This window comes from Clostridium yunnanense (assembly GCF_016595795.1).
Taxonomy (GTDB): domain Bacteria; phylum Bacillota; class Clostridia; order Clostridiales; family Clostridiaceae; genus Clostridium_AR; species Clostridium_AR yunnanense.
This window is the reverse complement of sequence record NZ_JAENHN010000037.1, coordinates 57,672-173,014: the sequence shown is the minus strand read 5'-3', so window position 1 is coordinate 173,014 and position 115,343 is coordinate 57,672. Positions and strand designations below refer to the sequence as shown.

Below are 115,343 nucleotides of genomic sequence, written 5' to 3'. Positions count from 1 at the left end.
GGCTAGATATGTGATAGAAAATAAAATTGATACTGTGGATCAATTAAAAGAGTTTGATATGGATGACTACACATACTCAGAATACATGTCCTCAGAAAAAAACTTAGTGTTCTTAAGAGGATAGTCTATATAAAAGATACAAACAATTAAAATCAGAATAAAGATTCTATTAAAGCTAGAGATCTTTGTTCTGATAGATTTAATTATTAACAGTGTATTGACAAAAGCAAATTGAAGGAATATTATATAATCATAACACCCCCCATAGGGGGTGGGTGGAGGTGCGATATGAACGAGGAAAAGAAGAAGGCTCTTCAAGCTTTGAAAACCTGCAAAGGACAGATTGAAGGCATTATAAAAATGATTGAAGAAGACAGATATTGTATAGATATATCTAACCAAATGATAGCTGCTCAGGGACTTCTTAAGAGAGCAAATAAATTAGTTTTAAAGCAGCATATGACACTATGTGTTAAAGCTGCAATAAAAAGAGAATATGATGCAGAAGAAAAAATAGACGAGGTTTTGGGAATATTAGATAAATTGATGGATAAGTAAGGAGGTAATTATGACTAATAAAACTTTAAAAATAGAAGGTATGACATGTGCGGCCTGTGTTAGAAGAGTAGAGAGAGTAGTAGCTAAATTAGAGGGAGTTAATGATGCATCGGTAAACTTAGCTACGGAAACGCTTAAGGTTTCTTTTGAAGAAGATAAGTTATCTCTAAATGATATTGAAGCAGCTGTCGATAAAGCTGGATATAAAGCTATTTCTACAGTAAAATCTGCTAAGGTTAAAGTTGAAGGTATGACTTGCGCTGCATGTGTGAGCAGAGTAGAAAGATTTGTAAGAAAAGTTTCTGGAGTAGAAAAAGCCGAGGTTAACTTAGCAACAGAGACTTTGACTGTGGCTTTTGACTCAGAGGTTATAAGACTTTCTGATATAAAAAAAGCAGTTGAGAAAGCTGGATATAAGGCTGTGGAAGATGAAAAAGAAGATGAGCACAGAGATAGGAAGATGCAAGAAATTCAATCTATGAAAAGAAGGCTCGTAATTTCAGTAGTATTTACAGTTCCGTTACTATTGATAGCTATGGGACATATGCTTGGGATGCCACTTCCTGTATTCATAGATCCTCATCATCATCCACTTAGCTTCGGGATAGTTCAGTTGATACTGGCTACAATAGTTATTGTAACAGGAATAAAATCCTTTAAGGTAGGCTTTAAAAATCTTATACAGCTTAGTCCAAATATGGATACGCTTATAGCTGTTGGAACATCTGCAGCATATATTTATGGGTTGTTTGCAATATATAAGATAATCCAAGGGTATATGGAGTATACTATGGATTTATATTTTGAATCTGCCGGTACAATCTTGACTTTAATAACCTTAGGTAAATACTTAGAGGCCATAACTAAAGGAAAAACTTCAGAAGCAATAAAGAAACTAATGGGACTAACACCTAAGACTGCTACTATTTTGAAAGATGGAGTTGAAAAAGTTCTATCTATAGAGGAGGTAGAGGTTGGAGACGTAATTATAGTTAAGCCTGGAGAAAAACTTCCTGTGGATGGAAGCATAGTAGAAGGACTTACTTCTATAGATGAATCAATGCTTACTGGAGAAAGCATACCTGTAGAGAAGACTATAGGTGATAGTGTATATGGTGCAAGTATTAATAAAAACGGAATGATAAAATACAAAGCTACAAAAGTTGGAAAGGATACTGCACTAGCTCAGATTATAAAACTTGTTGAAGATGCTCAAGGATCTAAGGCCCCAATAGCTAAAATGGCTGATATAATATCAGGATATTTTGTTCCGGTAGTTATAGGCTTAGCACTGATTGCTAGTATTACATGGGCGATTCTTGGTGAAGGAACCATATTCTCGCTTACTATATTTATCTCGGTTTTAGTTATTGCATGCCCTTGTGCATTAGGACTTGCTACTCCTACAGCTATAATGGTTGGAACAGGTAAGGGAGCAGAATACGGTGTGCTTATAAAAAGCGGAGAGGCTTTAGAAACAAGCTATAAGATAAATACTGTTGTATTTGATAAAACAGGAACTATAACAGAAGGAAAGCCAAAGGTTACTGATATAGTAACAGTCAATATAGAAGAAGATCAGTTATTAACCTATGCTGCTTCTGCAGAGAAAGGTTCAGAGCATCCTTTAGGAGAGGCAATAATAACAGAGGCTGAAGGTAGAAGTCTTGAATTCAAGGCGATTGAAAGCTTTAAAGCTATACCTGGAAAAGGTATAAGAGTAACCATTGATGGAAAATCAATACTACTTGGAAATAAGAAGTTATTTAATGATGAAAATATAGATATTGATGTATTAGAAGAAAATGCAAATGTACTTTCTGAGCAAGGAAAAACCCCTATGTTTTTATCAATAGACGGACAAATATCTGGTATTGTTGCTGTAGCTGATACTGTTAAATCCAATAGTAAAGATGCCGTAAAGGCATTACACAAGATGGGAATTGAAGTAGTAATGCTAACAGGTGATAATAAAAATACCGCTGAAGCCATTGCGAGAGAAGTTGGAATAGATAGAGTTGTAGCAGAAGTAATGCCTGAAGATAAATCAAATAAGATAAAAGAAATTCAAGGTGAAGGTAGAAAGGTTGCAATGGTTGGTGATGGAATAAATGACGCTCCTGCACTAGCAGCTGCGGATGTTGGTATTGCAATTGGTTCTGGTACAGATGTAGCTATAGAATCAGCAGATGTAGTTTTAATGAGAAGTGATATTTTAGATGTTATAACTGCTATAGATTTAAGTAAGAAGACTATAAGAAATATAAAGCAAAATCTTTTCTGGGCTTTTGGGTACAATACCTTAGGGATACCGGTAGCTATGGGGATTTTATATGCCTTTGGAGGTCCACTTCTAAATCCTATGTTAGCAGCCTTTGCAATGAGTTTTAGTTCCGTTTCAGTACTTTTAAATGCATTGAGACTTAAAGGGTTTAAGCCAATGATTTAGTAAATTAATTTGCTAGAGAGAAGCTGCGAAGAATACTTTTCTCTAGCAAGATTTCAAAAACAATATATTTATATAAAAGGAGAGATGTACCATGAGTAAACAAGTAAAAATAGAAGGAATGTCATGTATGCATTGCGTAAAGCATGTTGAAAATGCTTTATCAGCATTAGAAGGAGTTGAAAGCTTCAAGGTTGAAGTTGGATCAGCTGTAGTTGAAGGAAATGTATCAGATGAAGCACTAAAGAATGCTATCGAAGAAGAAGGATACGACGTAGTATCAATAGCATAATAAGAATAAGTCTACAAGATATGTATTTTTATAAAAAGTAAAAAAGCTGCCTTTTAGAGCAGTTTTTTTACTTTTTATTTTCTTCTTATAGATTTTTTTATTAAGCGAATAATTACAAGCAATATTATTATTGTTAATAATATCTTAAATACGCTGCCTACAACGCTAGATGGTGAAGTATAGCCTAAAAATGGTCTGCTGTAACCAGAGTAGCTACTTCTTCCAAACAGTGGGATTGGAACGTAGGATTTTTTAGATTTATTACTACTATATTGGCTATTAGAAGAGGTTGAACTATGCGAAGTAACATTTGATGAATTTGAAGCACTGCTTGAGCTAGGATTTGTATTTGAAAAGTATCCTGAGTTATAATCATTAGCTGATGATTTAGATCCGCTGTTTGCCTTTGAAGATGATGAAGCTGAGGTACTATTTGAATCAGGTCCTGTACTTGAAAAGGATCCAGATTTATAATCACTAGTTGATGATTTTGCTCCACTGTTTGCTTGCGAAGATGATGAGGCTGCACTACTGTTTGAATCAGGCGTTGTATTTGAAAAGGAGCCTGATTTGTAATCGCCAGTTGATGATGACGAACCATTAGTTGTTTTTGAAGATGATGAATTTGAATTACTGCTTGAGTCAGCATTTGTGCTTGAAGAAGATTCTGAGTTATAATCACTAGTTGAGGGTTCGGATTCGTTATCTGTTTTTGAAGCTGAAGAGCCTGAGCTGTTGTGTGAGTTGTTATTTGAGGTTGAAGAGGAGCCTGAACTGTAGCTACTTGTTGAAGATTTAGATCCATTACTTACTTTCGAGGGTGATGAGCTTGAACTTGAATTACTTCCACTTGAAAAGGAACCGGATTTATAACCACTGGTTGATGGTTTAGATGAACTAGAGGATGCAGCAGACTTTCCACCAGAGGCTGCGTAAACAGTTTTATTATTACTAAATCCACTAAAAGTACTAATACCATCAATAGTATAGCTGGAAAGAACAAATATAAATGTGAGGATTAATCCAAAGAAAAAGCGCTTTTTATTTTGAGTTATGATAAACACCTCCAATTTTTAACCATAGTTTAACCACCTTTCTCAGTGATTTTTAATCTTGAGAGAAAGGTGGTTATTTAAAATTCATAACTCTGCTTATAGAATTCATTTTAAGAGTTTACACTTTTAAAATGCATCTCAGGATATATTATGATCCATAAAAAGATTTTAAATCTAAATATACAGAGTTAGAAACTATCTTAAAGATCAGCACTTTCGAAAGTTTCAACTATGAAATCAAATTCATCAGGATCGGATATTTCACCATAATTATCTTCTGATATACCAGGGTAGTAATATAGTATAAACTTATCATCCTTATCAAAGACATTTTGTATTATAATATATTGTCTATCTAATTCACAATCTTGAAGAGTTGCTAATACATTATATTTTGTACTTCTACCAGTACCATTGTTTGTAAGATCTAAGGTAAAGTTTTTATGGTAGGTAACATTCATCTTTTCATGATCACAGCTTTTTATAAAAGAATTATGTCTACAGCCTCTACAGCTATTAAAACTACATTCTTTTACACAGTTTAGACAAGCACAATTTGAACAATTTTTAAGCTGTACAAAATCTTCAAGATGGTCATTTTTAAAAGAGGTAAGCAAGCCTTCATATTTATTTCCCTTGAAAAGTCCACCTACAAAAGAAGTGGTTTTATTTTCGGTTTCAGCTGCATTTAAAAGTTCTATATATTTTTTTAATACATCTCTTTTAATATTATATTTTCTTATTTTTAAGGTTTTTTCTGAAAGGAAAGGAGCAACGTTGTCTAAGCCATAGCTAATGTCAACATATACCTTACCCCATACCTCTTTTTCTGATTTTACAAATTCTAAATCCTTGCTCATCTCATTCACCTATATGCTTAATATTAAGAATTTTTATATTTTGCAAGTTCTGCATCTAAATCTGTAGTACCTAAAGCTTCAAATTCATTTTCTAAAGAATCTACTTGTCTTAAATCGCCAAGACCTTCAGCAAGAGCTTCTTTTCTTTGAATTTTTCTTTCTATATCGTCAACAGATATTGTATTTGTTTTAGTTTGAACATTTGCAAGTATCTCATTTACTTGTTTTGAAGCTTCAGCATTACTATATCTAGCAGCGGCTTCATCTCTGTAACTTCTAGTTTTTTGTATTTCATCTTCAAGAGTTCTAAGATTTTTCTTGATTAATTCAGCTTTTGCCGAAGCATCTGAATAGCTTGCTTTTAATGACTCATATTTTTTATCAGCATCAAGTTTTCTTTGAAGAGCTCTCTTTGCTAAATCTTCATTCCCTTTAGCAAGAGCTAATTTAACTTTTTCATCATATTCTTCAGATTCCTTTTTAGCTATTACCATTTTCTTTTCTATTTCATGAACATTACCTAATATTTGAGCAGATGAAAGCTTTGCTTTATTTAAGTTTTCTTCCATGTCTCTTACCTTTTGATCTAATAGTAATATTGGATCCTCCATATTATCTAGTGTGTCATTTACCTTTGCCTTAAACATATTTGATATTCTTGAAAAAACTCCCATTATTTTTTTCCTCCTATTATTTTCTTCTCATATATTTTCTTATTAAGTGAATAATTATGATTATGATTATTATTGTAAATAATATACTGAATACACTACTTATCACACTAAAAGGTGAACTGTATCCAAAGAATGGCCTGTTATAACCAGAGTAACTGCTTCTTCCAAAGAAAGGTATCGGTATTGGTATATAGGATTTTTTAGATCCGCTATTATACTGAGACCCAGAGGAAGTTGAATTACCTGGACTGCTACTTGATGAACCTGAACTGCTACTTGAGTCTGGCTTTGAGTTTGAAAAAGACCCTGATTTGTAACCACTAGTTGATGACTTAGATCCACTGCTTGCTTTCGAAGGCGATGAACTTGAACTACTACTTGAGCTACTGCTTGAACTGGAACTGCTGCCTGAACTTGATTTACTTCCGCTTGAAAAGGATCCGGATTTATAACTACTAGAAGATTTAGATGAACTAAAAGAACTAGAAGATTTAAAGCTCGAAGATTTTCCACCCTTTGAAGCTGCGTAAACAGTTTGATTATTACTAAATCCGCCAAAAGCATTTATACCATCTATGGTATAACTTGAAAAAATAAATACAAATGTGAGGATCAACCCAAACAAAAAGCGCTTTTTATTTTGGTTTATGATAAACACCTCCAACATATCGCCTTGCGATGTTATTATTATATGGTATTATGAACTATATTTCAATATATAAAATAACGCTTATTATGTTTAAAAATACTGTCTACATTTTTTTATCATATGCCTTCTAAGTATTTCTTAATATATCTCGTATTTTCTCTTGATATCATAAGTTGCAAAGGTTAATAAATAACTCTTTATATGTTTTTACATAAATGTGGTAAAAGTAAGTAGTCATAGCTTATTATATTTATTGCATTGATTAGAAAATTTTTATTGTTTATAGAAAATAAGCCTGTACTAATATATAATATTTCTTATTAGCCTAAACATTGTAATTTAGATTTATGAATATACGTGGATAAAGGACATTAATAAGTTTTTTGAAGCTAAATGAGTTCTGTTGTGAAAATATTCATAGTCTTTAGCTAATAAGATTAACATTTAATTAATTTAGATATATAACATAGTGTAATAAGATTATACCATAGAGAACTATAATAATTATAAAATATTTGAAGTTTTTGGCAAAGTAAATTTTGGTTTAGTTTACATCTTGTTTAAAAAGTTTTACTTATGTAAAATTATAGATGGGGTGCTGCAATATGTAAATCTCATAATAAATTAATGAACAAATATCATTAATACTAAGGAGTGTGTATTATGGAAAAAGATTTAACACAAGAAATGTCAATGGGAGCAATGATGGATAATTATGATTTTAAAAGAATCCATTCTGGAGAAATTATAAAAGGTAAGATTATAAATGTTACCAAGGATGAGGTTTTTGTAAATATTAATTATTTTGCGGATGGCATAATCTCCCGTAATGAAATTACTGATGAAGCCGATGTTGATCTATCAGAATTGTTAAAGATAGATGATGAAATAGATGTTATGATACTAAGTACCGATGATGGGGAAGGGAATGTAGTATTATCAAAGAAGAGAGCAGATGAAATTAAGGTTTGGTATGATATAAAGGAAGCCTTTGAAAGTAAGAAAATTATAGAAGTTAAGGTAAAGGAACAAGTTAAAGGTGGATTTATAGCATCATATAAAGGAGTAAGAGTATTTATTCCAGGTTCTCAAGGGGCTTTTGAATGGAGAGATAACTTTCATCAGTTTATTAATAGCGTGGTAGAGGTTGCTATAATAGAGTTTGATGAAGATAAGAAAAAAGTTGTTGCTTCAAGAAGAGTAATTGAAACAGAAGAAAGAGAAAAGAAGAAAGAAAAGGTATGGAAGTCTCTAAGTGTAGGACAAAAAATAACTGGTAAAGTTGTTAGACTTGCAAAGTTTGGAGCTTTCGTAGATTTAGGTGGAATAGAAGGACTAATACACGTTTCTGATCTTTCATGGAAGAGAATTAATGATCCTTCTGAAGTAGTTTCACTAGGAGATGAAGTAGAAGTATTCATACAAGAAGTAGATCAAAAGAAGAACAGAATCTCTCTTGCACTTAAAGATGTATCTACTAACCCTTGGACTAATATAAAAACAAAATATAAAGTTAATGAGGTTGTACAAGGAAGAGTAATTAAGTTTATGAACTTTGGTGCTTTTGTGGAGTTAGAACCAGGTGTGGAAGGACTTGTTCATATAGGTGAAATATCAGATGAAAATATAGCAAAACCTTCAGATGCATTAAATCTTAATGATATGGTAAAAGTAAAAATACTAGATATAGATGAAAATAATCATAGAATAAGCCTTAGTGTGAAAGAAGCCTCAGAAAAATCAAAGGAATATTTACAATATAACGATAATGCAGAAGGTGCTAGTTTAGGAGAGCTTTTTGGAGACTTATTTAAGAATCTTTAAAATTAGTTCGGAGGAATAATGGAAAATAAAAGCTCAAAGCCATTTTATCTTCAGTCTGAGAAAAATAACTTAAAAGTTAAAATTACAATAGGGTTAATACTTATGGTAGTAGCCCTAATTACACCACCATTATTTTTAATTGTTATTATATATATGGTATATATAGCTTTTGAAGTTAAGAAAAATAAAAGTGAAGAAGTAGTTAAGTTTGAAGAAATACTTAGATTATATTATATTCAAAGCTATGATCAGTGTATTGTAGAGTGTAATGATTATAATTACAAAGATAATTTGAAAGTACATATAATAAAAGCTTTATGTTTATATGAAAACAAAAATTATCAAGAATTTATCAATATAATAAATCAGATAAATGGAATTAAGCTTAATGAAGATATAGATATACTTTTAAAACTTGCTGAAAGTTATGAACATACTGGACAGACAAATGACGCTAAAATAATATACAAAAAATTGCTTAAATATCAACCTAAAAGCCAGTTTCTTAAGGATAAAATTGAACAAAAATAAGACAGTGGAAATCCACTGTCTTTTTTCATAAGATAAAAATTATAATTTTTCTATCTTAAGCATATTTGTGCCGCCGGTATGAGCTGTAGGCATACCAGCAGCTACTATTATATTTTCACCTTTAGTTGCAATACCGACCTCAACAGCAGCATTTTTAGCTTCATTTATTATCTCATCTGTAGTGCTAAATTCTCTGCAAATTCTAGGAATAACACCAAAGTTTAAAGATAGATGTCTTCTTACTGTATCATTAGGAGTTATAGCAACTATTGGACAGCTTGGTCTGTATTTAGATAGTAATCTTGCGGTAGCTCCACTTTGAGTAGCTGCAACAATAGCCTTAGTAGGGAACTTAAGTGCTGTTTTGGCTGCAGAGTAGCTTATTGCATCACCAAAGGCAGAAAGACTTGGTTCCTTAAGTCTTCTCATAAGATGACCGTAATCTAAATTAGCTTCAGTTTCTTTGGCTATTCTAGACATTGTGCTAGCAGCTTCAATTGGGTAATTACCAGAAGCACTTTCTCCACTAAGCATTATAGCATCTGTGCCATCAAATATTGCATTGCAGATATCACATGCTTCAGCTCTTGTAGGTCTGGAGTTTCTTATCATGGAATCAAGCATTTGTGTAGCAGTAATAACTATTTTTCCTGCTTCATTACATTTTCTGATAATAGATTTTTGTATTATAGGAACTTTTTCTATAGGGATTTCTACTCCCATGTCGCCTCTAGCTACCATGATTCCATCAGAAACCTCAATTATAGAATCTATGTTATCAACACCTTCTTGACTTTCAATTTTGGAGATTATTTTAATATCCGTACCACCATGTTCATCAAGAAGAGAACGTATTTCTGTTACGTCTGAAGCTTTTCTTACAAACGAAGCAGCAACAAAATCAACACCCATAGCACAACCGAATTTTAAATCTTCTTTATCTTTCTCAGTTATACCTGGAAGTTTTATGTTTACATTAGGTACATTTACTCCTTTATGGTTTTTCATAGTTCCACCAACTATTACAGTACAAATGATGTCTTTTCCTTCAACTTTATCTACTCTAAACTCTAATAATCCATCATCTACAAGAATAGTTCCACCTGGTTTTATATCTTCATAAAGAACTTCATATGAAATAGAACATTTTGTTTCGTCTCCAAGGATTTCTCCACCACAACTAAATATAAATTTATTACCTTCTTCAAGTGTAGCCTCATTATTAACAAAGTTATGAGTTCTTATCTTAGGACCTTTTATGTCCATTAAAATAGCAGTAGGAGAATTAAGTTCATCTCTTAATTTTTTAATTAGATCTATTTTAAGTTTATGATCTTCATGGGTTCCATGAGAAAAGTTTAATCTTGCCGCACTCATTCCGATTTCAATAAATTTTTTTAATATGTCTTCATTATCACTTGCAGGTCCAATTGTAAAAATCATTTTTGTTTTTTGCATATAAACACCTCACAAATTTATTTTATATAAAGATGTACTTGCCTAATTACAATGCCTCGTTTATCACTCTCCTAGCTTAAAAGAAGAGAATTTGAAAATGTAAGCCTAATTATAACTTAGTACATCTATAATATTCCCAGTATGAACAATTTAAATTAGGTCATCTTTCAATAACTTGTTGAAATTAATATGTATATCTGCAGCGTGTTTTAGTGACATTAATAAAGTAAGAATGTAATTTAATAAAATACTTTAATTTCAACTGTAATTTTGAAAATATATTATATATAGAGAGCTTTATTAGTAAAAATTGATAATTATAAAATGAGAAAATTCTAAAAGTTAAAATTGCTTAGAGGTTAAAGAATATGTATTTAAAGGATTAATATGCTATATTATAAATATAGACAAAACACTTTTAAGTGATTATAGTATTATTTTACCATACAATTTAAATATTGAAAGGAAGATGTAATAAATATGGGAGTTTTATCACATTTAGAACCAAAAGATGTTTTTTGTTATTTTGAAGAAATTTCTCAAATTCCTAGAGGATCAGGAAATGAAAAAGAGATAAGTGATTACTTAGTTAACTTTGCTAAGAGTCATGGATTAGATGTAATCCAAGATTCTAGTTTGAATGTAATAATAAAGAAGCCTGGTACAAAAGGTTATGAAAATGCTCCAACCGTTATAATTCAAGGCCATATGGATATGGTTTGTGAAAAAAATAAGGGAACTGAGCATGATTTTGAAAAAGATCCTCTTAAGCTAAGAATAGAGGGAGATAATGTATTTGCAACAGGCACAACACTAGGAGCAGATAATGGTATAGCTGTAGCATACGCTTTAGCAATATTAAGCTCAAAAGAAATAGCTCATCCACCACTTGAAGTGCTTATAACTTCAGATGAAGAAGCTGGAATGGGAGGAGCTATGAATTTAAGTCCTGAACATATAAGCGGTAAGATACTTTTAAACTTAGATTCTGAAGAAGAAGGATTCTTACTTGTAAGCTGTGCTGGTGGAATAAGAAATAAAGCAGTTTTGAACATAGAATGGGAAGCTGTAAAGAATGGAGTTTCAAAGGCTGAAGTAAGAGTAAGAGGTCTTAAAGGCGGACATTCAGGAATGGAAATCAATAAAGAAAGAGGAAATTCTAATAAGATAATGGGAAGAGTACTTAAGAGTATCCTTGAGGATGTTGATTTCAATTTAGTGTCAACTAATGGTGGTTCAAAAAACAATGCTATCCCTAGAGAGCATGATTCTTTAATTGTATTCCCAAGCGACAAATTGGAAGTTATTAAAGAAAAGATTAACACTTGGAATCAAACATTAAGTAATGAGTTTAAGGCAGCAGATCCAGATGTTAATATAGAATTTGAATTGGTTGATGCAGAAGTAGAAAAGGTGTTCTCTAAGGATACTACAAAGAAAGCTGTAGAATTATTATATCTTTTACCAAACGGCATAGATACTATGAGTATGGATATTCCTGGACTTGTTCAAAGTTCTACAAATTTAGGAGTTGTTACTACATCTAATGCTTCAGTAGAGTATGATAGTGCGACAAGAAGCTCGGTTGGATCATTAAAAGACGAAATAATAACAAGAACTAAAAACATTGCAGAACTTATAGGAGCAGAATTCGAAACATCTGCTAATTACCCAGAATGGCAATACAATCCAGAATCTAAAATAAGAACAATATGTCAACAAGTATATAAGACTATGACTGGAAAAGAGCCAGAGATACTAGCGATTCATGCTGGATTAGAATGTGGTTTGTTTACTGAAAGACTAGGATCAGATATAGATATGATTTCTTTTGGTCCTAATTTATATGATGTTCATACTCCAAACGAGCACATGAGCATAACTTCTGTAAAAAATCTATGGGATTATCTACTTAATGTATTAAAAGAAATAAAGTAAAATACAAGAAAACTTAATATAAGAAAAATAAGTGGCTATGAAAGAATATAAAAATTCTTAGTGGCCATTTATTTTTTTGATTATTAGGTAAGACAAGTTTTTAGTTGTTGGAATTTTAAATTAAGTTATATTAACTAGCGTCCTTATTTAAGAGTTTTTAATATTGAGCGTGAAATGAATAAGATATAAGTAAAAGAACAAATTGATAAATAACTTAAAATTTGGAGCTTATTGCTTAATTAATAAAAATACATATGGAAATTTATAAATAAGTTGGAAAAGTAAAGTTTTATTAGCGAAAATAAAAATTTTTATGAATATTTCATAAAAATTCTACTAAATTCCTTGACCTACCATACAAAAGTTTACTATAATGTAAAGGTAGTTACAAAGCGGTGACAAACGAATTTGCATATATGAATGAAAAGGTTAACATTGGAAGAAAGAGACTTAGGGGATAATTAAGTATGAGAGGGGAGAACATAATGAGGAAGGGACTTAAGATTATAGCAGCAGGCTTTTTTTGCTCAACTTTAGCGTTTGGACTAGCCTCATCTAGGGAAGCGAAAGCAGACACAACGGCAAAGAGTGAACAAGGGATTGTTTTAAAGACAGCTCAATTAAAGAGCAATAATAAAACAATTATATCGCCAAAGAGCGAAGACAGTAGCGATTCAAAATCTAAAAGCAAGTCAACTGGAAGTAGCAAATCAAATGGAAGTACAAAAGCTTCAAGAGGAGGCACTTCAACCGCAGGTGGCGGTGCAGTTTCAATTGCATATCAATACTTAGGTAGACCTTATGTATTTGGTGCAGCTGGACCAAGAGCTTTTGATTGTTCTGGTCTTACTCAATATGTTTATGCTAAGCTTGGTGTAGGCTTACCACATTATACTGGTGCTCAGTATGCTATGGGTTCATCGGTATCTAAAGGAAATCTTAGTCCAGGAGACCTAGTGTTCTTCAATACTTATGGTCCAATAAGTCATGTTGGAATATATATAGGCGGTGGAGATTTTATACATGCTCCATCATCAGGAAAGAATGTAACTGTGAGTTCTTTAAGTGAATCTTACTATGCTAGCAGATATGCTGGAGCAAGAAGAATAAAGAACTAAAATTATTAGAGCTAATTAAAGCCTGTGCTGATACGCACAGGCTTTTTTACTGTATAGTAAAGAAAATATAATATCAACTAACTTTTGATGGTGAAATGCCATAATACTTTTTAAACAACTTACTAAAGTAATATGCATCCTCATAACCAACGCTTTTAGCTGCGAGCTTTACTGGTAACCTTTCCATCTCTAGCAACTCTTTAGCTTTTTCTAATCTTATTTTTATCAAGTAATTTATAGGAGAGTCACCAGTTTCTTCTTTAAAGATCTTAGAAATATATACTGGACTAAGATACATGTTTTTAGCTATTTTATCTAAAGATATCTCATTCATATAGTTTTCGTTCATAAAGTTTATTATTGACTTTACTAAGTTTTGCTTATCAGTAGATTCAAAAGAATACTTTACTGTGTCTTTTATGCTTTCCTTAAAATGAGTTTCCCTAAGAAGTATAACCAAAAGTTTCATAACTAAAGCCTTTAGCACTAAATCGTATCCTAGTGCATTATTTTTTTGCTCTTCGATTATATCAGTACAACAATTAAAGAATTCGTCTGCATGCTTCTTTAGTCTTATTACAGGAGAGTTGTCCTTGGTTAAGATGAAGTTTTTCTTAAAGCCTTCCAAACGGAAGTTAGTTATACCGATATGAAGTTCATGAAGGTCTGACTCATCAGTTATAAATTCTCTATGATACACACCTGGGTTAAAAAGAAGTATATCGCCTTTATTTATCATCATACTTTCTTTTTCTATATTATACTCAACAAATCCATCGATAATAATGCTTAGTTCAATAAAATCATGGCTATGATATTGAGTCTCCATGGCCTCTCTATTTATAGCATCAAAAACATATAGTATTTGAGGATTGAAGGATTGAGCGCTTATACCTGTGTAACACATTTTATCACCCCTAACAATAGTACATTATAAATATACATCAGTATAAGAATATACATCAATAGTTTAAGAAATTACATTTATATTTTTTATTATTTAAGCAATAATTTATCTGTAGTAAAAGTAAGGAAGGGGAGAAAAAAATGGGTAGTCTAAAATGGATATGGGGTTATTTGAAAAGGTACAAGTTAAAGTATTTTATCGCACTATTTATGGTTTTAATTGCATCAGCGCTTAATATGATAAATCCATTTCTTTCAGGTAAGATTGTAGATAAAGTAATTGGTGGTGGTGACAAAAAGATTCTGATATCAATACTGTTAATGATGATTGGAGTTTCTGTAATAAAGGCAATTGACAGATATATATTCCAGATGATTTTTGAGTTTGTTTCTCAAGATGTGATATTTAAAATAAGAGAAGATTTATACAAAAAACTTCTAAAGATGGATTTTGAGTATTACAACAATACTCGAACTGGCGATTTAATGGCGCGTATGACTGGTGATACGGATGCCATAAGGCATTTTGTAGCTTGGGTTGTATATAACGTATTTGAAAACCTGACTTTATTTATATTTGCTGTAGTAATGATGTTCACTGTAAATGTAAAACTCACAATAGCACTAATACTTATAACTCCTATTATAGGATTTTTAGCAACAAAGATGACAAAGGAAGTTGGACCGACTTTTTATGCCATAAGAGAAAGTTTTTCAAAGCTTAACTCAGTGGTTCAAGAAAATATAAGTGGAAACAGAGTGGTAAAGGCTTTTGCTAAAGAGCGATATGAGATTGAAAAGTTTAATAAAGCTAATGATGACTATAAAGTTAAAAACTTGAAATCTGCTAAGATTTGGGAGAAGTATCTTCCTGTTCTGGACTCACTTGCTGGTGTATTATCTGTGATAATGATGCTGATAGGTGGAATTATGGTTGCACATGGTACTATGACCATGGGAGATTTGGTTGTATTTAATGGCTTTATATGGGCTTTGAACAATCCTATGCGTATGGCTGGGTGGCTTATAAATGATTTTGAAAGATATGTAGCATCAACCTATAAGATAAGAGATTTATTAAATGCAGAGGTAAAGATCAAAAGTCAGAAGGAAAAACAAATTGTTGATGGTATAAGAGGAGACATAAGGTTTGAAAATGTAAGCTTCAGTTATGATAATGAAGAGATACTTAAGGATATATCCTTTGAGATAAAGTCAGGGCAAACAATTGGTATACTAGGACCTACAGGAGCAGGTAAATCGACCCTAGTTAATTTAATCTGCAGATTTTATGATGTTACCAAAGGAAAGATAGAAATTGACGGAGTAGATATTAGAAAACTTGATATTATTAAGCTTCGAGACAGGATAGCAGTTGCAATGCAAGATATATTCCTTTTTTCTGATACTATAGAGGGAAATATAGCTTATGGAAGGCCAGAAGCTACTTTTGAACAGGTTCAAAGAGTTGCAAATGTAGCTGGTGCCCATGAGTTTATAGTAAACATGCCAGAAGGCTACGATACGATAATTGGAGAGAGAGGTGTTGGACTTTCTGGGGGACAAAAGCAGAGAATAGCTTTAGCAAGAGCACTTCTTAAGAATCCTTCGATATTAATACTAGATGATACTACTTCGAGTGTAGATATGGAGACAGAATTAAAGATACACAAAGAGCTGAGATCAATATATAAAAATAGAACTAATTTTATTATTGCTCATAGAATTTCTTCTGTAAAAAGTGCAGACCTTATTCTTGTTCTAGATGATGGTAAGGTAATCGAAAGAGGAACACATGAAGAATTGTTAAAGAAGAGAGGATACTATTATAGTGTTTATGCAAACCAATTTGGAGATTTTGATGTAGTAAGGGGGGCGGTGTAATGGCTAGAAATAAATTTGATGTAGATGAAGAACTTGAGACCAGTTTTAGTTTAGAACATCTAAAAAGACTTCTATCATATATAAAACCTTACAAGAAAGACATAACTATAACTGTTTCACTGATGTTCTTAGCAAATATGGCAAGTTTACTAGGCCCATATCTAATTAAGGTAGCAATGGACGATAAAATACCTAATAAAGATATAAGAGGACTTGCAATATTAGCTGGAATATTTATCTTAACTTTGGTGATAACAGGTGTATGCATGAAGTATAGAATAAGATCAATGTCCATGATTGGTCAAAATGTACTTAGAAAAATGAGGTTGGATTTGTTCACTAATCTCCAAAGGCTCCCTTTTAGTTATTACGACAATAGGCCTCATGGAAAAATCTTAGTAAGAGTAGTTAACTATATTAATTCCTTAAGCGATTTACTTTCAAACGGATTGATAAATCTTATTACAGATACACTTAGTCTGTTTATGGCGATTGGTTTTATGCTTGCTATAGATGTAAAGCTTACTTTAATCAGTATAGTAGGAATACCAGTACTTTTACTTATTGTTATGATTCTAAAAAAGGCACAAAGGAAAGCTTATCAGATTTTAAGCAGTAAGCAGTCAAATATGAATGCTTATATTCATGAAAGTATAAACGGTATAAAGGTTACACAGTCTTTTGCTAGAGAAGAAGAAAACTTAAGGATATTTAGAGAAGTTTGTGATAATTATAGAACTTCATGGTTGAAAGCAGTAAGTATACAATTTTTGCTATGGCCATCAGTTGAAATGATTTCTACATTAACTGTATCATTAATATATATAGCAGGTATATATTACTTGTCAGCTGAGGTATCTGTAGGGGTACTAGTTGCATTTGTTGGATATGTGTGGAGATTCTGGAATCCAATTTTAAACATAGGTAATTTTTATAACTCTATAATAACAGCAATGGCATACCTTGAAAGAATATTTGAGGCGATGGATGAAAAACCTGTAGTTACGGATTTGCCAGGCGCTAAAGAAATGAGGACAATAAAAGGGGATGTAGAGTTTAGAAATATTAACTTTCAATATGAAGAGGATAAGCCTATCTTAAATAATATAAACTTTAATGTGAAAGCGGGACAGACTATTGCATTAGTTGGTCCTACAGGAGCAGGAAAGACTACAATAGTTAATTTGTTAAGTAGATTTTATAACATAGAGAATGGCACTGTACTAATAGATCAAACAGATATAAGCACTGTAACTCTAAATTCCTTAAGAAAACAAATGGGAGTTATGCTTCAAGATTCCTTTATATTTTCAGGAACAATAATGGAGAATATAAGATATGGCAAGCTTGATGCAACGGATGAAGAGGTTATAGAAGCAGCTAAAATTGTCAGAGCCCATGATTTTATATGTCAGTTAAAGGACGGATATGAAACAGAAGTTAATGAAAGAGGCACAAGACTTTCTGTTGGACAAAGACAACTTATTTCCTTTGCTAGAGCTCTTTTGGCAGATCCAAAGGTGTTGATACTAGATGAAGCAACTTCAAGTATAGATACTAAAACTGAAATCCTGCTTCAAGAAGGATTAGATAATCTGTTAAAAGGTAGAACTTCTTTTATTATTGCGCATAGATTGTCTACAATAAAAAATTCTTCTCAGATAATGTATATAGACAAAGGTGTGATATTGGAACAGGGAACTCATGATGATTTAATTAACCGTAAGGGTGCTTACTTTAAATTATATAATTCTCAATATGATATATTAAATGCTGTTTAACTAACAAAACATAGATAAAGGGTTCTGACTTCAATCATTAATTTATATGCTATGAAAAGCATAAGTTAATTGTTGAGGTTGGAACCCTATATGAATAGAAATAATAAAGAATTAATTAATATACCTTGTGAAATAAAATTAATCAAAATAAAATAAGTCTTCGAACTTTTTGTCTAAGGCAATACATAAAACAAGAGCAAGTTTAGCTGTTGGGCAAAACTGACCTGTCTCTATAGAACTAATAGTTTGGCGTGATACTCCCACTAATTCAGCAAGGTCGCCTTGGGATAGATTTTTTTCTGCTCGGGCTACTTTGAGCCGATTCTTTAAAATAAGTTTTTCTTCCATATTATTACCCTTTTACGATGAAGAAAATAAAAGAGAGTATTGCTGTAATACAAGTGAAAATTGCTGATATAAGCAAAGTATTTTTATCTCTCAATTGTTTATATTGATAAAAGTTTGTAGCTGAAAGTGTTGCAAAAGCTATAGTTATAAATTCACTATATCCTTTACCTTTTATTGCATTTATAGCTATAAATATAAAGCACAAAAGCATTGTGATAATATTTCCAAATCCAAATGAAGATAAAAATATACTTTGTTCTCGCTCATCAAAACCTTCATTCTTACTTTTCGATAAAATTTCATCTCTTTTCATATTTATACAATCCTCCTTTTTTCCTTAATATACCATGTTAAAAATTTTGTGTCAAGTTTACTTGGCATAATTATAATAATACTTGTCGCTAATAGTTGCAGTCTGTACGTATAACGAACTTTTAAATCATCAAATCAAAAATATAAATAAGTAAATTTGCTATATACAAATACTAAAAATAAAAAACATAGTCATAACTTCAGCCTTTTATAAATACAAATATTTATAAGTACAATTATTCTTAGGAATAAAAAATAGCGAGGTGAAGGAAATGAAATACACAAGATACGATCTAAATAAGAGACAGACGAATGGTGGAAAAGTGATGGTTTTTTTAGTAATAGTGGTGGTTGTAGCATTAACTTTAGGAACTGCTCTGGCAAAGATAATATTTAATAAAACCACTGATACTCCTAACAGCTCTAAGACTAACAGTACTGAACAGGTGGGAAATGCAAACAAAGAAGATACTACAGTTTTTTCATTGGTTCAATGTGGGTATTATTCAAAAAAAGAAAATGCAGATGAAAACAAGAATAAACTAAAAGATAAATATAATTCTTTTACTTTAAAAGATAATGACAAATTTAGAGTAGGGGTTTTAATTGGAAAGACTGATGAAGCTGATAAGCTTTCTAAGGATCTTACAGCAGCAGGTGTAACTAACCTAAAAGTGAATTTCCAAATAAGTAATAAGGATTTGTGCTCAAAAGAATTAGCGGAAATGGTAAGCGGATATCTTCAAGTGATTCATACCTTAGAGGGGAAGGATACTAAAAGTGTTAAGACTGATGAATTTAAAAAATGGACAAACAGTCTTCAAGAGGATAGTAAAAGTCAATACTTTGCAATATTTCAAGCTTTGAAAAAAAGTATAAACGACTTACCAGCAGAAATGAGTAAAGATAATATTGAAGGTTCATATGGAACGATATTTACAACACTAAGCGATTTTAAAGTAAAATAAAAAAATATTATATAAGCCACTTCATTATGAAATAAACACTTAAAAGGTTCGAAAGAAATTCTGAATTTTAAGATGTATTTTCTAAAATGAAGTGGTATATTTTTATGTTTTATTTAACAAATAAATGGAGGTTGATTTTGGGTTTAATTAGATATTTAAATATATTTTTTTCAATTAAGAAAGGTTGTTAATAGAATGTTTAAAAAAATATTCTAAAGAAGTCGATTACATACAAGAATTTTAATATTTTCTTAACCATATTGCTGAGAAAGTATAAGATAATAAACCATGAACGAGGACCTTTTCACTTAATTTGCCAATATTATAAAAAAACTTTAAAAAAAATCAAATACCCTTGTTATAACATTTATTAAATGATAAACTATAAAAGATGTAAAAATGAGGTGGGGGTAGCAGTGAAGGCAGGTTCTAAAAACGTTGGTATGCTTATATTTTTTATCTTTTTAGGCTTATTATTAGGAAGTCTAGCTGGAGAAATTTTAGGTGATAAATTTAGTTCGCTAAAGTTTTTAAAGACTTCATATTCTATTGGTACGCCTACGCCAGTTGCACTAGATTTAAAAGTATTTCTTTTAACAATCGGTATGAGTATAAAAATAAATATTCTATCAATTATTGGAGTTATATTGGCAATAATACTATATAAAAGGTATTAGGATGTGATAATTTGAATTTTATATTAGCTTCGGCTTCTGATAGGAGAAAAGAACTTCTCAGTAGATTGGTTAAAGAGTACGAGGTTATACCATCTTCTTTTGATGAAGATTCCATTGCATTTACAGGGGATGTAGGGAAGTATGTTGTAGAATTATCTCTTGGTAAAGCAGAGTATATAAGAAATGACATAAAAAAACCTAGTATAATAATTGCAGCTGATACAGTTGTAAGTTTAGAAGACAAGGTTTTGGGGAAACCTAAAGATAAGGGGGATGCCTTTAGGATGTTACAATCTCTAAGTGGCAAAACTCATCAGGTATATTCAGGAATCACAGTAATCAATACTGAAAGTAATAAGTTAATCTCAGATTACGTATGTACAGAGGTTACTTTTTCTGTATTGTCGAAAGAAGAAATAGATGAGTACATAAATACCGGTGAACCTATGGATAAAGCAGGTTCTTACGGAATTCAAGGCTTTGGAGGTGTTTTCGTAGAGAAAATAGAAGGCTGCTATTATAACGTAGTAGGCTTACCTCTAAACAAATTAAAAAACATTTTGAGAGATATTGTTAAATAAATTGGGCATGGGGAAGGATATTAAGATAGAGCTTTTAAATTATAAAACTATTTTTGTAGCTTCTATTATATTAGGAGAGGTAAAAATATGTTTTTATATTTATTAAAGCAGTGATAAAGGAGTTTATCAAATGAACATAAATCTTAAAATATCAGATATCCCTAAAAATGAAAGACCTCAGGAAAAGCTAATAAGACAAGGATCAAGCGCATTATCAAATCATGAGTTACTTGCATTGATACTTAGAACTGGTACTTCTAATGAAAATGTACTGGGACTTAGTATGAGAATTCTTCAAGAACTAGATGGAATTAATGGGCTTCTAAATACGTCACCGGAAGAACTAATGAAAATTAAGGGGATTAAAGAAGTTAAAGCAACGCAAATAATGGCGCTGTGCGAACTTTTTAAGAGGTTTAGAAGTTTTAAAGCAGGTGAAGAAATTCGAATAAGTGACCCTAAAAGTGCAGCTATGATTGTTATGAATGAAATAGCTCATTTAAAGCAAGAGGTACTTATGCTTATGATGCTCAATACTAAAAATACCATTATTTCTATAAAAGAAGTGTTTAAAGGCAGTTTAAATTCATCAATAGTACATCCGAGAGAAATCTTTGTAGAAGCTATAAAAAAAAGTGCAGCTTCAATAATAATATGTCATAACCATCCTTCAGGAGATCCTACTCCAAGTAAAGAGGATGTTAATATAACCTTGCGCATAAAAGAATGTGGCAAGATTGTAGGGATAGACTTATTAGACCATATAATAATAGGTGGTCAAAAGTTTATAAGTTTAAAAGAACAAGGAATAATCTAAAACTGAAAGGGGAATAAACATGGGATTGTTTGGAATGAATAAAGATATGGGGATAGATTTGGGTACTGCCAATACATTAGTATACGTTAAAGGAAAAGGCATAGTTTTAAGAGAACCTTCAGTTGTAGCAATTAATAATATGACTAAGAAGCCGTTAGCTGTTGGAACAGAAGCTAAGCAGATGATAGGTAGAACTCCAGGAAATATAGTTGCTATTAGACCTTTAAAGGACGGGGTTATAGCTGATTTTGATATAACGCAGACAATGCTTAAGAAGTTTATAGATATGATAACAAATAAAAGCGCTTTCGCAAGCCCTAGAATAATAGTATGTTTTCCATCAGGGGTTACAGAGGTTGAAAGAAGAGCTATTGAAGAATCAACTAAGCAAGCTGGAGCAAGAGAAGTTGTTCTTATGGAAGAACCAATGGCAGCAGCTATAGGAGCAGGACTTCCAGTTGATGAACCAACGGGTAGTATGATAGTTGATATTGGCGGAGGTACAACTGAAGTTGCAGTTGTTTCACTTGGAGGTATAGTAACTTCTAAGTCTTTAAGAGTTGCTGGAGATGAGTTAGATCAAGCTATAATAAGCTACATAAAGAGAGAATATAACCTAATGATAGGTGAAAGAACGGCTGAAAATATAAAGATGGAAATAGGTTCAGCATTTAGAAATGAAGAAGAAGAAGAAAAGACAATGCCTATCAAAGGAAGAGATTTAATTACAGGTCTTCCAAAGACTATTGATGTAACTGAGACACAAATAAGAGAAGCTTTAAAAGAACCTGTTTCTGCAATTATAGAAGCAATTAAAACTACTCTTGAAAAGACACCACCTGAACTTGCAGCAGATATAATGGATAAAGGCATAATGCTTGCTGGTGGAGGAGCTCTACTTCAAGGATTAGATGCTTTAATAAATCATGAAACTCATATGCCTGTACATATAGCTGAATCTCCTCTTGACTGTGTTGCCCTAGGAGCAGGTAAAGCTCTAGATAAATTTGATATAATAGCAAAGCAACAAAGAGGATAAAATGAAGCTACTCAGAAATAAACTGGCAGTAACTATTATAGTGCTGTCAGTTAGCTTTTTAGCTATAATTATTTACAGTGTTAAAAGAGATTCAAGTAATCCTATTGTCAGTGGAGCAGGCACTGCACTTAATCCAATACAAAAAGCAGCTTATAGCTTAGCAGATAAGGCTAAAGGTGGACTGGATTTTTTCGTTAACTTCTCCGAGGTTAAAAAGGAAAATGAAGAGCTTAAGAAGAAGAATATAGAACTTGAAAATAAGTTAATAGAGTACGGAAGTTTAAAGAGTGAAGTTGATGATTTAAGAGGAATTCTTAAATTTAAAGAACAAAAGTCTAGCTATAATTATGTAGGTGTATATATAACAGCAAAATCAGACTCAAGTACGCTTAATGGATATATAATAAGTAAGGGAACTAATGCTGGAATTGCTAAAGATATGATTGTTATTGCACCAGAAGGATTAGTTGGAAAAGTAGTAGAAGCTAATTCAACTTGGTCAAAGGTACAGACGCTTACCAATTTAAACTTTGCGGCTCATGCAAAAGTAGACAAATCTGATATTTCAGGGATAGTAAGGGGATACAAAAACAGTGATAACGAACCGTTAGCAATTTTAGACTTACTTCCAATTAATTCTCAGATAAATAAAGGAGATATAATAACAACTACAGGACTTGGTGGAATGTATCCAAAGGATTTAAAGATAGGAACAGTGGTGTCTGTAGAAGAAGATAAAGTTAAAGTTAATAAAAGTGCTATAATAAAGCCTTCTGTAGATTTTAACAAATTAGAAGAATTATATGTAGTAATACCACCAGATGGAAATAAAGAAGAGATAAAATATAAAGACTAAGGGGGACGAATAGGTGAAAAGAGTTGTGTTGGCAATTATATGCCTGATTTTATTAATTCTTGATAACAGTATTGTCCCTTTCTTTTCAATATTTAATGGAACTCCAAGTCTATTATTGTGTTTTGCAATTTGTTTTTCCGTAGTAAACGGAAGATGGGAAGCAACTATAATTGGAGCTTTTAGTGGACTGTTACAGGATATTTTTTTCTATAAGTATTATGGAATCAATGCTTTAGCAAATCTATTATTGTGCATTTTGGCAGCTGTTATTGGTGAGAATATATTCAAGAACAGGAGACTAATACCTGTTTTATCAACATTTTGTCTATCGATAATCAAGTTGTTATTTGTTATGATTATATTGTATTTAGCTAAGGTTAAGATACCTTTGGGATATCCTATGATTATTTCAGCAACTTACAATATGGTTATAGTTTTCTTAATATATAACAGAGTATATAAATTTTCAAATAAGAAGTATATGAAGGTTCAGTGGAAGTTCAATAAAGATTAATAGGTGATAATAATGAATAACGTTAAGAAGAAAAAGAAAACAGTGAATCGATATACAGTAGTAATAGTAATAATGTTTATTATATTTTCAGCTATAGTCGCAAGGCTTATATATTTGCAAATTTTTAAATATGATGACTATACTGATAGAGCCAATACTAGCTCAAGAAGATTAGTTACAGAAAAAGCACCTAGAGGTAAGATATATGATTCTCAAGGTAATCTTTTAGCTACTAATAAGCAGGTGTATACTTTAACCTTTACTCAGACTGATGACTCATCTAAAAGTTTTTATACCACAATGAAACAAGTGTTTAAACTTCTAGATGAGAATAAAGATTCTCAGCAAGATACTTTAAACCTTAAAATTAATGATAAAGGTGAACCATATTTTGATTTTAATGTTTCAACTGATGACAGTAAAAGAGCTTTAGAAATCAGATTCAAAAGAGATAGAGGTATGAATGATGATATAAAGAAGAAGCTGTTCAAAGGTAAACAAGAGCTTACTGATGATGATGAAAGTAAAATTGATGAAGAACTGGTAAAGATAAGTGCGAAAGACACCTTTTATTATATGGTTAAGTTTTATCAAATGTATGATATGTTAAATCCTACAGCTGCTGAGAAAAAGACTTATAAAAACTTAAGTGCACAAGAAATAACAGAAATGCTTTTAAAGAAATTTTCTATAAATGATATTAGAAGATATATGCTGGTTAAAGATGCTATTAAGATGCAGAGTTTTTCAGGTTTTAAACCTGTTACTATAGCAGCAAACATAAAAAAGGACACTGCATCGATATTTTATCAAAAGTTAACTGGTCTTCCAGGGGTAGATGTGGCTTTAGAGCCTATGAGATACTATCCTTATGGCCAATATAATCTAGCTTCTAGCGTAATTGGTTACGTTGCTTCAATAGATAGCAGCAGAAAGGACAGATACGAAGAAAGAGGCTATGATGTATCTACAGATGTTATAGGAAAAGCTGGAATAGAGTCTGCTTTTGAATCAGTGCTTAAGGGGAATACTGGAGGAACTACAATTAAGGTTGATTCTCAAGGTAGAAAAACAGAAGAGTTATTTGATCTTGAGCCAAGCCCTGGTGAAGATGTTCATTTGAGTATAGATAAAAATATACAATACTCAGCCGAGAAATCATTACAAGAGAGAATGGAGTATGTAAGAACGCAAGTTTACGACCCTCAATTTCCAATAGCTAGAGATTTTAATACTACAAGAGGAGCGGTTGTTGCTATAGAAGCAAAAACTGGAAGAGTTCTTGCTATGGCTAGTAATCCAGGCTTTGATGCTAATATATTCTCAGAACCAGGAAAGCTTACTCCTGAATTGTCAAAACAGTTTTTTAACCCTGACTATGAAGCTTATGGAAAGATGATTATATCGAAATATAATCTAAATAAAACCATTGATGAGCTATTCCCTAAGGATGCTAATGGTAATAGACAGGATAAATATGATTTGTATCCTAAACCGTTTTATAATTATGCTACTCAGGGACTTATCCCTCCTGGATCAACTTTTAAGCCTTTGACATCTCTTGCGGCTTTAGAAGAGGGAGTAGTTAATCCTAAGGAAACTCTATACGGTAAGAAATATTTTGATACTCGTCCATTAATATTAGGTTCTTGGGCTCCGGCTGATGAACATGAGTATGGAATAGTAGATTTAAAGAGAGCACTTGCGGTCTCTTGTAACTTCTATTACTATGAAATGGGAGTTAGAATGTATGTAAAGAATGGACAAAATACTCAAGCGCTTGATAGTATAGCAAAATATGCATGGCAACTTGGTATGGGAACTGATCCAAAAGGTAATCAAAAAGGAAGTACTGGCATTGAAATAGGTGAAAATTTTGGACAAACCTATAATTATGAATATTTTAAGAGTCAAACTTTATATTATTCAAGATATGAGTTAGTTGACTTTCTATCAAAAGGAGCATATGGAACAGGATACAATTTTGTTCCGTTAGACATAGAAGCTAAAGATGATGACGATGATAAATTAAAGGAAACAAAGCAGAAAATAAAAGATGCAGTAATAGATGTGTTGAAGAATAGTACTAACAGCAAGATTAGTCTTGATGGTTTTGAAACAAAACTTAGTAAGCTTTTAAGTGATTTAGAAACTAATTCAAAGGTATTCAGTGATAGAATAAAAGAAGCCAATAATTCTGGTAGAAAGTATTCACAGAAAACTGTTATTATTGCTATGGAACAATTTATCTTTGATAAAAATGGAGCTATAAATACTCCTGCAGAGCTTGTAAATGCATCTATAGGACAAGGTGTTAATAACTTTAGTTTGGTTCAGCTTGCCAGCTATATATCTACAATAGCTAATGGAGGAACTAGATATAAGACGCATCTTGTTGACAAAATCACTGATAACAGTGGTAATGTGTTGAAAGAATATAAGCCTGAAGTATTAGGGAAAATAGATATAAAACCAGAAAATCTTGCTGCCATAAAGCAAGGTATGCAGATGGTTAACAATGGTACTGATGAAGGTACTGCAAGAATACATTTTGTAGGTTTTCCTATTCTTACAGCAGGTAAAACTGGGACAGCTACTTATAAGGATAAAGAAGAAGAGTATGGTAGAAGTGACTATTCTGTGTATGTATCTTTTGCACCAGTTGATGATCCACAGATAGTGGTAGCAGTTGTTATGTATGATGGATACCAAGGTAATATGGGAGCTCCAGTTGCAAGAGCTATTTATGAAACTTATTTCAGAGATCAGATAAAGCAGCAGTTCCCAAGTTATCAACCTATGTTCAACTATACTTTAAATCCTCCTTTGGAAGATGTTAAAGATGATAACTTAAAATAAATAGTTTGGCACAATCTTAAAATAATTAGGATTATTTTGAGATTGTGCTTTTTACTGTTTGGGAAGATATAAAACTTTTTGATATGTAAACCTAGTAATATTAAGGAGTGAAAACAGTTATTTAGGATAAACAGTAAAAATAAAATTATGTCGCCTGTAAGATTCTTCACATACGCTTAAGAAAAGGCAGATGCGCAAAAAAAAGCTCACTGAACAAAGTCGCTTCAGCGGCTTTTTTAGAGGCTTTTTTTTACAAAAAAATATAATTTATATTAATATGCATTAAATTTTGCATTTAAATTGTAGAAAAAACTTTATATATATCATGTAGATGATATAATTATTTTATACATTTAAAAAGGATTTTTATCAGTTGTTGTTGAATTAGAACATAAGTAGGGTAGGCTTTGGAGGTTTTTATGTTAGACGAGGGTATTTTTATAAAAGGAAACAGAGAAGGAATTATAGCCCTAATAAATATGGATAAGTTTAAAGATTTTGACGAAATGCTCGAAAAGTTATTAGAGAGGCTAAATTCTGGTAAACAATTTTATGCGGGAGCAACTCTGACTTTTATTGCCGATTTGAAACATATAAATGATAAGCAAATGAGAAGGTTAAAAGATGTTCTCTTTGATGAAATCATGATTAAGGATTGTATATTCCAAGAGAAGGAAGAAAAAGAAAGTAAAGCTTTTACTGGGGTATATGAAGGAAGAACTAAATTTATAAGGAAAACAGTAAGAGGTGGTCAAAGTATTAATTACCCGGGGAATATAGTTATTATAGGTGATATAAACAATGGTGCTGAAGTATCAGCAGCTGGAAATATAATAGTTTTAGGCAGTATAAAAGGTCAAGTGCATGCTGGAATCAATGGAAATAAAAAATCGATTATTGCAGCGTTTATGCTTCAACCTGAAATTTTAAGCATAAGTAACTTGATTACAATATCTCCAGAAGGGGAAAAGCCTACATATCCAGAAGTAGCAAAGATTAAGGATGGGGAAATAGTTGTTGAGCCATACTTACCTAATAAATACATACGTACATGGAGGGATTAAGTAAATGGGAGTTTCAATAGTGATAACATCAGGCAAGGGTGGAGTTGGAAAGACTACAACTACTGCCAATATAGGTACAGCTCTGGCAGCTTTAGGTAAAAAGGTAGTAGTGGTAGATGGGGATACAGGTCTTAGAAATTTAGATGTTCTTTTAGGATTAGAAAATAGAATAGTTTATACTATCATTGATGTAATAGAAAATAGATGTAGAACAAAGCAAGCATTAATAAAGGATAAGAGATTTTCTAACTTATTTTTGCTACCAACAGCACAAACTAAAGATAAAAACGACATTAGTACACAGCAGATGTTAAAGCTTGTAAATGAACTTAAAGAAGAATTTGATTATGTATTAATAGATTGTCCTGCTGGTATAGAACAAGGTTTTGAAAATGCAATAATAGGGGCAGATAGAGCAGTAGTTGTTGTAAACCCTGAAATTACATCTGTTAGAGATGCTGATAGAGTAATAGGTAAACTTGATGCTAAAGGGTTAGAAGATCATCAAGTTATAGTAAATAGATTAAATTATGAAATGACTCAAAGAGGAGATATGCTAGATGTTCCAGATATAATTGAAACATTATCAGTAAAGCTTCTTGGAATTGTGCCTGATGATAAAACTATTACAGTTTCCACTAATAAGGGAGAACCAATAGTACTTGATGAAAAAGCATTTGCTGGACAAGCGTTTAGAAATATAGCAAAAAGAATAACAGGTGAAGAAGTTCCACTTTTGGATTTGAGTAACGAGGCGGGCGGTTTCTTTAATTCTTTAAAAAAGTTATTTAAAAAGAAGTAGGAGGTGTTGTAAATGGATTTATTTAAAGTGTTTTCCAATAAGCCAACACCTAAGGACGTAGCAAAAGATAGATTGAAGTTAATATTAATACATGATAGAGGAGACTTAGCGCCTGAAGTCTTAGAAAATATAAAGCAAGAAATTCTTCAAGTTATCTCAAAATACGTAGAAATCGATAGCGATGATATTGATATTACAATAACCAAAACTGGTGAAATGGATGGGGACTCACCTGCTCTAGTAGCTAATATTCCTATAAAAAATGTAAGAGGAAGATAATAAAGAAATATATGACTAAAATAATCCACATACTGTACGAATTATGGCAGTATGTGGATTGAATTTTGTAGTTTTTTTAACTATTTTGTAGTTTAGATTTTTTAATTTTTAAGATATAATATTTATATGCGCTTATGGGTGTACCACTTCATAATAAAATTTATATTTTTAAATTCTCCGCTCAGGACTCAGAGTGTTTTTGAAAATAGTTTTTAGCTTGAAGTGATATATCTATAGAACTTTACATTTAACTAAAGATATTTATTAAAAACTAAAGTTGTGGAGGTAGTACCATGCTTAAAAGGTTAAAGCTAGATACTAAACTTCTCAGAGAAATGGATTTTAGTATCCTTATTGCAACAATTTTAATAGTATTATTTGGAATAGTTAATATCTATGCAGCTATGAAACCTGATGTATCCGATGCAAAGAAGCAGCTTCTGTGGTTCGGAGTATCGTTGGTGGTTCTCTATTTTATATTACTTGTAGATTACAATATTCTTAGAGGATTTGCTCCTATATTATATTGGGGATCCATAGTTTTATTGATTTATACTAGATTTATGGGAGCTACTATAAATGGAGCTAGGGGTTGGATAAAAGTTGGTGGATTATTTTCTATACAAGCCTCAGAGTTAGCTAAGGTAGCTATCATATTTATGTTAGCTAAAAAGTTAGATGAGATGGAGCTGAAGGTAAATAATCTTAAAAACTTTATGATTCTAGCAGCATATACATTAGTTCCTGTGGCACTTATAGTAATTCAGCCTGATATGGGGATGACTATGGTTTGTTTCTTTATCGTACTTGGAATATTCTTCTGTGCAGGCCTAGACATGAGAATTATCCTAGGAGGATTGACTTCATTAGTTTTTGGAATTATTTTGCTATGGAATTCAGGTCTAATTGAGCCTTATCAAAAAAGAAGACTTGTATCATTCTTAAATCCAGAGGCGGACGAGCTAGGATCTGGTCTTCAATTAATGCAGTCAATGACTGGTATAGGCTCAGGTGGTTTTTTTGGAACTGGGTTTAAGTTTTCTCAAGATTCGTCTACTAGTTATGTAGGTCAATTTGTTCCAGAAAAGCAGACTGATTTTATTTTTGCAGTTATTGGGGAACATTGGGGGACTATTGGTGCTATAGTTCTACTTATACTTTACGGAATTATAGTATATAGAACAATAAGAACAGCAAGGGTTTCTAAAGATATTTTTGGATCAATGATTTGTGTTGGTATGGCATCTTACTTTCTATTTGCGATATTACAAAATGTTGGAATGACTATTGGAATAATGCCTATTACAGGGATAACTTTGCCGCTAGTTAGTTATGGTGGTAGTTCACTTCTAACCACTATGATGTCTATAGCCTTAATTATAAATATTGGTATGAGAAAGAAAAAGATTAATTTTTAGGGGGAAAAGGGTATTATGAATATTTCGCTAATAGCGCATGATGAGAAGAAAGACGATATGCTGGAATTTGTAAGCAGGTACAAGCATATTTTTGAAAGACATATTTTATATGCAACAGGAACTACAGGAAAAAGAATAACTGAAGAAACGGGACTTCCAGTACATAGATTTTTATCAGGACCTCTTGGTGGAGATCAACAAATCGGAAGTAAAATTGCTGAAGGAAATATGGATTTAGTTATATTTTTAAGAGATCCATTAACTGCTCAGCCTCATGAACCGGACGTTACAGCATTAATAAGATTGTGTGATGTTCATCATATACCAGTTGCAACGAATGTAGGAAGTGCAGAAGTTTTTATGAAATCACTAAAATAAGTGGATTTATATGTAAAGAAGAACACTACTTAGATTATAGGATATAACTATGATTTAAGTAGTGTTTTGTTTTGTTGTAAATTAATAGTTGAAGTTGGAACTCTATATCGTAGTAACTTTCTTATATACTTTTATAAAGATGAACTACTTCAATCCGAAATCTATTTTCAAAACTCCTCTGGGTTCTGAGAGGAGAATTTGAAAATATAAATTCTAATATGAAGTGGTTCATCTATATATGAACTACTTCAATCCGAAATCTATTTTTAAAACTCTCACGGCTTCTGGTGAGAGAATTTAAAAATAATAAATTTTATCACGAAGTGGTTCATTCATATCATATAATTCATGTATCGCAAATATATATAATATGAACTTAATATAAATTGAAGCAGAAGTATTTTATTCTTTAGGAATTTATATATCAATTATATCTGTGGATAATTATGCGAACAGACTTAAGACATATTATAAGTTAAAGAATAAAAAAAGAAGAATAAGTCGGCTGTAAGATTCTTCACATATGTTTAGAAAAGGCAGATGCGCAAAAAGATCAACTAAAGAAGGTCGCTTTAGCGAATTTTTTATCTATATAAATATTTGTGAACATGGGAGGAAAAGGATGGGAAAGTATAATAGCGAATATGAGAGTTACTATGCAAAAATATTGCAAAGGCAGAGAACACAGAATCCATACGCTGCATATGGAGTGCAAGAAACTCCTGTAAGTAAAATAGAATATAGTGCTGGAGTAAGTAATTTTAATGGATTTAATAAAAACGTAATTGTAAGCAGGATAATGCAAGAACTTATAGGGGTTCTGTGCTTAACCGCCTTTGTTATTGTATGCAAAACTATAGCCACGCCTCAAACCAAAGTGGCGTATAAGTATGCGAAAGATGTGATCAATAATAATCTTGATTATAATAAGTATTTAGATCCTAAAATAGTTTCCTACATAAGCAGTATAAACTTTAAAGATACTACAAGTCTTAGGGATAATCTAGAAGATTATATTGAGACTTTTAAGTCTAATGTAACTGGAGAAAAAACACTAAAAGAAAAATCTAAAGAGAGTTTTGTGGCGCCTGTAAAAGGAAAAATTGATAGTGAGCTAAGTGCAAAGAAAACAGATAAATCAATTGTGATAGATATAAATGAAAATACTGAAGTAATAGCGCCTAATGTAGGTACAGTAAAGAAAGTAGCTGATGAAAAAGATATTGGTAGCTATGTAATTATTGATCATGGAAATGGTATAGAGACAAAATGCTCTGGATTAAAAGAGATAGGGGTAAAGGAAGGCGAGAAAGTAGATAAAGGCCAATTTTTAGGGAAAAGCCAGAGTGTAAAAAGTTTAAATAAGGCATGTGTGATATTTTCTTTAAGCTATATGGGAGAGAATAAAGAACCAAAGGAATATATGACATTTTAGTAGCAATTCTTTAGGAGAATTTAATGATAAAAATAAGCAAGTGGTTAATTCCGCAAATACTTATATTCTTTATTTTAGGATTTAAGTCTATGATATTTTTAGGGTTTTTGTGGATAATATTTCATGAGATGACTCATTATATTGTGGCAAAATGGATGAAGCTAAGTATAGATAACTTTAAGATTCATCCATTTGGCACTGCTTTAGAACTAAGTGATTTCGATGGATTAACTCATAAGGAGGAAATACTTCTTTCAATTTCAGGACCCGCCTTTAATTTTATTATGTTCGGTATACTATACATGACTTATAAGGTAGTTCCTGCTGAGTTTATTAACAATTCCATGGATATAAACTTAGCTTTGGGGATGTTCAATATGCTTCCAGCGTATCCGTTAGACGGATCAAAAGTTTTAAGAACTCTTCTGAGTTCTAGAATGTTTTATAAGAAGGCTCATATCATAACTTCATATATAAGCTATGGGGTAGGGATAGTAGGGATTGGCATATTTGTTTACTTGTCTACAATACATATATTTAATCTTAGTGTATTACTTACATCATGCTTTATACTGTTTATAACATATAATGAAAAAAGAAAGGTAATGTATATCATTATGGGAGATATAATAAAGAAGAGAGCGAGACTTGGGAAAAAGAAATATATATATAATAAAACCATCTCTGTTCACTTTAAATTAGGATTGATTAATGTATTAGGATTAGTAGATAAAAATAAGTTCAACACCTTCTATATATTAGATGATGAGCTTAGATTAAAAGATATAATTCATGAAGATGAGCTTATTGAAGCGCTAAAGACCCATGGTAATATAACATTAGAAGAATACATAAATTATAAAAACAGCTGGATGAAAAAATAGTATTGGTTAATTAGTAATGGTATGATAAAATAATATGATGTAATTTTAAGAAGTATTTAAATATACTTCTTTTTTACTGTAAAGGAAGGAATATAATTTTTATGCTAACCTAACCTATTAGTTTCAATTTATTTGAATAGCTTTTTAGTTAATACAGTAAAAAAGAAAACTTATTGTCCTGCCAGAATTTCTTCACGTACGCTTAAGAAAAGGCAGATGCACAAAAAAAGTATAAGATTATTAAAGTAATAAAGTTTAAATTATTATATAGTGAAAAATCTAGGAGGAAAAATGATGGTTAGAATCACAGATGATATTTTATATAAAGTTGAGAAACCTGCTAGGTATGTTGGGGGAGAACTAAATCAGGTTATAAAAGATCCTAAAGAAGTAGACATTAGATTTGCTTTTTGTTTCCCTGACGTATACGAAGTTGGTATGTCACATTTAGGTTCAAGAATACTATATCATACTCTAAATGAGAGAAATGATACATATTGTGAAAGAGCTTATGCACCTTGGCCAGATATGGAGAAGGAGCTTAGAAAAAGTAATATTCCACTGTTTGCTCTTGAAACAAAAGATTCGCTAAATGAGTTTGATATCCTTGGATTCACTCTTCAATATGAGATGAGTTATACAAATATCTTAAATATGTTAAATCTATCTGGAATAACAATTAGAGCTTCTGAGAGAAGAGAAGAGGAACCTATAATCATGGCAGGGGGACCTTGTGCTTACAACCCAGAATCTTTATATGATATTGTTGACTTCTTCGAAATAGGAGAAGGTGAGGACATGATGAATGATGTTCTTGATGTATATAAAAAATATAAGGGTAAAGGGAAGAAAAAAGAGTTCCTTAGAGAAATATCTAAGATAAGAGGGATTTATGTTCCTTCTCTTTATGATGTTGAGTATAACGAAGATAATACAATTAAATCCTTTAAGCCTAAATATGAAGACGTGCCTGCTAAAGTTCAAAAGAGAGTTATAAACGATTTTGATAAGGTATCTTTCCCAGATAAATTTATAGTCCCTTATACTGAAATAGTACATGATAGAGTTGTACTTGAAGTATTTAGAGGATGTACAAATGGCTGTAGATTCTGTCAAGCTGGAATGATATATAGACCAGTAAGAGAAAAGTCAAGACAGACTCTATTAGAAAATGCAAGAAAGTTAGTTCAAGGTACTGGGTATGATGAAATATCATTATCTTCATTAAGCACCTGCGACTATTCAGATATACAGGGTTTAGTTACTGATTTAATTAATGAACATAGTGAAAAAAATGTTGGTGTTGCACTTCCTTCTATAAGAGTAGACGCATTTTCCGTTGATCTTATAAAGGAGATACAAAAAGTAAGAAAGAGTGGACTTACATTTGCTCCTGAAGCAGGATCTCAAAGAATGAGAGATGTTATAAACAAAGGTCTTACAGAAGAAAGAATACTTGAAGCTGCTAGAAGTGCCTTTGAATCAGGTTGGAGTAGTTTAAAATTATACTTTATGATAGGACTTCCTTATGAAACTGTAGAAGATGTAAGAGAGATAGGGAGCTTAGCTGAAAAAATTACTGCAGAATACTTTAAAGTTCCTAAGAATGTTAGAAATAAGGGGCTTAGAGTAACAGTAAGTACTTCAATACTTGTTCCTAAACCATTTACACCATTCCAATGGGCTCCTATGGAGAAAATTGAATTAGTATCAGAAAAGATATCAGCAGTTAGGGATTCTATAAAATCAAAAGCCATAATATATAACTATCATGCACAAAAAACTTCTTATATGGAAGCTTTATTTGCAAGAGGTGACAGAAGGCTTTGTGACGTGCTTGTAAAGGCATATGAAAAAGGTGCTAAGTTTGACGGATGGTCTGAGTACTTTAATTTTGAACTTTGGAAAGAAGCTTTAGAAGAATGCGGTATTGATGGAGATTTCTACTGCTATAGAGAAAGATCTTATGATGAAGTTTTACCTTGGGATTTCATTGATATTGGAATAAATAGAAAGTATTTAGAAATAGAAAATGAAAAAGCTAAGAAAGCAGTAGTTACTCAGAACTGTAGAGTTGGATGTACAGGCTGCGGAATAGACGTGAACTTTAAAGAAGGGAAGTGTTTTGCTGGTGCGATATCTAATTAAATTTACTAAAGAGAGCGATATTAAGTTTATTTCTCATCTTGACTTAATGAGAACTATACAAAGAGTAATAAGAAGAGCAGATCTTCCTATTGAGTATTCAAAGGGATTTAACCCACACATGAATCTATCAATAGCAAATCCTTTATCAGTGGGATTTTACTCTGAAGGAGATTATTTAGATATTGGCCTCGCAGAGGACTTAACTGAAGAGGAAGTAAAAGAAAGGTTAAATGCAAATTCTGCTAAGGGAATAAGATTTTTAGAGGCTGTTAAGATTATAAATAAAGAAAACGAGAAAAAAGTACCACAAGCTATGGCGCTTATCGATGCAGCAAGATATATTATTAAGATCAAATATAATGGAACAGAAAGCACTATATCTGAAGTTGAAAAGCTTATAGAACAAGCTGAATGGGTTACACTTAAGAAAAGTAAAAATGGCGAGAAGATGGTTGATATAAAGCCAATGGTAAAAGAAATTAAGTATTGGATTAATGAAGATAAACTCATACTTAATGCACTGATTAGCTGTGGAAGCAGGGAACATCTTTCTCCAGAACTATTAGCAACCTACATAAGAAGCAATACTTCAAAGTTTGAAGAAGAAGCCTTTATTGATATAAAAAGAGAGGAACTATATGCTCTTAAGGCTGAAAATTTAGTTCCGCTTTATAAATGTATATAATGTAAGGTAAAGTATTATGAGAGAACTTTTTATAGAAAGAAGAGAAAAGATCCTTAGGATTGCTATAAAGGAAAAAGGTACCTTAACAGAATGTTTTGTAGAAGAAGAAAATAATGAGCCGCTTCCAGGAGAGGTATATAAGGGAACTATAAAAAATATAGTACCTGCTATAGGTAGTGCTTTCGTAGATATTGGGCACGAAAAGAATGGATATTTGCACTTTGATATGAGAAAAAATCCTTTGAAAAAAGGGCAAGATATAATTGTTGAAATCTTAAGTGAAGGGTTTGGTAGTAAAGGACCTAAAGTTACTAGCCCTGTAAGTCTGCCAGGCAGATTTGTGGTAATGTCTAGGGGAGATAAAGAACTTCTTATATCTAAAAGAATAGAAGATGCTAGTATTAGAGATAATTTAAAAAGCACAATAGAAACAATTGAAGGTTTCTCTATAACCATAAGAACTAATGCCAAAGATGTATCACCTGATACTATAAAGCAGGAAATATATAAACTTAAAGATAGATATGAAGCTATCGAGAGAGAAGCTTTATATAGCTTAAAAAACAAAAAACTCTATGGAGAAGATGCACTTCTTCATAAGGTTTTAAGAGATAATATAAACAGTGATACATCAAAGATTGTTGTAGATTCTATGGCTGATTATTCTGCTGTAAAAGACTATATAGCTGATGATAAAAATATTGAATTAATAATACATAAGGAAATAAGAAGTTTATTTGACTATTACGGAATAGAAAAAGAGATACTTAATTTAAGAAACTCTAGAGTTAACTTAAAATGTGGTGGAAATATAGTTATTGATAAAACTGAAGCTATGTATGTGATTGATGTGAACTCAGCTAAGAATACTAGTGGGAAAAATTTTTCTAAAACCGCCGAAGAGACTAATGTTGAGGCAGCTAAAGAAATAGGAAGACAGATTAGACTTAGAAATCTTAGCGGTATAATAGTGGTAGATTTTATTGATATGGATAACTCTCAAGCTAAGAATAAAGTATATGCAGCCATAAAGGAAAGCCTTGAGGGTGATAGCAGTAGAGCTAGAGTATATCAGTTTACTGAACTAAATCTTCTGCAGATATCAAGAAGCAGAAGAGGAAAGAGTATTTATGATTATATAGAAGAAAACTGCGATATCTGTAATGGACATGGGAAAAGACTTAAAGGTTCTTATATAAAGCATCTAATTAAAAATGATATTATAAGAGTCGAAGGTGAAGGTAGCATCAAAGACTTCTATATAGAGCTAAAAGATGTATATGAAGACTATGTGGTGGGGGATAAGATACAATTCCTAAAGGATATAGGAGCACTAGATAAGAATATCTATGTCAAGTTTATAGATTCAATAGATTACTATAAACTCGAGCCCTTACTATTTAAAAATCAAATTGATGCTGTAAGTGATTACAAACTTCAATTTGAGTAGATTTATATATATTTAAAAATAACTTTACAAAATATGTCCAATATGGTAGAATGGCATTTGTGAACCGCACACATAAGGTCCCATAAACGATTGTACAATCGTACCTGAAGTGGCGAGACCGTAATGAGGAGGTGTTTTTATGTACGCAGTAGTTAAGACAGGTGGAAAACAATTCAGAGTTCAAGAAGGCGATGTTATATTCGTTGAAAAATTAGAAGCTGAAGTTGAAGCAACAGTTGAGTTAACAGAAGTTCTAGCAGTAGCTAAGGATGGAGAACTTAAGGTTGGTACACCAGTAGTAGAAGGTGCTAAAGTAGTAGCTAAGGTAGTTGCTCAAGGCAAGGCTAAGAAAATTATAGTTTTCAAGTACAAGAGAAAGAAAGACTATAGAAGAAAGAACGGCCACAGACAACCTTACACTAAGCTAGTTATCGAAAAAATAGAAGCTTAATATGATTAAGTTAGATATTTATACGACTAAGGATATTATAATTGGATTTAAGATACAAAATCATGCTCTTAGAGAAAGAGAAATGATTTTAGCTGGAGAAGCGTATGATATGATATGTAATTCAGTATCTGTATTATCTCAAAGTGTACTTATAGGCTTAGACGAAGTACTTAAGCTTAATGTACCATACGAAATGATGGATGGTTATATTAAGTTAGATCTTAGAGAGCTTGATGAAGAAGAACTTCAAAAAGCACAGGTCTTATTAAAAACTTTTGAGCTTAGTATAGACAGTATTTTATTATCCTTAGAGCAAAGTTTTGGAAAAAATAAAGCAGACCAATATATATATGTAAAAAAAGAGGAGGTGTAGTACTATGCTAATCATGAACCTTCAATTGTTCGCTCATAAAAAAGGAGTAGGTAGCTCCAAGAACGGTAGAGATTCTGAGTCAAAGAGACTTGGTGTTAAGTCAGCTGATGGACAATTTGTTCTTGCTGGAAACATACTTGTTAGACAAAGAGGAACAAAGATACATCCAGGTGCTAATGTAGGTAAAGGAAGCGATGATACTTTATTTGCAAAGATCGACGGAGTTGTTAAATTTGAAAGACTTGGAAGAGACAAGAAGAAAGCTTCTGTTTATCCAGTAGATATTCAAGAAATAGCTGAATAATCCTAGTTATAAAAGCACCCTTTTGTAAAAAGGGTGCTTTTCAAGTATTATGGATATGTATATTATTTGCATATAGAGGCTATCAATAATATATAGAGAGTAGTTAAAATATAAATCAAATTTAGTTTGTACTTGTTTTAAAATACCTAATAATTGGGCATTTTAAAACAAGTACAAACAAAAGTATAAGGTAAGGTGATGAACTTATGTTTATAGATACGGCCAAAGTTTATGTAAAAAGCGGAGATGGTGGTAATGGATCTGTATCTTTTAGAAGAGAAAAATACATACCTCTTGGAGGCCCAGATGGTGGAGATGGCGGAAGAGGCGGAGATGTTATAATTGAAGTAGATACAGGTATAACAACACTTTTAGATTTTAAATATACTAGAAAGTTCATAGCAGAAAGAGGCGTTAATGGGTCAGGTTCGAAATGCTATGGAAAAGATGGTGAAGATCTTATAATTAAGGTTCCTATGGGCACTTTAGTTAGAGATGTTGAAACTCAAAAGATAATGGCAGATCTTTCTCACCCAGATGATAAATATGTTATCGGAAGAGGTGGAAAAGGCGGTAAGGGAAATGCTAAATTTGCAACTCCTACGAGACAGGCACCAAACTTTGCAGAACCTGGAATGCCAGGAGAAGAAAGATGGATAGAGCTAGAATTAAAACTTTTAGCAGATGTAGGTTTACTTGGATTTCCTAATGTAGGAAAGTCAACTTTCTTATCAGTAGTAACTAAAGCTAAACCAAAGATCGCTAACTACCACTTTACAACTTTAAAACCAAACCTAGGTGTTGTAAGTGTTCCTGGAATTGATGGTTTTGTAATGGCCGATATACCAGGTATAATCGAAGGAGCAGCTGAAGGCGTAGGCTTAGGTCTTGATTTCCTTAGACATATAGAAAGAACAAGACTTTTAATTCACGTGGTAGATATCTCTGGAGTTGAAGGAAGAGATGCTATTGAAGATTTTATAAAGATAAATGAAGAACTTAAGAAATATAGTGTTAAACTTTGGGATAGACCTCAAATAGTTGTTGCCAACAAAGCAGATATGCTATATGATGAAGAAGTTTTTGAAGATTTCAAGAAAAAGCTTAACGAAATGGGTTATGATAAAGTATTTAAGATGAGTGGAGCTACTTATGAAGGTGTTGAAGCTGTAGTAAAAGAAGCCGCTAGAATGCTTAAAGAAATACCTATAACTGAATTGGAAATAAAAGAAGAAGATAAATTTGTACCAGAAGAAAAGAAATTTACTTATGATATAAGAGTTGAAGAAGAAGATGGCATTAAAGTTTATATTGTAGAAGGAACTTTCGTAGAGAGACTTTTAAATTCTGTAAATGTTAATGAACCAGATTCTTTGAAATATTTCCATAAGGTTCTTAGAAACAAGGGTGTACTTGATGAGTTAAGAGCAATGGGAATAGAAGATGGCGATGTAGTAAGACTTAGAGATTTTGAATTCGAATATTTACTATAATTGAAAATCTTTTATCTTAAACATTAAATTATTAATTGGTATATATCATAGAATAATTTAAGAAATGATTTTAAATCAAGGAGATATTGGTAGTATAGAAAATATCTCCTTTCAAAATATTTTTATTATATAACTTTAAACAAGGGAGGAAAATAAATTGATCACGACAAAACAGAGAGCATATCTTAGATCGCTAGCAAACGGTATAAGCCCTATATTTCAATTAGGTAAGAATGGTATAGAAGAACCATTTTTAAAGCAAATACGTGATGCACTTGAAGCTAGAGAACTAATCAAAATAACAGTGTTAGAAAACAGTGGTTATGGAACTAGAGAAGCTTCAGATGTTATATGTGAAGAAATAGGATGTGAAGGAATTCAAGCTATCGGAAGTAAAATAGTTTTATTTAAACAATCACAAAAAAATCCTAAAATAGAATTGCCAAAAGGTGATAAATAGCATATTATGTCAAAGAAAATAGGAATACTCGGGGGAACCTTTGATCCTATTCATAATGGACATATATATATAGCTTATGAAGCTAAGCGATTATTGGATTTAGATGAAGTTATTTTTATGCCGAGCGGAAGTCCACCACATAAAGATGAGAAAAATGTAACTGATAGTCATTTAAGATATGAAATGGTTGATTCAGCTATAAGATGCTATGATGGTTTTGTGACAAGTGACTATGAAGTAAACAAGCAAGGTCTAAGTTATACGTATGAAACACTGATGCATTTTAAAGATACTCTTAAAGAGGCAGAGTTATATTTTATAACTGGTGCTGACTGTTTGATAGATCTTGAAAAATGGAAAAGTGTCGATTTAATAATGGATAACTGCAATTTTGTAGTGTTTAATAGACCTGGATATACTAAAGAAGAACTCTATGATGAAAAAAGATTGGTGGAGCAAAAATATAACAAAGAAATTATATTTTTAGATCTCTTGCAATTAGATATTTCATCTACCTGGATCAGGCAAAGAATCAGAGACGGTTATATGGTTGATTTTTTTATACCTGATGAAGTTAGTAAAATCATTAGAGAGAATAGATTGTATTTATAGATAAAATATTATCCTAAATTTTTAACTTTTTAGTTGTTTATTTAGGATTATTTTTTTACTTTTTATAATCACTAAAAGATTTAAAGCATCTTTAACTCAGATAGTACATTATATGATTCCAACTTCAACTACTAAGTTATGCATGCCGCGCAAATCCTCAGTAGCCACGATTTTCGAACATGCATAACTTAAGTTTTCGTAATGGAATCCTATAAAGGGTTCCTGTGTCGAAACTCAAGTTGCCTTAATGGAAAACCATAAATTATAATTGGGGGGATTTATATGTGGTCATACGAAGAAATTGATGAATATTTAAAACAAAATCTTACGGAAAGCAGATATAAACACACAATGGGTGTTGTATATACTGCTGAACTCTTAGCAGAAAAGAATGGCGAATCTAAAGAAAGAGCAAGAATAGCTGCTTTAGTTCATGATTGCGCTAAGAATATGAAAATAGCTGAACAATTTGAGTTTTTAAAGTCTAGGCATTTAGATATAGATGAAATTACAGTTAATTCCCCTCAGATACTTCATGGAATTGTTGGTTCGATTATTGCAAAAGAAGTTATGGGGATTACAGATGAAGAGATATTAAGTGCAGTGAAACATCATACCACAGGAAAGAAATCTATGACTTTATTAGAAGAGATAATATATATTGCTGATTATATTGAGCCTAATAGGAGCTATAGTGGTGTTGAAGAATTGAGACAGTTGACTTTTGATAACCTTGATGAAGGTACTTTAAAAGGCTTTGATAATACTATAACTTACGTAATAAAACTTGGGCAGATTGTGCATCCATTAAGTATTGACGCACGTAATGATTTATTAATAAAAATAAAAAATCAAAAGCATAGATTAGTGTAAAAACTAATCTATGCTTTTGATTTTTGAAGATTATTGGTGTATATGTGTGAAATTTAATGTTGCAAATACATTGTGATTAATTTACAATGGAAAAAGATGTAAAATAATTAGTTTTATAAAGATTAAATTGTTGAGATATAGGTCAAGCAGTTTTGGCAAGAATTAAAAATATGCAATCAAGTGGCTTTTTAAAATATTTTGTCAGCTTAGAGGGTGAGAAAGATGAAATCAGAAAAATCGATCAATAGTAAATTAAAAACAAGTCTTTTAGCACTTTTAATATTGCTAATAATTATTTCATTGGGAACAGGTGCTTTTTTCTATAAGTACTTAGGGAAATTCAACAAAAATTACGATGGCAAAGCTGTTGAAAAAGATGTCTCTTTACCTACAAATGTTTTATTTCTTGGTATGGATGTTGGAGATCCTAAACAAAAGGATAATGATAGTATAAAAAGAACTGATACAATAATGTTAGTTCACTTAGTTCCAAAAGAAAAAAAAGCATATATAGTGTCAATTCCAAGAGATATGATGATAAAGATAAAGAATTCTAGTCAAAAGATAAATGCAGCTTTCTCTATAGGTGGTGACAGCGCTATAAAACAGGCGGTAGAAGGCATCATGGATATTCCGATAGATTATCTAGTGAAATTGAATTATGAAGGCTTTAGGAGCTTTGTAGATGCTATTGGTGGAGTAGAGATGACTATAGATAGAAATATGTATTATGATGATGCAGCTCAAAATCTTCACATAAATTTTAAAAAGGGTGAAACAGTGCTTCTAGATGGAAAGAAAGCAGAAGAATTTTTTAGGTGGAGAAAAAATAATGATGGAACTGGACTAGTGAACGGAGATTTAGACAGAATAGACAATCAACATAAATTTATTGAAAAAGTAGTTGAAAAATGTACTTCGGTTGCTATTATACCAAAGTTAGGAAAGATACTTGATGTACTGCCTCAGTATATAGAAACTGACATACCTCCAAAAACTTTGCTAGCCTTAGGAAAAGAGGGAATGAGCCTGAAAAAGGAAAATGTAAAAATGTATACTTTAAAAGGTGTGCCAAGAACAATAGATAGCATATCCTATCTTATTTATGATAAGGAAGCCAATAGTGATATAATTGCCTTAATATCAGGCCAAAAGGTCAATGAGCCTAATGGGGGAGTTCTTAAATCTTCATTAAAAATAAAGGTGCTAAATGCAACAAAGGTTCAGGGGCTTGCCTCAAAATGCATGAAGGATTTAGAAACAAAAGGATATAAGAATATAGAAATAGGTAATACAAAAGAGTCTAGTAAAAGTGAAGTTCAATTAAAGGATCAGAAACTAAAAGATATAGTTTCTAGCGATATAAATATAAACAAATTTTCAACTATAGGAAAAAATGATGAAAATTTTGATATAATCATTATATTAGGTAAAGATTATAAGAACTAGAGGAGGATAAGAAGTGAAAAATATAATTTCTACAGATAATGCACCAAAAGCAATAGGACCATATAGTCAAGGTATAAGTATTAAAAATCTTGTTTTTACCTCAGGACAAATACCGCTTGATCCAGCTACAGGAGAACTCATCACCGAAATTAAAGCAGCTACTAGAAGGTCAATGCTAAATGTTAAGGCCATACTAGAGAAAGCAGGTAGCTCTTTAGATAATATAATAAAAGTAACAATTTTCTTAAAAAACATGGATGATTTTAATTCGGTTAATGAAGTTTACGGAGAATTTTTCAAAGAAAATCCTCCAGCAAGAAGCTGTGTGGAGATTAGTAGATTGCCTAAAGATGCAGTTATAGAGATAGAGGTTATAGCTTTAAAAAAATAGATAGGAGAACTATATGAGCTACATAAGAGAAGTAGTTCCCAAAGAGTATGAGGGAAGAAAAATAAGAGATTTTCTTAAAGAGAAGTTAGGATTATCTACTAGACTTATAAGAGGAGCAGCTATTGACGGAAGAATTAAATCCAACAATATAGTTGTAAAAATGAATTATGTACTGAAATTTAACGATAACATAGAAGTTAATGTATCGAAAAATGAAAGTCAGAATATAGAACCAGAAAAAATGGATTTAAAGATAGTATATGAAGATGAAGATATTATAGTAATAAATAAAGATCCATTTATGGTAGTTCATCCAACAAAAAGCCATCAGTCTGGTACGCTGGCAAATGGAGTAATAAATTATTTTAATGAAACTAATCAAAGCTGTATAGTTAGATTAGTGAGTAGATTAGATATGAATACTTCAGGACTTATAATAATAGCAAAGAATCAATATGCTCATATGGCTTTATCAAAACAAAATGCAATGGATAAAGACAAAGAAGGAAATATAAAAGAGCATAGCAGGGATAGTATTGAAATTGAGAAAAGATATATTGCTATAGTTCATGGAAATCTAGAATCTACAGAAGGTACTCTAGATCTTCCAATACATAGACCAGGACCAGAGTCTATAAAGAGAATTGTTGATGAGCAAGGCCAAAGAAGTGTAACTCATTACAAGGTAATAGAAAGGCTTAATGGAGCAGATGTAGTAGAATGCAAGCTTGAAACAGGTAGAACTCATCAAATAAGAGTTCATTTAAATCATATTGGACATCCGATTTTCGGTGATACCTTATACGGTAGCGAAGAGGATGAAGAATATATAAAAAGGCAGGCATTACATGCTTACAGATTAGATTTTCAAAGTCCAAGAAGTAAAAAGTCTTTATCTCTCAAGGCGGATTTACCAGAGGATATGAAGAAGCTTATTGATAGTATGAGTATTACGGATAATGATAAATAGAAATAGAAATAGAAATAGAAATAGAAATACCATCCTGCGTTTATGCAAGATGGTGTTTTTTATTCTTTGGAATTTATAACTCAATTATATATATGTATAAATATAAACAACAACTTAAAGTATAATATGGTTTAAATTATTGAACTATATCATTGTACTTTTGTTTTATTATAGATTGTTTTTTCTTGAAGTTTATATATTTTCTTAAAGTTATAAAAAATATAGAAACAACAGCTATAGAAAGTGCTAATACAAAAGGTTTTATATTTTTATAAGCAGTAGATGAGGGTAAAAGACCTTTATATTCTCTGTCAATGTTTGAAGCTAGTTTTAAACCACATAGATCTTTTCCTTTTACAGTGACAGTAGAATCTAAAATCTCATCTCCTTGTTTAAAAGAAGCTTTTTCTAAATTTGTATCTTTTATTTGTATCTTAGGAGTTAGATAGTTTTTTATATCTGCTTCTGAAATATTTTGCTTATAATCATTTTTATTTATCAAATAATACACGTCTTTTGTAGCTACAAGCGGTATATTAAGAGATTTAGTTACATTGTAGTTTGCAACCTCAGTACCTTTACTATAAAGCTTTATAGATTCATAATTATTAAAGCCATAATCAAAAAGCTTTATTGCATCTGGAAAATAGTTTTGCTTACTTTGAGAGTATAGCATTGACACAATTAATACGTGTCCATCTTTTTCTGCGGCACCTGTAAAGGTGTGCTTTGATAAAGTGGTATACCCAGTTTTTCCAGCTAAAGCATACTTGTATTCAAAAGGAGAGTTTTTCCTAATAAGTTCATCCTTTGTAGAAACCCATTTCTCATTTCCATCTAAATTGCTTGGTGGAAATTTATAAACTTGAGTTCTGCATATTTTCACAAAAGTAGGGTTTTTTATAGCTTCTTTAAGTATCAAAGATAAATCGTGAGCAGTGGTTAAGTGACCAGATTCGTATAAGCCACTAGGATTAACGAAATTTGTATTGGTTGCACCTAATGTTTTTGCTCTGTCGTTCATCATCTTAATGAAGTTATCCATTGATCCACCTACATGTTCTGCAAGAGCTTCTGCACAATCATTAGCAGATTCAAGTAGTAATCCATGCAAGAGATCATTAACGGTATATATTTCTCCTTCTCTTAGTCCTATGGAGGTTCCTTCAGCTGTAGGCGGTACTTTGCTTATGGTAACCTTATCATCTAGTTTTGCTTTTTCTAATGTAAGGAGTGCTGTCATCACCTTTGTTGTAGAAGCTGGTGCCATAGGCTTATTATCATTTTTTCCATATATAATCTCACCAGTATTTACATCCATCAATACTGCAGCTTCAGACTCTATATCTGGTGGTGTGGTAGCTGCCTTAGCATTTATGTTTCCTGACATGAGCAGGCATAACGAAAATATAGTAAAGAAACTAAATATCTTTTTCATATGTGTCCCCCATATATGTATTTAACAAACATTAGTATATCAAATATATACAAATTCTGCTATATATTTTTGATTATATGTCAATAATTATAAAAGTATTGTGAATAAAAGTTGATAACATTAAATCTATAATTATTTTTAAAAACTGCTAACACTTGCATAAATTTTTAATATTTTTGATTAGAGGTGATAATTCAATGAAGAAAAAGGAAAAAATTATTGGATCACTTATTATATTTGCGGTCCTAATTATATTTTTAACTATAGGATATTTTAACACAACCAAAAGAGATTTAACACAGAAAGATATGGAAGACATGTTTGTGGAAGTCAATAAGAGCGATGCTAAACAAACTAGTGTAGATAAATCAGATAAAAAAGAAGTCAGTAATACAAACAATAAGAAAGTAATAGTAGAGATAAAAGGGGAAGTGAAAAAGCCAGATGTATATTATTTAGATGAAGGCAGTATAGTTAAAGATCTTATTCAGCAAGCTGGAGGGTTAAGTGAAAAAGCAGATATAACAGCTGTAAATCAAGCAAAAAAACTTGTTAATAATGAATGTATTATTATAAATAATAAGGATCAAGTAAATTCTAATATAGTAAATAAAGACATAAACAAAGAAGTTAGTGTTTCAGCTGCGGTAAGTGAGTCTGACAGTATAATTAATATTAATACTGCTTCAAAGGATGACTTGGATAAGATTCCAGGAATAGGTGCTGTTACTGCTGAGAAAATTATAGAATACAGAGAGAAGAATAATGGATTTAAGAGTATTGAAGACATAAAGAAAGTAGATAGAATAGGAGATAAGATGTTTGAGAAGATAAAAGATAAAATATCGATTAACTAAACTGATTTTTTATATTTTATTTAAGTACTAGTTCCTAGTTAAGATTGTTGCATTTATAAAAAGCTATATTATATAAAAATCTTTACTATACAATCCTATTATATGGTAAAATATTAGTAGTATATATTAAGGAGGGATTATTGTGGAGGTTTTAGCAAATCTTGGGTTAAGTTTATTGTTTGGACTATTAGGAATAGTTATTATGGCAGTTGGTTATGTAATATTTGACAAGTTGATACCTGCAGATTTTAATAAGGAATTAGAAAATAAAAATACTGCAGTAGCTATAGTTATTGCTGGGATGTTAATAGGTGTGGCAATAATAGTATCTAAGGTAATAGCATAAAAGTAGAGGAAACATTTAAGCTTTAATACTTAAACATTCGTGGGTTGTAACGAATGTTAATGTAAGTAAAGGCTTCCTACATTGAAACTTAAGTTAGGAATCCTATAATATAGCTTAGATGTTTCCTCTTTATTTAGCTTTTTATTATTTAAATATATTAAAATTCCAGTATAGTTAAGTCAGCATCTTTAAGATTAGGAATAACCTTTGTAGCTTTTCCTAAGGTCTCCACAGAACCAATTCCTATAGATTGCATGCCAGCTCTTATAGCTGCTTCTATTCCAGCTTCAGCATCTTCGAAAACAACACAATCTTTAGGATCTAAGTCAAGTTCCTTTGCAGCTAATAAAAATACTTCAGGATCAGGTTTAGCTTCAGAAACCTTGTTTCCATCTATTATTGCATCAAAGTATTTTGTTAGTTCTAGGTTGTTAAGTATCATCATAGAATTCTTTGAAGCAGAGCCTAAAGAAACCTTTATACCTTCAGATCTTATTGCTTCTAGAAAGTTTTCAACTCCAGGCAAAATTTCATCTTTATTCATTCTAGATATGTATTCTACATACCATTCATTCTTTTTAGCAGCTAAAGCTAGTTTTTCAGCTTCACTTAAGGTAACATTACCTATAGAAAGAAGTATTTCCAAGGAAGCCATTCTACTAACACCTTTTAATCTTTCGTTATCTTTTTCTGTGAAGTCAAAGCCTAATTCATTAGCAAGTCTTCTCCAAGCTAAATAGTGGTATTTAGCTGTGTCAACTATTACTCCATCTAAATCAAAAATACAACCTTTTACGTGCATAAATCATTACCCCCATAATATTTAAACGTTTAACCTAATTATAAAATATCATAATATATTTTTCTATCTTTATTGATATATTAGTGTAAAGATTAGAAAAAGCTATAAAAAACTTTATAAAACTTTGTATTTATTATAGAGAAAAAAATATAGGATTGAGTTTTATTTGTGCAATCGGTTGGAATGGAAAAATAACGATTAAGATTGTAAGTCTAAAATTGTAATTTAACGTGAACAATTCTCGCTTTTTATCATTATTGGTAGTATAATTGATGGTATGTTCTTATATTTCATCAATAATTGATTTGAAATATAAGATTATTACTTTGAATTGAAATTTTAAAAGCTTAATAGGGTATATCTAATCGATTACTTTGAAATAAATGATTTGACTAGATTGGCTAATTAAAAAAATAAATAGGTATAAAAAGTGGAATTTTGTATTAGGAGGTATATTATAGTGAATGTAACAATAAAGGACGTAGCAAGAGAGGCAAACGTTTCACCATCAACTGTTTCAAGAGTTTTGGCTGGAAATCCTAGAATAAGTGATGAAACTAAAGAGAAGGTAATGGAAACAGTAAAGAGACTTAATTATCACCCTAATGTGATAGCAAGAAGTTTAGCAAACAATGTTACCAAAATTTTAGGACTTATATTGCCAAGTGGTGAGGAAGATTTGTTTAGGAATCCTTTCTTTATCCAAGTCATGACTGGGATAAGTATATATGCTCAAAAAATGGGGTATTCAATAGTTTATACATTTAGCAAGAATGAAGAAGAAGAGATAGCTTTTTTAGCTAATTATATAAATAGTAAAATGGTAGATGGTATGCTTCTACTTACTACAAGATCTGAAGATAAGTGTGTAGAATATTTAAATGAAAGACAATTTCCGTTTGTAATAGTAGGTAGACCAGAAGTTTCAGCAGATATATTATGGGTAGATAATGATAATAGAAGAGCCATGTATGATGTAACAAAAAACTTGATAGATAAAGGCCATGATGATATAGCTTTTATTGGAGGACCTTCTGAGAGAACCATGTCTAAGGATAGACTTAGTGGTTATAAAGATGCTTTACTGGAAGCTAATATTAGTATTGATGAAAAGTTAATACTTCAGATGGACGACTTTACTGAGACTCATGGATATGAGGCTTGCTCTTCTATACTTGAGTATAGAAAACCTAGTGCAATAGTGACTACAGATGATTTGTTAGCCTTCGGGGTTTCAAAAAGACTTAAGGAAGAAAAAATAAAGGATGTATGGCTTGTAGGGTTTAACAATATACCTTTATCAGAATATCAAAATCCACCATTGTCAACAGTAGATATTAATGCTAAGAAGTTAGGGTATTATGCTACAAAGCTGTTAATTGATAGATTACAGCAAAAAGAGCAGGAACTGGATCATTATATTATAGAAACTAAGTTTATCGAAAGAGAATCCACTAAATAGTCTAATAAGTTCTATTTTTTTACTGTATGATTTGGGAATCAATTTAGGTTAGTTGAAATTACTAGCTTTTAGTGTTTTAAAATCTTGTGATTAAATGTAAAAAATAAAGGGAGTGCTAAAAAGCACTCCCTAATATTTTGTTAATGATATATTAAACTTGTATTAAGATTATATAATGAAATTAATGACTTTACAACATTAATAATTTTTAAATTGTTGAAATTAAGTGGTCATTCGTCCGATGCTTTAATGAGCTTACGCAGAGAATTAATATGATTTTATCATATTTCATGGCTAAAACTGTAAACTCACTACGTTCGAACAGTACAGTTTTTTTACGCCATTCTATCTGAAAAAATCATTTAATTCTAGTTGCTCGCTCATATAGCATCTCCTGCATAACCACTTAATTTCAAAAAAGTATTAAGAATTAAGTGGAATTATATTATTTATGTTGTAGGGTTGCAAGTCTTTATATTATTTTTTTATATACATAAGGTTATAGTATTCATCAAGCATTCTCTTTACTGCAAATTGTTCTCTGCAGCTTACGATAGAAGCCTTCATCATTTGAAGCCATTTTTCTCTGTTTTCATAGTAAGTAGGGATAACTTCAGTTAGAAGAACATCATATAATGCCTTTAAATCATGAGCATCAAGCTCTTCAAGTGTAGCAAAGTCACTAACTCCCTTGCCATCACCAAATTGCCAGCCATTTACACCGTGATCACAAGCTTCTGGCCACCATCCATCAAGGATAGAGAAGTTAAGAACACCATTCATAGCAGCTTTCATACCTGAAGTTCCTGAAGCTTCTAAAGGTCTTCTTGGATTGTTAAGCCATACATCAGAACCTCTTGTAAGAGCTTTTCCAATAGTCATATCATAATTTTCTAAGAATACAACTGAGTTTGGATACTTCTTAGTCATTTCAACTATATTGGCAACTATTTTCTTTCCAGTATCATCTAGAGGATGAGCTTTTCCAGAGAATACTATTTGAAGTTTACCTTCTTTTAATAATGGTTCTATAACTTCAGGATCACTAAATATTAGATTACTTCTCTTATATGGTGCTGCTCTTCTTGAGAAACCTACAAGTAGTTTATCAGCATCTAAGGTAACACCAGTTCTTTCATTTACAAACTTTATAAGGTCCCTCTTATTTTTCATATGAGTTTCCCAAAGGTCGCCTTCACCAGCAGCAGCAGCAAGCATAGCTGAATCTACCCAGGTTGGAGTGTGAATAGCATTTGTTATTCCTATGATTTCAGGTCTTTCGCTTACACCTTCCCACATTTTGTTTGCAGTTTCCATATGAAGTTGTGCTACACCATTAGCTATTCTTGACATCTTTAGGGCACCTACAGTCATGTTGAATGGAGCTCCACCAAGACTTACAAGTTGTTCTACAGTTAACCCATTGTTAGCACCCATATACATTAATATATCTAGTGTATGAGATTCATTTCCTTCAACTATTGGAGTGTGAGTTGTGAATACAACTTCTTCTCTTGTTACTTTTAAAGCTTCGTTAAAAGTAAGACCAGCTTCCATTTTTTCTCTTAGAAGCTCAAAGCCTGCGAATAGAGCATGACCTTCATTGAAATGATAAACTTCAGCTTCATAACCTAAAGCTCTTAAAACTCTAACTCCGCCTATACCAAGTACCATTTCTTGAGCTATTCTTTCTTCACCAAACCAACCATAAAGCTGGCCTGTTATCCATGTATCTGCATTTTCAGGGATATCAGTATCTAGAAGGTAAAGAGGGCATACGCCAAATTCAACAACCTTCCATACTTTTATAGTAACATCTCTTTGTCTTATCTTTACTTTAACCTTTATACCTGTATCTTCAAGGCAATCGTATTGTTGATTTGTGTAGCTATCATATGGCTGACCTTCTTCGTTTATTCTTTGGTCAGTATAACCTTGCTTCCACTTTATACCTAGACCAACCATAGGGAAGTCATGATCCTTTACACCTTTCATGTAATCGCCAGCTAAGATACCAAGACCTCCGGCATAAGTTTTTATTGATGCATCAAGACCATATTCCATACAAAAATATGCAACATTAGGTAATTTACTCATAAATAATCCTCCCATCTATACTTTAAATAGTTACTGTTGAACCATTTAATTCATATTCTTTATCAAAAACTTTTATAGTTACATTTGAACCCTTTTCGTGACTTATGATAACATTATCTTTATTTACAGTAATGTTTAATAGGTTACCCCTAAACATTATTTTAAATGAGTATTCATCCCAAACTTCAGGAATAAATGGTGAGAAGTGAAGCATGTCATCTTTAACCTTCATTCCACCGAAGCCATATACTATAGACATCCAAGTACCAGCCATACTTGTTATATGAAGACCATCATCAGTATCATTGTTGTAGTTATCTAAATCAAGTCTAGAAGTTCTTAAATACATTTCATAAGTTTTATCATAATCTCCAATTTCAGCAGCTATAATAGAGTGAACACATGGAGATAGAGATGATTCATGTACAGTTCTTGGTTCATAAAAGGCAAAGTTCTTTTTCTTTGTTTCTAAGTCATATCTATCGTTTAAGAAGAATATGCCTTGAAGTACGTCAGCTTGTTTTATGAAGCAGCTTCTAAGAATTCTATCCCATGACCACTTTTGGTTTAATGGAAGATTTGCTGGATCTAAATCTTTTACTAAGATTTGTTCCTTATCCATGTAGTTATCTTGTTGTGCAAAAACACCTAGTTCTTCAATCATTGGGTAGTACATCTTTTCAGATACTTCTTTCATTTTAGCTAGTTCACAGTCAGTTATTCCAAGCTTTTCAACAAGTGCTTTATGCTCAGCTGGGTACTGGTCCTTTAGGAAATCATAAGTTTCTAAAGCATAACCTATGTTCCAAGCTGCCATAGTATTTGTGTACCAGTTGTTATTAACATTATTTTCATATTCATTTGGACCGGTAACACCAAGAATCATATACTTGTCCTTTTGAGGAACATAATTTGATCTTGAAACCCAGAATCTAGCTGTTTCAACAATTACGTCAAAACCATATTCAGCAAGATATTTCTTATCACCAGTGTATCTTACATAGTTGAAGATTCCGTAAGTGATAGCGGCATTTCTATGAATTTCTTCAAAGGTTATTTCCCATTCATTATGACATTCTTCACCTGTCATAGTTACCATTGGGTAAAGTGCTCCTTTAAGTCCAAGTTTAGCTGCATTTTCTTTAGCTTTATCTAATTGGTTATATCTATATATAAGTAGTTGTCTTGCAATCTTTTCATCAGCAGTACTTAGGTAGAATGGTATGCAGTAAGCTTCAGTATCCCAGTAAGTACTTCCTCCATACTTTTCACCAGTAAAGCCTTTTGGACCTATATTTAATCTTGAATCCTCACCGGTATAAGTTGCAGTCATGTGGAAGATATTAAATCTAATACCTTGTTGAGCTGCCACATCTCCCTTTATAACTATATCGCTTTCATTCCAGTGATTATGCCATTTTTCACTGTGATCTGCTAAAAGTTTTTCAAAACCAGAAACTTTAGCTCTTTCAACAGCGTCATAGGCTTTAGCTATAACAATTTCTTCTTCGTAGTATCTGTTACTTGTAACACCAATATATTTATATAATGTTGCAGTGCTATTTTTACTAACATTAACCGCAACGGTATTTTCTACGTATTTGCTTCTTTCAAAAACCTCAGGAGCTACTGTAACTTTGCTATTATTTACAAAAACGTCATAAGACATTGCAGCGGTTACATAATAGTTTGTTTTCTTAGTTTGCATTGTAACATCGCCATAGAATGCATCTGATTTTTGAGATATTTCATCCCAAAATACTTCATCATAGTTTGAATCTTCATTTACTATATTTCCATCAAGATATGGAGTGAATTCTATATTACCTTCATAATTTAGAGGAGTGACAGAGTAGGATATTGCTGCAATCTCTTTATCCTTTAAGCTTATGAATCTTTTTACTTCAATCTTTGTTTCTTTGCTATCATTAGAAACGGCAATAAAACTTCTTTCAAGAACACCATCTCTCATGTTAAGAGTTCTATAAAAGTCTTTGACATCTTTTAATTTAGCGATATCTAATGTTTCACCGTTTAACTTTACTCTTATACCTATATAATTCACTGAGTTTAAAACCTTTGCAAAGTATTCAGGATATCCATTTTTCCACCAGCCAACTCTAGTTTTATCTGGATAATATACGCCTGCAATATAACTACCTTGAAGAGAATCACCTGAGAAATCTTCTTCGAAATTTCCCCTCATACCCATGTAGCCGTTTCCTAAACTCATAAAACTCTCGTAGATTCTATTTTCTTCTGGATGAAATCCTTGTTCGATTATTTTCCACTGATCATGCAAAATATAATTTCTCATATTAATCCCCCATCTAAAATTTATTGAAGATATATCAGTTCAATTAGGCAAATACCTTTAAATAGCTCATTGCTAATGATGAAAGAACCTAAAGATATACATTTCCGTGAAGTGATATATTTAAAAACAACATGCAAGCGATTGCACAAAGTATTAAAAAAATATAAACCATGAATATGTTTACAATTATAATATATCATTTTATATTTATATAATCAATACGTGAGTTATAAAATATTTGCTATTGTAATAATTTCTAAATAGGATATAAAATTTATGTGATTTTTATAAAAGAAATTTCATGGGGATAAGAGTGTGTTAGAAGTTTTGTTGATTAATATTAAATAGCTCTAATCTTATAATACTTTTAAGATATTATTTCGTATATTATTATGATTGTAGATTATTCGAGATGTTGATTGAGAGGAAGTGAATGATTGAATAAGAAAAACTTAATTTTTATTATAATTATGGTTCTTATCATTGTAGGTGTTTATTATAACAATACCAGTGAAATATTTAAAATAGATAAGAGTAAGGTAAGTGAAATTACATATGCATATGAGATAGATAAGAATAAGATGGCAAGGTTTGAGGTAACAAACAATATTAATAAGGAAGATATAAACGAACTTATTAATTCTTTAAACAAAGGAGTACTAAAACCAGATAAAGAAAAGGTTGGTGGGTACACTAAGGAGCATATAGAAATATTGGTCTTGGGGGATAGGAGTTTTAGCGTATATAAACAGAAGGATGGTAGGTTTACTGCGATGTATTCATCAGATCCAGGATCCAATGATGAAAGAGACGAAAAGCAGATGACCATAGAATCTGACGTATTAGAAAAATATTTTGCTAAATTCAAAGAGACTTCAAAAGAATTAAAGCCTACAATGACTTGGGATATAAATGGGGAGGTTTTAGATTAATTAGTTTAATGGATATATAAAACCTCTCATTTTTTATATGAGAGGCTTTATATTAATTTGATTTGAAAAATATAGAGACTATAGATAATAGAAATCTTGTTACAATAAATAAAAAACAATTACTGGTAAAGCACAGTATTGAAATTAAATTGAAAGTAGCATCTTTACCGAAACTGCTAGTGACATTGTTACAAATATAGGTTTTATAAGCTTGGCACCTTTTTTAAGAGCTAGCTTCGAACCTATAAGTGCACCCAATATCATGAAAAATGCAACTAATATACCATAAGTATAATTAATTTTACCTTCTATAGCAAAAGTAATAAGTGATGCTATATTTGAAGTGAAATTTAAAATCTTTGAATTACCGTTAGCTTCAACAAAATCAAGCTTAAAGATTTTTATAAAGCCAAAGATTAAGAATGAACCAGTTCCTGGGCCAAAGAAGCCATCATAAAAACCTAAAGAAAATCCAAAGATAGTTCCAATTAAAATAAGATTTCTAGTCTTTCCTTTATAATGACTTTCAAGTCCTAAGTTCTTAGAAAACAACGAATATACTCCAACCATTAATATGAGTACCATTACTAATGGAGTAAGAAAGCTCTGATTGATGATTAGGACTGACTTAACCCCTAAAACTGCCCCGATGAAAGTAAAAGGTACTATGTACTTTAGTAAGGATAAATCTGCTTTTCCTTCTTTTATGAATCTAATAGATGAGGTAAAGGATGCGGTAGTAGAAGAAAACTTATTAGTACCAAGTGCTATATGCGGCGGTAATCCGAAAAGCATGTAAGCAGGTAGACTAATAAGTCCGCCTCCTCCAGCAATAGAGTCAACAAATGCTGCGATAAAACCTGAAATACAGAGTAAAATTAAACTAATCAATATAAATATCCCCCTTATGAACTATCCCTCAATTGAAAATACTATCACAGTTTGTAATAATTTTAAATATACGTTAAAAATATTTTATCGTGAGTAAGGGAAGAAGGGATAAGTAATGAATAAGAGGGGGAGGTTGACTCTTGGGGCATTAAAACATAGAGATTTTAGATTCTTTTTTATGGGATCAATAGTTTCGCTTATAGGAACCTGGATGCAAAATGCAGGACAATCTTGGCTTGTAGTAACCCTAACTGATTCTGCTCTTAAACTAAGTTTTGTAAGTGCACTGCAATTTACTCCGGTTTTGCTATTTTCATTATTTGCAGGTGCATTGATAGATAATTATCCAAAGAAGAAGATATTACTCATCACTCAAACTATAATGGGAGTATTAGCCTTTGTATTAACTTTTTTAGTGTTTACACATAAGATTCAATACTGGCATATACTCGTTCTAGCTGCTATTCTTGGGTGTTGCAATGCTGTAGACATGCCTGCGAGGCAATCTTTTATGATAGAACTTGTAGGAAAAGAAGATTTGATGAATGCTATAGCCTTAAATTCAACTGTGTTTAATGCAGCTAGAATGGTTGGACCAGCAGTAGCAGGAATAATGATTAAATTCTTTGGCTTTTTTATTTGCTTCTTATTAAACGCTGTTAGTTTTATACCTTTGGTGTATGGCATTTATATGATTTCTGCCAGCGGCGCACCAAAGCAAAATGCTGAGAAGAAAAATATGATAGTAGATATAAAAGAAGGACTGAAGTATGTATTCAATTCTAAAGAAATATTATTTACAATATTATTAGTATTTTTTGTATCCACCTTTGCTATGAATTATAGTGTATTAATACCGTTACTAGCAAAGCAAGTTCTGAATATGGACTCTGATGGGTATGGATATCTTATGTCGGCAATGGGACTTGGATCAATGATTTCTGCCTTTACTGTTGCAACTAGAAGTAGAGGACCTAAGAGAAAGTTGATGTTTTTTGCAGGTGCTGTGATATCTATAATGTTAGTACTTATAGGAGTATTTAAAGATTATGGAGTTTCTATAGTAACATTATTTATTGCAGGGGTCTTTAATGTATTGTTTTCAACCACTGCAAATTCTACAATTCAATTAAAATCTAAAAATGAATTTAGAGGAAGAGTAATGAGTGTTTATGCAATGGTATTTGCAGGGGCGACTCCACTAGGAAGTTTGTTTGAAGGTGCAATATCCAAATGGTTAAGTATAACGGATGCCTTTATAATATCAGGAATAGTTACTATAGTTATAGGATTTATTATATATAAATTAGTTATGAAACAAGAAAAGTTAGATAAAAGTCTAGTTAGTTAATATCCACAGGCTTCCAATAGGAATACTAATAAATAAATAATAAATAACAAAGTAATGTAAAAGGTTTCTTTGATAAATTGTTAATAATGTTCATAAGTTAATAATATATTCTTAATAATTTAAAAAACTATTGATTTAATTCGGAAAAAATATTATAGTTGTATCAATGGAAAACAAATTAAATATTATCGTTCTTATCTAGAGAGGTGGAGGGACTGGCCCGATGAAGCCCGGCAACCGGTATATGTTCATTTACATATACAAAGGTGCCAATTCCTGCGACGCATTTTGCGTTGAGAGATGAGAGTAAATTCAGGGTCTATATCGCCGGAGTTTATTCTCGGGCGTTTTTTGTTCTGTTTTTATGATAATAATTATTGTTTAATAATCAATTTAGGGGGATTTGTATGATAAAAATTGAAGGTGTAAGTAAAAGTTTCAATGATATACAAGTTCTTAAAGACATTAATCTAGATATCAAAGAGGGCGAAATATTTGGATTGGTTGGCCATAGTGGGGCAGGAAAGTCAACCTTGCTTAGATGTCTGAACGGACTTGAGTCCTATAATGCAGGAAGTGTTACTGTTGGTGGACAAGAAGTGAAAGACCTTAAGGGTAAGGAAATGAGAAGTTTTAGAAAAGATCTAGGAATGATATTCCAACACTTTTCTCTTCTAGAAAGAAAAAATGTGTATGACAATATAGCTTTACCGATGGAATGTTGGGGCATACCAAAGGCTAAAGTAAAAGCTAGAGTAGATGAACTTCTAAAAATAGTAGGACTAGAAGATAAAGCAAAAAGTAAGCCGAGACAACTGAGTGGTGGACAAAAGCAGAGAGTAGCAATTGCGAGAGCTTTAGCACTTGAACCAAAGATTCTTCTTTGTGATGAAGCTACTTCAGCGCTTGATCCAAAAACAACTAAATCAATATTATCACTTTTAAGAGAGATAAATGAAAAACTTGGGATAACTATAGTTGTAGTTACACATCAGATGGAAGTAGTTAAAGAAGTGTGCCAAAGAGTAGCAATACTTGAAGGCGGAGAAGTTCTTGAAGTTGGAAATGTTGAAGAACTTTTCTTAAGACACACTAAAGCTTTAAAAAATCTTCTTGGGGAAGAAGAGATTCTACCAGCTAAGGGTGTAAATATAAAGATATTATTCCCTAAGGATAACTCACATCAAAGTATAATAACCTCAATGGCAAGAGAGCTAGACATCGATTTTTCAATAGTTTGGGGTAAACTTGAAAGATTCAGAGATGATGTACTGGGATCATTAGTTATTAATGTAAGCAAAGCTCAAGAACAAGACATTATAAACTATTTAGATTCTAAGCATGTTGGATGGGAGGTTACTATAAATGAGTGATAATTTTAGTCAGTTTTTCAATCTAGTTTTGGTACCAGCGTTAGGAAAGACACTATATATGGTGATAATATCAACTATTATTGCAAGTATATTAGGTTTTATACTAGCCATTGTACTTATAGTAACTGATAAGAATGGTTTAAAGCCAAACAAAGTAATATACAGTATACTTGATTTTATAATCAATATATTTAGAAGTTTTCCGTTCATCATATTAATAGTTGCTATCATACCTCTTACGAGATTTATAGTAGGTAAGAGTATAGGTGAAACAGCAGCTCTAGTTCCTTTAACAATAGGGGCAGCACCATTTATAGCAAGAGTTATAGAAGGTGCTTTAAAGGAAGTAGACAAGGGCTTAATTGAAGCTGCTAAGTCTTTCGGAGCTTCAGATATGCAGATAATATTTAAGGTTATGGTTAAAGAAGCGTTACCTTCTATTATATCAGGTATAACACTTTCAATAATTTCAATCCTTGGATATTCTGCAATGGCAGGAGCACTTGGGGCCGGTGGACTTGGTGCAGTAGCACTAACTTATGGATATCAAAGATTTGATAATCAAGTAATGTTCTACACTGTAGTTACCTTGATAATACTGGTTCAGATACTTCAGTCTATAGGTAATCTTGCTTATAAGAAGTTAAGATAAGCATAAAAAGGGGGCATAAAATATGAAAAAAATATTAACACTAGTTTTAACAGCGGCTTTGGCACTTTCTATAACTGGATGTGGAAAAAAGGAAGAGACGGTTAAGAAAGATTATAAGACAAATATAGTAGTTGGGGCTACTCTTAAGCCAGCAGGTGAGATACTAAATTACCTAAAAAGTGATTTTGAAGCAAGAGGTTATAAACTTGAGGTTAAAATATTTGATGATTACGTAGCACCAAATACAGCTTTAGAAGAAGGTTCAGTAGATGCAAATTTATTTCAACATGAACCATACTTGTTAAAGTTTAATGAGGATCATAAAACAAATTTAGTAACAGTAAAAAAGGTTTATCTTCCACCGCTTGGGGCGTATTCAAAGAAGATAAAAGATATAAAAGAATTAAAGGATAAAGCTGTGGTAGCAGTTCCTGCAGATGCTACAAATGAATCGAGAGCGTTGAAGCTTTTAGAGGCACAAGGATTGTTTAAACTTAACAAGAAAGATCTTGTTACAAAAGTTGACATAGCTGAAAATCCAAAGAATATAGAAATCCAAGAAGTAGATGCAGCTCAGCTTCCAAGAGTACTTCAAGATGTTGATGTTGCTATAATAAATGCAAGCTTTGCATTACCAGCAGGACTTAATCCTAAAAAAGATACTTTATTCTCAGAACCAAAGGATTCACCATATGCAAACATACTTGCAACTAAAAAAGGTAATGAAAATGCAAAATGGATTAAGGATTTAACAGAAGTTCTTACTTCAGACAAAGCTAAGAAATATATAGAAGAACAATACAAAGGAAGTATAATTCCAGTATTCTAACAAAAAAATTAAATGATGGAGGGAAAAATATTATGAAATTTAAGAAGTTTTTATCATTAGGTTTAGCGCTAGCACTTGCAGGTTCATTAGTAGCTTGTGGAGCTAAAAAGGATTCAGGAACAACTGGTTCATCAGATACAAAGAAAGAGGATAAGGTTATAACAGTTGGAGCATCACCTTCTCCACATGCAGAAATACTAGAAAAAGTAGTAAAGCCATTACTTCAAAAAGAAGGATATACTTTAAATATTAAAGTATTTGATGACTATGTATTACCAAACACAGCTTTAGATGAAGGATCAATAGATGCAAACTACTTCCAACACGTTCCTTATTTAAATGAAACAATAAAGGAAAAAGGATATAATCTTACTTACACAGTTAAAGTTCATATAGAACCAATCAGAGCTTACTCAGACAAATTAACTAAATTGGCTGATATAAAAGATGGAGCACAGGTTGCAGTTCCAAATGACGCTACAAATGAAGCAAGAGCTTTAAAACTACTTGAAAAGAATGGTCTTATAAAGTTAAAAGCTGGCGATTTAGTAACAGTTAAGGATATTACTGAAAACACTAAGAAGCTTAAGTTTACTGAAGCTGAAGCAGCTCAGTTACCAACAGTATTAAAAGATGTTGATGTTGCTGTTATAAACACAAATGTTGCATTAGCTGCAAAGCTTGATGTTAAAAAGGCTCTAGCTGTAGAAGATAAGGATTCACCATATGCAAACATTTTAGCAGTTAAAAAAGGTAACGAAAACAGTGATAAAGTAAAAGCGTTAAGCAAAGCTTTAAACTCACCAGAAGTTAAGAAATATATTGAAGACACATACAAAGGAAGCATAGTTGCAGCTTTCTAATAGCTATTAATATAATGTAAGATTTAATTTAAGCCTCTGCTTTGTCAGAGGCTTTTTACCGTAATTACTACAAATTTTTAATTTACAGATTTACCTTAATGTAGTATATTAAAAGAATGGTAAAAAGGAGTCATCTATGAAAATACACATAAATTATTGGAGGTATGATCATGCTAGATAAAGAAAATATTAATGAGAACGAACAAAAGGAAGAGGTAAATACAGTAGGAGAAGATAACAGCACAGCACAAGATGAAGCTGTTATTGAACAGTCTACAGAGGATATAGTAGTTAGAGAAGAAAAAGCTGATGAAAAACCACAAAAAGGTGATAAGGCAAATTTCTTTGTAAGATTCGTAGGAAATTTAATGGATCAAACTGTGGCATTAGCACTAGCTTTAGTATTATATTTTATATTTGAAAAGTGTTTGCCAGCATTAGGTTACGAAGTGGTAGACAAAGTAGGAATATTCTTAATTATGTATATAGTATCAAATGTATTATGTACATCTATTATTGAAAGTACAAAGCTTGGAACAACATTCGGAAAGAAGCTTTTAAGAATAAAGTAGACAGGAGTAACATATGAAAAAAGGCAATGAAATAGAGTTACTAATAGAAGATATGGAATTTCCTTCCCAAGGAATAGGTTATAAAGACGATTTAAAAATATACGTTAAAAATGCTTTTCCAGGACAAAAGATCAGAGGAAAGGTAACTAAAAAGAAAGCTGACTATGCTGAACTTAAATTATTAAAGGTGGTAGAAGCTGCTGATTATGAATTAGAGCAAAAATGCCCACACTATGCTTTTTGTGGTGGATGTTCTTCGCAAAACATACCATATGAAAAGCAACTTGAATTTAAAAAGAACCAAGTGTTGAACCTTTTCAAGGGAAACAGTGTAGATACAGGTGAATTTTTAGGTATAGAAAATAGTCCTATTCAGTGGGAATATAGAAACAAAATGGAGTTCACCTTTGGAGATATGGAAAAGGGTGGAGACCTAACTCTTGGAATGCACATGAAAGGTAGATCTTTTGGGATTGTAACTGTTGATCAGTGCCACCTTGTGGATGAAGATTATAGAAAAATTCTAGATACTACAGTTGAATTTTTTAAGAAAGATCAGCTTCCACATTATAAGATAATGGCAAGAGAAGGTTTCTTAAGAAACTTAATAGTGAGAAAGACAAAACACAATGATGAGATATTAATAAATATAGTTACTACCACTCAAATAAACTATGATTTTAAGCCTTGGGTGGAAGCAATTTTTAGTTCAGGTATTGAAGGAAATATAAAAGGTATAATACATACAGAAAATGATTCCTTATCTGAAGCTGTTATAGCTGATAAAGTAAATATATTATACGGAGTTGATTTTATAACTGAAGAGCTTTTAGGGCTTAAGTTTAAGATATCTCCATTCTCATTCTTTCAAACTAACTCATTAGGTGCAGCAAAGCTTTATGGCATAGTACGTGACTTTATGGGCGACACTGCTGATAACAAGGTTGTCTTTGACTTGTATTGTGGTACAGGAACAATAGGTCAGATAGCCGCTGGAAAAGCTAAGAAGGTTATTGGAGTAGAGCTTATTGAAGAAGCAGTAGTAGCTGCTAACGAAAATGCAAAGCTTAACGGACTTGATAACTGCACATTTATAGCTGGAGATGTAGCAAAGGTTATAAATACAATAAAGGATAAACCAGACATAATAATATTAGACCCACCAAGAAGTGGAGTACACCCTGTAGCTATGAACTACGTAATTAAGTTCGATGCTAAGGATATTATATATGTAAGCTGTAATCCAAAGACTTTAGTTACAGACCTACAAGTATTAGAGGCAGCAGGATATAAGACAGAGAAGACTTTGCTTATGGATATGTTCCCTAATACTCCTCATGTTGAGACAGTGGTTAAGCTAAGTAAGTAAATATTATAAAAAGGTGAGAACGTCCGCTGGTTTGTGTAAATTAGTTTAGATGAATTGTTATTTATTTGGAAATCACCATAGGATAAAAATTCCTATGGTGATTTTTGTATTTTGGTTTGGAGAAGTTCACTTTACTCATTATTTGCTCAGTAGCTAAATATAGCGCTTTTCTAATCGCATCATCGGTAGGAAATGAGGTTCTTACTTTAGTAACTTTTCTTAGCTGTCTGTTAAAACATTCTAAAGTATTTGTAGTGTATATTATTGGTCTAATCTCCTGAGGAAAATCAAAGTATGTAGATAAGTTATCTCAATTATTATTCTATGGATTTATCACAATTTGATACTTATTTTCCCAGGTGTTTTGTAAGTCTTTCAGGGCGACTAGTGTAGCTTCTTTAGTAACCGACTTATATATTAGCTTTAGGTCACTGATGAATTGTATACTATCTTTAGAAGTTACGTATTTTATGGAGTTCCTTATTTGATGAACTATACAAGTTTGTATGTTGACATCATGGAAAATTGCTTTTATAGCATCGGGTAGGCCTTTTAGACCATCCATACAGGCGATAATTATGCCTTTTACACCTATTGACAATGGTTCTTTTGTTGAAAGTCTTTTTAAAAGTGTAATCAAAAATCATGGAGCAGCAGAAAGTGCAAAAGACCCATTAGCTACAAAAAAGAGCGGAAAGAGCTGCTTTAGATGGAGAGAGAATACTGGGTTCAGATAGACCAAAACGGCGAAACAGTTTGACTAATGAGAATAACTATTATGCCAGTATCAAAAAATGATGAAGCTTTTAATAAGGTATGCAGAAAGCACTTTTGATAATTTTGGCACCGTTAATAGCGGTGCTTTTAATTTTGTCCTTTTTAGTTTATATACTGACTAATCCTTTTCAGGCGATATCTTCCTTTTTTATAGGTAATGAATTAAATTATCTTCAAGAAATCGTAAGTAGTTATAGCTATGAGCAACTTGTAAATCCAAATTATGAAAGCTATATAGAGAGCAGTAGGCTTTTCGGCAGTTGCCTTTAAAGATGGTAAAACGGAAGGTGTTTATTATAATCAAGCAAATTCAATATGAAAAAGTATACCTAATGGAGAAACAGGAACTATAGGTAGAAGTGGTTGTGGATCAACTTCACTTTCAATAGTAGTTTCTAGGAAATCATTTTGGGTTAGAGGTTGAAGAAGCTAAGTCTAGTGAAACTCAAAAATTATTAGATGTTCTTTCGTAGGGAAACCTTAGCATTCTAATTATGACAAAAGGACATTTTATAAGTTCAGGGAATTTTGTGGCTCTAAGAGGAGTAACACAAGGTGGAAAAATATTAGTTGCTACCATGTAAGCAGAAAAATTTGTTAATGTAATTTTTGCCGAAGGACTTTGGATAGAAAATGATCTTATACAAAAATTACTTGAAACAAAAATTTATAACATAATAACAGCAAAAACAGCTTTAAAAATAAAAGACCAGGTATTGAGGTATTAGTGAACAGGGGGTCTCAACTGGAAACTACAAGAATTCTGAAGGTATAAACAGTTTTTAAAAATATATTTTCAAGCTAAAAGATAAAAAACAAACACTATTTTTAAATTTTTCAACATGAATAGAAAAAATAAAAAAATTCATAAAGGTGTATATAATAAGATATTTTTTCAAATTTACCCATAATATTTTTGGTATAAAAGTAAATAACAGTATATTAGGAGATAACATAGTAGATTGTGTTATAGAGCTTTGATAACGAGAGAATGTTGATTATAAAGGTGTTTATAAATTAAGAATATAAAGCGGAACGAAAGGGATTATGAGTTATTTTATATAAATATGCTTTTTTATATAAGTTATGAGTAGAAGTTAAGGTACATAACAAAGGAAAGTAAATACTGTTAAAATACAGGTGATTAATTGAAGAGATTTCATATTTTATTATCATTAATTTTACTAACTTTTTATTATTCAATAAGGCAATTCACCTCAAGATGTTGAATATTTAAGTATCTCCCGAAATACACAGTAAAGAGAAGTGAATACTTAGGTATATTCGGCAATAATGTTTGTTTTCTTTGAAGAAATAATAAAACTTGATTCGAATTAATTCTTGCTCAACTAGATTTTTTAAATGTATTATTGTGATTTTAAAAGATTTATGACTATGTTACTCACGATGTTAAAGCACAACCAGGTATAGATTATAATCCAAGGGCGTAGTATGCTCCAACAGAAGGATTTAATGATAAGTTTGAACCCATCCCAATGGGATACTCTTTAACTTACTGGGAGAAAGATGATGACTATCTTAAGATTCGGTGTCCCCACGCGACCGATAAGATTAATTGTCGAATTGGAACAGAGCATTGAAGCAGTTCAAATTATGAATTTTGACTAAAGATAAAATATAAAGAAAATAATAGACATTACGCTTATTCCTTTAGGAGCAGCGAAGCTTGACAAAAGTTATATAATCAACGAACCTCTATCGAGAGGTGGAGCTCAAGATTAAAAGAGTTTTTTAACGCTAATAATCTGTGATCACCAGCTAGTAGAAAAGCTAAAGTTGTAGATATACTAAACTGTATGGCTATAGTAGCTGGAACTATTGCTGTTAATAAAAAGTCTGACGATTTAAACCTAAAGCAAGTAGGATAAATTTATTAGTTTTAAAAGTTACCCACAGGTATGTTAGTACTCTAGCTTTGCTATTCTCTTTTTAAATACAAAATAGTATGATTTTGATATTGTTATATAATTTTTTAATTATTAAAAAACTTCTTAGTTTATAGTAATTTAAGAGGTTCTAAAATGCTAAGTATATTTAGGGACGGTGACAGTAAATAAATCGAAAACATAAACCATAAGCCTTGTATGTTGAAGGTAATAATTTTATTGGTTAATTATTATGAGGTTTAGTAAATTATAAGAGTCAATTTCACCACGGGGGTATTTTCACTGGAAAATTACAAAAAGCAAATTACTATAAACTCTTAGGATAACTATTGTCGAAATAAGAATTTAAGTAGTATTACGATTTATCTATAAATTTACATATTATTTTATAATTATTCACAAATTATAAAATAATGACACAAAAATAATTGACATGACTAGATTATATATATATAATTTCAATATAAGTAATATTATGGAATTAAAGGATGCAAATGAGAAGTATAATAATGATGTGCGAGAATAGCTATGATACAACAGAAAAGTCATTTAAGTGGCTATATAAGGGTTTAAGGAAGATGTTATCCAAGGAAAAGTATACAAAATCATTAGTTGATAATGATATTTTTTGTATTCCGAAACTATTGTATGTCGGGAAGTGAAGATAAAATATCGAAATTAGTGGAGGTGTACTATTGCATATGAAATATCCCCTAGGAGCTAGTGAAAAGCTTTCTGGTTATTTAATTTCATAGTTTTTTTGAAAAAAGCTGAGTTCTTAGATAAAACTAATAGGAGGATTTTATGAAAACTGTTGCTTTTGTTCCCATTAAACTGAAAAACGAGCGTTATCCAGGAAAAAACACACAAAAGTTTTATGATGGCAAGCCATTGATAAGCTTTATTCTAGAGTCAGTTCGAAGGATTAGTTGCTTAAGTGAGATATATGTTTATTGTAGTCAAGATGAAATATCAGATTATCTACTACCTGGAATCCGTTATCTTAAAAGACCTGATTTTCTGGACTTACCTACTGCTACTCCGCAAGACATAATCAGTGAGTTCATGAAACAAGTAGATGCAGATATTTATATGGTTTCCCACGCAACATCTCCATTTGTAACTGTTGAGCATTTAGAGGAGTGTATCAAAGCTGTTATGAACGAAGGATATGATTCGGCTTTTACCGGAAAGAAGATTCAAAGCTTGTTATGGACAGATAAACTTGAGCCACTCAATTTTGATCCTAGTAATATTCCTAGGACTCAAGAACTTAAGCCTTTGTATGCTGAAGTATCCGCAGCATATGTTTTTACTCGAGATATCTTTGAAAAAACTAAATGTAGAACTGGTGGAAAAACAAAAATAATTGAGGTCTCGGATATTGAATGTATAGATATAGATTATTACGATAGCTTTTTAATTGCAGATGCAGTTTACCATTATAAAAGATAAAGAGATGATATAAATATGAAGCATGTTAGAATTTTAGATTGTACTCTTCGAGATGGTGCTTATTTAGTTGACAAGTATTTTGGAGAATCAGCAATACAAGGTATTATCAATGGATTAGTAAATTGTCAAATTGACATTGTGGAAATAGGTTTTTTACAAAATGAAGGAGGTGGGACAGGCTATACTGTATTCGCTAATGCGAAAGAAGCAATGAGGTTTATCCCAAAAGAAAGGCTTAATACGGAATTCACAGTATTAGCAGATTATAGTCGGTATTCCACCGAGAATCTCGAACCGAATAATGGCAAGTCCTTTGACTCCATAAGGGTCACTTTCTTTAAAGATGAAAAAGATAAGGTAATGCCTTTCTTGCGTGATATTATCAAAAAAGGCTATAAGCTTTATGTACAACCAGTAGATATTTTAGGGTACTCAGATCGAGAAATTATTGAGCTTGTGCGCATGATTAACAATATGTCAGTATTTTGTTTCTCTATTGTGGATACATATGGATCTATGGATGTTTCTGATTTGCAAAGAGTATATAATTTGATTAATGGTGCCTTAAGAAAAGATATTAATTTAGGGTTTCATTCACACAACAATTTACAGATGTCTTTTGCTCTATCACAAGTATTGGTTAATCTCTCATCTGGAGAGAGAAATGTAATTATTGATACGACCCTTTCAGGTATGGGACGTGGAGCAGGAAATACGCCAACAGAGCTAATGATACAGTATCTGTCCAAGATGGGTCAGGAAAAGCATTATAATTTGGATATGATATTGGATACCATAGATCGTTATATTGAAACGATACGAAAAGATATTTTCTGGGGTTACTCAATTCCATTTTTTATTGCAGGTATTCATGGTGGTCATGTAAATAATGTGAATTACTTATTAAAAAAGAAAAGCGTGTCTTTTAAAGACATTCATCATGTGATAAAACAAATGCCTCAATTGGAGAGAAAAAGATATTATTATGAAAAATTAGAGAAAATCTATCAGCAGTGTATTACTGATAATTCATGATTATATTTTTAGATAAAGATGTGCATTTCCTCAGGCTAACCTTTGAGGAAATTCATTGCTTATTCTTAAAAGAATTATATCGCAAGTGTAAGTTATTTTTAATGAATGGAGGAGAAGAATATGTTTGAAATGGAAAAGTCAAATGAGATTTTTATAGGAGTCTTGAGAAATCTCAGGCAGTGTGACATGACGGATGATGAATTGTTAAATTGCGAAAACTTAAACAATGTTGGCTTTGATTCTGTGGATCTGATGCATCTTGCTGTTGCTTGTGAGGATGCATTTGGGATATCTATTGACGACGAATATCTAACATATGACATATTAAACAGCTGCCAAGAACTTATCAAAGTTGTCAAAATGAAAATCAATAAAAAATAGTTATAAAATACAGCTTTATGGTAGGAGTATGTTATGAATTATGTATATGAATGGATTAAGCGCGAAGCGGAAAGAGATGGGAAGAAAATCGCTGTAAAATGTGAAAATATTTCTTTAACATATGAATTATTACTCAATAAAATTCAAAATTGTGCAGTTTTTTTAGGAGAGCAGGGTGTTGGAAAAAATGAAATAGTCTTACTTTACATGGATAATTCCATAGATGCAATAGTCATGATTTATTCAATTTTGTCTATTGGGGCTGTATACATGCCGATTAATACGGAAATACCATTTAAAAAGGTTTGTAATATCTCAAATTGGGAATCTGTAAAAATGGTATTGCTAGATTCACAGACAGCATGTTACAAGGAACATTTTCCAAAAACCACACATGTAATCAACATCGCAGATACAGAATCGGTAACTAATGTACAGTTTCCGGAGCTTTCAGACAGTGATAGTGCTTGTTGTATTATGACATCAGGATCTACAGGCGAACCCAAAGGCATTATTTTACAATATACGGGGATTCTTAATCATCTAGAGTATACTCGTGCCATACTTGATGTTGAAAGAGGCAGTACTCTATGTTTAAGCTTTAATATCGGGTTTGTTGCATCTATATGGCAAATTCTTCTACCAATCAGCACCGGGTCGATGCTAATACTATACAAACAATCCTTAATTAAAAGTGTTTATCAGTTTTTAAAACGTGTCAATGAAGATAAAGTATTATATGTTTCATTGACTCCATCGTTTTTAAACTTGTATCTTGATATGATTAAATATAACAACTATAAAAAGGTAGAATTTGAAGCATTAAAAGCGATTATTCTTACGGGAGAAGCTTTACAACCAGCTGTTGCTAATAAGTTCTATGAGGAATATAGTTTGCAGTTAATTAATGCATACGGAATGTCTGAATGTTCTAACAGCATTTTGTATTATTTGGTTCCCTGTCACTCAAATCATGAGGTCATATATCTGGGGGCACCCATTAATAATGTAAAGTTTGAGGTTGAAACAGTATGTGAAAATGAATCTGATTCTAAAGCCAGTGGTGAAATGTGTGTTTCAGGAATTTGTTTGGCTAAAGAATGTCTTGAGCTAGGACAACGTAAAAAAAGGGTATTTAACGAAAAGGGTTATTTTAGGACAGGAGATTTAGTTATCAAACATGAGAATGGTATTCAATATATGGGGCGCAACGATAATCTCGTTAAGGTAAATGGAAAGCGTTTTCAATTAGAGGAAGTAGAAAAACAGCTCAATCAATGTCCGGGTATTAAGCGGTCTGCTGTGATACAAATTGAGATGGGTAGTGAAAAAAAAGCACTGATTGGTTTCTTTGAGGCGGATGAAAAAATCTCCATAAAGAGCGTTATGTTGGAGTTGAGAAGAAAACTACCTATATACATGATTCCTGCTAAATTACTGCACGTTGAAAAGGTACCATCTAATGCAAATGGCAAATTGTCTAGGGGTTATTTTAAAAAACATTATTCAGATTTTCTTGGTAGTGAAGAAAGTAGGAATAGGATTTCAGACAGCAGTGTTCATGGGAGAATTGTCAAGATTGTGGAGGATATTGTAGGTATGCCTGTAGCACAAGAGGAAGTTAAGGCGGGCCTAGAGGATTTAGGAATCCGTTCTCTAAATTTTATTGAGATTGTAGTGCTTATACAAGAAGAATTTTCTATTAAGTTTGATGATGACTTCTTTAGTATGGAAAAATTTTCAACTCTAATGGATTTGGAAGAATATGTAGAAACAAAGATTTTTATTGAGAGTGAATAAATCTCAATTAGAGCTCCAATGTTAATAGGAAGATAGGGGGGAAATGATGACAATTGTTATCGGTATGGGCGGTGGATATGACATTGTTGCGGCGTATATGGTTGCCAGATCTTTGGAGAGGCAGTGTAATGAGCATCAAGATATTCAAATTGGGGGTTTTTTAAACCCAAAGTTTAGCCATGTCTATGTTCAGCCTGATGGTTTGGTAAAAGAAGAAGTGGCCGTTAATCACGTCCTGGAAGCTTATAAATATAGATGGACGAAATGTAACAATGAAGCACAAAAAGAATATTTTGTGGATTCATCTTTAGCACAGATGATTTCAAATGATGTGTACAATTTCTCCACTCAGAATCTGCTTGAAGTTGTTGATTTCCTTGATAAAACCTACAATAAAATAATTTTTTGTGATGTTGGTGGCGATGTCTTATTTTCAGGTAGAAGAGATTCTATGGTTAAAACACCGATAATTGATGCATTTTCATTAAAAATCGCTAGCATGCTGAATAAAAAGGATAGTAGCAAAGTGAAGATAATGTTACTTGGCCTTGGATATGATGGAGAACTTCCTTATTCTAACATCAAATCCAACATGGATCTTTTGTATAAAAACCATGCTATATTAGGCAGCTGGAATATTTGCAAAGATGATATTGACGAACTTGAAAAAGTCTACTACAACATTAAGCAAGGCAGGAAAGGGAAGACCATACAACTAATGATAGATGTGTGGAATGGTCAAGTTACAGATCATGAAATATATGAGAAAAGAAGGATTGATGATTTTGCTGAATGGCACAATAAAGGATACTGGGTAGACCCAACATATTTATCCCAAATGAACCCATTGTGCTTGGAGAGAGACTTCACTTCCATGTTGAATGCAGCAAAAAATTTGGGTGTGTGTATGGAGAGATATATATGAAAGAAATGGCTACTCCTATAATAACAATTGATCATAAGTATTCCTTGGAGGACCTTAAGTTTGTTCTTTCGATAGGGATACGTTGTTTCCGTTTGAATCCAGCACGTATTGGTATTGAGAATAGTTTGCAAGTCTATAGCCTGGTTAAGGACATAGAAAAGGATACTTTTTTCTTTTTTGATACTGCCGGAAATAAGCAAAGAATAAAAAAACAATATAATGACAAAGATGATTTTTTCTATGTACGAATATTAAACGGAGAATCGAGAGATGCTTATTTTTTCATCTCGTCTATGCTGTTCAAAGAAACAAGTAAGGGTGACATACTTGTATTACGAGGGAATGAAAAAATAGAGTTGTTAGTAGAGGAAAAGAATGGCACTGTGATTACTGCAAGGTTTATATTACCACAAAGATATGAGGTCAAAGATAGGACTCATGTTTATATAAAAAACAAATATATGCCATGTGAGCATTTAAACCAAATTGATAAGAACATAATAGAAACTTTCAAAGAAAAAGGAACAATTTGTTTATCCTTTGCTGATAGTCCGGCTATTGCTCGGGAAGCACGAGACATGATTGGAAAATCTCAATTGTTTGCAAAAATCGAATCCCCTGTTGGGATGAAGAATGCTTTAGATATCTTGGAACATGTTGATGGTATTGTTGTTGGACGAGATGATCTTACAGCTTTCTATACGCCTTCGGAAATCCATCGTATAACACAACATTTAATAAATCTTTGCTATGAATACAATAAAATTTCAGTTCCTGCATCTAATTATTTTCTTAGTTTGCTGACAGCAGGTACTTTAAATGAAGAGGATAGAGGTAAATTAAGGGATGTTATGTATTGTTCAAACTATATATACATTAATGAAACGGTTATGAACAAGGAGCATGGATTTATTAAGCAAGTAATTAATAATTTTTAAGAGAGTGATAAATTTGGAAAGTTTTATAGAGAATAATATGAAATCAAATAGGGTTTTCGTTCATGATGAGCGCAACTATTTATATAGCGATATGCGAGAGTATATATATTGGTTAAACAAGTTTTTTAATGATAAGGGTATTGAACGTGTCATGATAAGCTTGCCACAAGGTTTTTTAGCCTATTCTGTAATTATTGGGGCTTATATGTCAGGGATAACATTTTGCTGTATTAATCATAAGGATCCTACCCAAAGAAAGCAAATGTACGCTGATGAGTTTCAGCCGCAATTGGTTATTCGTCAAAGATCACAGGATAACTTCTGGAATTGTGATAATCTTTTTGATGATGAAATCTCAAGCCTAAGTGATAGGGTTGATGGGCAAATTTACAGAAATAATAATCCTGTTGCATATGTGATTTACACCTCAGGGTCAACAGGAAAGCCAAAAGGTGTTAAAATAGCAAGACAAGCCTTCTCACATGCTGTACAATGTATAGCTACTCATTTTGGTATTACATCCGATGATATTTGTTCCCAATATCCCAATCTGAATTTCGATATGAGCTTGATAGATATTTTCGTTGCGGCAGTCACTGGTGCTTCACTAGTTCCATTTTCGGGATTTTCAGACAAGCTTTTCCCTTCAAAAAAAATTATTAAACATCAAATAACATTCTGGAATTCCATCCCCGGAGTGATAGATATACTGGATCATCAGGGACACTGGAATAGTTCTGTTATTAAATCTATTAAAAAATTCAAATTTGGAGGGGATGAAATACTTCCTAGACACATGGAAAAGGTTTTTGAAATCCAAAAGGAGGCAAAGGTATTCTTATCCTATGGACCAACAGAAATAACTCTTTTCTGCTGTTGTCTCTCCATAAATGCAGATAACTATAGACAGTTTGCCAGACACAATATGTCACTAGGCTCTCTTCTCCCCGGATGGAATCTGGTATTAGCAGACATGGAAGATGGGATTGGTCAAATTGTAATATATGGTGACATGATTGGATTAGGTTATATAGGAAAGCAGGAAGAAAGTGGCTTTAAGACTATAACCATAGATGGTATAGAGCATCGCGCTTTTTATACTGGTGATTTTGGAAAGTATATCGACGGTAGCCTATATTTTATTAGTCGTAAGGATATGCAGATAAAGATTAACGGCAATCGTGTTGATTTATCCGAGATTAACCGTATTTTGAGAGAAGAATGTTGTCGAGATGTTTGTACAATTTATAATAAGAAGTTCATTTGCGTTTTTTACGTTTCAGAAACTGCCGATACCGGTACAATTCGTACAATTTTACAGAAGCGGCTTCCGGCTTATTTGGTTCCTCATCATATAATTCCTTTAGATGCATTGCCAAAAAACACAAACGGAAAGACTGACCGTAATAAATTGATGGAGGTGTATTGTTCATGAGAATACTTCGATACCGTTTTTGCAACATTTTGTTTGAGTTTAACACTGATATAGATAAAATTGCACAATATATGGACACTTTATTCGGAAAGCATGCGGATGTTTCCATGGATGCCGCAAGCGTTCGTGTCATTATAGACGGACAATGTAATGAAGGATTTATCACTTTGAGTTCGGCATTTCATACAACGAAAAAGGCAATGATCCAAGAACAAAATGAAACATATTATGCCATTTTGAATGTGGAAACTATTAATGCTCCGGATTCATTATACTATCATTTTGCAGCTCCACTATTGAAGTATTCTTTGAAAAAAAGGGGATTTCTGTATTTACATAGTGCTGGTGCAAGAATAAATGGTAAGGGATGCCTATTTTTAGGGCATAGGAATGCAGGAAAATCTACACTATCATTACTGAACCTTCTGCATGGTGGCGATTTTCTGAGTGATGACTTGGTATATATCAGAGAGCAATATGCACATACAATTTATCGGCCAATACATATAGATCCGGATATGGCAAGAAATCTAGGTGTAGGAGATAGAGTTTCTAAAGAAGACAGATATCTTAAAGATGAGGTGGAAGTTAATTATTACCAGGAAGAGTATCATCAGGGCCAAATATTACGGGAGATGAAGGTAGAGCAAATAATTTATCTTCAATTATCCGATTGCGAAGATCTTAGATACCAACACATTTTGAATAGTACAAAAAAAGAAAACATGCTTTTAGAATATATCGGTGAGGAAGTTGCTCACACTTTCATGAATCTTTTAGAGCTTCCCCACTCTACATTAGTTTGGAGCAAATCGGCTACCTATGATTTCTCATTGATAACTAGATTAATAACATAAAGAAAAGTATGACTTAAAAGGGAGGGGATGGCATGCAGTATTGTTATAGTTCCAAATCGAAGGTTATCTCAATGGAAGCTATGTTTTTTGCATATAAACCTACAAAAAAATGTGAGATTTATGAATGGAAACCACATGCTTGTTTTATTGAAAAGAAAAGAGAAAGATGGGACGTCTATTACGATAAAGAAAGTATATACCTGCAGCAAAAGCTATGTTGGGATATATTTGAAAACAACGAACAGAATAACCAATTGTGTGTGAAAATGCAGGATATTATAGAAAATGCAGATAATATTGCAAAAAGATTATCGTGTTACGGTACAAGTTATAACTCAGCACTTGCAGTTGAGTATATAACTACCCTAAGTGATTTGCTTAATTATTATTCTTTTACAAACGAATTCCTTTTTATTCAAATTGAGAATAGGGTTACTGAGGAGTTGAGTGAGTATTTCGACGAAAGATTAGTGAAAGCAATTTTATTTTCAGATACCGATCTTAGCAGCACATATAGTTATCAAGCGAATTATGAACTGGATAACTTGCGGGAAAAGTGGTTTGAAGATGGAATATTACAGGAGGAAGATATTTACGTTTTTGTTCAAAAGTATGCTTTTTTATTAAATCAACAACATGGCAGTGATCTTGAAAGTTATGTATATGATATTATAACTAAATCCAATAAAAAAGATGGCTATATACCCAAATACAGTAAAACCTGCATCCCTGAATTTCAGTTTTTAAATAATCCTGAATTAAAGTTTAAAGTCGAAAGTATCCAAAAAATGCGATTGTTAAGACTTAAGATGCGAGAAGCTATGATGCGGATGAATTATCACTTCACGATAATATTGAAGGCTGCTCTAGAGGTGAAATATAGTAATTTCTTATCAGAATTTGAACTTAATAAACTTGTAGAGGTGCTACCTGTTGAAACCTTGTGTGATTTGGACCATTTGGATATTGAGAAGTTACTTGAAAACCAGGTTAATTCAATGATGTGCCTAAGTGGAAGGATATATAAAATAAGCCGGTCTGAGAATGGCAGTGTACAGGATGTCTTTTACCAACGAAAGGAGCTTGGAAAAGCACAAGGAAATGTTGTATATGGTACCGGAACGATAAGGGGTAAGATTGTTACATGTTATTTTGATAACAGAAGTATGGTGGAAGAGAATTTAATTTATGTCACAAAGTCATTACATCCTAAAGATCTCTTGATACCAAACAAATTTAAAGCTGTGTTGGTGGATGAAGGAGGCATATTATCACATGCCAGTATAATTGCTAGGGAAATGAAAATTCCATGTATTACGAACACAGGATTCTTAAGTTTGGAATTAAATGAAGGCGATTATGTTGAAATAGATTTTTCCACTGGTTCTGTAAGGAGAATGGATGAAATGGAGCAGAGTTCTTCTGTTATGAATGAAATGTTGGTCAAAATGAGTGAAGACGTTAAGGACAAAGAGTTATATGGAAATAAGTGTATTAATCTTTGTTCATACATGAAGGATTTCTGTATTGCAGATGGATTTGTTTTAAATTGGAGGTATGTACAATACTTATATAACCAATGGAAAAAATATGGTCAAGTATCTATACATCCAGCAGATCAGGATATTTTAAATTCTTTGTCCCCAATGATTCTACGTAGTTCCAGCAGCTATGAAGATAATGATCGTTTCACGGGAGCCGGACTATTAGAGAGTATAAAAGATATCAGTGGAATTGATGATTTCATGGAAGCACTGGCTAATGTTTATGAATCATCGAAAACCAAAGCTCTTGAAAATTATAATAAAATAATGACTGGAATAAAAGCAGGCAATGTATCCATTCTTATACAGAAGTATATACATTTTAAAATTTTAGGTACAATTTTACTTGAGAAAGATCGTGTGTTGCTTGAATATCAGGATGATACCCAAACAACAAATGCACAACCTAATATTTTAACCCTGTTTTATAAGAATATTGATGACTTGAATTTACACGCAGAGGGAGAACAAGTACTAACAATTTTGATACCAGAAATAGTCAAGCTTCTCGAAAGAGATATTGATGTATTAGTGGAATTTGGTATTTATGATGAGAAAATGTATTTATTACAAGTAAGAAAGATGGGAGCGATTTAAATGTTTACTATTGACGAGAAATACCGCCAGGAATTTGAGGGAAAGATAAACCAAGTTTTTTGTTACATTACATCAAATTGTGATGCAACATGCATTCAATGTTTGTACAAGCCAATGAAAGAATATTCACTTGTGAATCAATACATTGAAAAAGAGCAAATGATAAAACTGCTTAAGGCATATCGTGAGTTGGGTGCTATCAAGGTTACATTCCTTGGAGGTGAGCCTACTCTTCATAAAGACATTACAGAGTTAATTAAAGTCAGTAAGGAGCTTGGGTACAAGTATGTACGAATTGACACCAATGCGCTTTTTAAAAAAGAATTGCTTGAGGATCCAAACTTTAAACTGTTGGACGAAATAACATTCAGTCTAGATGATTATTCGCCGGAAATCAATGACGCAATCCGTGGTGTTAACTATTTTGAACGCTGCGTTAGTAATATCAAATATGCAGTAAGTCTTGGATATAATGCGCATATGACTAGCTGCATTCATAACAAACTAACCCTTCGGGATAATGACGGCCGTCTTCGAATTGATAAGATGATAGAATTTGCAGAATCTCTTGGAGTGAAGACCATTAATTTTCATACTATGTTTAAGGCACACATTCCGAGAGATACTTGGACAAGCGATATTCATACAAGTGCAGAAGAGTATTTGAATTTGATTCAGGATTACATTACAGATAATAAGGAACATTCAAAACATAAAATAAAGATTAGGTTTCCTCAAGCGTTTATTAGCAAAGCGGAGTTTGAATCCAATAAGGACTATTATGGATATTGTCCTGTTAAGCTAAAGGACAGAGCCCTTATTTTCCCAGATGGTACAATCAGAATTTGTTCACTGATGATAGGTAGTGCATATTATGTGGCATATCATGATAAGGATGGGATTCATTATAACAACTCACCTACAAATGAAACGTTAAGTCATGATATGTGTAACCCAACACCTTGCACACATCAAAATAAGCGAAATGCATATGCCCCTTTCCAACCGGTTTGTATTTCTTTGAAACCAAATCAGAGTGATATTATTTGGCTTGAGAAATTAAATTGGGAAAGTAAAAGACTTTAGACATAAAGGGAGTAATAAGATGAAAGAAGAGAAGTTACAGCGGTTGCTTAAATATGTGCAGAAAAACAACCCATATTATAAAGATATTTTAGCCGGCCTGCAGCTTGACACGCAGGCTGAAGTGCTGGAAGCCTATGAAAAGATTCCGCCTATGAATAAAGAAATCCTGGTGGAAAACTATAATGGGTTAATATCAAGTGAAGTGAAACTAGAGGATCTGATTTGGGAACATACATCAGGCACATCCGGTGTACCGTTAAAAATGGGGAAAACTCAAGAAGAACGTTCACGTTTCGCATTTAAGCTTATGAAATGGAGAAAAAAACACTTTGGGGTGGAAATGGGAGATAACTATGGATACTTTACCACAATAACCGAGGGGTTGAAATACTATGAAGACCGAAATATATTGTTTATGTCGGAGATAAATCTGGATGACGCTTCTTTCGATCTTTATTATGAGTTAATGGTATCTAAAAGTATTCGATGGATATTCAGCACACCAGCAGTTACTTATATTCTCATGAACTATATGAAACGATATAACAAAGCTCCTATAGAATCATTAAGGTATATTGAACTTACAGGTGAACAAATATTACCGGATGAAAAAGAAGCTTTTTCAAAGTTTTTTGGATGTCCTGTAGCAGAGCAGTATGGTATACGCGAGATGTGGGCTATTGCAAAGGAATGTAAGCATAAAAAGCTTCATATATTGGAGGATGATGTTCTACTGCATTATGGTAAAGGACAGAAAACTTATGTTACAGCATTGGATCAGTATGCGATGCCGATTATTAAATATGAGGTAGACGACGAACTTGAAGCAGGGGAGACATGTGATTGCGGTTGTAATTATACTACTCTGAAGATTTTGAAAAGCAGAGCGTTGGTATTTTTGCATATAGGTAAAGAAATTATTATATCTCCTATATTATTGAGAATCTGCATTACACGATTAATATACGAGCATAATTTCAATATTGAGCAGTTTCGTTTTGAACAGCACAATTATGACGATGTACTGTGTATCATGAAATGCAGCAATAATCAGCATTCTGCTCAACAGATTTCAGATAAACTGACCCAGCTTGTTAATGAGTTATATCCATTACCGGATGGCTTCAAAATTAATGTAAAAGAAGTAGATTCATTGGTTAACTTTATGAAAAGAGGTAAGTTAGGATATTTCGTATCATATATTAGGTAGCTTAATATTTTACGGAGGAATTTAGTATTGTTTAACGAGTTGTTTTATAAAAAAGTGATACAAAAGGAAATCGATGTGTTGGTACAGGAGTATCATCCATATGCCATATATCTGTCGGGAAGTTTCACCACTAAGGATATGTGGATGCTTGGCATCAGTGATATTGATGTTAAAGTATTTACAAACGCTAGGACAAACTCCGGCATAATTGATTTGACAGCGGAGGCATATAATTTTTTTTCCTGTGAACCTTCAGCGCAAGATAAGGTTATTCTATCTTATCGGGTTTGTGATATTACTGATTTTGAAAATGAATTTGCCTGGAAACAATTCATGGATAAAAAACAAGTTAAGGAAGCAGGGATAATCACAGACCAAATATTTCTCGGAGGATCACGGGAATTAATCTATGGTAATGAAATTAATATACCCAGAATACAAACCTCTGATTTTCGTAAATACATTAATGACATAACCGCTTATCTAAAACCAAGAGATAGCTATGAATTATTCGATAATGTAAAAAATATTTTGTATGCTGTTAAAATTTACAATTATTTATGGATAGGCAAATACGAATATAGTAATAGCAAGCTTTTTGAGGAGATTAAAGATAAAGATACAGTTTCGGCGAAAATACTTGAGGATGTAACTAAAATTGTAAATGCAATGAATCATGATGAAAATAAAATTAAATCTGTTAAAGGTGATTATTTTCTTATAGCAAGAAAAACGTACAGAGATAAAATAAAACTATTTGAGCATTTGGCAAAGCTAGACAAAGAATATTGCAAATCAACTGGATCGGTTGGAATATCGCAAGATTTTTTATCTTATCAAGCTTTTGTGGATGATCAAACTTTGTTGTAGATTGGTAAGCTGTACTATTTAATATTCAAGAAAGTTGGTGTGATTATGAAATCATCGATATTTATCACTGGCCGTTTAAAAAAGTTTCCGCTTTTCTATGCCTTAGAGCAGTGTTATAGATATGCTGCCGGTGCAACCATAGCCAATACCATCCTAAGTTTTTTAGATGGTATTATACCTCCATTGATGGTTTATAGCATATCGTCATTTATTAATGCGGCTATTACTATGGTATCACCAAATCCTCAGTACAGCACAATAATTTTTTTTACAATTATTATTATAATGTACTATATTTATAACAATTTTAGTGAGATTATCAACCGATATACAATAGCAAGCATAAATAATAGCTTGACTACTAAATATAAACCAGAAATGGTTGAAAAAATTGCAACTTACCAATATGAATGGATAGAAGATCAAAAGATTCAAGACCTCACACAAATGGTTGTTGATAATATGGAAAATAATTTTACAACTATATTAAATGAAATTAATACTGTATTGAATCTATCAATACAAATAATAGGGATTTTGGTAATTTTATTTTTACAGAAATGGTGGCTGGTTCCGATATTTTTTATTGTTATTTGTCCACTTTTAATAGTCTCCTTTAAGGGTGGGGCAAGAATATATGAAATAGATAAAGAATCTACCCTTCTTACTCGTGTTATTGGATATCTGTCAGATGTATTGACTAACAGGCAGTCCAGTTCAGAAAGAATATTGTTTGGCTTCTCACCAGAAGTTGACAAAAAATTTAAGGAAATGCACCTAAAAAGAAGCAATATCACCACCAAAGTAATTGCAATGTGGGAGGGAAAAGCAAAGATCTGTATTTTTATCATGAATATATTTGCGATAATTTGCATGTTAGTGCTAATTGGTAATGTTGGAAGCGGTGCTATGAGCAGCGGGTTGTATATCTCTATCATAGGCTCAATCATAATATTGGTACGTTCAAACGCTATGACTTTGACTAGAATTTCTATAAATATGGCAGGGCATCAGGCATTTATGAGTGACTTTAGAACATTTTTATTGCTGGACGGTGAAAAAAGCATGTTATCCTTTAAAAAAATGCCTGTGGACTTTCAATATATTGAGATAAAAAACTTGTCATTTAAGTTTTCACATTCAGAAAAATATATTCTGAATGGTGTAAATATGCGTTTTGATAAAGGGAAATCCTATGCATTAATTGGTTTGAACGGAGCAGGTAAAACCACTCTGACAAGAATATTGACTGGTCTATACAATGATTATGAAGGAGAAATATTAATAGATGGAAGGAATATTAGAGAATATGATAAAGATTATCTGAGGAATTTGTTCTCTATAGTATATCAGGATTTTGGAAAGTATTCCTTTTCACTTAGAGAAAATATTACATTTGGCAGATTAGAAGGTAATTTGGAAGAAGTTATTCATTTGGCAGGTTTGGAGCAAATGGTGAAACGTTTGCCTAATGGATTGGATACCCAGTTAGGTAAACTTGAGGATGACGGAATTGATATATCAGGAGGAGAATGGCAGAAGATTGCAATAGCTAGAGCATTATATATGGGATGTCCATTCATTGTTCTCGACGAACCTACCGCCAGTTTAAGTCCTATGATGGAAAATATGATTTATACTAAATTTGCAGAAATTTCAAAAGAAAGTACTGTTTTGCTCATCAGTCATCGCTTAGGTTCAACAAAAATATCTGATATATTGTATGTTCTTGATCAGGGAAAAGTTGTTGAAGAAGGGTCACATCAACACCTAATGGCAATGAACGGTTTGTATGCAAAAATGTTTAACAGTCAAAAGGAGTGGTATGATGATGCGGCATTTGAAATCATTTTTTAGGAAATTAAAGTGGACATTTCAATATTCCTGGCATGCCAGCAGATTTACATTTATTTGCCTAATGACTAGTTCTATCTTAATGTGTATCATACAATTTGTCGAAATTATAATGATGCAGAGATTTTTTGATGGAGTAACTGCATTTGCTCATGGTACAAGCAACTATGATAAAATCATGCGGTTAATTATACAGATTGGTTTGATATTTTTGATAATACCAATCATAGAGCTTTTTGAGTATTTATCTCAAGGTTATTTTTATCGCAGAGGAAATGGCTATATGACCTCTCAGTTTCATTTAAAGGTTGGGGAAAAATCACTGATAGAGTTTGATAAATCAGAGACTTACGATTTGATGGAAAAAGCAAAAATTGGTACACAAAATCTTCCCACTGCAAGTCGAACTACTATACAATGTTTGCTGTATTTTTTTCCGTTTTTTATATTGATATCTTTGTATCTATTTTCGGTTGCTCCATTACTGGTTGCCATTCTCATATTGCTCTATACCACTACCTTGCTTACGGAAAAGTATAAATCATCAATGTATTACAATTTTGAAAATACTACTATTTCTTTAAAACGCAGGGTTGATGGCTTTCTAAATAGTATCGTTTCTAAGGAGTTTTTTAAGGAAACACGTACCTCAGCTGCTTTGTCTTATTTATATAGTCTATACAAAAAGCACTTGAATGAATATGGTAGCGAAAAAATGAATGTTGAAAAGAAGATTTTAAAACGAGAAGGAATTATGCGTTTGATTAATGCAGCTGGTTATGTTGGAATTATTGCATTGATGCTGTTTTATCTTATCAATGGATCCATATCGGTTGGTATATTTGCAACAGTTTATTATTCTATCGATAAAATAAACCGATGTTTGAAAAACATGTTTCAGCAAATAGGTGAAACAATGAAAAATATTGCAACTACAAATTTCCTGTTTGATTACCTTAGTGACGATAAAGAACAAAAAAGTCTACTTTCAAGCCTTAAAAGCACGGATATTCATTTGGAAAATGTTTCTTTCGGCTATACAAACTCGGAAAAGAATGTTCTAGAAAATATAAACCTAACCATACATCAAGGGGAAACACTAGCTATTGTCGGTGAAAATGGTGCAGGTAAATCAACTTTAATCAAGTTGATTACCGGACTTTATCAGCCAAAGACTGGGGCAGTCTTATATGGAGAGCATCCAACGTCGGATTTTTCTACTGATGCTTCGCAAAAGCCAATTTCGGGAATATTTCAGGATTTCATTAAATACAAAATGACACTCAAAGAAAATATTAAGGTCAGTGATATGGCATCTGATCAACCTCTTGAAGAGGTCATTGAGGTGGCTAATGTTAATATGGATAAGTTCTCAGAAGGCCTGGAGACACTTTTGTCGCGTGAGTTTGGTGGAATAGACATTTCCGGCGGAGAATGGCAGCGGGTAGCTATTGCAAGGGGACTCTATCGCCCATGCGACCTGATTATTCTGGATGAACCAACCGCTGCAATTGATCCTTTGGAAGAAACAAGAATATTCCGTTTATTTGAAAAGGCTACCGTCGGAAAGACTACAATACTGGTTACCCACAGACTGGGTTCGGTAAAAATTGCTGATAAGATCGTGGTGCTTGACAATGGCAGAATTGCTGAATACGGAACACATGAGCAGTTGTTAAAGCAAAAAGGCATTTACTACACCATGTACAGCGAACAATCCAAGTGGTATGCCAGATGAGTAAAATAATGGAAAGGATTGAATGAATATGTGTAGCAATCTTGTTACAGTAGAGCCATATAACCAAGTACTTTACAATAACTGTTTGTATAACACACTGTTGTCAGCATGTCAATATTTTGGATTTAGTGATGAATTTATTTTGACTAATGATTTTTTTTCTTACAAGCTAAATAAAAAAGAAAATCGTTTTTTTGTTGATAGAGATGTAATAAAAATACAGGAAGATATTCCATTACTGCGTGATATGGGGATTGAATGTCACATACCTTCTGATCAGAGTAACCCTGTTAAGTATATAAGAGATAGTTTGTCTAACGGCAGGCTTGTCATGATTTGCATAGACCAATATGTTTTTGAAAAGTCTCCTTTTTATGCCAGTGTACATAGTATGTATCATATGTTGCTATATGCACACCATGACAATGTATTTAATGCATTGTCACTAATGGACGGACAGTGTATACAAACAACAATCTCAGAACAAGAAGTATATATTGGGATGCAAGACAAGAAAAGGTATTTTTCAAACCATATTCCTGATTTTGATTTAATGTCGCTTTACTGCGATGATCATAAAATAAGAAAAAATGATTATATGGTAAAATTTAAAAAAAATTTCAGAGAGTGTAGCACTGAGCTGATAAATCGAGCAGAAATATTAAGTGAGGCAGCTAAGTATTACTCTGCATTTGATTTTAATTCTTTGAAGGATGTTTCACTAGAAGATTACCCACATTCTTTAACCCACATGATTGTGGCAAAAAAAGTTCAAATTTATCAGAATCAGATGATGTTTGGTAACAACGATTTGATTATGGAAAATTTAACTCAGGCATTAAATAATATGCGGATTCTATTAGCCGCATTTACAAAAGTTCAGTTATTCTTTCGCATTAACCGTGATGTGAATCAAGCAGCAGATATTATCATTACTCGCCTGAACAACCTATGTAAAATAGAAAAGGAATATATTCATTTGTTAGACAAGGTATGTTCTGGCATTAATTAATAAATATAAGCAGTGTTCTTTATAAGGGGGTACAATGAACAGATATTCAGTTTCTAACTTTACTTGTAGGGATATTACCATTGCCTCTATACTAGGAGAAATAAAGGCTGAAAATTATTTTATATATCTATTCCTTACTTCGTTATTCATAAACTGGAGAGAAAATATACCTCTTGTTCAAGATGAAGTTCTGCGATTAATGGGATATTCGCTTAGCAGCTACAACAGCATAGAATTGTGTAAAAAATCATTTATGGACCGAAATATAGAGGGGCATACATTTCTCATGGAGCTTTCTGAGGAAGCCGTTGAAGCTTTACTTGGAAGCGATAATAAATATGATCAGAATAATTTTACCGTTACTATAGAAAATTACAATACTATATCTGGAAGGTTTGCGATTAAATATCCTAATCTGTTTCTAGAGGATATCAAATCAGATTCTTTTATATCTTCTGAAATAACTGAAAAAAGACTGGTTGAGTTAATTCGTATAACAGAAAAGTTACAGCAGCACGAGGTATGTTTTATGTTCTTAAAACCATCAATTGGGGTTCATCAGGAACTGTCATGGAAATATGTTTTATCTATAGTTAAAAATACAATAAGTCCTGAAAATAACATGTTTTTTGATATAATTAACCGATACCGGAATAATCTTGCTTTTTTTAGCATGAGAATTTTAACAATACGGCGTTGTTATTATGGTTCAATGTTTGTCTTTATGGACTACATTAGTGAATTATTAGTGAATTATGATGAATTAAGGGCTGAATGGAAACAGTGCTTACAGCAGATAATTCGAGAAAGAGATAATATGATAAATATCGTTTATATTGATGCATTGCGCAACAGAATTAATCTTGCAAAATATAGAGAAGTTCTGATGAAAGAGGATGAGGCTATCATCAAGCTTCTAGACTGTTTATATTCTAAGCTTCATATTAAAGATTTTAGTAAACATGCCTAAGTAAAAGGTCGTGTTGGCTGTATGACTACAGGAGAGTAATAAATGGCAATAAACAAAGATCGATATTATCTTTTAACTACTAACCTAAAACAAAATCAACTTAGCCATTTACCTGATATTTTACTGGGAGATTGGTGTTCAAAGGATATTGACTATGATTCGGACATTTCTATATGGCGAGATCGTGAGTATTATAGTAAATTTAGTGATCAGGTAAACTATTTGTATGAAATGTTCCTTGATGCATTAGCGAGGTACCTAAACAATTATCATGGTGAGCAATACGATACACAGTATTGGAGGATCATTACCGGTCCATGGCTATATAGGTTTATATGCGCATTCGTAGATAGATACCTTCATATCAAGAATGTATCAGAGCGCTATCAAGGTATGGTTACACATAAATTAAATTACAGTGATTATCGAACACCATTTGATACAAGGACTTTTCGAATTTTAATACAAAGTCATCTTTATAACTTACAATTAATATCAGATATTATTCCATTTTTCAATATCAGAACGGAGATAATGGCTTTCCAAGGCAGAACCACTGATTTATACTACCGTACTTTAATAAGGAATCAAAAAACAAATGAAACAAAGGGGTTATACTTTTATACCGGTGCAAAAGGTGAGGAAATCTATATTCGTGGCAGTTTAATTTCACAAATCGATATGGTCGCTAGCCAATACAGGTTTATTGATTATGATACAACGTATCCCAGCAAGTTATTCTCTCCTTCGTCCCAGTATGATAAGTATGTTGAGCAAAAAGGAATGGTTGCACAGTTGGAAGGAATAGAGTCTGACGATCCAATGATGCATATTTTATCATTGCTGCTGCCGAAATATATCCCTCTATTGTATACACAATATTACCAAGAATTTTTAGCTCAGATACAGTGTTATAAGGCTGATTGTATAGTAAATGATTTTTGGCATGAGGATGAAACAATCAAGTTTATAGCAGCACAGATTAAAGCAAGAAAAGGAAAGATCATAGCTGTCAATCCGGGCGGTATGATGGGGGGACTTGCATCAGAGTTTGTTCAAGTGCATGAACGAACTATTGCTGATGAATATTTGAATCAGGGCCCATACAAAGGCTGCGAAGTCAATAATATACTACCAATTAAGAAGCGGCAAAATATACGAAAATCTGGAGAACGTATTCTTTACATATCAGCCGGATTCCATCAGCCATATGTGGCAGATTGGCATTCGATCCCATGTGGAAATACACAAATTCACAAGTATTATTCAGACCAAATGCAGTGTATTCTTAATTTATCACCTGAGATAAGAAGCTTATTGCAATACCGTCCACATCCGAGAAGAGAGAATTCCGTTTATACCTCACTTATTACGAGTTCAGGTATAAAAAAGTGTCAGTGCAAGAGCCTTTGGGAATCAATTTCCAAATCAAAGCTAATAATAATTGACCATGTTACAAGCTCTTTTATTGATGTATTAATTTCCGAACGTCCTTTTGTTCTATTTTGGAATGAGCAATATTGGAATCTAACAAAAGAAGCAGAAGAATTTTTGAGACAGCTTGAGAAGGTAGGGGTATTTTATAACACTCCTTCGGAAGCAGCAAATTGCATTAATTCCATAATAAACAATCTTGATAAGTGGTGGAATGATGTCAAGAAAAGAGAGCTACTATCGGCAATACGAAAAATAGTTGTTCGTGAAAGTAGAGCACCACAAAGACTGATAATTAGAAATATAAATATTCTAGTGAATAAACTTAAATGATGCTTTTGAACGTAACTTACATGAAGGAGTGAGATTATTATAAATACAAATTGCAAAGTTATAATTTGCTCTATAGACCCACCAAGGTTTCCTCAGGAAGAATTGGGGATTCAATCTATTTCAGCCCAGCTAAATGCCAAAGGGATTAGTACAAGCGTATATTACTACCGAGCGTATGATGTAGAAGAACTGGAACCAGATGAAAATGTTAAAATTATTGGTTTTAGCACCTTTTCAACCAATTACGAGTTTATCAATGAAGTCATTCGTCACTTAAAGCAGCGAAGAAAAGATATTATTGCGGTTGTTGGTGGACATTTTGTATCGAATAATCTGGATATTTTCACGCTAATGCCAGAAATTGATTACGTTGTAAACGGTGAAGGTGAGGTTACTTCAGTCGATTTATATTCAAGGTTACTAGGATATACGCAAGTAGATCTTTCCTTAATAGAAGGCATTGCCTATCGGTCCGGAGAAAAAATTGTTTGGAATGTTAACAGAAAGAGTATATGTGATTTAGATAATCTAAAATGGCCGGACAGAACACTGTTGAAAGGCGGAGAATGCCAAGAAGCTATGATTGAATCGGCCAGAGGATGTACGGGTTCCTGTTCATTTTGTTCCGCAAGAAGAACCAAATGGCGTGCAAAGAGTGTAAAAAATGTTGCAGATGAGATGGAGCATATTATTAAAAAATATAACGTGGATACTTTTAGTTTTACGGACTCCAGCTTTGATAATCCATATTTGAACGTATCACGAATTAAGGAGTTCTGCCAAGAGGTAATTTCAAGAAAATTAAATTCCAAGTTTATGATATATCTCAAAACACAGGTATATAAAATTGATGATGATCAAATGTGGGATATGCTAATACGCTCAGGCCTGAGTACAGTGCTAGTAGGTACAGAAACATTTAATGAGCAGGATATAGCCATATATAGAAAAAGTGCTACGGTTCAGGAAAATATATTATGTATAAAGAAACTGCTTGATATGGATTTTCAGTTGATTCTTGGATTTATAAACTTTCATCCTTATTCAACATATATCTCGTTGAAAGAAAACAATGATACATTACATTCCCTTAATTTATCTCATAAACTATACCAATTGAATTTCCTTCAAATGTATCCCAAAACTGAAATTTATAATAAAGCTGTTAAAGATGGTCTGTATATAGATAAAGGAAATAATATAGATGAATATACCTTTGCAGATCCTATTGTGGACAAATTAGCTAAGTATTTGCAAAGAGATGTGATTCAGAATAAATATATTAAGCCGGTGATGGCAGCCATTAAGGATATTGGGCGTTTGGAGAAGTTTCTGTATATTATGAAAAGAGATGCAACTTTTAGAGGTGATGAAATTATGCTCAATATTATTAATAAGGCAATAGATGATAAAAAAAATATGTGTTTGAAGCTTGATCCGCTTATTTATACTTTCATAGACTCTTGTATTGAGCTTTTCTTTAATAAGGCAGATCAGTCTCAGATACAGAAGAATACTGAAAATTTTATTAATCAATGCTACGAAAGCAATGTGATTAAAAATATTGAGAAATTTCGCTTATCTTTAGTGAAGACATGTTTGAATCATGATAAGCACACTACATCTAAATTTCTGAAGATTCGGCAGTTATAGAAATAAAAGCAGAGGTGAAATTACATGGTAAATGTATCACTTGTACATTTTGATACTCCAACAAATGCTGAAAGGCTTTATCTGTCGTATTGCATTTCCGCCTTTAATTGCATGGATGCGAATGTAAAAGTATGGCAAATAACTGAGGGAAATTGTTTTGAAACCACATCCGCCATTAAGGCGAGTATTCCGGAATTGATAATATGCTTTATCAATATAACCACTGGTCACCTGTTAGGCGAATTCGGAAGGTGTTTAAGCGATGATTACAGGGCTCATGTGACGGCGTGTTTTAAAATACCAACATTGTATTACAATGAGATGTTAGAAGAATATAGTTTTCTAGATTCTGTAATTATTGGAGAGTTTGACGAGACAGTCCGTGAATTAGGGAGGGTTATTGCTGAAAAAGGGCATCTTCACTCTTGTAGAGGTATAGCTTATCGCGATGGCTCATTATATAAGCTTACAGAAAAAAGAAGAACTTTGGACAATATCGATGAATTGCCATTTCCGGATCGAAGCAGGCTTTATCAAGAACATCTTCTGTTTCATGTATTGGGCTCACGAGGTTGTGAAGGTCATTGTACTTTTTGTGACGAAAATGTACTGTATTCGAATAAAGTGAGATACAGAAGCATTACAAACATAATGGATGAAATAGACAATTTGGTGTACAAACACAATTGCAAATTTGTTGCTTTTTCGGATCCGTCATTTTGCAACAGTGAAAATCGATTTCAACGGTTAGAGGAATTATATATACAGCTTAGTAAAAGAGATTACTGGATACAATTTTACATGAACCTTCGTGCAGAGGTAATTGATGATGCATTGGTTCCATATATTAAAAAACTTACTGAAGTTGGACTTGGAAAAATATTTGTTGGTATAGAAAGTTTTAACGATGCAGATTTGAAGCTTTATGGAAAATTGGCAGACATGAAAAAAAATATTAATACCATAAGTATATTAAACAAAATTCCGTCTCTCGAGCTGGAGTGTGGTAATATATGGTTTCAACCATATACATCTGTTGAAGGTTTGCTGAATAATGTGATAAATACACAAAAAATGGAAGTACCTATTCATCTACATCAAATGATTAACAAGGTTAGAATTTACTCCTGCACCACATTAACCAAGAAAATTATGAAGGATGGGCTTTTAGATGCAGACTGTAATCAATCATCAAAGAGGTTTTCTTTCAAATATAATTACAAGTTTAAATCTAATGAAGTAGCCACTATATACAATTGCCTTTTGGAGTGCATGAGGATATATCCTTTCGCTTATTCGGAGTGGGAACCATTCATTGTACAAAGGTATACTCATTTTTTTGGTACAGACGCTCTTGCAAATAGAATTAATGAAGCCTATGATAACTGGGTTACTGCGGCATCTAATTACTGTCTTTCTCTTTTGGAGGAGTTATTAACATTTGGACTAAGCTCCAAAATTGACCCTTATGAACTAGCCCTAAGGAGAACACAAGAATTCATTGATCAATCGGGAGAATTATATAATATCATGAAGCGAAGTATTACGCGGGCAACAATTCAACTCAGCAAATACAATGAAATGATATATAAGTAATAAAGGTGTATTTCCTTCGTAGTTGAAGGATTGTTATCGTGAATATGCTTAAGTATTATTATTAAATAAAAATACTAAGCTATAAAACTAATGTATGTTGTTGTTTGGAGGGGAAATATGATTGAAAATTATGAAGATTTAAGACAGTTAACACATGTACTGGGACAGGAGAAAGTTGAACAATTAGATGCTGTTACCCAAAAGTATCCTATCAAGATTAGCAAACACTATTTATCTCTCATTAACTTAAATGATCCGCAGGATCCATTGTTCAAACTTTGTATTCCATCCCTTGATGAACTGGCTGACGATGGCTTAGTTGACACTAGTAATGAGACTATTAATACTGTTTTAAGGGGAGTACAGCATAAATACCCACAGACTGTATTGCTGCTAGCTACGAATCAATGTGCGGTATACTGCCGGCATTGCTTTCGAAAGAGAATGGTTGGAGTTACTACGCGAGAAACTGAGCCTAATATGGAAGAAACTGTGGATTATATAAGGAAGAATAAACAGATCACTAATGTGTTGATTTCTGGCGGGGATGCGCTCCTTATGTCAACGAAGAAGATTGAAGAGTATCTAGATAATTTGTGTAGTATAGATCATCTAAATTACATTAGATTTGGGACACGGCTGCTGGTTGCAATGCCTGAAAGGATTATTAATGATAAAAGACTTATTTCTGCTTTTAGGAAATATAGTGCTAAAAAGCAGATTTATATTGTCAGCCAGGCAAATCATCCCAGAGAAATTACCGATTCAACAAAGAAGGCCGCTAAGATTCTCAGTGAAAGTGGAGTTCTGTTAAGAAACCAATCCGTATTGCTAAATGGAGTAAATGATAATGAAGAAACTCTCTGTGAACTAATGGAAACCCTGTCGACTATAGGAATCGAGCCATATTATTTATTTCAATGCCGACCAGTTAAAGGGGCAAAGAATATTTTTCAGGTACCAATCCTGAAGGGGGCTCAATTAGTTGATAATGCACGGAAAAAGTTAGATGGTATATCTAAATCCTTTAGGTATATTCTATCACATGCAACCGGTAAAATCGAAATAGTTGGTACATTAGAAGAGGATAAGGTAGTGTTTAAATATCATCACGGAAGTGGTATTGATAACAGTAAACTAATGTTTATCAGGAAGCTTTCCCATGATCAAAGCTGGTTGCAGGACTTATAATATTAATGGATATAAAATTGATGAGTCATTGTAAGAATAAGTGCAACCATATATGTAAATATTCGAGAAAAAGGAGCAATCCATGAAAAATGGCTATATTATGTTTGATTTGGATGGTACTTTGACAGACTCTAAAGCTGGAATTCTTAATGGAATAAAGTTTGCTATATCGCAATATGAAATATATACCATAGAGACAGAGAAACTTATCTCTTGCATAGGGTCTCCACTCCGCAGTATTTTTAACAACTTCTTTCATTTAGACGATAAGGCGACAGAAAAAGCGATTGACAGGTTCCATCAATATTATTCTGAAATCGGACTTTACGAAAATACTATTTATGATGGCGTAAATAATCTGCTTGAGCGAATATGTGTGAATAATAGACTAATTGTAGCAACAGGAAAGTCGGTTTATTACGCTGAGGCTATATTAAAACATTTTGGCTTATATCAATATTTTGATTGTATTTCAGGAAGCCAATCCCAAAAAGGTATAACTAGTAAAAGTCAAATAATTAATGATGCAATCACTAGAGTTCACGGCATAAATACCAGCAATTCCATTATGGTTGGCGACAGAAAGCATGACATATACGCCGCAAGGGAGATTGGTATTAAAAGTATAGGGGTATTGTATGGTTACGGCTCCTATAAGGAACTGTCTAATGTAGGTGCAGATTACCTGGTTGCAAAGGTTGATGATTTGTTTACAATTCTTACCGAATAAGGTGAAAACGCTTCTTACATTCTTTAGCAATGAGTTTTCAAATAAAGTATGAAAGGTATGTATGATTTATTTTTATATCATACAATAGTAAAAATGGAGAATAAAAAAAAAGAAATTAAAAAAACTGATATTTCTAATATAAAAGATCAAGTTATTAAAATTATCCTCTCAACCATTGGTGAAAGAACGAATAAAGATATCTCAGTATCCGATAGTATTTCTGATCTTAAGGTTGATTCCATTGTATTTATTAAAATTGTGGTTGCTATAGAGGATGCCTTTGGTTTTGAGTTTGAAGATAACAAGCTCTCGATTTCCGTTTTTCCAACAATACAGTCTATTATTGACTATGTAGAATCCAGATAAATGTGACTATATTTTAATATTGCGTATGGTTAAATTGAGGAGGATGACATGAATACAACATGGTCCGATTTTATACAAACAACTGAATCACTTTATGTTTCTCGCAGTCTCCGCTTTAGGTTAGATAATAAAGAGGTTTGGTTACCGTTAATGAAGGTCTCTGAAAATATGAATGTTTTGGAAGTAGGTTGTGCTGGCGGATTTTTACTTCATCAATTAAAACAGATTCTACCTAGTATAAGTGCGAATGGCATTGATAGGGATGATAACCATATTAATTATGCCAGACTCAAAACATCTGAATTGGGATTAGACTGCAAGTTTGCTGTTGGTGATGCAGTATCTCTTCCATTTGATGATAATACATTTGACTTAACATTTTCACACACAGTTATTGAACATGTTCCGCCGCAGTTGTTTCTACGCGAACAATACCGTGTGTTGAAACCAGGAGGTATTATTACAGTTATGTCAACAAGACACAAATTAAGCTTATTGCCAAAAAACTGGCATAGAACAACTCAATTTGACGAGGCATGGAAAGAAAGTCAGTGTTTTGAATCTTCCCATAGTTTTGAAAAATATGAAATGGCAGAGGATGCTTACTATTATGAGCTTGAGAAATGTGGATTTAAAAATGTTGATATTCAATTTTGCACCATTGTAGATTATGCACCTGATAATCATTCAGTCACTTCAGAAATGGCGGAAAAACAGATTAAAGCAAACAGATTATATGCGCTAGAAAGTATTGAAAGAGCGCTTCGAAACAATCCCGACTGTTTATCCGCCAGAGAAAGAAAGCGGTTAGAAAAACTTATTGATATCAGCTTTGATGAACGAATAAACAAATATCGACGTGGGGAAAAAGTGTGCGATATTGCCGCAAGCACCGTAATGTTTGTGACTGGACGTAAAGGGTTATAAATATTCTTACATACCGTACTCTTAATATACGGTTAATAATCAAGCTATTGCTAGAATCATCTGTATCCTAAACTCTACTTAGCAGCACAATGGAAAGGAAAGGTCATTATTATGGACGAAATAATAGATATATTTAATGAGAATTTTCATCATATTGGAACAGCCGCAAAATCTGTAGTTCATAAGGAAGGCTTATGGCATCAGACGTTCCATTGCTGGATAATAAGAAAAAATGGAGATCGCCGTTATATTCTATTCCAGAAACGGGCAAATGAAAAGGAAGATTCACCGAATCTATTGGACATTTCTGCTGCGGGTCATCTCTTGGCGGGAGAAACAAAAGAGCTTGGAGTGAGGGAGATAGAAGAAGAACTCGGCATAAACCCTTTGCTTAATCATATGCATTATCTGGGAGTCCGAATTACAGCATATCGCTTTAATAATATATGCAATTATGAATTTAACCATGTATATTTACTTGAAGATAATACAATACTTGAGAATTTTGAGTTAAGACAGAACGAAGTGTCTGGTTTAGTTGAAATTGATATTGAGGAGGGGTTAAAGCTATTTTCCGGCCAGGTTAATAAAATATATGGTAGTTTTTTTAAAACAAAATGTGGACAGCCGCAATCAATCCGGCTACAGATGGAGGATTTTATTCCTCGTGTAGACCAATATTATCTTCGAATATGCTCAATAGCAGATCTTTATTTTGATGGACACTCGTGTCTATGCATATAAATATAAGTATATGAGGTATGAATAATGAAACCACTAATTCTTCTGACAAATGATGATGGAATAAATTCTCACGGCCTACATGCAGCAGCAGAAGCTCTATATAATATTGGGGATTTGTTAATTGTGGCACCTGCCTATCAGCAAACGGCAATGAGTAGATCTTATCTAAGAACAGATGGTTCAGGGGTAATAAAAGCAGTACAATTTAATATAAATGGGATTACTTATGATGCTTACCAGGTACATGGTTCACCAGCACAAGCAGTTGCTCATGGTATTTTAGAGTTGACATCAAGAAAGCCTGACCTCTGTGTGTCAGGTATAAATTTTGGTGAAAATATTGGGTATTCATTGTCTTGCAGCGGTACTGTAGGTGCAGCATTAGAAGCTTGCTCATTCGATATTCCGGCTTTGGCTATTTCATTGGAAATGAATCTGGATTTACACCATGACTCTAATTATGGAGAACAAGACTGGAGTATAGCTAGATACTTTACCGAATTAATAGTCAAAAAAATCTTAAAGGATAAATGGATTAAAGAAATAGCCGTTCTTAATGTAAATATCCCGAAAACAGCAAATGAACATACAGATATAGTATTGACCACGCAAAGCACTCAGAATTATTATATATTTCAAAAGCCCAAAAAGAGAGATTTATCAAAGGAGTTTTGGCTAAAACCGGAAATTAAATGGAGTGAAATTGAATTGGATAAGCATAGTGATATATATCAATTAAAATATGAGAAAAAAGTATGTATCACACCAATTTCAAAAAATATGACTGTAGATAAAAAAACATATACAAATGCCTTGAGGATTCTTGAATAGACTATCTCACTATAAAAGTCAAACTAATATGAGGAGGTATAAAGATGCAAAAATATATATTTGCATTAGAATCGGTAATTGAAGGAGATTGCTATAAATTTGGTAATAGTTTACCCCAGCTGTTCTTGGTGCGATTAAGTGCCGGTATGACTGCTACTGATGAACAAAAGCAATGAACAAGCTATATTTTTTACCTATAGCAAAGCAAGTAGAACAGCCTCAGTTTAATAAACTTCTTTTTTTTATATCACACCAAAAGCAAGTACAAATTAAACGATATCATTTAGATATTGACAAAAAACTCAGTTTATATTCTGATCTACTTGTTAGAATCACTGCATGTCAAGCACTTGATATGAAGAACTCAGATATAGTTTTTGAAAAAGGTGACCACGGCAAGCCTTACATTAATCAATATGTGAATTTTAACTACAACATTTCCCATACTAGAGATGCAATAGTTTTGGCTATATCAGATTCCGCTATTGGAGTGGATATTGAAAAGATACGAAAAGCTGACCCTTACATAGCTAAAAGATTTTTTACTTCTGACGAGCAGGAATATATTATCCAAGATAACTTTCAGTCAGACAGACGCTTTTGCGAGGTTTGGACTAAAAAGGAAGCTTACGTAAAGTATAGTGGCAAAGGTTTGTCTATGCCTCTTAATTACTTCAATGTATTAAGCTGTGAAATTTATGATAAAATGTTAACCTTTGAAAAAGACGGATATATCATATCAGTTTACAATAATAAGCGAAATCAAAAGTTTGAATTAATTGAATTGGTCGAAAGGGAAGTTGAAATTGCTGCATTTTCCTTACTTTTATGAAAAATAAAAAAAGATATGACAGAATGACAAGTTAATTAATTATACGTGTTATAAATGGTGCTTTATGTTAACTTTGTAAAGAACGAAAAGCCATATTAAGTACTTGTACATTCGAAATAAAAGTAATAGTGTTATTAATTTAGTATAGGAGGATAAAAGTGGTAGATGATGAGTGGATTGTAAACAATGTATCCTTAGATAAAATTAAATATAAGATTGTCAATAGTATCACTCCGAACGAAGATAATTTTAGCTGGAAGGAACTTAATTGTTTTTATAAACCTTTGGCAATTGCTTTTAAGTCTTTTAATAAAAGGTACTTTGATATATATCTGTTAATAAGTAGTTTTGTACAAGTTTATATAGCAAAAGACGAAAATAAAACACCATACTCATTTATTGATATCTATAACGAATTTATCAAGGATATTTTTGACATTGAAATAGTAAAGCAGAAATTTGATAACAAAGAAGCTATGCATAATTGTATCAAAAAGGCAATCGACAATGATATGCCGGTATTAATCCCAGGAGACCTATATAATTTGTTTTACTTTCCTAACTATAAGAAGGAGCACTTTTCACACTTATTTATAATTAAGGGGTACGATAGTGATACTAACATTTATTATATATTGGATAGTGCACATATTGATTCCGGAGCAAGTACTATTCTGGGAGACTTTGCAATTAAAAAGGTTGATATGTATGATTTGAGTAAACTATATTGTGCATATTTTGAAAATGAAGAAAGCATACAGTACCTTTATACTTTTCGGAAATGTAGTAAGAAGAACGTTTCAGTTTATGACACATTAAAACTGCTGGAGCGTATATTGCGTATGCTGCAAGATGGAAAATTAAATAGTATTTATTGGGAAGAAGAGCTTGTTAAACAGCTAGGAAGCGGTTCGGGTGATTCTCAAATGATGTATGGGTTTACGAATTTTAAATCAGTGTACCAATTCTACATTAATGAATTATTAAAAGAGGTTAAAGTAGACCAGATAAGTGTAGAAAAGTTTACCGAACTAAGCGGTGAGGTAAATAAGGAATGGATAGAGATAAGAAATAAGACTGCTTATTATGCTGCAAGGAAAGCTAATGATTTTAAAGATATATATCAGAGAATAGAAAAAAATATAAGTTTAGAAAATGAATGCAGAACCTTATTAATTAGCATACTTGCTGATATAAAGAGTGTAAAACAAGAAGAATCATCTATAAGTAAAGGCTTTGTTATTCTAAATAATAACGATGCAGTGATTGAGAACACTGAAAAAGGTATAAGAATAAAACATTATATATTTAAAACCTATGATACATGGTTAGCTCAGGATAACGCGGCTCAGATTTTAATTAAGGATATAGGGAAGAGGTTTTCAATAGAGACGAGAATAAGCACTAATACAAATTTAGGAGAATGGTTTCATGCGGGAATTATTGTCAAACTTAAAGATGGAACTAAGTATCTTTTTGGGAATCATAAAAAAGAGGAAGTTTCTATATTTTGCCCTAGTTTAGGTGATAAATTTCAAGTATATAGCAAAGCCTCTTATAATCAAGAAACTAAGAGTTATTTTAAAGTTTGCAAGAAGGATAATGAAATTTTCTTCTATATACATGATTATGAAGAAAATGAAACAAAACTGATATATAGTATGTATTTGAATGAGGAAATTGATTCCGTTGGATTATTCTCTAAAACATGGATGAAAATTAATCACGAAATACTATTCTACGATATTAAAGTAATTTATGAATAGAGGGTATAATTGATTAACCATGACTATGAATCATTAGGCCTTAGAGAGTTACTTTTAATGATTGATAAATAAAGAAAGGGAGGAAGTACCAATATGATTGGTACGGATTTTATGAAGAGATTTAAAACAGCGGTAATAGGCTGTGGGACAATAAGTTTAGCTCATTTATTTCCTTTAGATTATACTGATAAAGTAGAGCTGGTTGCAGTGTGTGATATTAAGGAAGATATTGCGAAAGCCACAGCAGAAAGATTTAAATGTAAGTATTATACAGACTATAAACAAATGCTGCAGAAAGAAGAAATTGAAGTGGTTCATTTATGTACACCACATTATTTGCATTCTGAGATGGCTCAGTATTTATGCAATTTGGGAAAACATGTATTTACAGAAAAACCTATGAGTATAAATTATGAGGATTCTCTAAAAATGTTAAAGGCGGCTGAAGATAATAATGTCAAATTAGGGGTTGTTTTTCAGAATAGGTATAATGCATCTTCTCAGTTAGTTAAACAAAGTTTAATATCCGGTAGATTGGGAAAGATTAAATCCGCCAAGGCATCAGTAACCTGGTGCAGAACAGATGACTATTATTTGAGTAGTGACTGGAAAGGAACTTGGGAAAAAGAAGGTGGAGGAGTAGTTATTGATCAAGCTATACATACATTAGACTTAATGAGATGGTTTATTGACGACGAAATAGAATATGTTGATGCAAGAATTAGTAACAGACATCATAAGATAATCCAAGTAGAGGATTGTGCAGAAGGAATAATTAAATATAAAAACGGAGTAATAACTTCATTTTACGCAATGAACTACTACTCATATGATGCACCAATTGAAATAGCAATTCATTGTGAAAATGGGATTGCTAAGATAACAGGTGACTATGCCAGTATCATCTATAATGATGGACAAGAAAGTATTGCTAAAACTGATATTACAGAGAAAGAAAAGTATGGGCCTTTCAATAAAGATTGCTGGGGAATAAGTCATATAAAGCAAATAAATAATTTTTATGAGAGTATTGAGAAGAATAATGAGGCTTATATATCAGTATATGATACATTAAAAACGCAGAGAATGATCTGTGCGATATATGAATCTGGAAAAACACAGAGTAAAATCTTCCTATAATAATACAATTTTTTATGTGGATTTTATGAGCATAGAATAGTCGAAAAAAGAAGTTGGAAATTCTCAAACTTATGGAAATCGGATTAAAACAGTATTCGTTATTCGGTTAAGTACCAAAAATTGAAAGTTAAGATTATTTTTTCTACAATTCTAATGAATTACTTTTAAAGATGAATTAACATGAATAAGTGAAATCACAGATGGGAATTATTATTGGTTAATATATCCAACTTTTTCGTGAAAAGGGTACAAGCAAGTTTCATAAGTTAAAAGACTTAGCAAAATACTTTTGAACAGAAAAATAGGAAAGGCTACGGGAGCATACATAGATTTGTGTAAATCAAATCTATGTATGCTCTCTTTTTGTATATGTAGTTGCTGATAATGGACTCATTCAGAGGCTATTCGGAGATATAATACAACAATATCGAAAATTATCGACAAGGTAATGGATACAGCGGTAGCTTGGCAGGATAAACCTATATAAGAATTATAGCCCAAAATAGCTATAAATATAGTATTCTTGATCTTTAACTGTGACAAGGTCAAAGTCATCTATATCTAGTGTTGCTACAAATTTATGGAGTTTTATTCCTAATGTCTCATGCCATTTAGGATAAATTTTCTATTAGTTTTAATAGCTCCTATGTAGCTGTAACTAGCTTTTTCGGAACTATTAAAAATAGCTTTACAACTATACCAACTATCACACAACACATATCCTTTATTTTCAGGATTAGGTAGAGATTCAATTAATCTTTGGGTTAGTTCTATAACTAATGCTCTTAAGGTGTGAATCCAAAATTCTTCATTTCATGAACTACTCGATAAAAATCGAGTAATGCGAGTTCGATGCAGTTGCGAAGCAAGCTCCGCTATATTCGATATTTTTGTTTATATCTTTTTGATAACACAGCATATATAATGCCTTCTAGATGCTTCAGTTGAGGTTTTGTTAGGTAAAAATCAAAAATTAATTGTCTAAAGAATTTGTGTATTAATAATTCATTTGATATGATTGTGTTCTGAAATATTTATGCAAAGCTCCTTGCTGTAGTTGGTGTGTCGGAACTCGATTATAGCAGGAATTTACCATAAATGTTTGTTATTGTATTTAGCTGTAAAGTCATTCAAGTATTTTTGCACTATTATATAGGGAATATTTTCAATATATGTCTAATTAAGTGGAGTTATATTACAATTTCCTTTCTTTCTCATTACTTACTAACATTGTGATTAAACACCTCATAATTTTCTTTAGAATTACTTAACTTTATATTTCGCACATAATGCTCACGAAATTATTTATATGCCTTTAATAGAGACTAAAGCCTTCATTATAATTGTAATATTTTAATTTTTAGCAAGTGTCTTTTGGAATAAAGATTATACACACTAACAGATAAAATCTTCTTAATTCGTTTTTTAAACCTTATCATGTGGACATATATATAAACATAGTTTTTATTTTCATAAAATTTACTTAATTAATAGTTCATTATGCAATTGTAACAATATTATTTAAGAGAAGATTAAGGCTATCTTTTTCTAATTGTTTAATATTATTTAAATTTTCCTGAACTTTACTCAATAAATTTATATTCTTAGTTATGCTATATTTAAGAAAAACATTTCTTAATGTCATAAATTTGCTATGCAACTCTTCAAATCTTGCCAATATAGATGCTCCGTTTAAAACCAAATTCTTTTCAATTAAATATTTTACCAATGCAACCAGAACAGCTTTATGATTGCACATAACATGAAACGATCTATGATCATATCTATCATAGCCTTCAATTAATCTATTCAAATAGCTAAATAAGACATCATATATCTCCATACCATATGCTACTTTGATATCCTTTGGATGTTTCTTTGGCCCATCCACAAGATATGTACTCTCCAAATATCCTTTAATTATTAAAATTATTGCATCAATTTCTAAAGTAAAGTTTATCGACTTATCTAATTTATACTTTGTAGCAGGCTTATCTATAGCACCTCTTATAGCATCCTCTATCTGATTAAAAGGTATTTCCATGATTACATATTTACGATCTTTAAAATTATCAGCAGCATAAAATACATTACTTGCTGTATCATACCCAAAAACAGTTGCACTGTCATGTAGAAAGTGCCTCTTTCGATACGAATCACAATCTGATATATAATAATGATCAAGATATAAATGCATGTAGTAATCTTTATCTAAGCACTCAATTAAATATGGGATAATATTTTTATTCTTTTCAACTTCGATTAGATCTTCTTCTATCTCAGTTAATTTAAACCCATCTTCATTGTAGCAATACCAATTAAATCCTATGGTATTTATATCGTAATAATATGCTATTGTAAGATGATTCGAAAGAAGTAAAGGCAACTGTTTATAGTCTGTCATTTGTACTGCCATTTTTCCTGCCCCACCACTGAATGCATCCACCAAAGGCGGGTAATTAAATGGTAACTTTTTCATCATATTTCACACCTCCAAAATTAATAACTCTAGAATTTTTCTATAAAGGTTACTATTTGCTTGCGAAGTAATTTTTCACATCCATTTCTAGGAATATTGTCTAATATATAAACCTTTTCAGGGCGCTGATAAAGCTAGAGTCTTTTACGGCATAAACCCATTAGAAAGGCTGTATCTATATTTTTTTTCAGAAGTAGTAACTGCAACACTTATACTTTGCATATACCTGACATCAACTTCTCCTTAAGCTACTACCTCTTTAATATTTTCATCTTAAAGCAGTATAGCTTCTATCTCTTGAAGGTAAATATTAACTCCTGCCTTAATTATCATATCATCTAATCTTCCTTTTATATAAATAAAGCTATCTTTATCTTTATAAGCCAAATCGCTTGTATGAAGCCACCCATTCTTTATTTTTTCATTCGTCTTTTCTTGGTCATTCCAGTAACTTTTCATAACGATTGAGCCTTGGATTAATAACTCTTCTACTTCTACATTGATTACACAGCTATCATCATTTTCTACAACTTTTGCTTTAGAAAAAGCCTTGATTAATTTTTCTGATACTTTCCAGTTTACACATTGGCCACTTATAACAATAATTCTTAGAGTATCCAAATCCAATTTTCCTTTATCGATTCCAATATTGTAAAACATTGTAGGTATTGCACACATACCAGTACAGTTAACTTTTTTATGAAATTTGATAATCTGTTTGGTGAAAATCCCTCATTATAAAAGCTAATTCTGCAACCGCTAATAAGCCCTATTAAAAACTCCCCAGTCATAACCGTTGCATGATAAAACATGATCTTCGTCTGATAATTTGAAATATTCATCTATATCTTGTAAATTAGATATTATGTTATCGGGACTCAGCATCCCCCTTTTTGGTATGCCTGTTGTACCTGAAGTTGACATTATAAACGCTAATTCGTTTGAATAATCAATATTAAAATCTTTCTCAGACTTTTCTCTATTGTAGGTATTTTTAACCTTTTACACATAATGATATTATGTATTTCTTTTAATCTCAAAAAATGTTTTTACAAATAATCAATAGATATTTTATTCTAATCATCTGTTCCTACATATGTAATTTTTATGCTATATTTGTATTATATTGCTCTTCTATTATTTATTTTGTAGAATTATGAAATGTTTTTATTTTTTTGTTTCCTCATTTTGTTGCATATATGTAGTAAATACTTTAAATATATACAAAGTATTCTTTTGATTTTTTTCTAATTAATGCGTTTTTTTGTTTTTTCTTTTATCATATTTAATGATTACACAGAAAATGTCCTTTTTTGTAAATGGTTAATAAACATTTTACTTCTTGTAGTATATATTATATTTACTATAATAGTGAATTTTTGCTTGAATAATTTTGCACTTAAATAACCAAAAGATTAACTAAGCTATTTTTAATGTTTTAAAAACTTCTTCTAGTGACTTTCCGGTAGCGGTAGCTTCGTAGATATATGTTATTTTAGATTTTATTAGAGCTTTCTTGGCTGATTTATATCAAGTATTAAAGTGATATGATTCATTAGAGTATAATTTGTAATAAGTATAATTTATAGTCATTATTGCAAGATATCTGCCAATGCTCTTTTCACTCCTTACTTGATATCCGTCTAATCATAAGTAAGCTTTACAACTATATCAACTATCACACAACACATATCCTTTATTTTCAGGATTAGGTAGAGATTCAACTAATCTTTGGGTTAGTTCTATTTTACTCATAGAATCCTTATCGTAAATGTATATTAAATAAGGAAGTTCCAATCCATCACAAGAAAGTAATGAAACTAAAATTTGATTGCCATATACTGTTTTACCTTTAAGATGAGAATTGTGAGAAAACACATCATAAAGCTTATGATCTAAAATGTTCATACTATGGAAAAGAATTTAAGTCTTTAGGCATTAATCATCTAAAGTATTGTTGTAGGGAATGCTACATTAAGGATAGATTTTGGAGGAAAGAGGATGCTAAAGAAATTGCTGATAAAATTCTAGGGTTTAAAAAAGTTAATAGATTACCTAAATGGCTTAAAGAATTACTAGTTGGTGATGAAGAGTTATAGGAATATGAGGGGGGCGTAGTTTGGATATCTTTCAACGTGCAAAACCCCAAAATATAGGATGGTGGGTATTGCAAATCCAATTATAATACCAGTTTTATGCCTAGACCTCCTATTAAAAAACGACCTAGGGGGGGCGTGCTAAAGTCTTTGCGAGATTGTATTGAAGGATTGTATGCACACATGTTGAGACTGTGGTTTGTGGTTAAGTAAATGTAGTCAAATATTGAACTATTAATATTTCTAATAAAGTCCTGGCATTCCATTTTAATAAAGTTTTTACAGAGAGCTTTTCGTCTTTAGATGAAGGCTGTTTTTTAGTATTTATTATTGATAAAACCAGATTTAAGAGAGTATATGGATAGGAAAACGGTAAACGTCAAAATTTTAGCACTTTTAACAAGTTCAAAGATAATACTAAAATATCCAAGTAAGGCAGTCTATTAAGCTTTACTTGGATTAATTTATTTACTATGTTTAATCTTCATGTTTTCAGCAACCTTGTCTAACTATCACCAACATTATTTTTTTTCTATCTAATTATAGTGGGCACAAGTGGGAATTGATTTTGCTGTATGTTTATGTTCTGTTTACCGTCTGTTTACTTTATACTTCTATAATTAACTTGAAGATATAGATAAACTACTTCATATTGGAATCTAATTACTGAAGTATTTTATCAGTTCAGCGGAATAGATAATCTAGTTCCATCTAATAAAACTAATCGAAATTTCCGTTAAATATTAATAGCAATAGACTCACGGATGTATGTTCCATTTGGAACTAGTTTATCTATAGCAATAATGAGTTTTTAAATATATTGTAAAAAGGAGCAGATATATATGAACCAAACGCCAGTAGTACAGCTACTACATGTAACAAAAAAAGTTGGAAGAAAAAATATTGTAGAAGATCTTTCTTTTAATATTCCAGCAGGGGAGGTATTCGGTTTCTTAGGGCCTAATGGAGCAGGGAAGACAACCACAATTCGTATGATGGTGGGACTGATAGAGATAAGTCAGGGCGATATTCTTATTAAGGGACAAAGTATTACAAAAGATTTTAAAAAGGCTATTGAGAATGTAGGAGCCATTGTTGAAAATCCGGATTTGTATAAATATTTGACAGGGTATCAGAACTTAAAGCATTATGCCAGAATGGTTCCAGGTGTAACAAAGGCCCGCATTAATGAAATGATGGAGATTGTTGGACTAAAGGACAGGATTCATGATAAAGTAGCTACCTATTCTCTCGGTATGCGTCAGAGACTTGGGATTGCGCAGGCTCTTCTGCATCGTCCCTCACTTTTAATTCTGGATGAACCGACAAATGGACTTGATCCTTCCGGTATTCATGAATTACGTAATTATCTGAAAAAGCTGGCCAATGAGGAAGGGGTTGCCGTTTTGGTTTCAAGCCATTTGCTTTCTGAGATGGAATTGATGTGCGACAGAGTGGGTATTCTACAAAATGGAAAGCTGGTACGTATTCAAAGTATACAGGATTTTATCCATAAAAGCGGAGCTTCTGGCGTATGTGTCACAGTGGAACCTACTCAAGTAGAACAGGCAAAGAAGATAATTGCTGCTTTAAACAAAACAGCTTTATGCACAGAACATCCGGGGCAATTGCTGATTGAGATGAACAAAGAGGAAATTCCAACAGTTAATAGACACTTAATGGACGCAGGTATTCAGGTATATAGTATCCAAATGAAGGAACAAACCTTGGAAGATAAATTTTTAGAGGTAACGGAGGACAAAAAATGATCGGATTAATTGCCAACGAAAGTATGAAAATATATAGTCGCAAACTTACATGGATTTTGCTATTGGTGTTAGTTGTTATCAGCATCGGTGCATCTGTTCTTGGAAAAGCAAATTCTAAACCTTCAAAAGATTGGAGAACCGAAACTACGCAGCTTGTTAAGAAGTATGAAGAACGGTTAAAAATTAGCGAGTTATCTCCTACGCTTAGGGCTGATGCTGAAAATAAGTTGAAAATAGCCAGGTATCGCTTAGCAAATGATATAGCTGCTCCACATAACAATCCGTGGTCGGAATTGATGAATCTCTCTGGTTTAATAGAAATGGTAATGATTTTTGCCATTATTATTGCTGCGGACATGGTTGCCGGGGAATATACAGCGGGAACAATGAAGCTCTTGCTAATTCGCCCTCACAGCCGAACAAAAATTTTGTTTTCTAAATACATAGCCGTAGTTTTGTTTTCTATTGTTATGCTTTCACTGTTGGTTGTATGTGCTTATGTGGCTAATGCTTTGTTTTATGGAGTAGGAGACCTTTATGTTACTGACTTGTTTTTGAACCAGCAAGGTCAGATTGTTCAACAGAATGTCATAATGCAGGTTATAAAGATGTACGGTTTGAGCATTTTCCCTATTATGGGATATGTAACTTTTGCTTTTGCTGTATCGACGGTTTTGCGCAACAGTGCCTTGGCGGTTGGAATATCACTGTTCATTATGATAGTAGGCAATTCAATGATTGAGGCAGCGGCAAAAGTGGAATGGTTGAAGTACCTGCCCTTTGCTAACAGCGACATCAGCCTTTATATATTCCATCTTCCGGCTAGACCTGAAATGACGTTGAGCTTTTCTATCTCAGTATTGCTTGTATACATCTTTGTACTTTCCCTCATAAGCTGGATAGTATTCAAAAAGCGTGATGTGTCCATATAGTGGATATTATGATAAATTTGTTGGATAATAGAAAGTAGCATAACAGCAAAGGAGAAAGAAAAAAATGCGTCTACAAAAAATACTTATTGTGGATGATGAGACCGGTATCGTAAAGATGCTGGAAACCATACTTCGCAAGGAAGGATATACATTCATCAGCAGTGCCTTCACAGGACAAGAAGCAATGGGAAAAATCATCCGACAGGCATATGACTTGATTGTATTAGATGTAATGCTGCCAGATACAGATGGATTCAAACTGTGCCAGGAAATAAGGCGATATACTACTGTTCCAATATTGTTTCTTACCGCCCGTTCAAGTGATTTAGATAAGCTGACAGGATTGGGGATTGGAGGGGATGATTATATAACAAAACCCTTCAATCCGTTGGAGGTTGCCGCGCGTATCGAGGTCCAATTCCGAAGACAGGAGCAATATCAAAATGCTTCGCAGGCAACGGAGAGTTATCGTTTCGGTACTGTTGTCATTGATAGAAAGGCTGCTCAATTATTGGTGGATGGAAAAGAAATACCTTGCCCAGCCAAGGAATTTGATCTTCTACTTTTCTTGGTTGACCATCCTAATCAGGTATTTACTGCTAGCCAGTTATATGAACATGTATGGGGTTATGACAGCATTGGAGATGAAAAAACGGTTTCCATTCATATTATGCGTCTGCGTAAGAAAATTGAACCGGATATGAAAAATCCTTCTCTCATTGTAAATTTAAGAGGAATTGGTTACAAGTTTGTTCCACCAAAGCAAGGTGAAATCATATGAAAATAAACTTCACAAATGGTAAGCTAATAGTCCGTTTTACATTAAATTTTATAATACATCAGATATTGTTATTTTTATTTGTTTCGCTGCCGGCAATATTCTATACTGTGGCGTTAAAGCGACCAATGGAAACATATGTGATTAATATTACAACAGGAATTATTATTGCAGCTTATTTTTTGTATTGCTTGTTCTATGGCTATTACGTTGCGCGGCCAATGTTTGATGTTTTAGTGAGAATAAGAAAACTGTCAAACGGAGAGCATCTTATCCCTGTTAAGAAAAAACATTTTCGTTTTACTTCCAGTAGACTTTACCGAGAAGTATATGCAAACCTCGAAGCTCTGTCTGCTACTTTACAGGAAAACGAGCGGAAACGGAAAGAGTTTGAAGGGTTGAGGCAGGAGTGGGCGGCAGGCATTACCCATGACCTAAAGACTCCCTTATCATATATCTCAGGATATGCAGATATGCTTGTATCAGATGAGTATGAATGGAGTGAAAAGGAGAGGAAAGAGTTTATGCAGCTTATTAGGGATAAGTCCACTCATATGGAACAATTAATTAATGATCTTGGAATTGCCTTTCGAATGGATCAGTCTATAGGTCTCCAAATTAACTTCAATAAAATAGAGCTGGTAGAGCTAGTTCGTAGAGTCGTTGCTGAAATAGCTAATAAGCCTTCTAGTAAGTATAATTCTTTTGAAATAATTGGAGAGGATGACCCTATCTACATTATGGGTGATGTTCAACTGCTGAAAAGAGCATTTTCTAACCTGTTGGTCAATGCAGTTGTGCATAATCCCAGAGGTACTGGGATTGATATATATATACAGAAAAAATCAGAAGTGGAAGTGAAAATAAAAGATAACGGAAAAGGAATGGATGAATATACGATTAACCATTTATTTGATCGCTATTATAGGGGAACTTCAACTGATACACACACAGGGGGAACAGGACTTGGAATGGCGATTGTAAAGCAGATTGTAACTGCTCATGAGGGTAGAATTGAGGTCGAAAGTAAAATAGGGAGCGGAACATCAATTTTAGTAAGACTACCTCTTTAAATATGAATAAATTGTGTGTCTACGCTCACTTTGTGAGCTGAAAAAATCACAGGTCAGATTATCCCTGATAATAATAAAAGAAATATTTTTTTCACAAAAAGAAATTACTGGGAGTGAAGACTCCCAGTAATATTTTAATAATAAATTTATTTTTAACACAAAACTATATACCGTTTCTAATTGTATTAATTAATAAATATTTTGATCGTATGTGAATTTTATGAACTTATCTAAATAGTGCTTTAATATATACAAATTATTTAATATCTACAACAGTTTCACCAGCTTCAACATTACCAATTTTCTTAAGCTTTAGCACTCGTTCATTTAAATTAGTAACAATAACTGGTGTTGCCATTTGCATTCCTTTTAATTTCATAAGAGCCAAATCTACATTTAAAATTGTTTGTCCTCTTTTTACAGTATCACCTTCTTTAACTAATAGAGCAAACCCTTCACCATTAAGTGTGACAGTGTCTAACCCTATATGAATCAAAACTTCTATACCATTGCTTGATGTTAGTGCAATAGCATGTTTGGTTTTATAAATCATTGTTATAGTACCATCAAAAGGTGCGACAACTTTGCCAGCTGAAGGGAATACTACAAATCCATCTCCTAATAGCTTTTGAGCAAAAGTTTGATCTGGTGCTTCAGTTATATCTTTTACGTCACCTGTCATTACAGATGCTATCTCATTATTTTTTGATGAAGTTGAGTCTTTTTTATCCATCTTTACTACAAAAAGATATGATAAAGCAAAAGAAACACTAAGTGCTATAAGTATGCCTAACATAGCATATACAAAATATGGCCCGATGTAAGCTGGTATACTGAATACGCTTGATAGAACATATCCGTATAAACGAACTCCAAATGAACTGATAAAGGCAGAGGCAACTGTACTTCCTATTGTTGCAGCAAAGAAAGCTTTTTTATATTTAGTTAATACTCCAAATAAGGCTGGTTCAGTAATACCAAAAAGTCCAGAGATCACTGAAGATATAACTATTGTTTTACCTTGCTTTGTATTTTCTTTAAAGTAAATAGCAGCAGCAGCTCCTGTAATTGAAATATTTGTCATGAACATCATAGGCATTAACATGTCATAGCCTTGGGTTGCAAAATTTTGAAGAGCAATTGGTGTCATGGCATGATGCATTCCTGTTAATATAGCTATAGGACGAATTGCACCTACTATAACTCCAGCAAGAATTGGAGAAATGCTGAATAAAGCGGTAATGACCCATGCCAAGCCTCTTCCTAAGTAAATACCAATTGGGCCAGTAACTCCCAATGTTAAAAATCCTGAAATAAATAAGGTTAGAGTTGGTGTAAATACTGTACGCATAGTATCAGGCATATATTTATCAATTAATTTATGAACGTAACTTAATACCCAAACTGCAAATATGATAGGAATTACACTACTTGAATAATTAAATACAGGTATAGGTAAGATCCCTAAGACATAAAAAGCGGTTATTTTACCAGCTTTCGCAGCATCAACCATGGTAGGATACATAATCGTTGCAGCAATAGCAACGGCTAAGTATTCGTTCGTTTTGAACTTCTTTGCCGCAGATACCGCTAAAAAGAATGGTAAAAATGTGAAAACACCACTGGCTATCATATCGATAACCTTAAGAGTATCAGTATTTCCGGATATAAATTTCAAGGCAACTAGTCCAGCTATTAATCCCTTTATCATTCCAGCTCCCGCGATAGCTGGAACTATCGGACCAAAAACCCCTGATACTGTATCCATGAATCTCGTTGATAAGCTTTTCTTATCTTTAGATTGAGAATTTTTATCCTTTTCAGTTGAATTTTTATTAATATTTGAGCCTAAAATGTTAACTATAATATCGTAATATTTATCTACCGTTGTTCCTATAACAATTTGGAATTGATCTTTATTAAATTGTGAACCAAGAATTCCTTCTAAGCTTTGGATAGCCTCTTGGTTAACTTTTGTTTTATCCTTTAAGTCAAAACGTAGCCGAGTCATACAGTGCCACACATTATTAATATTCTCTTTCCCACCAACCTCATTTATAATTTGGGCTACTACTTCTTCCTTTTTCATATCGCTTAATACCTCCTATAGTTGTTATTGTTGCCGTTTACAAGGCAATAATATCATAAAGAAAAATAAAATAAAAGTAGTCCAAAATCTGATATTAACTACTGTGAAGCTAGATGAATAGAGGGTTTTAAAGAATAAATTATATAATTGGACTGGTAAATAAGATAAAAGTGAGCTTTTAAAAAGCCAAATTGACTTTGCTATTATTAGCATGATTTAATTTAGTAAAAGAGAACTTTTTAGAAAGCAAGTGAAAGAAGGTAATAGAATGGAACCTACAATAATTACAGATGTTTTATGTTATATAACCAAACCAGATAGACATAATTTAGTTGTAGTAAAAGTAGAGACAAACAAAGGGATTTATGGCATAGGATGTGCTACATTTCAACAAAGACCAAAAGCAGTAAGTTTAGTAGTATCCGAATATCTAAAGCCTATTTTAATTGGAAGAGATGCAAATAACATTGAAGATTTATGGCAAATGATGATGGTTAATTCTTATTGGCGTAATGGACCTATTTTAAACAATGCAATTTCAGGTGTTGATATGGCACTTTGGGATATTAAAGGTAAATTAGCTAATATGCCTCTTTATCAACTTTTTGGAGGTAAGTCACGGGATGCGATTGCAGCTTATACACATGCTGTAGCAGACAATTTAGAAGATTTATACGTTGAAATTGATGAAATAAGAAAAAAAGGGTATAAACATATTAGATGTCAATTAGGCTTTTATGGAGGAAATTCTAAAGAATTTCATACTGCAGAAAATCCTACAAAGGGTAGTTACTTTGATCAGTATGAATACATGAGGAATACAATTTCAATGTTTGCAAGTTTAAGAGAAAAATACGGACATGAGTTTCATATTCTACATGATGTTCATGAGAGGCTTTTTCCTAATCAAGCTGTTCAATTTGCAAAGGATGTGGAGAAATATAAACCTTATTTTATCGAAGATATTCTTCCACCAGATCAAAATGAGTGGTTAAGTCAAATAAGGTCTCAAACAGCTACGCCACTTGCTACTGGCGAATTATTTAACAATCCTATGGAGTGGAAATCATTAATAACAAACCGACAGGTGGATTTTATCCGTTGTCACGTTTCACAAATTGGTGGTATTACACCTGCATTGAAACTAGGGGCTTTATGTTCTGCTTTTGGGGTGAGAATAGCATGGCATACACCTTCAGATATAACTCCAATTGGAGTAGCAGTTAATATTCACTTAAATATTAATCTTCATAATGCTGCAATCCAAGAAAACATTGAAATAAATGAAAATACTAGAAAAGTATTTTTAGGTATTCCAGAAGTAAAGAACGGCTTTTTCTATCCTATTGAATCTGCTGGGATTGGAGTGGATATTGATGAAGCTGAAATTATAAAATATCCAGTTGAATATCGTCCACATGAATGGACTCAAAGTCGTATACCAGATGGTACAATCGTTACTCCGTAGGAAAATACATCAAATTATATTGGATTCAGGAGATATTTATTTGAATAGTTTAAAAATAGCTAATAAAACTAAGAGCTTTTAGTTTTATTAGCTATTTTAACATCAGAAAATATAGTCTTAATATCCCATGTCTTTTTGTCTTTTTTCATAACTTTCTTTATTAAAAGGAATAATATAAGTACAATTGTAGTCCAAGGCTAGAATGTTGCTATATTGATATATGGTTCCATCATTTAGAATTCCCCTATTGGTGATTTCCATTGCAGGACTACCTTTCTTGCAGTTTAGTAGTTCAGATTGCTTTTTGGAAATAGTTGTAGCCTTATAATTTGTTATGTAGTGAGAAATTACAAATTTCTTTTTCTGAACATAGTTTTGAATAGAACCTTCAACATCTCTTTGGTTTAGATCTGGGAAGAGATAACAGGGAAGCACAGAGGTTTCTAACTGCGTGATTTGGTATTTTACGATACGAATTCGTTGAAATTCCCAAACTAAGTCATCTTCTTTTATTCCAAAAGTTTTTTGAATATCTAATGAAGGCGAAACTTTTTTTAAATAGACAGTCTTAGATACAATGTCTTTATAGGAATTTTCAGTCATTGAATTATAGATTAGAGGATTATTAAGAATATTTTCTTTTATATAAATTCCATCACCTTGAATAGTGTAAATAATTCCGATATCCATCAATCGTTTCAATGCTTCTTGAATGGTATAACGTGAAACTTCATATTTAGCTGCTAAATCTCTTTGGGGCGGAAGCTGATTGTTAGGAAATTGATGCTGATATATTTTGCTTATCAGATCTTGCGCTATAAATTCTCTCTTTTTCATGTACTAAAATCCTTTCTTTTATCATTAATACTATTCTAGATAAACTATAATAAATTTGCAATTATAAAGATGAAACACTTCAATCCTAAATCTATTTTCAAAACTCCTCTGGGTTCTTAGAGGAGAATTTGAAAATATAAATTCAATTATGAAGTGATTCATCTATATGTGGTTATAAAATACTTAATTATATACTGTGTAAAAAGAGGATAGTGTGTAAACAATTTCTACACACTCTTTTTTGTCTTTTACACTGTGTGAAGAAACCGCTAAGTTAGATATAAAGCCATTTTATGCTTTGAAATTAGTATTTTAAGAGTTGGCATGATAATTGCTCTATATAAGTTGTGTGAGAAAAGTTAAATAATAAATATAAGTGAATTAATTATTTTGAGGAGGAATTAGAAATGAAAAAGATATTATTAGTTTGTTCTGCAGGAATGTCTACTAGTTTATTAGTTGAAAAAATGCAGGAGGCAGCGATAAAAAAAGGTGTTGAATGTAGTATAGAAGCTACAGGAGAATCAGATGTAAAAAATTACATAAATGATGCAGATGTAGTATTATTAGGTCCACAAGTTAGATTTTTATTGTCACAACTGAAAGAAAATTTAGCTGGGTCAAATATACCTGTAGAAATAATAAAAACAGTTGATTATGGAACAATGAATGGTGAAAAAGTTTTACAAAGAGCTTTAGAACTTATAGAAAATAAGTAGTTTGAATGGAGTTAAATATAATGGAAGAAATAATAATGAATCTTATAATACACAGTGGAGAAGTTAGAAGCTATTCAATGGAAGCAATCCATTGTGCTAAAAACGAAGATATAGAAGAAGCAAGAAAATTAATAGGAAAAGCTGAAGTGGAATTATCAAAAGCACATAATATACAAACATCTTTAATCCAAAAGGAAGCTGGTGGAGAAGGGCCAGAGGTTTCATTGCTCATGGTACATGCTCAAGATCATTTTATGACAAGTATGACATTAAAAACTCTTGCTATAGAAATAATAGATATACATGAAAAATTTCATAATAGTTTGAAATAAATTTATTATGAAAAACAAAGTATATAAATAAATTTAATGAGGAAGGGAAGTTATGAGTATATGAATAAATGGGGAATATCAGTATATCTAAATCATCCCGATATAAATGAAATCGTTGACTATATTCATTTAGCAGGAAAATATGGATTTAAAAGAATATTTACATGTTTAATTTCTATAGCAGATAAGAGTATTGAGGATGTAATGGAAGAATTTAAAATTATTCTTAATGCTGCAAAAGAAGAAGAAATGGAAGTAATTGCAGATATAGAGCCAGCAATATTTAATAAATTTAATGCATCTATAAGTGATTTGAGAGTATTCAAGGATATGGGTTTATATGGAATACGACTTGATTTAGGTTTTGGTGGTCGTGAAGAGGCTATGATGACTTATAATCAATATGGTTTAAAAATTGAATTAAATATGTGTAATGACAATATGTATATTGATAATGTCGTATCTAATAAACCGAATATTAAGAATCTATATGGATGTCACAATTTTTATCCACACAAATATACTGGAAATTCACTGGAACATTTTATAAAATGTTCAGAACAATTTAAAAAATATGGAATAAATACAGCGGCATTTATAAATTCTCCAAGTGCTAAATATGGGCCTTGGCCAGTATCAGAAGGTTTATGTACATTAGAGATGCATAGAGATCTTCCTATAGATGTACAAGCAAAACATTTTTTAGCCACAGGTTTAATTGATGATATAATAATTGCCAATTCATTTGCATCAGAGGATGAATTTAAAGCCTTAAGTAAGTTAAATAAAGAAAGATTAATATTTAATGTTAATTTTGAGAATAGTGCTACAGACTTAGATAAAAAGATTGTTCTTGAAGAATTACACGTTAATAGAGGAGATCTTTCAGAGTATATGTTAAGGTCTTCAGAAAGTAGAGTGAAATACAAAGGTGAGAGCTTTCCACCAGTTAATACTCCAGATATCAAAAGAGGAGATATATTAATAGATTCAGATTTATATACAAAATATGCAGGAGAACTTCAGGTGGCTTTAAAAGATATGAAGAACTCTGGTAAAACCAATGTTGTGGGTAAGATAGTAGATGATGAGTTGTTTTTGTTAGATTATATAGGACCGTGGACAAGCTTTGGTTTTAACGTAAAAGAAAAAGCGTAGCATATGGCTGTTGCAATTAAAATAATTTTTAATAAATAAGGGGGAAAATGACTATGAACAAATTTTTTGAATGGATGGAGGAACACTTTGTTCCAATTGCATCCAAGATTGGAGCTCAAAGACACCTAAGAGCAATTCGTGATGGTTTTGCCACAATTATGCCTGTAATTATGGCCGGAGCGTTTGCTGTATTATTTAATAATTTAGGTATTCCAGGATATCAAGATTTTATGAATTGGTTACTACCAACTGGCTGGACAGCCTGGGGTGAGGCTATTTATAATGGTTCATTTGGAGTTATGTCAATTTTAATAGTATTTACCATATCATATCATTTGGCAAAAGGACACAATAAAGATGGAATAGCAGCTGCAGTAGTAGTAACAGCATCATCATTACTACTGTATACAATTAAAGATGGAGCATTTTCAACAGCATTCTTTGGAACAAAGGGATTATTCATTGCTATGATAGTAGCATTAGTAGGAACTGAAATATTTGTTAAGTTAAGTGGAAATCCTAGACTAATTATAAAGATGCCTAATGGAGTGCCACCTGCTGTTGCTAAATCATTTGCAGCGTTAATTCCGTCAATCATAGTACTAGCATTAGCTGCGAGCGTTAAGGAATTATTTATATTAGTAGGTGTAAACAATATTCATGA

107 protein-coding genes, 3 pseudogenes and 1 riboswitch (2 of these 111 cut by a window edge) are annotated in these 115,343 nt (G+C 32.2%); of the genes and pseudogenes, 89 read left to right on the top strand and 21 right to left on the bottom strand.

The features are described 5' to 3' along the window. The 4 genes from yaaA to JHL18_RS12165 all read left to right on the top strand — a co-directional run. Positions 1-124, top strand: the 3' end of a protein-coding gene (yaaA, locus tag JHL18_RS12180; protein ID WP_200269520.1) for a peroxide stress protein YaaA. Its footprint begins 638 nt before the window's first position; only the last 124 of its 762 coding nucleotides appear in the window; its start codon lies beyond the left edge, outside the window; its stop codon occupies positions 122-124. Between the two features lie 164 nt (positions 125-288). Beyond that, the gene (locus tag JHL18_RS12175; RefSeq protein WP_183278672.1) at positions 289-558 is read left to right on the top strand and encodes a metal-sensing transcriptional repressor; all 270 of its coding nucleotides are present in this window, start codon (positions 289-291) and stop codon (positions 556-558) included. Between the two features lie 10 nt (positions 559-568). Continuing rightward, positions 569-3,007 carry a heavy metal translocating P-type ATPase gene (locus tag JHL18_RS12170; RefSeq protein WP_200269518.1) on the top strand — a complete coding sequence of 813 codons (2,439 nt, stop codon included), beginning with the start codon at positions 569-571 and terminating at the stop codon, positions 3,005-3,007. A gap of 91 nt (positions 3,008-3,098) precedes the next feature. Continuing rightward, complete coding sequence (locus tag JHL18_RS12165) at positions 3,099-3,296, top strand: heavy-metal-associated domain-containing protein (protein ID WP_183278670.1); 198 nt, start codon at positions 3,099-3,101, stop codon at positions 3,294-3,296. Between the two features lie 74 nt (positions 3,297-3,370). Here the strand turns inward: JHL18_RS12165 and JHL18_RS12160 are convergent, their stop codons facing one another. The 4 genes from JHL18_RS12160 to JHL18_RS12145 form a co-directional block, all read right to left on the bottom strand. Beyond that, entirely contained in the window at positions 3,371-4,366 is a 996-nt protein-coding gene (locus tag JHL18_RS12160) for a hypothetical protein (protein ID WP_200269516.1), read from the bottom strand. Between the two features lie 185 nt (positions 4,367-4,551). Next, positions 4,552-5,211 (bottom strand): DUF1292 domain-containing protein, encoded by a 660-nt coding sequence (locus JHL18_RS12155; protein ID WP_200269514.1) that lies wholly within the window; start codon positions 5,209-5,211, stop codon positions 4,552-4,554. Positions 5,212-5,234: 23 nt separating this feature from the next. Beyond that, positions 5,235-5,885, bottom strand: coding sequence for a PspA/IM30 family protein (locus tag JHL18_RS12150; RefSeq protein WP_200269511.1), 651 nt, complete (start codon positions 5,883-5,885; stop codon positions 5,235-5,237). 16 nt (positions 5,886-5,901) lie between these two features. Further along, positions 5,902-6,510, bottom strand: coding sequence for a hypothetical protein (locus tag JHL18_RS12145; RefSeq protein WP_200269509.1), 609 nt, complete (start codon positions 6,508-6,510; stop codon positions 5,902-5,904). A gap of 687 nt (positions 6,511-7,197) precedes the next feature. On the opposite strand from JHL18_RS12145, the gene rpsA reads away from it, so the two are divergent. Both rpsA and JHL18_RS12135 read left to right on the top strand, forming a co-directional pair. Beyond that, positions 7,198-8,358: a 30S ribosomal protein S1 gene (gene rpsA / locus JHL18_RS12140; protein ID WP_200269507.1), complete on the top strand. Its 1,161-nt coding sequence runs from the start codon at positions 7,198-7,200 to the stop codon at positions 8,356-8,358. 18 nt (positions 8,359-8,376) lie between these two features. Then, the gene (locus tag JHL18_RS12135) at positions 8,377-8,889 is read left to right on the top strand and encodes a tetratricopeptide repeat protein (RefSeq protein WP_200269505.1); all 513 of its coding nucleotides are present in this window, start codon (positions 8,377-8,379) and stop codon (positions 8,887-8,889) included. A gap of 39 nt (positions 8,890-8,928) precedes the next feature. On the opposite strand, the gene pyk is transcribed toward JHL18_RS12135, so the two are convergent. Continuing rightward, positions 8,929-10,347, bottom strand: a complete 1,419-nt coding sequence (pyk, locus tag JHL18_RS12130) for a pyruvate kinase (RefSeq protein WP_200269503.1) — start codon at positions 10,345-10,347, stop codon at positions 8,929-8,931. 480 nt (positions 10,348-10,827) lie between these two features. Between pyk and JHL18_RS12125 the strand changes: the two genes are divergently transcribed. Both JHL18_RS12125 and JHL18_RS12120 read left to right on the top strand, forming a co-directional pair. Next, entirely contained in the window at positions 10,828-12,285 is a 1,458-nt protein-coding gene (locus JHL18_RS12125; RefSeq protein WP_200269501.1) for an aminoacyl-histidine dipeptidase, read from the top strand. Between the two features lie 485 nt (positions 12,286-12,770). Then, positions 12,771-13,403, top strand: coding sequence for a C40 family peptidase (locus JHL18_RS12120; RefSeq protein WP_243277867.1), 633 nt, complete (start codon positions 12,771-12,773; stop codon positions 13,401-13,403). 73 nt (positions 13,404-13,476) lie between these two features. Here JHL18_RS12120 and JHL18_RS12115 read toward each other — a convergent pair whose 3' ends face one another. Continuing rightward, complete coding sequence (locus JHL18_RS12115) at positions 13,477-14,310, bottom strand: AraC family transcriptional regulator (protein WP_200269497.1); 834 nt, start codon at positions 14,308-14,310, stop codon at positions 13,477-13,479. Between the two features lie 140 nt (positions 14,311-14,450). Here JHL18_RS12115 and JHL18_RS12110 point away from each other — a divergent pair, with 140 nt between their 5' ends. Beyond that, positions 14,451-16,193: an ABC transporter ATP-binding protein gene (locus JHL18_RS12110; protein WP_200269495.1), complete on the top strand. Its 1,743-nt coding sequence runs from the start codon at positions 14,451-14,453 to the stop codon at positions 16,191-16,193. Further along, a complete protein-coding gene (locus tag JHL18_RS12105) occupies positions 16,193-17,974 on the top strand; it encodes an ABC transporter ATP-binding protein (RefSeq protein ID WP_200269493.1) in 1,782 nt (593 codons plus the stop codon). Before JHL18_RS12110 ends, JHL18_RS12105 begins: the two co-directional genes overlap by 1 nt. Before the next feature lie 138 nt (positions 17,975-18,112). On the opposite strand, the gene JHL18_RS12100 is transcribed toward JHL18_RS12105, so the two are convergent. Then, positions 18,113-18,322, bottom strand: a complete 210-nt coding sequence (locus JHL18_RS12100) for a helix-turn-helix transcriptional regulator (protein ID WP_200269491.1) — start codon at positions 18,320-18,322, stop codon at positions 18,113-18,115. Between the two features lie 4 nt (positions 18,323-18,326). Beyond that, entirely contained in the window at positions 18,327-18,635 is a 309-nt protein-coding gene (locus JHL18_RS12095; protein ID WP_200269489.1) for a DUF6442 family protein, read from the bottom strand. Between the two features lie 271 nt (positions 18,636-18,906). Between JHL18_RS12095 and JHL18_RS12090 the strand changes: the two genes are divergently transcribed. The 28 genes from JHL18_RS12090 to JHL18_RS11955 all read left to right on the top strand — a co-directional run bounded on the left by JHL18_RS12090 (position 18,907) and on the right by JHL18_RS11955 (position 44,864). Beyond that, positions 18,907-19,602, top strand: a complete 696-nt coding sequence (locus tag JHL18_RS12090; protein ID WP_200269487.1) for an SPOR domain-containing protein — start codon at positions 18,907-18,909, stop codon at positions 19,600-19,602. A 416-nt stretch (positions 19,603-20,018) separates the two neighbouring features. Beyond that, positions 20,019-20,279, top strand: a complete 261-nt coding sequence (locus tag JHL18_RS12085) for a DUF4321 domain-containing protein (protein WP_200269936.1) — start codon at positions 20,019-20,021, stop codon at positions 20,277-20,279. Positions 20,280-20,290: 11 nt separating this feature from the next. After that, on the top strand, positions 20,291-20,860 hold the full coding sequence (locus tag JHL18_RS12080; protein WP_200269485.1) for a Maf-like protein: 570 nt from the start codon (positions 20,291-20,293) through the stop codon (positions 20,858-20,860). Between the two features lie 130 nt (positions 20,861-20,990). After that, positions 20,991-21,677: a RadC family protein gene (gene radC, locus JHL18_RS12075; RefSeq protein ID WP_200269483.1), complete on the top strand. Its 687-nt coding sequence runs from the start codon at positions 20,991-20,993 to the stop codon at positions 21,675-21,677. A gap of 19 nt (positions 21,678-21,696) precedes the next feature. Continuing rightward, positions 21,697-22,716: a rod shape-determining protein gene (locus JHL18_RS12070; protein ID WP_200269481.1), complete on the top strand. Its 1,020-nt coding sequence runs from the start codon at positions 21,697-21,699 to the stop codon at positions 22,714-22,716. Between the two features lies 1 nt (position 22,717). Next, positions 22,718-23,572: a rod shape-determining protein MreC gene (mreC, locus tag JHL18_RS12065; protein ID WP_200269479.1), complete on the top strand. Its 855-nt coding sequence runs from the start codon at positions 22,718-22,720 to the stop codon at positions 23,570-23,572. Positions 23,573-23,585: 13 nt separating this feature from the next. After that, positions 23,586-24,086 carry a rod shape-determining protein MreD gene (gene mreD / locus JHL18_RS12060; protein WP_200269477.1) on the top strand — a complete coding sequence of 167 codons (501 nt, stop codon included), beginning with the start codon at positions 23,586-23,588 and terminating at the stop codon, positions 24,084-24,086. Between the two features lie 12 nt (positions 24,087-24,098). Beyond that, entirely contained in the window at positions 24,099-26,945 is a 2,847-nt protein-coding gene (locus JHL18_RS12055) for a penicillin-binding transpeptidase domain-containing protein (protein WP_200269475.1), read from the top strand. Between the two features lie 419 nt (positions 26,946-27,364). After that, on the top strand, positions 27,365-28,009 hold the full coding sequence (gene minC / locus JHL18_RS12050; protein WP_200269473.1) for a septum site-determining protein MinC: 645 nt from the start codon (positions 27,365-27,367) through the stop codon (positions 28,007-28,009). Between the two features lie 4 nt (positions 28,010-28,013). After that, positions 28,014-28,811 (top strand): septum site-determining protein MinD, encoded by a 798-nt coding sequence (minD, locus tag JHL18_RS12045; RefSeq protein ID WP_200269471.1) that lies wholly within the window; start codon positions 28,014-28,016, stop codon positions 28,809-28,811. Positions 28,812-28,823: 12 nt separating this feature from the next. Further along, positions 28,824-29,090, top strand: coding sequence for a cell division topological specificity factor MinE (gene minE / locus JHL18_RS12040; protein WP_200269469.1), 267 nt, complete (start codon positions 28,824-28,826; stop codon positions 29,088-29,090). A 293-nt stretch (positions 29,091-29,383) separates the two neighbouring features. Beyond that, entirely contained in the window at positions 29,384-30,508 is a 1,125-nt protein-coding gene (gene rodA, locus JHL18_RS12035) for a rod shape-determining protein RodA (RefSeq protein ID WP_200269467.1), read from the top strand. Between the two features lie 15 nt (positions 30,509-30,523). Next, the gene (gene mgsA / locus JHL18_RS12030) at positions 30,524-30,886 is read left to right on the top strand and encodes a methylglyoxal synthase (RefSeq protein WP_200269464.1); all 363 of its coding nucleotides are present in this window, start codon (positions 30,524-30,526) and stop codon (positions 30,884-30,886) included. Between the two features lie 622 nt (positions 30,887-31,508). Continuing rightward, positions 31,509-32,321 (top strand): M23 family metallopeptidase, encoded by an 813-nt coding sequence (locus JHL18_RS12025; RefSeq protein WP_200269462.1) that lies wholly within the window; start codon positions 31,509-31,511, stop codon positions 32,319-32,321. 23 nt (positions 32,322-32,344) lie between these two features. Then, on the top strand, positions 32,345-33,205 hold the full coding sequence (locus JHL18_RS12020; protein ID WP_200269460.1) for a M50 family metallopeptidase: 861 nt from the start codon (positions 32,345-32,347) through the stop codon (positions 33,203-33,205). Between the two features lie 294 nt (positions 33,206-33,499). Then, entirely contained in the window at positions 33,500-35,353 is a 1,854-nt protein-coding gene (locus JHL18_RS12015; RefSeq protein WP_200269458.1) for a TIGR03960 family B12-binding radical SAM protein, read from the top strand. Then, positions 35,337-36,038, top strand: coding sequence for a TIGR03936 family radical SAM-associated protein (locus tag JHL18_RS12010; RefSeq protein ID WP_200269934.1), 702 nt, complete (start codon positions 35,337-35,339; stop codon positions 36,036-36,038). The genes JHL18_RS12015 and JHL18_RS12010 overlap by 17 nt, the downstream gene beginning before the upstream one ends. 16 nt (positions 36,039-36,054) lie before the next feature. Further along, a complete protein-coding gene (locus tag JHL18_RS12005) occupies positions 36,055-37,488 on the top strand; it encodes an Rne/Rng family ribonuclease (RefSeq protein WP_200269456.1) in 1,434 nt (477 codons plus the stop codon). Positions 37,489-37,627: 139 nt separating this feature from the next. Next, positions 37,628-37,939, top strand: coding sequence for a 50S ribosomal protein L21 (gene rplU, locus JHL18_RS12000; RefSeq protein ID WP_183278640.1), 312 nt, complete (start codon positions 37,628-37,630; stop codon positions 37,937-37,939). Position 37,940: 1 nt separating this feature from the next. After that, the gene (locus JHL18_RS11995; protein ID WP_200269454.1) at positions 37,941-38,312 is read left to right on the top strand and encodes a ribosomal-processing cysteine protease Prp; all 372 of its coding nucleotides are present in this window, start codon (positions 37,941-37,943) and stop codon (positions 38,310-38,312) included. A gap of 4 nt (positions 38,313-38,316) precedes the next feature. Next, the gene (gene rpmA, locus JHL18_RS11990; RefSeq protein WP_200269452.1) at positions 38,317-38,616 is read left to right on the top strand and encodes a 50S ribosomal protein L27; all 300 of its coding nucleotides are present in this window, start codon (positions 38,317-38,319) and stop codon (positions 38,614-38,616) included. A 206-nt stretch (positions 38,617-38,822) separates the two neighbouring features. Next, positions 38,823-40,109, top strand: coding sequence for a GTPase ObgE (gene obgE, locus JHL18_RS11985; RefSeq protein WP_200269450.1), 1,287 nt, complete (start codon positions 38,823-38,825; stop codon positions 40,107-40,109). 157 nt (positions 40,110-40,266) lie between these two features. After that, on the top strand, positions 40,267-40,569 hold the full coding sequence (locus JHL18_RS11980; RefSeq protein ID WP_200269448.1) for a YhbY family RNA-binding protein: 303 nt from the start codon (positions 40,267-40,269) through the stop codon (positions 40,567-40,569). A gap of 6 nt (positions 40,570-40,575) precedes the next feature. Beyond that, positions 40,576-41,181 carry a nicotinate-nucleotide adenylyltransferase gene (gene nadD, locus JHL18_RS11975; RefSeq protein WP_200269446.1) on the top strand — a complete coding sequence of 202 codons (606 nt, stop codon included), beginning with the start codon at positions 40,576-40,578 and terminating at the stop codon, positions 41,179-41,181. Between the two features lie 282 nt (positions 41,182-41,463). Continuing rightward, on the top strand, positions 41,464-42,054 hold the full coding sequence (yqeK, locus tag JHL18_RS11970) for a bis(5'-nucleosyl)-tetraphosphatase (symmetrical) YqeK (RefSeq protein ID WP_200269444.1): 591 nt from the start codon (positions 41,464-41,466) through the stop codon (positions 42,052-42,054). A gap of 222 nt (positions 42,055-42,276) precedes the next feature. Continuing rightward, complete coding sequence (locus tag JHL18_RS11965) at positions 42,277-43,503, top strand: LCP family protein (RefSeq protein ID WP_200269442.1); 1,227 nt, start codon at positions 42,277-42,279, stop codon at positions 43,501-43,503. Between the two features lie 13 nt (positions 43,504-43,516). Beyond that, complete coding sequence (locus JHL18_RS11960; protein WP_200269440.1) at positions 43,517-43,894, top strand: Rid family detoxifying hydrolase; 378 nt, start codon at positions 43,517-43,519, stop codon at positions 43,892-43,894. A gap of 13 nt (positions 43,895-43,907) precedes the next feature. Continuing rightward, entirely contained in the window at positions 43,908-44,864 is a 957-nt protein-coding gene (locus JHL18_RS11955; RefSeq protein WP_200269438.1) for an RluA family pseudouridine synthase, read from the top strand. Between the two features lie 136 nt (positions 44,865-45,000). Here JHL18_RS11955 and JHL18_RS11950 read toward each other — a convergent pair whose 3' ends face one another. Beyond that, a complete protein-coding gene (locus tag JHL18_RS11950) occupies positions 45,001-46,302 on the bottom strand; it encodes a serine hydrolase (RefSeq protein WP_200269436.1) in 1,302 nt (433 codons plus the stop codon). 197 nt (positions 46,303-46,499) lie between these two features. Between JHL18_RS11950 and JHL18_RS11945 the strand changes: the two genes are divergently transcribed. Beyond that, positions 46,500-47,159: a ComEA family DNA-binding protein gene (locus tag JHL18_RS11945; RefSeq protein ID WP_200269433.1), complete on the top strand. Its 660-nt coding sequence runs from the start codon at positions 46,500-46,502 to the stop codon at positions 47,157-47,159. A gap of 142 nt (positions 47,160-47,301) precedes the next feature. Next, positions 47,302-47,505: a DUF350 domain-containing protein gene (locus JHL18_RS11940; protein WP_420839223.1), complete on the top strand. Its 204-nt coding sequence runs from the start codon at positions 47,302-47,304 to the stop codon at positions 47,503-47,505. 157 nt (positions 47,506-47,662) lie between these two features. Here the strand turns inward: JHL18_RS11940 and pgmB are convergent, their stop codons facing one another. Next, complete coding sequence (gene pgmB, locus JHL18_RS11935; protein ID WP_200269431.1) at positions 47,663-48,307, bottom strand: beta-phosphoglucomutase; 645 nt, start codon at positions 48,305-48,307, stop codon at positions 47,663-47,665. Between the two features lie 460 nt (positions 48,308-48,767). Between pgmB and JHL18_RS11930 the strand changes: the two genes are divergently transcribed. Beyond that, positions 48,768-49,769 (top strand): substrate-binding domain-containing protein, encoded by a 1,002-nt coding sequence (locus JHL18_RS11930; protein WP_200269429.1) that lies wholly within the window; start codon positions 48,768-48,770, stop codon positions 49,767-49,769. Positions 49,770-50,246: 477 nt separating this feature from the next. On the opposite strand, the gene glgP is transcribed toward JHL18_RS11930, so the two are convergent. Both glgP and JHL18_RS11920 read right to left on the bottom strand, forming a co-directional pair. Further along, positions 50,247-51,866 carry an alpha-glucan family phosphorylase gene (gene glgP / locus JHL18_RS11925; protein WP_200269427.1) on the bottom strand — a complete coding sequence of 540 codons (1,620 nt, stop codon included), beginning with the start codon at positions 51,864-51,866 and terminating at the stop codon, positions 50,247-50,249. Positions 51,867-51,888: 22 nt separating this feature from the next. After that, complete coding sequence (locus JHL18_RS11920; RefSeq protein WP_200269425.1) at positions 51,889-54,183, bottom strand: family 65 glycosyl hydrolase domain-containing protein; 2,295 nt, start codon at positions 54,181-54,183, stop codon at positions 51,889-51,891. A 437-nt stretch (positions 54,184-54,620) separates the two neighbouring features. Here JHL18_RS11920 and JHL18_RS11915 point away from each other — a divergent pair, with 437 nt between their 5' ends. After that, positions 54,621-55,115 carry a hypothetical protein gene (locus tag JHL18_RS11915; protein WP_200269423.1) on the top strand — a complete coding sequence of 165 codons (495 nt, stop codon included), beginning with the start codon at positions 54,621-54,623 and terminating at the stop codon, positions 55,113-55,115. A 144-nt stretch (positions 55,116-55,259) separates the two neighbouring features. Here JHL18_RS11915 and JHL18_RS11910 read toward each other — a convergent pair whose 3' ends face one another. Beyond that, on the bottom strand, positions 55,260-56,006 hold the full coding sequence (locus JHL18_RS11910; RefSeq protein ID WP_200269421.1) for a sulfite exporter TauE/SafE family protein: 747 nt from the start codon (positions 56,004-56,006) through the stop codon (positions 55,260-55,262). Between the two features lie 115 nt (positions 56,007-56,121). Between JHL18_RS11910 and JHL18_RS11905 the strand changes: the two genes are divergently transcribed. From JHL18_RS11905 to rlmD, 7 genes are all read left to right on the top strand, one after another. Then, complete coding sequence (locus JHL18_RS11905; RefSeq protein WP_200269419.1) at positions 56,122-57,357, top strand: MFS transporter; 1,236 nt, start codon at positions 56,122-56,124, stop codon at positions 57,355-57,357. Positions 57,358-57,548: 191 nt separating this feature from the next. Then, positions 57,549-57,664: riboswitch (SAM riboswitch) on the top strand. Between the two features lie 100 nt (positions 57,665-57,764). Further along, complete coding sequence (locus JHL18_RS11900; protein ID WP_200269417.1) at positions 57,765-58,730, top strand: methionine ABC transporter ATP-binding protein; 966 nt, start codon at positions 57,765-57,767, stop codon at positions 58,728-58,730. Further along, positions 58,723-59,382 (top strand): methionine ABC transporter permease, encoded by a 660-nt coding sequence (locus JHL18_RS11895; RefSeq protein WP_200269415.1) that lies wholly within the window; start codon positions 58,723-58,725, stop codon positions 59,380-59,382. The genes JHL18_RS11900 and JHL18_RS11895 overlap by 8 nt, the downstream gene beginning before the upstream one ends. 22 nt (positions 59,383-59,404) lie before the next feature. Then, positions 59,405-60,211, top strand: coding sequence for a MetQ/NlpA family ABC transporter substrate-binding protein (locus JHL18_RS11890; protein ID WP_200269413.1), 807 nt, complete (start codon positions 59,405-59,407; stop codon positions 60,209-60,211). Between the two features lie 32 nt (positions 60,212-60,243). After that, positions 60,244-61,074: a MetQ/NlpA family ABC transporter substrate-binding protein gene (locus JHL18_RS11885; RefSeq protein ID WP_200269411.1), complete on the top strand. Its 831-nt coding sequence runs from the start codon at positions 60,244-60,246 to the stop codon at positions 61,072-61,074. A 170-nt stretch (positions 61,075-61,244) separates the two neighbouring features. Beyond that, on the top strand, positions 61,245-61,646 hold the full coding sequence (locus JHL18_RS11880) for an RDD family protein (RefSeq protein WP_200269409.1): 402 nt from the start codon (positions 61,245-61,247) through the stop codon (positions 61,644-61,646). A 13-nt stretch (positions 61,647-61,659) separates the two neighbouring features. Further along, positions 61,660-63,015, top strand: a complete 1,356-nt coding sequence (rlmD, locus tag JHL18_RS11875) for a 23S rRNA (uracil(1939)-C(5))-methyltransferase RlmD (protein WP_200269407.1) — start codon at positions 61,660-61,662, stop codon at positions 63,013-63,015. A gap of 72 nt (positions 63,016-63,087) precedes the next feature. On the opposite strand, the pseudogene JHL18_RS25930 reads toward rlmD, so the two are convergent. Then, positions 63,088-63,607: pseudogene (locus tag JHL18_RS25930) on the bottom strand (IS256 family transposase); the annotation flags it as partial. Between JHL18_RS25930 and JHL18_RS25925 the strand changes: the two are divergent. The 31 genes from JHL18_RS25925 (at position 63,522) to JHL18_RS11715 (ending at position 98,949) form a co-directional block, all read left to right on the top strand. After that, entirely contained in the window at positions 63,522-63,752 is a 231-nt protein-coding gene (locus JHL18_RS25925) for a hypothetical protein (protein WP_243277877.1), read from the top strand. The pseudogene JHL18_RS25930 and the gene JHL18_RS25925 overlap by 86 nt on opposite strands. Positions 63,753-63,855: 103 nt before the next feature. After that, on the top strand, positions 63,856-64,062 hold the full coding sequence (locus JHL18_RS11855; RefSeq protein ID WP_200269403.1) for a hypothetical protein: 207 nt from the start codon (positions 63,856-63,858) through the stop codon (positions 64,060-64,062). A 2,441-nt stretch (positions 64,063-66,503) separates the two neighbouring features. After that, the gene (locus tag JHL18_RS11850; protein ID WP_200269401.1) at positions 66,504-67,154 is read left to right on the top strand and encodes an acylneuraminate cytidylyltransferase family protein; all 651 of its coding nucleotides are present in this window, start codon (positions 66,504-66,506) and stop codon (positions 67,152-67,154) included. A 15-nt stretch (positions 67,155-67,169) separates the two neighbouring features. Beyond that, positions 67,170-68,189 carry a beta/alpha barrel domain-containing protein gene (locus JHL18_RS11845; RefSeq protein ID WP_200269399.1) on the top strand — a complete coding sequence of 340 codons (1,020 nt, stop codon included), beginning with the start codon at positions 67,170-67,172 and terminating at the stop codon, positions 68,187-68,189. A 120-nt stretch (positions 68,190-68,309) separates the two neighbouring features. Further along, positions 68,310-68,570, top strand: coding sequence for a phosphopantetheine-binding protein (locus tag JHL18_RS11840; RefSeq protein ID WP_200269397.1), 261 nt, complete (start codon positions 68,310-68,312; stop codon positions 68,568-68,570). Positions 68,571-68,603: 33 nt separating this feature from the next. Beyond that, complete coding sequence (locus JHL18_RS11835) at positions 68,604-70,370, top strand: non-ribosomal peptide synthetase (protein WP_200269395.1); 1,767 nt, start codon at positions 68,604-68,606, stop codon at positions 70,368-70,370. 46 nt (positions 70,371-70,416) lie between these two features. Continuing rightward, positions 70,417-71,295 carry a DUF1152 domain-containing protein gene (locus tag JHL18_RS11830; RefSeq protein ID WP_200269393.1) on the top strand — a complete coding sequence of 293 codons (879 nt, stop codon included), beginning with the start codon at positions 70,417-70,419 and terminating at the stop codon, positions 71,293-71,295. Beyond that, positions 71,292-72,233, top strand: a complete 942-nt coding sequence (locus JHL18_RS11825; protein ID WP_200269391.1) for a pyruvate kinase — start codon at positions 71,292-71,294, stop codon at positions 72,231-72,233. Before JHL18_RS11830 ends, JHL18_RS11825 begins: the two co-directional genes overlap by 4 nt. A 13-nt stretch (positions 72,234-72,246) precedes the next feature. Continuing rightward, positions 72,247-73,668: an AMP-binding protein gene (locus tag JHL18_RS11820; RefSeq protein ID WP_200269389.1), complete on the top strand. Its 1,422-nt coding sequence runs from the start codon at positions 72,247-72,249 to the stop codon at positions 73,666-73,668. Beyond that, complete coding sequence (locus JHL18_RS11815) at positions 73,665-74,525, top strand: phosphoenolpyruvate carboxykinase (ATP) (protein ID WP_200269387.1); 861 nt, start codon at positions 73,665-73,667, stop codon at positions 74,523-74,525. The genes JHL18_RS11820 and JHL18_RS11815 overlap by 4 nt, the downstream gene beginning before the upstream one ends. Before the next feature lie 32 nt (positions 74,526-74,557). Next, positions 74,558-76,666, top strand: a complete 2,109-nt coding sequence (locus JHL18_RS11810; RefSeq protein ID WP_200269385.1) for a PEP-utilizing enzyme — start codon at positions 74,558-74,560, stop codon at positions 76,664-76,666. Further along, a complete protein-coding gene (locus JHL18_RS11805) occupies positions 76,667-77,752 on the top strand; it encodes a radical SAM protein (protein ID WP_200269383.1) in 1,086 nt (361 codons plus the stop codon). Between the two features lie 151 nt (positions 77,753-77,903). Next, positions 77,904-78,962, top strand: coding sequence for a phenylacetate--CoA ligase family protein (locus JHL18_RS11800; protein WP_200269382.1), 1,059 nt, complete (start codon positions 77,904-77,906; stop codon positions 78,960-78,962). Positions 78,963-78,989: 27 nt separating this feature from the next. Beyond that, positions 78,990-79,832 (top strand): hypothetical protein, encoded by an 843-nt coding sequence (locus tag JHL18_RS11795; RefSeq protein WP_200269380.1) that lies wholly within the window; start codon positions 78,990-78,992, stop codon positions 79,830-79,832. Between the two features lie 45 nt (positions 79,833-79,877). Continuing rightward, positions 79,878-81,689, top strand: coding sequence for an ABC transporter ATP-binding protein (locus JHL18_RS11790; RefSeq protein WP_200269378.1), 1,812 nt, complete (start codon positions 79,878-79,880; stop codon positions 81,687-81,689). Positions 81,690-81,750: 61 nt separating this feature from the next. Beyond that, positions 81,751-83,424 carry an ABC transporter ATP-binding protein gene (locus JHL18_RS11785; RefSeq protein ID WP_200269376.1) on the top strand — a complete coding sequence of 558 codons (1,674 nt, stop codon included), beginning with the start codon at positions 81,751-81,753 and terminating at the stop codon, positions 83,422-83,424. A 28-nt stretch (positions 83,425-83,452) separates the two neighbouring features. Beyond that, positions 83,453-84,436, top strand: coding sequence for a hypothetical protein (locus JHL18_RS11780; protein ID WP_207753012.1), 984 nt, complete (start codon positions 83,453-83,455; stop codon positions 84,434-84,436). Positions 84,437-84,470: 34 nt separating this feature from the next. Beyond that, entirely contained in the window at positions 84,471-85,406 is a 936-nt protein-coding gene (locus tag JHL18_RS11775) for a hypothetical protein (RefSeq protein ID WP_200269372.1), read from the top strand. A gap of 42 nt (positions 85,407-85,448) precedes the next feature. Beyond that, positions 85,449-87,173, top strand: a complete 1,725-nt coding sequence (locus JHL18_RS11770; protein ID WP_200269370.1) for an LIC12162 family transferase — start codon at positions 85,449-85,451, stop codon at positions 87,171-87,173. Positions 87,174-87,275: 102 nt separating this feature from the next. Beyond that, positions 87,276-88,826: a B12-binding domain-containing radical SAM protein gene (locus JHL18_RS11765; RefSeq protein WP_200269367.1), complete on the top strand. Its 1,551-nt coding sequence runs from the start codon at positions 87,276-87,278 to the stop codon at positions 88,824-88,826. Positions 88,827-88,850: 24 nt separating this feature from the next. Next, complete coding sequence (locus tag JHL18_RS11760) at positions 88,851-90,422, top strand: B12-binding domain-containing radical SAM protein (RefSeq protein ID WP_200269365.1); 1,572 nt, start codon at positions 88,851-88,853, stop codon at positions 90,420-90,422. Positions 90,423-90,539: 117 nt separating this feature from the next. Continuing rightward, positions 90,540-91,613 (top strand): KamA family radical SAM protein, encoded by a 1,074-nt coding sequence (locus JHL18_RS11755; RefSeq protein WP_200269362.1) that lies wholly within the window; start codon positions 90,540-90,542, stop codon positions 91,611-91,613. 82 nt (positions 91,614-91,695) lie between these two features. Further along, the gene (locus tag JHL18_RS11750; protein ID WP_200269360.1) at positions 91,696-92,343 is read left to right on the top strand and encodes an HAD hydrolase-like protein; all 648 of its coding nucleotides are present in this window, start codon (positions 91,696-91,698) and stop codon (positions 92,341-92,343) included. A gap of 48 nt (positions 92,344-92,391) precedes the next feature. Continuing rightward, positions 92,392-92,709: an acyl carrier protein gene (locus tag JHL18_RS11745; protein WP_200269358.1), complete on the top strand. Its 318-nt coding sequence runs from the start codon at positions 92,392-92,394 to the stop codon at positions 92,707-92,709. A 48-nt stretch (positions 92,710-92,757) separates the two neighbouring features. Next, positions 92,758-93,636, top strand: coding sequence for a class I SAM-dependent methyltransferase (locus JHL18_RS11740; protein WP_200269356.1), 879 nt, complete (start codon positions 92,758-92,760; stop codon positions 93,634-93,636). Positions 93,637-93,747: 111 nt separating this feature from the next. Further along, positions 93,748-94,380, top strand: a complete 633-nt coding sequence (locus JHL18_RS11735; protein WP_200269353.1) for an NUDIX hydrolase — start codon at positions 93,748-93,750, stop codon at positions 94,378-94,380. A 24-nt stretch (positions 94,381-94,404) separates the two neighbouring features. Beyond that, positions 94,405-95,211, top strand: coding sequence for a 5'/3'-nucleotidase SurE (gene surE / locus JHL18_RS11730; protein WP_200269351.1), 807 nt, complete (start codon positions 94,405-94,407; stop codon positions 95,209-95,211). Between the two features lie 44 nt (positions 95,212-95,255). After that, positions 95,256-95,387, top strand: coding sequence for a hypothetical protein (locus JHL18_RS26235; RefSeq protein WP_274600953.1), 132 nt, complete (start codon positions 95,256-95,258; stop codon positions 95,385-95,387). Further along, positions 95,384-96,043, top strand: coding sequence for a 4'-phosphopantetheinyl transferase family protein (locus JHL18_RS11725; RefSeq protein ID WP_200269348.1), 660 nt, complete (start codon positions 95,384-95,386; stop codon positions 96,041-96,043). The genes JHL18_RS26235 and JHL18_RS11725 overlap by 4 nt, the downstream gene beginning before the upstream one ends. Before the next feature lie 158 nt (positions 96,044-96,201). After that, positions 96,202-97,809: a BtrH N-terminal domain-containing protein gene (locus JHL18_RS11720; protein WP_200269346.1), complete on the top strand. Its 1,608-nt coding sequence runs from the start codon at positions 96,202-96,204 to the stop codon at positions 97,807-97,809. Between the two features lie 93 nt (positions 97,810-97,902). Further along, entirely contained in the window at positions 97,903-98,949 is a 1,047-nt protein-coding gene (locus JHL18_RS11715) for a Gfo/Idh/MocA family protein (protein ID WP_243277866.1), read from the top strand. Between the two features lie 496 nt (positions 98,950-99,445). Here JHL18_RS11715 and JHL18_RS26590 read toward each other — a convergent pair. The 5 genes and pseudogenes from JHL18_RS26590 to JHL18_RS26585 form a co-directional block, all read right to left on the bottom strand. Next, positions 99,446-99,983, bottom strand: a pseudogene (locus JHL18_RS26590) (IS701 family transposase); the annotation flags it as partial. Between the two features lie 464 nt (positions 99,984-100,447). Then, complete coding sequence (locus JHL18_RS11710; protein ID WP_200269344.1) at positions 100,448-101,431, bottom strand: hypothetical protein; 984 nt, start codon at positions 101,429-101,431, stop codon at positions 100,448-100,450. 270 nt (positions 101,432-101,701) lie between these two features. Continuing rightward, positions 101,702-102,088 (bottom strand): AMP-binding protein, encoded by a 387-nt coding sequence (locus tag JHL18_RS11705; RefSeq protein ID WP_200269342.1) that lies wholly within the window; start codon positions 102,086-102,088, stop codon positions 101,702-101,704. A gap of 99 nt (positions 102,089-102,187) precedes the next feature. After that, positions 102,188-102,382 (bottom strand): AMP-binding protein, encoded by a 195-nt coding sequence (locus JHL18_RS11700; RefSeq protein ID WP_338025468.1) that lies wholly within the window; start codon positions 102,380-102,382, stop codon positions 102,188-102,190. Positions 102,383-102,847: 465 nt separating this feature from the next. Next, positions 102,848-103,297, bottom strand: a pseudogene (locus tag JHL18_RS26585) (IS701 family transposase); the annotation flags it as partial. A 1,069-nt stretch (positions 103,298-104,366) separates the two neighbouring features. On the opposite strand from JHL18_RS26585, the gene JHL18_RS11690 reads away from it, so the two are divergent. From JHL18_RS11690 to JHL18_RS11675, 4 genes are all read left to right on the top strand, one after another. Beyond that, positions 104,367-105,293 (top strand): ABC transporter ATP-binding protein, encoded by a 927-nt coding sequence (locus JHL18_RS11690; RefSeq protein WP_200269338.1) that lies wholly within the window; start codon positions 104,367-104,369, stop codon positions 105,291-105,293. Beyond that, on the top strand, positions 105,290-106,225 hold the full coding sequence (locus JHL18_RS11685) for an ABC transporter permease (protein WP_200269336.1): 936 nt from the start codon (positions 105,290-105,292) through the stop codon (positions 106,223-106,225). Before JHL18_RS11690 ends, JHL18_RS11685 begins: the two co-directional genes overlap by 4 nt. Positions 106,226-106,289: 64 nt before the next feature. Further along, entirely contained in the window at positions 106,290-107,006 is a 717-nt protein-coding gene (locus tag JHL18_RS11680; protein WP_200269334.1) for a response regulator transcription factor, read from the top strand. Next, complete coding sequence (locus tag JHL18_RS11675; RefSeq protein ID WP_200269332.1) at positions 107,003-108,076, top strand: sensor histidine kinase; 1,074 nt, start codon at positions 107,003-107,005, stop codon at positions 108,074-108,076. The genes JHL18_RS11680 and JHL18_RS11675 overlap by 4 nt, the downstream gene beginning before the upstream one ends. Before the next feature lie 256 nt (positions 108,077-108,332). Here JHL18_RS11675 and JHL18_RS11670 read toward each other — a convergent pair whose 3' ends face one another. Next, on the bottom strand, positions 108,333-110,165 hold the full coding sequence (locus tag JHL18_RS11670) for a beta-glucoside-specific PTS transporter subunit IIABC (RefSeq protein ID WP_200269330.1): 1,833 nt from the start codon (positions 110,163-110,165) through the stop codon (positions 108,333-108,335). 268 nt (positions 110,166-110,433) lie between these two features. On the opposite strand from JHL18_RS11670, the gene JHL18_RS11665 reads away from it, so the two are divergent. After that, positions 110,434-111,633 (top strand): enolase C-terminal domain-like protein, encoded by a 1,200-nt coding sequence (locus JHL18_RS11665; RefSeq protein WP_200269328.1) that lies wholly within the window; start codon positions 110,434-110,436, stop codon positions 111,631-111,633. Positions 111,634-111,750: 117 nt separating this feature from the next. On the opposite strand, the gene JHL18_RS11660 is transcribed toward JHL18_RS11665, so the two are convergent. Then, positions 111,751-112,470 (bottom strand): GntR family transcriptional regulator, encoded by a 720-nt coding sequence (locus JHL18_RS11660; protein ID WP_200269326.1) that lies wholly within the window; start codon positions 112,468-112,470, stop codon positions 111,751-111,753. 407 nt (positions 112,471-112,877) lie between these two features. Between JHL18_RS11660 and JHL18_RS11655 the strand changes: the two genes are divergently transcribed. The 4 genes in view from JHL18_RS11655 to JHL18_RS11640 are tightly spaced (at most 60 nt apart) and all read left to right on the top strand, a layout consistent with a single transcriptional unit that may run on beyond the window. Next, on the top strand, positions 112,878-113,189 hold the full coding sequence (locus JHL18_RS11655) for a PTS sugar transporter subunit IIB (RefSeq protein ID WP_200269323.1): 312 nt from the start codon (positions 112,878-112,880) through the stop codon (positions 113,187-113,189). Between the two features lie 20 nt (positions 113,190-113,209). After that, complete coding sequence (locus JHL18_RS11650; RefSeq protein ID WP_200269321.1) at positions 113,210-113,521, top strand: PTS sugar transporter subunit IIA; 312 nt, start codon at positions 113,210-113,212, stop codon at positions 113,519-113,521. 60 nt (positions 113,522-113,581) lie between these two features. Further along, the gene (locus tag JHL18_RS11645; RefSeq protein ID WP_200269319.1) at positions 113,582-114,679 is read left to right on the top strand and encodes a DUF871 domain-containing protein; all 1,098 of its coding nucleotides are present in this window, start codon (positions 113,582-113,584) and stop codon (positions 114,677-114,679) included. Positions 114,680-114,732: 53 nt separating this feature from the next. Continuing rightward, positions 114,733-115,343: the start of a PTS sugar transporter subunit IIC gene (locus tag JHL18_RS11640; protein WP_200269317.1), read on the top strand. It continues 673 nt past the right edge of the window; only the first 611 of its 1,284 coding nucleotides appear in the window; the start codon lies at positions 114,733-114,735; its stop codon lies beyond the right edge, outside the window.

Bases quoted from the DNA above. Each gene is read 5' to 3' on its own strand.
- JHL18_RS12175 (WP_183278672.1), top strand. From the start codon at position 289: ATGAACGAGGAAAAGAAGAAGGCTCTTCAAGCTTTGAAAACCTGCAAA.
- JHL18_RS12170 (WP_200269518.1), top strand. From the start codon at position 569: ATGACTAATAAAACTTTAAAAATAGAAGGTATGACATGTGCGGCCTGT.
- JHL18_RS12165 (WP_183278670.1), top strand. From the start codon at position 3,099: ATGAGTAAACAAGTAAAAATAGAAGGAATGTCATGTATGCATTGCGTA.
- JHL18_RS12155 (WP_200269514.1), bottom strand. From the start codon at position 5,211: ATGAGCAAGGATTTAGAATTTGTAAAATCAGAAAAAGAGGTATGGGGT.
- JHL18_RS12150 (WP_200269511.1), bottom strand. From the start codon at position 5,885: ATGGGAGTTTTTTCAAGAATATCAAATATGTTTAAGGCAAAGGTAAAT.
- rpsA (WP_200269507.1), top strand. From the start codon at position 7,198: ATGGAAAAAGATTTAACACAAGAAATGTCAATGGGAGCAATGATGGAT.
- JHL18_RS12135 (WP_200269505.1), top strand. From the start codon at position 8,377: ATGGAAAATAAAAGCTCAAAGCCATTTTATCTTCAGTCTGAGAAAAAT.
- pyk (WP_200269503.1), bottom strand. From the start codon at position 10,347: ATGCAAAAAACAAAAATGATTTTTACAATTGGACCTGCAAGTGATAAT.
- JHL18_RS12125 (WP_200269501.1), top strand. From the start codon at position 10,828: ATGGGAGTTTTATCACATTTAGAACCAAAAGATGTTTTTTGTTATTTT.
- JHL18_RS12120 (WP_243277867.1), top strand. From the start codon at position 12,771: ATGAGGAAGGGACTTAAGATTATAGCAGCAGGCTTTTTTTGCTCAACT.
- JHL18_RS12115 (WP_200269497.1), bottom strand. From the start codon at position 14,310: ATGTGTTACACAGGTATAAGCGCTCAATCCTTCAATCCTCAAATACTA.
- JHL18_RS12110 (WP_200269495.1), top strand. From the start codon at position 14,451: ATGGGTAGTCTAAAATGGATATGGGGTTATTTGAAAAGGTACAAGTTA.
- JHL18_RS12105 (WP_200269493.1), top strand. From the start codon at position 16,193: ATGGCTAGAAATAAATTTGATGTAGATGAAGAACTTGAGACCAGTTTT.
- JHL18_RS12100 (WP_200269491.1), bottom strand. From the start codon at position 18,322: ATGGAAGAAAAACTTATTTTAAAGAATCGGCTCAAAGTAGCCCGAGCA.
- JHL18_RS12095 (WP_200269489.1), bottom strand. From the start codon at position 18,635: ATGAAAAGAGATGAAATTTTATCGAAAAGTAAGAATGAAGGTTTTGAT.
- JHL18_RS12090 (WP_200269487.1), top strand. From the start codon at position 18,907: ATGAAATACACAAGATACGATCTAAATAAGAGACAGACGAATGGTGGA.
- radC (WP_200269483.1), top strand. From the start codon at position 20,991: ATGAACATAAATCTTAAAATATCAGATATCCCTAAAAATGAAAGACCT.
- JHL18_RS12070 (WP_200269481.1), top strand. From the start codon at position 21,697: ATGGGATTGTTTGGAATGAATAAAGATATGGGGATAGATTTGGGTACT.
- mreC (WP_200269479.1), top strand. From the start codon at position 22,718: ATGAAGCTACTCAGAAATAAACTGGCAGTAACTATTATAGTGCTGTCA.
- JHL18_RS12055 (WP_200269475.1), top strand. From the start codon at position 24,099: ATGAATAACGTTAAGAAGAAAAAGAAAACAGTGAATCGATATACAGTA.
- minC (WP_200269473.1), top strand. From the start codon at position 27,365: ATGTTAGACGAGGGTATTTTTATAAAAGGAAACAGAGAAGGAATTATA.
- minD (WP_200269471.1), top strand. From the start codon at position 28,014: ATGGGAGTTTCAATAGTGATAACATCAGGCAAGGGTGGAGTTGGAAAG.
- minE (WP_200269469.1), top strand. From the start codon at position 28,824: ATGGATTTATTTAAAGTGTTTTCCAATAAGCCAACACCTAAGGACGTA.
- rodA (WP_200269467.1), top strand. From the start codon at position 29,384: ATGCTTAAAAGGTTAAAGCTAGATACTAAACTTCTCAGAGAAATGGAT.
- mgsA (WP_200269464.1), top strand. From the start codon at position 30,524: ATGAATATTTCGCTAATAGCGCATGATGAGAAGAAAGACGATATGCTG.
- JHL18_RS12025 (WP_200269462.1), top strand. From the start codon at position 31,509: ATGGGAAAGTATAATAGCGAATATGAGAGTTACTATGCAAAAATATTG.
- JHL18_RS12020 (WP_200269460.1), top strand. From the start codon at position 32,345: ATGATAAAAATAAGCAAGTGGTTAATTCCGCAAATACTTATATTCTTT.
- JHL18_RS12015 (WP_200269458.1), top strand. From the start codon at position 33,500: ATGGTTAGAATCACAGATGATATTTTATATAAAGTTGAGAAACCTGCT.
- JHL18_RS12005 (WP_200269456.1), top strand. From the start codon at position 36,055: ATGAGAGAACTTTTTATAGAAAGAAGAGAAAAGATCCTTAGGATTGCT.
- rplU (WP_183278640.1), top strand. From the start codon at position 37,628: ATGTACGCAGTAGTTAAGACAGGTGGAAAACAATTCAGAGTTCAAGAA.
- JHL18_RS11995 (WP_200269454.1), top strand. From the start codon at position 37,941: ATGATTAAGTTAGATATTTATACGACTAAGGATATTATAATTGGATTT.
- rpmA (WP_200269452.1), top strand. From the start codon at position 38,317: ATGCTAATCATGAACCTTCAATTGTTCGCTCATAAAAAAGGAGTAGGT.
- obgE (WP_200269450.1), top strand. From the start codon at position 38,823: ATGTTTATAGATACGGCCAAAGTTTATGTAAAAAGCGGAGATGGTGGT.
- nadD (WP_200269446.1), top strand. From the start codon at position 40,576: ATGTCAAAGAAAATAGGAATACTCGGGGGAACCTTTGATCCTATTCAT.
- yqeK (WP_200269444.1), top strand. From the start codon at position 41,464: ATGTGGTCATACGAAGAAATTGATGAATATTTAAAACAAAATCTTACG.
- JHL18_RS11965 (WP_200269442.1), top strand. From the start codon at position 42,277: ATGAAATCAGAAAAATCGATCAATAGTAAATTAAAAACAAGTCTTTTA.
- JHL18_RS11955 (WP_200269438.1), top strand. From the start codon at position 43,908: ATGAGCTACATAAGAGAAGTAGTTCCCAAAGAGTATGAGGGAAGAAAA.
- JHL18_RS11950 (WP_200269436.1), bottom strand. From the start codon at position 46,302: ATGAAAAAGATATTTAGTTTCTTTACTATATTTTCGTTATGCCTGCTC.
- JHL18_RS11945 (WP_200269433.1), top strand. From the start codon at position 46,500: ATGAAGAAAAAGGAAAAAATTATTGGATCACTTATTATATTTGCGGTC.
- pgmB (WP_200269431.1), bottom strand. From the start codon at position 48,307: ATGCACGTAAAAGGTTGTATTTTTGATTTAGATGGAGTAATAGTTGAC.
- glgP (WP_200269427.1), bottom strand. From the start codon at position 51,866: ATGAGTAAATTACCTAATGTTGCATATTTTTGTATGGAATATGGTCTT.
- JHL18_RS11920 (WP_200269425.1), bottom strand. From the start codon at position 54,183: ATGAGAAATTATATTTTGCATGATCAGTGGAAAATAATCGAACAAGGA.
- JHL18_RS11905 (WP_200269419.1), top strand. From the start codon at position 56,122: ATGAATAAGAGGGGGAGGTTGACTCTTGGGGCATTAAAACATAGAGAT.
- JHL18_RS11900 (WP_200269417.1), top strand. From the start codon at position 57,765: ATGATAAAAATTGAAGGTGTAAGTAAAAGTTTCAATGATATACAAGTT.
- JHL18_RS11895 (WP_200269415.1), top strand. From the start codon at position 58,723: ATGAGTGATAATTTTAGTCAGTTTTTCAATCTAGTTTTGGTACCAGCG.
- JHL18_RS11890 (WP_200269413.1), top strand. From the start codon at position 59,405: ATGAAAAAAATATTAACACTAGTTTTAACAGCGGCTTTGGCACTTTCT.
- JHL18_RS11885 (WP_200269411.1), top strand. From the start codon at position 60,244: ATGAAATTTAAGAAGTTTTTATCATTAGGTTTAGCGCTAGCACTTGCA.
- JHL18_RS11880 (WP_200269409.1), top strand. From the start codon at position 61,245: ATGCTAGATAAAGAAAATATTAATGAGAACGAACAAAAGGAAGAGGTA.
- rlmD (WP_200269407.1), top strand. From the start codon at position 61,660: ATGAAAAAAGGCAATGAAATAGAGTTACTAATAGAAGATATGGAATTT.
- JHL18_RS25925 (WP_243277877.1), top strand. From the start codon at position 63,522: ATGTTGACATCATGGAAAATTGCTTTTATAGCATCGGGTAGGCCTTTT.
- JHL18_RS11850 (WP_200269401.1), top strand. From the start codon at position 66,504: ATGAAAACTGTTGCTTTTGTTCCCATTAAACTGAAAAACGAGCGTTAT.
- JHL18_RS11845 (WP_200269399.1), top strand. From the start codon at position 67,170: ATGAAGCATGTTAGAATTTTAGATTGTACTCTTCGAGATGGTGCTTAT.
- JHL18_RS11840 (WP_200269397.1), top strand. From the start codon at position 68,310: ATGTTTGAAATGGAAAAGTCAAATGAGATTTTTATAGGAGTCTTGAGA.
- JHL18_RS11835 (WP_200269395.1), top strand. From the start codon at position 68,604: ATGAATTATGTATATGAATGGATTAAGCGCGAAGCGGAAAGAGATGGG.
- JHL18_RS11830 (WP_200269393.1), top strand. From the start codon at position 70,417: ATGACAATTGTTATCGGTATGGGCGGTGGATATGACATTGTTGCGGCG.
- JHL18_RS11825 (WP_200269391.1), top strand. From the start codon at position 71,292: ATGAAAGAAATGGCTACTCCTATAATAACAATTGATCATAAGTATTCC.
- JHL18_RS11815 (WP_200269387.1), top strand. From the start codon at position 73,665: ATGAGAATACTTCGATACCGTTTTTGCAACATTTTGTTTGAGTTTAAC.
- JHL18_RS11810 (WP_200269385.1), top strand. From the start codon at position 74,558: ATGCAGTATTGTTATAGTTCCAAATCGAAGGTTATCTCAATGGAAGCT.
- JHL18_RS11805 (WP_200269383.1), top strand. From the start codon at position 76,667: ATGTTTACTATTGACGAGAAATACCGCCAGGAATTTGAGGGAAAGATA.
- JHL18_RS11800 (WP_200269382.1), top strand. From the start codon at position 77,904: ATGAATAAAGAAATCCTGGTGGAAAACTATAATGGGTTAATATCAAGT.
- JHL18_RS11790 (WP_200269378.1), top strand. From the start codon at position 79,878: ATGAAATCATCGATATTTATCACTGGCCGTTTAAAAAAGTTTCCGCTT.
- JHL18_RS11785 (WP_200269376.1), top strand. From the start codon at position 81,751: ATGACTAGTTCTATCTTAATGTGTATCATACAATTTGTCGAAATTATA.
- JHL18_RS11780 (WP_207753012.1), top strand. From the start codon at position 83,453: ATGTGTAGCAATCTTGTTACAGTAGAGCCATATAACCAAGTACTTTAC.
- JHL18_RS11775 (WP_200269372.1), top strand. From the start codon at position 84,471: ATGAACAGATATTCAGTTTCTAACTTTACTTGTAGGGATATTACCATT.
- JHL18_RS11770 (WP_200269370.1), top strand. From the start codon at position 85,449: ATGGCAATAAACAAAGATCGATATTATCTTTTAACTACTAACCTAAAA.
- JHL18_RS11760 (WP_200269365.1), top strand. From the start codon at position 88,851: ATGGTAAATGTATCACTTGTACATTTTGATACTCCAACAAATGCTGAA.
- JHL18_RS11755 (WP_200269362.1), top strand. From the start codon at position 90,540: ATGATTGAAAATTATGAAGATTTAAGACAGTTAACACATGTACTGGGA.
- JHL18_RS11750 (WP_200269360.1), top strand. From the start codon at position 91,696: ATGAAAAATGGCTATATTATGTTTGATTTGGATGGTACTTTGACAGAC.
- JHL18_RS11745 (WP_200269358.1), top strand. From the start codon at position 92,392: ATGAAAGGTATGTATGATTTATTTTTATATCATACAATAGTAAAAATG.
- JHL18_RS11740 (WP_200269356.1), top strand. From the start codon at position 92,758: ATGAATACAACATGGTCCGATTTTATACAAACAACTGAATCACTTTAT.
- JHL18_RS11735 (WP_200269353.1), top strand. From the start codon at position 93,748: ATGGACGAAATAATAGATATATTTAATGAGAATTTTCATCATATTGGA.
- surE (WP_200269351.1), top strand. From the start codon at position 94,405: ATGAAACCACTAATTCTTCTGACAAATGATGATGGAATAAATTCTCAC.
- JHL18_RS26235 (WP_274600953.1), top strand. From the start codon at position 95,256: ATGCAAAAATATATATTTGCATTAGAATCGGTAATTGAAGGAGATTGC.
- JHL18_RS11725 (WP_200269348.1), top strand. From the start codon at position 95,384: ATGAACAAGCTATATTTTTTACCTATAGCAAAGCAAGTAGAACAGCCT.
- JHL18_RS11715 (WP_243277866.1), top strand. From the start codon at position 97,903: ATGATTGGTACGGATTTTATGAAGAGATTTAAAACAGCGGTAATAGGC.
- JHL18_RS11710 (WP_200269344.1), bottom strand. From the start codon at position 101,431: ATGATGAAAAAGTTACCATTTAATTACCCGCCTTTGGTGGATGCATTC.
- JHL18_RS11705 (WP_200269342.1), bottom strand. From the start codon at position 102,088: ATGTTTTACAATATTGGAATCGATAAAGGAAAATTGGATTTGGATACT.
- JHL18_RS11690 (WP_200269338.1), top strand. From the start codon at position 104,367: ATGAACCAAACGCCAGTAGTACAGCTACTACATGTAACAAAAAAAGTT.
- JHL18_RS11685 (WP_200269336.1), top strand. From the start codon at position 105,290: ATGATCGGATTAATTGCCAACGAAAGTATGAAAATATATAGTCGCAAA.
- JHL18_RS11680 (WP_200269334.1), top strand. From the start codon at position 106,290: ATGCGTCTACAAAAAATACTTATTGTGGATGATGAGACCGGTATCGTA.
- JHL18_RS11675 (WP_200269332.1), top strand. From the start codon at position 107,003: ATGAAAATAAACTTCACAAATGGTAAGCTAATAGTCCGTTTTACATTA.
- JHL18_RS11670 (WP_200269330.1), bottom strand. From the start codon at position 110,165: ATGAAAAAGGAAGAAGTAGTAGCCCAAATTATAAATGAGGTTGGTGGG.
- JHL18_RS11665 (WP_200269328.1), top strand. From the start codon at position 110,434: ATGGAACCTACAATAATTACAGATGTTTTATGTTATATAACCAAACCA.
- JHL18_RS11660 (WP_200269326.1), bottom strand. From the start codon at position 112,470: ATGAAAAAGAGAGAATTTATAGCGCAAGATCTGATAAGCAAAATATAT.
- JHL18_RS11655 (WP_200269323.1), top strand. From the start codon at position 112,878: ATGAAAAAGATATTATTAGTTTGTTCTGCAGGAATGTCTACTAGTTTA.
- JHL18_RS11650 (WP_200269321.1), top strand. From the start codon at position 113,210: ATGGAAGAAATAATAATGAATCTTATAATACACAGTGGAGAAGTTAGA.
- JHL18_RS11645 (WP_200269319.1), top strand. From the start codon at position 113,582: ATGAATAAATGGGGAATATCAGTATATCTAAATCATCCCGATATAAAT.